Annotated in this window: 94 protein-coding genes; 42 read left to right on the forward strand and 52 right to left on the reverse strand. The window is 62.6% G+C overall.

What is annotated here, in order from left to right; all coding sequences use genetic code 11:
• The first annotated feature begins 131 nt into the window (after positions 1–131).
• From ACU688_RS25900 to ACU688_RS25920, 5 genes are all read left to right on the forward strand, one after another.
• A complete protein-coding gene (locus ACU688_RS25900) occupies positions 132–911 on the forward strand; it encodes an NAD synthetase (protein WP_448186923.1) in 780 nt (259 codons plus the stop codon).
• Entirely contained in the window at positions 908–1,414 is a 507-nt protein-coding gene (locus ACU688_RS25905; RefSeq protein ID WP_448186924.1) for a hypothetical protein, read from the forward strand. Before ACU688_RS25900 ends, ACU688_RS25905 begins: the two co-directional genes overlap by 4 nt.
• A gap of 166 nt (positions 1,415–1,580) precedes the next feature.
• Complete coding sequence (locus ACU688_RS25910; RefSeq protein ID WP_448186925.1) at positions 1,581–4,871, forward strand: transglutaminase family protein; 3,291 nt, start codon at positions 1,581–1,583, stop codon at positions 4,869–4,871.
• Between the two features lie 152 nt (positions 4,872–5,023).
• A complete protein-coding gene (locus ACU688_RS25915) occupies positions 5,024–7,510 on the forward strand; it encodes a circularly permuted type 2 ATP-grasp protein (protein WP_448186926.1) in 2,487 nt (828 codons plus the stop codon).
• Complete coding sequence (locus ACU688_RS25920) at positions 7,510–8,400, forward strand: transglutaminase family protein (RefSeq protein ID WP_305432415.1); 891 nt, start codon at positions 7,510–7,512, stop codon at positions 8,398–8,400. Before ACU688_RS25915 ends, ACU688_RS25920 begins: the two co-directional genes overlap by 1 nt.
• Positions 8,401–8,434: 34 nt before the next feature.
• On the opposite strand, the gene ACU688_RS25925 is transcribed toward ACU688_RS25920, so the two are convergent.
• Positions 8,435–8,617, reverse strand: coding sequence for a hypothetical protein (locus tag ACU688_RS25925; RefSeq protein ID WP_017734984.1), 183 nt, complete (start codon positions 8,615–8,617; stop codon positions 8,435–8,437).
• Positions 8,618–8,950: 333 nt separating this feature from the next.
• Between ACU688_RS25925 and azu the strand changes: the two genes are divergently transcribed.
• Entirely contained in the window at positions 8,951–9,397 is a 447-nt protein-coding gene (gene azu, locus ACU688_RS25930) for an azurin (RefSeq protein WP_017734985.1), read from the forward strand.
• A gap of 99 nt (positions 9,398–9,496) precedes the next feature.
• On the opposite strand, the gene nadE is transcribed toward azu, so the two are convergent.
• The 3 genes from nadE to ACU688_RS25945 all read right to left on the reverse strand — a co-directional run bounded on the left by nadE (position 9,497) and on the right by ACU688_RS25945 (position 12,643).
• Positions 9,497–10,324 (reverse strand): NAD(+) synthase, encoded by an 828-nt coding sequence (gene nadE / locus ACU688_RS25935; protein ID WP_448186927.1) that lies wholly within the window; start codon positions 10,322–10,324, stop codon positions 9,497–9,499.
• A gap of 3 nt (positions 10,325–10,327) precedes the next feature.
• Positions 10,328–11,542, reverse strand: coding sequence for a nicotinate phosphoribosyltransferase (gene pncB / locus ACU688_RS25940; protein WP_017734987.1), 1,215 nt, complete (start codon positions 11,540–11,542; stop codon positions 10,328–10,330).
• Between the two features lie 213 nt (positions 11,543–11,755).
• Positions 11,756–12,643, reverse strand: a complete 888-nt coding sequence (locus ACU688_RS25945) for a LysR family transcriptional regulator (protein ID WP_448186928.1) — start codon at positions 12,641–12,643, stop codon at positions 11,756–11,758.
• 154 nt (positions 12,644–12,797) lie between these two features.
• On the opposite strand from ACU688_RS25945, the gene amaB reads away from it, so the two are divergent.
• The 9 genes from amaB (at position 12,798) to ACU688_RS25990 (ending at position 23,911) form a co-directional block, all read left to right on the forward strand.
• A complete protein-coding gene (gene amaB, locus ACU688_RS25950; RefSeq protein WP_448186929.1) occupies positions 12,798–14,288 on the forward strand; it encodes an L-piperidine-6-carboxylate dehydrogenase in 1,491 nt (496 codons plus the stop codon).
• Positions 14,289–14,442: 154 nt separating this feature from the next.
• The gene (gene amaA / locus ACU688_RS25955) at positions 14,443–15,726 is read left to right on the forward strand and encodes an L-pipecolate oxidase (RefSeq protein WP_448186930.1); all 1,284 of its coding nucleotides are present in this window, start codon (positions 14,443–14,445) and stop codon (positions 15,724–15,726) included.
• 374 nt (positions 15,727–16,100) lie between these two features.
• Positions 16,101–17,237 carry a branched-chain amino acid ABC transporter substrate-binding protein gene (locus ACU688_RS25960; protein WP_448186931.1) on the forward strand — a complete coding sequence of 379 codons (1,137 nt, stop codon included), beginning with the start codon at positions 16,101–16,103 and terminating at the stop codon, positions 17,235–17,237.
• A 277-nt stretch (positions 17,238–17,514) separates the two neighbouring features.
• Positions 17,515–18,429, forward strand: coding sequence for an ABC transporter permease subunit (locus ACU688_RS25965; RefSeq protein WP_017737486.1), 915 nt, complete (start codon positions 17,515–17,517; stop codon positions 18,427–18,429).
• 2 nt (positions 18,430–18,431) lie between these two features.
• Complete coding sequence (gene livM, locus ACU688_RS25970; RefSeq protein ID WP_017737487.1) at positions 18,432–19,709, forward strand: high-affinity branched-chain amino acid ABC transporter permease LivM; 1,278 nt, start codon at positions 18,432–18,434, stop codon at positions 19,707–19,709.
• The gene (locus tag ACU688_RS25975) at positions 19,706–20,581 is read left to right on the forward strand and encodes an ABC transporter ATP-binding protein (RefSeq protein WP_124525577.1); all 876 of its coding nucleotides are present in this window, start codon (positions 19,706–19,708) and stop codon (positions 20,579–20,581) included. Before livM ends, ACU688_RS25975 begins: the two co-directional genes overlap by 4 nt.
• Positions 20,578–21,294: an ABC transporter ATP-binding protein gene (locus ACU688_RS25980; protein ID WP_448186932.1), complete on the forward strand. Its 717-nt coding sequence runs from the start codon at positions 20,578–20,580 to the stop codon at positions 21,292–21,294. Before ACU688_RS25975 ends, ACU688_RS25980 begins: the two co-directional genes overlap by 4 nt.
• Before the next feature lie 751 nt (positions 21,295–22,045).
• Positions 22,046–22,813 (forward strand): SDR family oxidoreductase, encoded by a 768-nt coding sequence (locus ACU688_RS25985; RefSeq protein WP_448186933.1) that lies wholly within the window; start codon positions 22,046–22,048, stop codon positions 22,811–22,813.
• Positions 22,814–23,005: 192 nt separating this feature from the next.
• A complete protein-coding gene (locus tag ACU688_RS25990) occupies positions 23,006–23,911 on the forward strand; it encodes a cation diffusion facilitator family transporter (RefSeq protein ID WP_124525581.1) in 906 nt (301 codons plus the stop codon).
• Between the two features lie 110 nt (positions 23,912–24,021).
• On the opposite strand, the gene ACU688_RS25995 is transcribed toward ACU688_RS25990, so the two are convergent.
• The 5 genes from ACU688_RS25995 to ureE all read right to left on the reverse strand — a co-directional run bounded on the left by ACU688_RS25995 (position 24,022) and on the right by ureE (position 27,696).
• Complete coding sequence (locus tag ACU688_RS25995; RefSeq protein ID WP_448186934.1) at positions 24,022–25,131, reverse strand: AGE family epimerase/isomerase; 1,110 nt, start codon at positions 25,129–25,131, stop codon at positions 24,022–24,024.
• A gap of 171 nt (positions 25,132–25,302) precedes the next feature.
• Positions 25,303–25,875, reverse strand: coding sequence for a HupE/UreJ family protein (locus tag ACU688_RS26000; RefSeq protein WP_448186935.1), 573 nt, complete (start codon positions 25,873–25,875; stop codon positions 25,303–25,305).
• A gap of 22 nt (positions 25,876–25,897) precedes the next feature.
• A complete protein-coding gene (gene ureG, locus ACU688_RS26005; protein WP_017737493.1) occupies positions 25,898–26,512 on the reverse strand; it encodes an urease accessory protein UreG in 615 nt (204 codons plus the stop codon).
• A 12-nt stretch (positions 26,513–26,524) separates the two neighbouring features.
• Positions 26,525–27,199, reverse strand: a complete 675-nt coding sequence (locus tag ACU688_RS26010; protein ID WP_448186936.1) for an urease accessory protein UreF — start codon at positions 27,197–27,199, stop codon at positions 26,525–26,527.
• Positions 27,196–27,696: an urease accessory protein UreE gene (gene ureE / locus ACU688_RS26015; protein ID WP_448186937.1), complete on the reverse strand. Its 501-nt coding sequence runs from the start codon at positions 27,694–27,696 to the stop codon at positions 27,196–27,198. The genes ACU688_RS26010 and ureE overlap by 4 nt, the downstream gene beginning before the upstream one ends.
• A 277-nt stretch (positions 27,697–27,973) precedes the next feature.
• Here ureE and ACU688_RS26020 point away from each other — a divergent pair, with 277 nt between their 5' ends.
• The gene (locus ACU688_RS26020) at positions 27,974–28,459 is read left to right on the forward strand and encodes a C40 family peptidase (protein WP_448186938.1); all 486 of its coding nucleotides are present in this window, start codon (positions 27,974–27,976) and stop codon (positions 28,457–28,459) included.
• A 5-nt stretch (positions 28,460–28,464) separates the two neighbouring features.
• Here the strand turns inward: ACU688_RS26020 and ACU688_RS26025 are convergent, their stop codons facing one another.
• Together ACU688_RS26025 and ACU688_RS26030 are read right to left on the reverse strand one after the other, a co-directional pair.
• Positions 28,465–29,097, reverse strand: coding sequence for a TetR family transcriptional regulator (locus ACU688_RS26025; RefSeq protein ID WP_017737497.1), 633 nt, complete (start codon positions 29,095–29,097; stop codon positions 28,465–28,467).
• A gap of 149 nt (positions 29,098–29,246) precedes the next feature.
• Entirely contained in the window at positions 29,247–29,657 is a 411-nt protein-coding gene (locus tag ACU688_RS26030) for a hypothetical protein (RefSeq protein ID WP_448186939.1), read from the reverse strand.
• Between the two features lie 348 nt (positions 29,658–30,005).
• On the opposite strand from ACU688_RS26030, the gene ACU688_RS26035 reads away from it, so the two are divergent.
• Positions 30,006–32,075 (forward strand): AsmA family protein, encoded by a 2,070-nt coding sequence (locus tag ACU688_RS26035; RefSeq protein ID WP_448186940.1) that lies wholly within the window; start codon positions 30,006–30,008, stop codon positions 32,073–32,075.
• Here ACU688_RS26035 and ACU688_RS26040 read toward each other — a convergent pair.
• Together ACU688_RS26040 and ACU688_RS26045 are read right to left on the reverse strand one after the other, a co-directional pair.
• Positions 32,072–32,782: a ribonuclease T2 family protein gene (locus ACU688_RS26040; protein WP_448186941.1), complete on the reverse strand. Its 711-nt coding sequence runs from the start codon at positions 32,780–32,782 to the stop codon at positions 32,072–32,074. The genes ACU688_RS26035 and ACU688_RS26040 overlap by 4 nt on opposite strands.
• A gap of 164 nt (positions 32,783–32,946) precedes the next feature.
• On the reverse strand, positions 32,947–33,477 hold the full coding sequence (locus ACU688_RS26045) for a ferritin-like domain-containing protein (protein ID WP_124525587.1): 531 nt from the start codon (positions 33,475–33,477) through the stop codon (positions 32,947–32,949).
• A 168-nt stretch (positions 33,478–33,645) separates the two neighbouring features.
• On the opposite strand from ACU688_RS26045, the gene ACU688_RS26050 reads away from it, so the two are divergent.
• Positions 33,646–34,536 (forward strand): esterase/lipase family protein, encoded by an 891-nt coding sequence (locus ACU688_RS26050; RefSeq protein WP_448186942.1) that lies wholly within the window; start codon positions 33,646–33,648, stop codon positions 34,534–34,536.
• A gap of 33 nt (positions 34,537–34,569) precedes the next feature.
• On the opposite strand, the gene ACU688_RS26055 is transcribed toward ACU688_RS26050, so the two are convergent.
• Positions 34,570–35,445 (reverse strand): DMT family transporter, encoded by an 876-nt coding sequence (locus ACU688_RS26055; protein WP_448186943.1) that lies wholly within the window; start codon positions 35,443–35,445, stop codon positions 34,570–34,572.
• A gap of 97 nt (positions 35,446–35,542) precedes the next feature.
• Between ACU688_RS26055 and ACU688_RS26060 the strand changes: the two genes are divergently transcribed.
• From ACU688_RS26060 to ACU688_RS26070, 3 genes are all read left to right on the forward strand, one after another.
• Positions 35,543–36,331: an AraC family transcriptional regulator gene (locus tag ACU688_RS26060; protein WP_448186944.1), complete on the forward strand. Its 789-nt coding sequence runs from the start codon at positions 35,543–35,545 to the stop codon at positions 36,329–36,331.
• Between the two features lie 71 nt (positions 36,332–36,402).
• On the forward strand, positions 36,403–36,702 hold the full coding sequence (locus tag ACU688_RS26065; protein ID WP_017737505.1) for a PsiF family protein: 300 nt from the start codon (positions 36,403–36,405) through the stop codon (positions 36,700–36,702).
• A 218-nt stretch (positions 36,703–36,920) separates the two neighbouring features.
• Positions 36,921–37,934, forward strand: a complete 1,014-nt coding sequence (locus ACU688_RS26070) for an AI-2E family transporter (protein WP_017737507.1) — start codon at positions 36,921–36,923, stop codon at positions 37,932–37,934.
• Between the two features lie 143 nt (positions 37,935–38,077).
• On the opposite strand, the gene ACU688_RS26075 is transcribed toward ACU688_RS26070, so the two are convergent.
• The gene (locus ACU688_RS26075; protein ID WP_448186945.1) at positions 38,078–39,346 is read right to left on the reverse strand and encodes an Hsp70 family protein; all 1,269 of its coding nucleotides are present in this window, start codon (positions 39,344–39,346) and stop codon (positions 38,078–38,080) included.
• Between the two features lie 238 nt (positions 39,347–39,584).
• On the opposite strand from ACU688_RS26075, the gene ACU688_RS26080 reads away from it, so the two are divergent.
• The 4 genes from ACU688_RS26080 to ACU688_RS26095 all read left to right on the forward strand — a co-directional run bounded on the left by ACU688_RS26080 (position 39,585) and on the right by ACU688_RS26095 (position 47,905).
• Positions 39,585–40,523, forward strand: coding sequence for a DnaJ C-terminal domain-containing protein (locus ACU688_RS26080; RefSeq protein ID WP_448186946.1), 939 nt, complete (start codon positions 39,585–39,587; stop codon positions 40,521–40,523).
• Between the two features lie 85 nt (positions 40,524–40,608).
• A complete protein-coding gene (locus ACU688_RS26085) occupies positions 40,609–47,463 on the forward strand; it encodes an NEL-type E3 ubiquitin ligase domain-containing protein (RefSeq protein ID WP_448186947.1) in 6,855 nt (2,284 codons plus the stop codon).
• Between the two features lie 69 nt (positions 47,464–47,532).
• A complete protein-coding gene (locus ACU688_RS26090) occupies positions 47,533–47,754 on the forward strand; it encodes a hypothetical protein (RefSeq protein ID WP_448186948.1) in 222 nt (73 codons plus the stop codon).
• A 10-nt stretch (positions 47,755–47,764) separates the two neighbouring features.
• Positions 47,765–47,905: a hypothetical protein gene (locus ACU688_RS26095; protein WP_448186949.1), complete on the forward strand. Its 141-nt coding sequence runs from the start codon at positions 47,765–47,767 to the stop codon at positions 47,903–47,905.
• Here the strand turns inward: ACU688_RS26095 and ureC are convergent.
• The 11 genes from ureC to urtA form a co-directional block, all read right to left on the reverse strand.
• On the reverse strand, positions 47,902–49,602 hold the full coding sequence (gene ureC, locus ACU688_RS26100) for an urease subunit alpha (RefSeq protein ID WP_448186950.1): 1,701 nt from the start codon (positions 49,600–49,602) through the stop codon (positions 47,902–47,904). The genes ACU688_RS26095 and ureC overlap by 4 nt on opposite strands.
• Before the next feature lie 128 nt (positions 49,603–49,730).
• The gene (locus ACU688_RS26105; protein WP_101266013.1) at positions 49,731–50,036 is read right to left on the reverse strand and encodes an urease subunit beta; all 306 of its coding nucleotides are present in this window, start codon (positions 50,034–50,036) and stop codon (positions 49,731–49,733) included.
• Entirely contained in the window at positions 50,033–50,566 is a 534-nt protein-coding gene (locus ACU688_RS26110; protein WP_448186951.1) for a GNAT family N-acetyltransferase, read from the reverse strand. Before ACU688_RS26110 ends, ACU688_RS26105 begins: the two co-directional genes overlap by 4 nt.
• A 5-nt stretch (positions 50,567–50,571) precedes the next feature.
• Complete coding sequence (locus ACU688_RS26115; RefSeq protein WP_448186952.1) at positions 50,572–51,084, reverse strand: GNAT family N-acetyltransferase; 513 nt, start codon at positions 51,082–51,084, stop codon at positions 50,572–50,574.
• Positions 51,085–51,093: 9 nt separating this feature from the next.
• Positions 51,094–51,396, reverse strand: coding sequence for an urease subunit gamma (locus ACU688_RS26120; RefSeq protein WP_010213535.1), 303 nt, complete (start codon positions 51,394–51,396; stop codon positions 51,094–51,096).
• Between the two features lie 148 nt (positions 51,397–51,544).
• Positions 51,545–52,378, reverse strand: a complete 834-nt coding sequence (locus ACU688_RS26125) for an urease accessory protein UreD (RefSeq protein ID WP_448186953.1) — start codon at positions 52,376–52,378, stop codon at positions 51,545–51,547.
• 31 nt (positions 52,379–52,409) lie between these two features.
• Positions 52,410–53,108: an urea ABC transporter ATP-binding subunit UrtE gene (urtE, locus tag ACU688_RS26130; protein WP_448186954.1), complete on the reverse strand. Its 699-nt coding sequence runs from the start codon at positions 53,106–53,108 to the stop codon at positions 52,410–52,412.
• Positions 53,109–53,240: 132 nt separating this feature from the next.
• Positions 53,241–54,074 carry an urea ABC transporter ATP-binding protein UrtD gene (gene urtD, locus ACU688_RS26135; RefSeq protein WP_448186955.1) on the reverse strand — a complete coding sequence of 278 codons (834 nt, stop codon included), beginning with the start codon at positions 54,072–54,074 and terminating at the stop codon, positions 53,241–53,243.
• Positions 54,071–55,138: an urea ABC transporter permease subunit UrtC gene (gene urtC, locus ACU688_RS26140; protein WP_448186956.1), complete on the reverse strand. Its 1,068-nt coding sequence runs from the start codon at positions 55,136–55,138 to the stop codon at positions 54,071–54,073. Before urtC ends, urtD begins: the two co-directional genes overlap by 4 nt.
• Positions 55,138–56,640, reverse strand: coding sequence for an urea ABC transporter permease subunit UrtB (gene urtB, locus ACU688_RS26145; protein WP_448186957.1), 1,503 nt, complete (start codon positions 56,638–56,640; stop codon positions 55,138–55,140). The genes urtC and urtB overlap by 1 nt, the downstream gene beginning before the upstream one ends.
• Before the next feature lie 140 nt (positions 56,641–56,780).
• Positions 56,781–58,046, reverse strand: a complete 1,266-nt coding sequence (gene urtA, locus ACU688_RS26150) for an urea ABC transporter substrate-binding protein (protein WP_448186958.1) — start codon at positions 58,044–58,046, stop codon at positions 56,781–56,783.
• A 379-nt stretch (positions 58,047–58,425) separates the two neighbouring features.
• On the opposite strand from urtA, the gene ACU688_RS26155 reads away from it, so the two are divergent.
• Positions 58,426–62,910, forward strand: a complete 4,485-nt coding sequence (locus tag ACU688_RS26155) for a hypothetical protein (protein WP_448186959.1) — start codon at positions 58,426–58,428, stop codon at positions 62,908–62,910.
• Here the strand turns inward: ACU688_RS26155 and ACU688_RS26160 are convergent.
• From ACU688_RS26160 to cbiE, 11 genes are all read right to left on the reverse strand, one after another.
• Positions 62,905–63,918: a FecCD family ABC transporter permease gene (locus ACU688_RS26160; protein WP_448186960.1), complete on the reverse strand. Its 1,014-nt coding sequence runs from the start codon at positions 63,916–63,918 to the stop codon at positions 62,905–62,907. The genes ACU688_RS26155 and ACU688_RS26160 overlap by 6 nt on opposite strands.
• Positions 63,915–64,862 carry an ABC transporter substrate-binding protein gene (locus ACU688_RS26165; protein ID WP_448186961.1) on the reverse strand — a complete coding sequence of 316 codons (948 nt, stop codon included), beginning with the start codon at positions 64,860–64,862 and terminating at the stop codon, positions 63,915–63,917. The genes ACU688_RS26160 and ACU688_RS26165 overlap by 4 nt, the downstream gene beginning before the upstream one ends.
• The gene (locus ACU688_RS26170; protein WP_448186962.1) at positions 64,859–65,641 is read right to left on the reverse strand and encodes an ABC transporter ATP-binding protein; all 783 of its coding nucleotides are present in this window, start codon (positions 65,639–65,641) and stop codon (positions 64,859–64,861) included. Before ACU688_RS26170 ends, ACU688_RS26165 begins: the two co-directional genes overlap by 4 nt.
• A gap of 156 nt (positions 65,642–65,797) precedes the next feature.
• Positions 65,798–67,906: a TonB-dependent receptor gene (locus ACU688_RS26175; protein WP_448186963.1), complete on the reverse strand. Its 2,109-nt coding sequence runs from the start codon at positions 67,904–67,906 to the stop codon at positions 65,798–65,800.
• Between the two features lie 150 nt (positions 67,907–68,056).
• Positions 68,057–69,439, reverse strand: a complete 1,383-nt coding sequence (locus tag ACU688_RS26180; RefSeq protein ID WP_448186964.1) for a PepSY-associated TM helix domain-containing protein — start codon at positions 69,437–69,439, stop codon at positions 68,057–68,059.
• A 184-nt stretch (positions 69,440–69,623) separates the two neighbouring features.
• Entirely contained in the window at positions 69,624–71,684 is a 2,061-nt protein-coding gene (locus ACU688_RS26185; RefSeq protein ID WP_448186965.1) for a TonB-dependent copper receptor, read from the reverse strand.
• Between the two features lie 93 nt (positions 71,685–71,777).
• The gene (locus ACU688_RS26190; RefSeq protein ID WP_448186966.1) at positions 71,778–72,179 is read right to left on the reverse strand and encodes a DUF2946 domain-containing protein; all 402 of its coding nucleotides are present in this window, start codon (positions 72,177–72,179) and stop codon (positions 71,778–71,780) included.
• 11 nt (positions 72,180–72,190) lie between these two features.
• A complete protein-coding gene (locus tag ACU688_RS26195) occupies positions 72,191–72,673 on the reverse strand; it encodes a copper chaperone PCu(A)C (RefSeq protein ID WP_448186967.1) in 483 nt (160 codons plus the stop codon).
• A 46-nt stretch (positions 72,674–72,719) separates the two neighbouring features.
• Positions 72,720–73,115, reverse strand: coding sequence for a DUF2946 domain-containing protein (locus tag ACU688_RS26200; RefSeq protein ID WP_448186968.1), 396 nt, complete (start codon positions 73,113–73,115; stop codon positions 72,720–72,722).
• Positions 73,116–73,376: 261 nt separating this feature from the next.
• Positions 73,377–74,096, reverse strand: a complete 720-nt coding sequence (locus tag ACU688_RS26205) for a cobalt-precorrin-6A reductase (protein WP_448186969.1) — start codon at positions 74,094–74,096, stop codon at positions 73,377–73,379.
• The gene (cbiE, locus tag ACU688_RS26210) at positions 74,093–75,298 is read right to left on the reverse strand and encodes a precorrin-6y C5,15-methyltransferase (decarboxylating) subunit CbiE (protein WP_448186970.1); all 1,206 of its coding nucleotides are present in this window, start codon (positions 75,296–75,298) and stop codon (positions 74,093–74,095) included. Before cbiE ends, ACU688_RS26205 begins: the two co-directional genes overlap by 4 nt.
• Before the next feature lie 38 nt (positions 75,299–75,336).
• Here cbiE and cobG point away from each other — a divergent pair, with 38 nt between their 5' ends.
• The 5 genes from cobG to ACU688_RS26235 all read left to right on the forward strand — a co-directional run bounded on the left by cobG (position 75,337) and on the right by ACU688_RS26235 (position 80,686).
• Positions 75,337–76,683, forward strand: a complete 1,347-nt coding sequence (gene cobG / locus ACU688_RS26215) for a precorrin-3B synthase (protein WP_448186971.1) — start codon at positions 75,337–75,339, stop codon at positions 76,681–76,683.
• Positions 76,676–77,302: a precorrin-8X methylmutase gene (locus ACU688_RS26220; RefSeq protein WP_257782622.1), complete on the forward strand. Its 627-nt coding sequence runs from the start codon at positions 76,676–76,678 to the stop codon at positions 77,300–77,302. Before cobG ends, ACU688_RS26220 begins: the two co-directional genes overlap by 8 nt.
• Positions 77,302–78,033: a precorrin-2 C(20)-methyltransferase gene (locus ACU688_RS26225; protein WP_448186972.1), complete on the forward strand. Its 732-nt coding sequence runs from the start codon at positions 77,302–77,304 to the stop codon at positions 78,031–78,033. The genes ACU688_RS26220 and ACU688_RS26225 overlap by 1 nt, the downstream gene beginning before the upstream one ends.
• Positions 78,033–79,670: a precorrin-3B C(17)-methyltransferase gene (cobJ, locus tag ACU688_RS26230; RefSeq protein WP_448186973.1), complete on the forward strand. Its 1,638-nt coding sequence runs from the start codon at positions 78,033–78,035 to the stop codon at positions 79,668–79,670. The genes ACU688_RS26225 and cobJ overlap by 1 nt, the downstream gene beginning before the upstream one ends.
• Before the next feature lie 236 nt (positions 79,671–79,906).
• The gene (locus ACU688_RS26235) at positions 79,907–80,686 is read left to right on the forward strand and encodes a hypothetical protein (RefSeq protein WP_448186974.1); all 780 of its coding nucleotides are present in this window, start codon (positions 79,907–79,909) and stop codon (positions 80,684–80,686) included.
• On the opposite strand, the gene ACU688_RS26240 is transcribed toward ACU688_RS26235, so the two are convergent.
• The 13 genes from ACU688_RS26240 to ACU688_RS26300 form a co-directional block, all read right to left on the reverse strand.
• On the reverse strand, positions 80,683–81,279 hold the full coding sequence (locus tag ACU688_RS26240; RefSeq protein ID WP_017738529.1) for a MarC family protein: 597 nt from the start codon (positions 81,277–81,279) through the stop codon (positions 80,683–80,685). The genes ACU688_RS26235 and ACU688_RS26240 overlap by 4 nt on opposite strands.
• A 164-nt stretch (positions 81,280–81,443) precedes the next feature.
• Positions 81,444–84,215 carry a hybrid sensor histidine kinase/response regulator gene (locus ACU688_RS26245; protein WP_448186975.1) on the reverse strand — a complete coding sequence of 924 codons (2,772 nt, stop codon included), beginning with the start codon at positions 84,213–84,215 and terminating at the stop codon, positions 81,444–81,446.
• A gap of 107 nt (positions 84,216–84,322) precedes the next feature.
• Complete coding sequence (gene purD, locus ACU688_RS26250) at positions 84,323–85,615, reverse strand: phosphoribosylamine--glycine ligase (RefSeq protein ID WP_448186976.1); 1,293 nt, start codon at positions 85,613–85,615, stop codon at positions 84,323–84,325.
• 187 nt (positions 85,616–85,802) lie between these two features.
• Positions 85,803–87,410 carry a bifunctional phosphoribosylaminoimidazolecarboxamide formyltransferase/IMP cyclohydrolase gene (purH, locus tag ACU688_RS26255; protein WP_448186977.1) on the reverse strand — a complete coding sequence of 536 codons (1,608 nt, stop codon included), beginning with the start codon at positions 87,408–87,410 and terminating at the stop codon, positions 85,803–85,805.
• 82 nt (positions 87,411–87,492) lie between these two features.
• Positions 87,493–87,813 carry a DNA-binding transcriptional regulator Fis gene (fis, locus tag ACU688_RS26260; protein WP_002555375.1) on the reverse strand — a complete coding sequence of 107 codons (321 nt, stop codon included), beginning with the start codon at positions 87,811–87,813 and terminating at the stop codon, positions 87,493–87,495.
• Positions 87,810–88,823 (reverse strand): tRNA dihydrouridine synthase DusB, encoded by a 1,014-nt coding sequence (gene dusB / locus ACU688_RS26265; protein WP_017738533.1) that lies wholly within the window; start codon positions 88,821–88,823, stop codon positions 87,810–87,812. The genes fis and dusB overlap by 4 nt, the downstream gene beginning before the upstream one ends.
• Before the next feature lie 185 nt (positions 88,824–89,008).
• On the reverse strand, positions 89,009–90,250 hold the full coding sequence (locus ACU688_RS26270) for a DUF3426 domain-containing protein (RefSeq protein WP_448186978.1): 1,242 nt from the start codon (positions 90,248–90,250) through the stop codon (positions 89,009–89,011).
• A 30-nt stretch (positions 90,251–90,280) separates the two neighbouring features.
• Entirely contained in the window at positions 90,281–91,159 is an 879-nt protein-coding gene (prmA, locus tag ACU688_RS26275; protein ID WP_448186979.1) for a 50S ribosomal protein L11 methyltransferase, read from the reverse strand.
• Between the two features lie 292 nt (positions 91,160–91,451).
• Positions 91,452–92,813: an acetyl-CoA carboxylase biotin carboxylase subunit gene (gene accC / locus ACU688_RS26280; RefSeq protein ID WP_017738536.1), complete on the reverse strand. Its 1,362-nt coding sequence runs from the start codon at positions 92,811–92,813 to the stop codon at positions 91,452–91,454.
• 17 nt (positions 92,814–92,830) lie between these two features.
• Positions 92,831–93,286 carry an acetyl-CoA carboxylase biotin carboxyl carrier protein gene (gene accB, locus ACU688_RS26285; protein ID WP_448186980.1) on the reverse strand — a complete coding sequence of 152 codons (456 nt, stop codon included), beginning with the start codon at positions 93,284–93,286 and terminating at the stop codon, positions 92,831–92,833.
• A gap of 24 nt (positions 93,287–93,310) precedes the next feature.
• Positions 93,311–93,766, reverse strand: coding sequence for a type II 3-dehydroquinate dehydratase (gene aroQ / locus ACU688_RS26290; RefSeq protein WP_017738538.1), 456 nt, complete (start codon positions 93,764–93,766; stop codon positions 93,311–93,313).
• Between the two features lie 263 nt (positions 93,767–94,029).
• Positions 94,030–95,991: a methyl-accepting chemotaxis protein gene (locus ACU688_RS26295; protein ID WP_448186981.1), complete on the reverse strand. Its 1,962-nt coding sequence runs from the start codon at positions 95,989–95,991 to the stop codon at positions 94,030–94,032.
• A gap of 53 nt (positions 95,992–96,044) precedes the next feature.
• Entirely contained in the window at positions 96,045–97,715 is a 1,671-nt protein-coding gene (locus ACU688_RS26300; protein ID WP_448186982.1) for a diguanylate cyclase, read from the reverse strand.
• A 302-nt stretch (positions 97,716–98,017) separates the two neighbouring features.
• Here ACU688_RS26300 and ACU688_RS26305 point away from each other — a divergent pair, with 302 nt between their 5' ends.
• The 5 genes from ACU688_RS26305 to ACU688_RS26325 all read left to right on the forward strand — a co-directional run bounded on the left by ACU688_RS26305 (position 98,018) and on the right by ACU688_RS26325 (position 103,313).
• Positions 98,018–99,085: a DUF2333 family protein gene (locus tag ACU688_RS26305; protein ID WP_448186983.1), complete on the forward strand. Its 1,068-nt coding sequence runs from the start codon at positions 98,018–98,020 to the stop codon at positions 99,083–99,085.
• 2 nt (positions 99,086–99,087) lie between these two features.
• Entirely contained in the window at positions 99,088–99,624 is a 537-nt protein-coding gene (locus tag ACU688_RS26310) for an NUDIX hydrolase (protein ID WP_448186984.1), read from the forward strand.
• 195 nt (positions 99,625–99,819) lie between these two features.
• Positions 99,820–100,191 (forward strand): translation initiation factor Sui1, encoded by a 372-nt coding sequence (locus tag ACU688_RS26315; RefSeq protein WP_012722004.1) that lies wholly within the window; start codon positions 99,820–99,822, stop codon positions 100,189–100,191.
• Between the two features lie 144 nt (positions 100,192–100,335).
• Positions 100,336–102,249 (forward strand): arginine decarboxylase, encoded by a 1,914-nt coding sequence (speA, locus tag ACU688_RS26320; RefSeq protein ID WP_448186985.1) that lies wholly within the window; start codon positions 100,336–100,338, stop codon positions 102,247–102,249.
• A 170-nt stretch (positions 102,250–102,419) separates the two neighbouring features.
• The gene (locus ACU688_RS26325; RefSeq protein ID WP_448186986.1) at positions 102,420–103,313 is read left to right on the forward strand and encodes an alpha/beta hydrolase; all 894 of its coding nucleotides are present in this window, start codon (positions 102,420–102,422) and stop codon (positions 103,311–103,313) included.
• Here the strand turns inward: ACU688_RS26325 and ACU688_RS26330 are convergent.
• On the reverse strand, positions 103,258–104,595 hold the full coding sequence (locus ACU688_RS26330) for an MATE family efflux transporter (protein ID WP_448186987.1): 1,338 nt from the start codon (positions 104,593–104,595) through the stop codon (positions 103,258–103,260). The genes ACU688_RS26325 and ACU688_RS26330 overlap by 56 nt on opposite strands.
• A 310-nt stretch (positions 104,596–104,905) precedes the next feature.
• On the opposite strand from ACU688_RS26330, the gene ACU688_RS26335 reads away from it, so the two are divergent.
• A complete protein-coding gene (locus ACU688_RS26335; protein ID WP_448186988.1) occupies positions 104,906–109,804 on the forward strand; it encodes an alpha-2-macroglobulin in 4,899 nt (1,632 codons plus the stop codon).
• 137 nt (positions 109,805–109,941) lie between these two features.
• Here the strand turns inward: ACU688_RS26335 and ACU688_RS26340 are convergent, their stop codons facing one another.
• Positions 109,942–110,235: a hypothetical protein gene (locus ACU688_RS26340; RefSeq protein ID WP_448186989.1), complete on the reverse strand. Its 294-nt coding sequence runs from the start codon at positions 110,233–110,235 to the stop codon at positions 109,942–109,944.
• A gap of 224 nt (positions 110,236–110,459) precedes the next feature.
• On the opposite strand from ACU688_RS26340, the gene pbpC reads away from it, so the two are divergent.
• From pbpC to ACU688_RS26365, 5 genes are all read left to right on the forward strand, one after another.
• Positions 110,460–112,772 (forward strand): peptidoglycan glycosyltransferase PbpC, encoded by a 2,313-nt coding sequence (pbpC, locus tag ACU688_RS26345; RefSeq protein ID WP_448186990.1) that lies wholly within the window; start codon positions 110,460–110,462, stop codon positions 112,770–112,772.
• A gap of 148 nt (positions 112,773–112,920) precedes the next feature.
• Positions 112,921–113,229: a MazG-like family protein gene (locus ACU688_RS26350; protein ID WP_105695251.1), complete on the forward strand. Its 309-nt coding sequence runs from the start codon at positions 112,921–112,923 to the stop codon at positions 113,227–113,229.
• Positions 113,222–113,971 carry a methyltransferase gene (locus tag ACU688_RS26355; protein WP_448186991.1) on the forward strand — a complete coding sequence of 250 codons (750 nt, stop codon included), beginning with the start codon at positions 113,222–113,224 and terminating at the stop codon, positions 113,969–113,971. The genes ACU688_RS26350 and ACU688_RS26355 overlap by 8 nt, the downstream gene beginning before the upstream one ends.
• Before the next feature lie 24 nt (positions 113,972–113,995).
• Positions 113,996–114,598 (forward strand): DUF4136 domain-containing protein, encoded by a 603-nt coding sequence (locus ACU688_RS26360; protein WP_448186992.1) that lies wholly within the window; start codon positions 113,996–113,998, stop codon positions 114,596–114,598.
• Positions 114,599–114,643: 45 nt separating this feature from the next.
• On the forward strand, positions 114,644–115,201 hold the full coding sequence (locus tag ACU688_RS26365) for a DUF4136 domain-containing protein (RefSeq protein ID WP_448186993.1): 558 nt from the start codon (positions 114,644–114,646) through the stop codon (positions 115,199–115,201).
• Positions 115,202–115,343: the final 142 nt, after the last annotated feature.

Raw genomic sequence — 115,343 nt, forward strand, 5'->3', positions numbered from 1 at the left:
AAGCACCATGCTTGCGGCATTGAGCTTGAACTCGCTGGAATAGGACTTTCGCATCATCTGCACACCTCAGGTTTGGGCGCCATCATAGCGCCCTATTGATGTGTCCAAATTCATTAGGCCAGTTCAGTGTGGTGTACCTCGATGCGCAGTTGCGGGTGATTGTGTTGCGCGAGTTTCAGCCGATTTGCAGCGTCGCGCCGAAGAAAGTGATTTTGCGGGAGGCGCCGAGTTATGTCGGGCGGGTGGAGTTTGCAAGGCGGTTGGCGAATGAGCCGCTAGAGGCGGATGTGACGTTTGAGGCGGTTAATGCGGGGTTTGCGTGTACGTCGGCTTTGATTAGTTGGTTACTGATCGCAGGTGGTTCCGTGCTGAGCCCATTTACTTTTGGGGCTACAGGCGTCGCGGCGGCGATTAGCGTGGTGGGGGCGACGGCCAGTACGCTCCAGTGCGCTATGGGCATTCGACGGACGCGAAATGAGTCTGTAGACCCTGCACTGAATGACGAACTGGACCGAGAAGAGTGGTATCAAGCCATGACGCTTGGGCTAGACGCGGCGTCATTGTTGGGTGTCGGTAACACGGCAATGTCTACGATTCGAATGGTTAATACACTAAAAAAGGTAACAGGGAGAAATACTCACCAAGTGCTCAAAGGTTTGAATCGACAAGAGCGGGTCAGGCTCACCAAGGAAATGTTAAGTATCAACCATCCAGACATGACCCGAAGAATGCTTAAGCTCAAGCAGATGGCTGGTGAGATACCCAAACGCTTCACGTCGGCCGACGTAAGGAATGGGACCATGATGCAGATGCTCGATGCCCTTGGCGCCGGAACGGGTATTGCTGGCAGTGTAAGGTCGGGGAATATGCGGATCCTAGCGATTGGGTTGTATGAGGAGATTTCAGAATGAGATTACTCAGAACCAGATATCTCATACCGAGAAAACCTTTTCTTTTACGCTACTTTCCGGTCTTTATCGGGGCAATCTTTATGAGCCTTTTGGGGGGGACGGCAGTTGTCGCACTGTTGGAGCACTACTACCCGCGTGCAGCTCCCTGGGCTTTATCGGAATCTGCTGCTGAGGATGCCTGTGTAATGTTGGCTCTCTTTATTACCCTCTGCAATGTCATGATTGCCTACGGGAGGCCGAAGTGGGTCTGGGGCATGTATGGTCTTTTCATCGCCTGCTTATTGTTCGCTTTACCAGCTTTACGGTTTTCACCGCCCTCTTTTATTTCTGCAGAAAGTGTAGTGTGGCCTCTGATCGGGTTGGCACTACTACGTAGCAAACGCCACCAGGAAATGCGTGCCAAGTGCGTAGAACTTCGCCATATGCGCCGCCAGATCGGGGTGGCCATCAAGAAACGCCGCAAACACGAACGCGCCATCATCAGAATAAAGAAACCAAGGTAATCCCCCACGCCCGCCACAAATATGTGCAACTGTTGCACCAGGGCACCTACGTTGGCGCCGTTTTGGTGCTGTACTGCATCGGGTCCTACGACAAAGCGCAATGACTGCCGCGCTGGCATAAGTCTTGCGCGCGTCAACCCCATGCCCTGGCTCGCAGGAGGCCGCCGTGTCGATTCATGTCGCGTTGCACCACGTTACGCATTACCGCTACGACCGCGCTGTTGAACTCGGCCCGCAGATCGTGCGTTTGCGCCCAGCGGCCCATAGCCGCACGCGGATCTTGTCCTACGCGCTGAAAGTGCTGCCCGAGCAGCATTTCATCAATTGGCAGCAGGATCCCCAAGGCAATTACCTGGCGCGCCTGGTGTTCCCGGAAAAGACTGACGAGCTGCGTATCGAAGTCGATCTGGTCGCCGAGATGGCGGTGTTCAATCCGTTCGACTTTTTCCTCGAACCCTACGCCGAAAGAATCCCTTTCAGCTACGCCGCCGATGAGCAACGCGAGCTGGCGCCGTACCTGGAAACCTTGCCGCTGACGCCGAAATTCGCCGCTTACCTGGCCGGTATCGACCGCACCCCATTGCCTGCCGTGGACTTCCTGGTGGGACTCAACCAGCGCCTGGCCGCCGACATCGGCTACCTGATCCGCATGGAACCGGGCGTGCAAACGCCGGAATTCACCCTGGAAAACGCCTCAGGCTCCTGCCGCGATTCGGCGTGGTTGCTGGTGCAGATCCTGCGCAACCTGGGGTTGGCGGCGCGATTTGTGTCTGGCTACCTGATCCAGCTCACCGCCGACGTCAAAGCCCTCGACGGCCCGTCCGGCACCGAAGTGGACTTCACCGACCTGCACGCCTGGTGCGAAGTGTATTTGTCCGGCGCCGGCTGGATCGGCCTGGATGCCACCTCCGGCCTGTTTGCCGGTGAAGGCCATATCCCGTTGGCCTGTAGTCCCGACCCATCGTCTGCGGCGCCGATCAGTGGGTTGGTTGAACCGTGCGAGTGCGAATTCACCCACGAGATGTCGGTTGAGCGGATTTGGGAAGCGCCGCGCGTCACCAAGCCCTACACCGAAGAGCAATGGCTGGCGATCCAGGCCCTCGGCCGGCAGATCGATGGCGACCTGCTCAAGGACGATGTGCGCCTGACCATGGGCGGCGAGCCGACCTTCGTCTCCATCGACGACCCCGACGGCGCCGAGTGGAACACCGCCGCGCTGGGCCCGGACAAGCGACGCCTGTCTGCCGAGTTGTTCCAGCGCATGCGCAAGCACTACGCGCCCAAGGGCCTGGTGCACTTTGGCCAGGGCAAGTGGTACCCCGGCGAGCAACTGCCGCGTTGGTCGCTCAACTGCTATTGGCGCCGCGATGGCGTGCCGATCTGGCACAACAGCGCGCTGATTGCCGACGAGCAAGAGGATTACGGCGCAGACGGCGCAATGGCCGGGCGCTTCCTCGCTAGCGTCGCCGAGCGCCTGAAACTGCCGGCCCGCTTTGTCTTCCCGGCCTTTGAAGATAACTTCTACTACCTGTGGCGCGAAGGCGCGCTGCCGCAAAACGTCACGGCCCAGGACCCGCGCCTGAGTGACGACCTGGAGCGCGAGCGCTTGCGCAAAGTATTCAGCCAGGGCCTTGAGAAAGTCATCGGCCAAGTGCTGCCGCTGGCGCGCACGGCCGCCAACGACCGCTGGCAGAGCGGGCGCTGGTACCTGCGCGATAACCACTGCCGCCTGGTGCCAGGGGATTCGCCCCTCGGCTATCGCCTGCCATTGGCGTCGCAGCCATGGGTGACGGCGGCGGAGTATCCGTTTGTGCACCCGACGGACCCGAACCAGGATCAACCGGCGCTGCCCAGCACCGCCCAGTTGAGCAGCCACGGCGAACCCGCGCCGAGCGATGAGCGTACGCCAGAGGTGGACAAATCCGCTGACTGGCTGACCCGCACCGCGCTGTGCGCCGAAGCGCGGGAAGGGCGCCTCTACCTGTTCATGCCGCCGCTGGAGCGCGTCGAGGATTACCTGGAGCTGGTCGCCGCCATCGAGGCCACCGCCGAAGAGTTGCATTGCCCGGTGTTGCTGGAAGGCTACGAGCCGCCCGCCGATACCCGTCTGAGCAACTTCCGCGTGACGCCAGACCCGGGTGTGATCGAGGTCAACGTGCAGCCGTCCGCCAGTTGGGACGAGCTGGTGGAGCGCACCGAATTCCTCTACGAAGAGGCGCGGCAAACCCGCCTGACCACGGAAAAGTTCATGATCGACGGGCGCCACACCGGCACCGGTGGCGGCAACCATTTTGTCCTCGGCGGCGCGACGCCCAAAGACTCACCGTTCCTGCGCCGGCCGGATCTGCTGCGCAGCCTGATCAGCTATTGGCATAACCATCCGTCCTTGTCTTACCTGTTTTCCGGGCTGTTTATCGGCCCGACGTCCCAGGCGCCGCGCGTGGATGAAGCGCGCAACGACGCCTTGTACGAGCTGGAAATTGCTTTCGCGCAAATGCCCGCGCCGGGTGAAGAATGCCCGCCATGGTTGGTGGACCGCTTGCTGCGCAACCTGTTGATCGATGTGACGGGCAACACCCACCGCGCCGAATTCTGCATCGACAAGCTTTACTCGCCGGACGGCGCCACCGGTCGCCTGGGCCTGCTGGAGCTACGGGCGTTTGAGATGCCACCCCATGCGCGCATGAGCCTGACCCAACAACTGCTGCTGCGCGCCCTGGTCGCACGCTTTTGGCGTGAGCCCTATGCGCCGCCGAAACTGGCGCGTTGGGGCACTGAGTTGCACGACCGTTTCCTGCTACCGCACTTTATCGAGCAGGACTTTGCCGACGTGATCGTCGAACTCAACGCCGCCGGCTACCCGCTGCGCGCCGAATGGTTTGCCGCCCACCTGGAGTTCCGCTTTCCCAAGGTCGGCGACTACGCCGTCAGCGGCATCGAATTGGAACTGCGACAGGCCCTCGAACCCTGGCACGTGCTGGGCGAAGAGGGCGCAGTGGGCGGGACGGTGCGTTATGTGGATTCGTCGCTGGAACGCCTGCAAGTCAAGCTGACCGGCCTGCCGCCGCAACGCTACCTGCTGACCTGCAACGGCATTCCACTGCCACTGCAAGCCACCGGCCGCGTCGGCGAATTTGTTGCCGGCGTGCGTTACCGCGCCTGGCAACCGGCCAACTGCCTGCAACCGACCATCCCGGTGCATGCGCCGTTGGTGTTCGACTTGCTGGATACCTGGATGCAACGCTCGCTGGGCGGTTGCCAGTACCACGTTGCGCATCCGGGCGGGCGCAATTACGACAGCTTGCCGGTGAATGCCAATGAGGCGGAGAGTCGGCGGATGGCGCGGTTTTTCCGGTTGGGGCATAGCCCTGGGAAGCTTCCAGTGCCGTCCCTGGTGATCAATGATGAGTTGCCAATGACCCTCGATCTACGGCGTTTCCCGCATAAAAATGACTAAACACAGTTCAAAATGTGGGAGCTGGCTTGCCTGCGATAACGGTGTACCAGTCGATATTTCTGGTGACTGACCCACTGCTATCGCAGGCAAGCCAGCTCCCACATTAGACTGTGGTGACTTTGACACCCCTCCTTACCTCTGCCGAGCGTTCCATGTCCGACTTGCTCGACCGTTACCCGCTGACCGCGGGCACTTATCACGAACTGCTGGACGACAGTGGCGCGGTGCGTGCCCATTGGCAGCGCCTGCTCGACCACCTGCAACGCAGCACCCCCGCGCAGTTGGCCCAGCGCCAGGCGTTGCTGACCCGGCAGATCCAGGAAAACGGCGTGACCTACAACGTCTACGCCGACCCCAAGGGCGCCGATCGCCCTTGGGAGTTGGACCTGTTGCCCCACGTACTGGCCGCCGAAGAGTGGCAGCACCTGTCGGCAGGGATCGCCCAACGCGCGCGCCTGCTCAATGCGGTGCTGGCCGACCTGTATGGCCCGCAGCGCTTGATCAAGGAAGGTCTGCTGCCCGCCGAACTGGTGTTCGGACACAACAATTTCCTGTGGCCATGCCAGGGCATCCAGCCGCCGGACGGGGCCTTTCTGCACCTGTACGCCGTGGACCTGGCGCGCACGCCGGACGGTCGCTGGTGGGTCACCGCCGACCGCACCCAGGCGCCGTCCGGCGCCGGTTATGCGTTGGAAAACCGCACCATCGTGTCCCGTGCCTTCCCGGACCTGTACCGCGACTTGCAGGTGCAGCACCTCACCGGCTTCTTCCGCACCTTGCAAGAAACCCTGGCCCGCCAGGCGCCGGGCGATGACCAGCCGCCGCTGATCGTGCTGCTCACGCCGGGGCGTTTCAACGAAAGCTATTTCGAACACCTCTACCTCGCGCGTCAGCTCGGCTACCCGCTGGTGGAAGGTGGCGACCTCACCGTGCGCGACAGCACGGTGTTCCTCAAGACTCTCAGCGGCCTGCGCCGGGTGCACGCGATCATGCGGCGCCTCGACGATGATTTCTGCGACCCGCTGGAGTTGCGCACCGACTCGGCCCTCGGCGTGCCCGGCCTGCTCGATGCCGTGCGCCAAGGCAATGTGCTGGTGGCCAATGCCTTGGGCAGCGGCGTGTTGGAGTCGCCGGGGCTGCTCGGCTTTTTGCCGAAGATCAACGAGTTCCTGTTTGGCGAAGAATTGATCCTGCCGTCCATCGCCACCTGGTGGTGCGGTGAAGCGCCGGTACTGGCCGAAGCCTTGGAAAAATTGCCCGAGCTGCTGATCAAGCCGGCGTTCCCGTCGCAGAGTTTTACCCCAGTGTTCGGTCGCGACCTGGATGATGAGCAACGCGAGGCCCTGGCTGCACGCATGCGCGCGCGGCCTTACGCCTATGTCGCCCAGGAACTGGCGCAGCTGTCCCAGGCGCCGGTGTGGCACACCGTGGATGACCACCTGCAACACCGCGCCATCGGCATGCGCGTCTACGCCGTGGCCAGCGATGAAGGCTACCGCGTGCTGCCCGGCGGCCTCACCCGGGTGGCCGCCGAAGCCGACGCCGAAGTGGTGTCGATGCAACGCGGTGGCGCGAGCAAGGACACCTGGGTGCTTGGCGAACGCGCGCCCGGCGGCGAGCAGTGGCGCGCGCAACGCACCATCGGCGCCCATGACCTGGTGCGCCGCGACCCGTATCTGCCGTCCCGCGTGGTGGAAAACCTGTTCTGGTTTGGCCGCTACTGCGAGCGCTGTGATGACAGCGCGCGCTGGCTGCGCATCGTGCTGGCGCGTTATGTGGACGGCGACGATCCCCAGGCCTTGCAAGCGGCAGTAGAGCTGGGCGAGAGCCTGCGCCTGCTGCCGGAGGAGGGCGAATTACCTGAGCGTCTGCTGGGCGCCATGCTCGGTGACGACTGGCCGTCGAGCCTGCGCGCCAACTTGCAGCGTTTGCAGTGGGCGGCGTCCCAGGTGCGCGGCAAGTTGTCCCGGGAGAACTGGCAGGCGCTGGTGGAGTTGCAACGCGAAGCCGTGGAGCTGGAAAGCGACGCGCCGGACTTTGGCGAGCTACTGGATTTTCTCAACCGTCTGGTGATGTCGCTCGCGGCGCTGTCCGGGTTTGCCCTGGACGACATGACCCGCGACGAAGGCTGGCGCTTCTTGATGATGGGCCGGCGCATCGAGCGTCTGCAATTTCTCAGCAGCAGCCTCGCCGCATTCCTGCGTGGCGTGGCGGTGTTCGATCAGGCCGGGCTGGAGTGGTTGCTGGAACTGGGCAACAGCAGCATCACCTATCGCTCGCGTTACCTGGCGGTGCCGCAGCTGATCCCGGTGCTCGACCTGTTGCTGCTGGACGAGCAGAACCCCCACGCGGTGCTGTTCCAGTTGAAACTGGTGAGCCGCACCCTGCGTCGCTTGAATGATGATTTTGGCGTGCCCCGGGAAACCGGCCTTGGCCCGTTGGTGGAGCGCCTGGCGCACTTCGACCTGGGCTGCCTGGAGAATTCGTTGTTTGGCGAGTCCAGTGTGCGCGCCGCCTTGGACGGCCTGGCCGACCTGCTGCAAGCGGTGGCCGATGAGAGTGGGCAAGTGTCGGATCGCCTCGCGTTGCGCCATTTTGCCCATGTGGATGATGTCAGCCAGCAAACGGTGTCGTTGTGATGAGTGCGCGCTACCAGATTTTCCACGATACCCATTACCACTACGACAGCCCGGTGTCCCTGGCCCAGCAGTTGGCGCACCTGTGGCCACGGCCGTGCGCCTGGCAGCGTTGCAGTGCGCAGCAGCTGGATATCAGCCCCGAGCCGACGTCGCGGCGCGATGAGCTGGATGTGTTTGGCAACCCGATCACGCGGTTGGCGTTTGAACGGCCCCATGATGAGCTGTTGGTGAACGCCGGGCTGACCGTGGAAGTGCTGGCGCGGCCGGTGCTGGATTTCCAGCAGTCGCCGGCCTGGGACCAGACCCGTGACAGCCTGACCTACAGCAGCCAGCCGCTGTCCGTGGAGCTGATCGAGGCGATCCGTTATCGCTTTGAATCGCCCTACGTGCACCTGAAGAAAAACTTCGTCGAGTTCTCCGAAAGCTGCTTCCCGCCGGCTCGCCCGTTGTTGCTCGGCGTGCAGGCGCTGATGCAGAAAATCTTCAGCGAATTCACCTTCGATGCCGAAGCCACCCAGGTCGCCACGCCGCTGGTAGAAGTGCTGGAGCGCCGTCGTGGCGTGTGCCAGGACTTCGCCCACCTGATGCTCGCCTGCCTGCGCTCGCGCGGTCTGGCGGCGCGTTACATCAGCGGCTACCTGCTGACCCAGCCACCGCCCGGCCAGCCACGGCTGATCGGCGCCGATGCGTCCCATGCGTGGGTCTCGGTGTATTGCCCGGTGTCGGGCTGGGTGGATTTTGATCCGACCAACAATGTGCAGCCGGCACTGGAGCACATCACCCTGGCCTGGGGCCGGGATTTCTCCGATGTGTCGCCGTTGCGGGGGGTGATTCTGGGGGGAGGGAGCCATGACCCGGAGGTGCGGGTGACGGTGATGCCTTTAGAGTAGGGAACGTTCCCACGCTCTGCGTGGGAACGATCAATTATTCAGCTGGATCTTTCGGTGTTTCAGTCTCGTCAGCTGCCACGTCGCCTTCTGCTTCGGGGTTCAGTGCACCCGCTTCTTCATCCGCAGCGGCTTTCTTGCGTTGCAGTTTTTCCTCTTTCTTCTGCTCCTTGGCCAAGTCTCTCTGACGTTTGGCGAAGGAGTAATTAGGTTTGGCCATGGGCGATCCTCTAGGGTCGAAGGTGAGGGTGGGCGGCGCGCAGCTGCCTTGGGCGGCTATGGTAGCAGCTTAGCAGCGCGCTTGGCCCTCACTTACCGCAGGCGTAAGCGGCCAGCAGGCCGTTGATCAGTTGGTTGAGGTGCATGGCGCGGACTCCAGTGGGGGGTGAGCCGATCATAGAAAGGTCGTACGACTTTGGCTGTTAGATTGTGTTGATAAGTCTGATAGCCTAAAGTTGTATACAATCTGTTGATTCAGATCATAAGAATTTTTGCCTGCTTGAGGCACCCTTGCCGCAATCCGCGTTTTCTAAACCCTGCCTTGGAGATTCACATGTTCGCCAAACTCGTTGCTGTTTCCCTGCTGACTCTGGCTAGCGGCCAGTTGCTTGCTGCAGAGTGCAAGGTCACTGTCGACTCCACTGACCAAATGTCCTTCAACACCAAAGCCATTGAAATCGACAAGAGCTGCAAGACCTTCACCGTCGAGCTGACGCACTCCGGCAACCTGCCGAAAAACGTCATGGGCCACAACTGGGTGCTGACCAGCGCCGCTGACATGCAGCCGGTTGCCACCGACGGCATGGCTGCTGGTATCGACAAGAACTACCTGAAAGAAGGCGACGCACGCATCATCGCCCACACCAAGATCATCGGTGCTGGCGAGAAAGATTCGGTGACCTTCGATGTGGCGAAACTGGCTGCCGGCACCGACTACATGTTCTTCTGCTCGTTCCCGGGCCATGTGTCGATGATGAAAGGCACTGTGACCGTCAAGTAAGACCGCGTTTTCGTTCATCGCAGGCAAGCCAGCTCCCACACTTGAATGTATTCACATATCAAACTGTGGGAGCGGGCTTGCCCGCGATAGCGATCTACCTCACGGCGCGAACGGCATGACCCGCTTATGCTCAGTCTTACGGTAGGTCTCGCAGATAATCCTGAACGCTTCCTCACGCACCGGCTCACCGTGCAGGAACGCATCGATCTCGGCATAGGTCACGCCATGTGACGCTTCATCCGGCTTGCCCGGCGACAAGTCTTCCAGGTCCGCCGTCGGCACTTTCTCCACCAATGATTCCGGCGCGCCGAAGTGCCGTGCAATCGCCCGTACCTGGTTTTTCACCAGCCCGCTCAACGGCGCCAGATCACACGCGCCATCGCCGAACTTGGTGAAAAAGCCCATCACCGCTTCCGCCGCATGGTCCGTACCGATCACCAAACCGCTGGCCGCGCCGGCGATGGTGTACTGCGCCACCATGCGCATGCGCGCCTTGGTGTTGCCCAGCACGAAATCACGGGACACCGCCGCCTTGCCTTCAAACGCCGCCACTTCATTGGCCAGGGCTTTCACCGCGGGGCCGATGTTCACGGTATGGCGCTCGTCGGGCTCGATAAAGTCCACCGAGGCCGTGGCATCTATTTCGTCGAACTGGGTTTCGTACGGCAGGCGCACCGCGATAAAACGGTAGGCCTCATCGCCGCTGTTTTCGCGCAGTTCTTTCATCGCGCGCTGGGCCAACAGGCCGGCAGTCAGGGAATCGACACCGCCGCTGATGCCCAGCACCAACGTCTTGAGCCCGGAATTGCGCAGGCAATCCTGGATAAACGCCACGCGGCGGGCAACCTCGGCCTCAAGGGCGGCCTGGTCGGTGAACGGCGCTTGGACCTTGAGTTTTTCAGCTATCTCACGCTGTACGGCTTGCATGATTCACTCCTTGCTAGAGATGGCAGGTACTTTGAACACATGACGCAAATAGGCGACGAAATTCGGATCGGTGCAGTGGGTCTTGCCCGCTTCATCGGAGATCTTCGCCACGGGCTGGCCATTGCAGGCGGTCATTTTAAGCACGATGCTCATCGGTTCCACACCTGGAATATCGCAGGTCAGGTTGGTGCCGATGCCAAAGCTCACATTGATCCGCCCGCGCAGTGCGCGGAAGATTTCCAGGGCCTTGGGCAGCGACAGGCTGTCGGAGAACACCAGGGTCTTGCTCATCGGCTCGATGCCGAGCTTGTGGTAGTGGGCGATGGCTTTTTCGGCCCACTGCACCGGGTCGCCGGAGTCGTGGCGCAGGCCGTCGAACAGCTTGGCAAAGTACAAATCGAAATCGCCGAGGAACGCATCGGTGGTGATGCAATCGGTCAGGGCGATGCCCAGCAGGCCACGGTATTCGCGGACCCAGCAATCAAGGGCGGCGATCTGGCTGTCGATCAGGCGTGGGCCGAGTTGCTGGTGGGCCATGATCCACTCGTGGGCCATGGTGCCCAGGGGTTTCATGTCCAGCTCGCGGGCCAGGTGCACGTTACTGGTGCCGACGAAGCGCCCTGGGAAGTCATGCTTGAGGACGCTGACCACTTCTTCCTGTACCCGGTACGAAAAGCGTCGGCGTGTACCGAAGTCGGCCACTTGCAGCTCGGACAGCTCTTCGCTGCTGGCGTTGGCGGTGAGCCAGTCGAACTTGCGGTACAGCTGCTCGCGGGCCTGCTCCAGAATCACGGTCTGGTAGCGGTAGCGGTTACGCACTTCGCTGACGATCGCCAGCATCGGCACTTCAAACAGGATCACATGCAGCCACGGCCCGCGCAGGCGGATGAACAACTCGCCGTTCTCGATACCGGTCTGCACATAGCGCAGGTTGAAGCGGAACAGCCCGAGGAAGCGCAAAAAGTCCGGCTTCATAAAGCTGATGCGTTCCAGGAAGCCCAATTGGTCCGGGCTGAGGCTCAGCTCGGCGAGGCGTTCGATCTGGTAGCGGATTTCCGCCAGGTACGGGCGCAGGTCTTCACTGTTACGGCAACGAAACTCCCATTCAACTTCCACGTTCGGGTAGTTGTGCAGCACCGCCTGCATCATGGTCAGCTTGTAGAAGTCGGTGTCGAGCAGGTTCTGCACGATGCGATCGGCAAACACACTCTCGCTCATAACGGGAATCTCCAGACGGGTCGGCGATGGGCGCCGGCCTTTACGCACAATTAAGGAAGGGGGCTAGTGGCGCATAGACCTGTGGGGTTTTGCCAGTGATTTTTTTGGAATGGCCACTGGCCCCATCGCAGGCAAGCCAGCTCCCACATTTGAAATGCATTCCAACCTGGGGGAGCTGGCTTGCCTGCGATGGGGCCAGTGCGGCCAAAAAATCTAGACCTGCTCCATCATCCACTTCACAAACTCCCTTACCTTCGGCACCTCCGCCGAATGCTCCGGGTACGCCAGGTAATACGCATCCTGGCTCGGCATCGCATGCTGCCAAGGAATCACCAGCTTGCCGTCCGCCAACTCCTCTTCCACCAAAAAGCGCGGCAACAACGCCACACCACAACCCACCTGCGCCGCCCGAATACACATATAGAACGTATCGAACCGCGGCCCGTGGTAGCTGTGCTCGGTCTGGTAACCCTGGCTGGCGAACCAGTCATGCCAGCCCTGCGGGCGCGAGGCATTTTGCAGCAGCACCAGTTCGCTCAGTTGCGTTGGGTCAGTGAAGGGCTGCGCAGGCAGGCTCTCCGGTGCGCACACCGGCACCAGCTCCTCGCTGAACAGCTTCAGGCTCTCGGTGCCGGGGCGCGAACCCTGGCCGAAGTAGAAGGCCATGTCGGCCTTGCCTTGCAGCAACTCATCCGGCTCCTGTTCGTTGCACAGGTCCAGGTGGATGTGCGGGTGACGCAAGCGCCAGCCCTTGAGGCGCGGCACCAGCCAGCGGGCGCCGAAGGTGTAGGGCGTGGAGACGCGCAGCACTTCGGTCTCGCCGCCGTAGGAGCGCAGGTAGTGGGTGGACATCTCCACTTGTGTGAGGATTTTTCTCACTTCTACCAAGTACAAATCCCCGGCCGGGGTCATCTGCAAGCGCCGACGTACGCGGCGAAACAACAGGTGTTGCAGCAACTCTTCCAGCTGCGCCACTTGCTTGCTCACCGCGCTCTGGGTGAGGTTCAGCTCCTCGGCGGCGCGGGTAAAGCTCAGGTGGCGGGTGGCGGCTTCGAAACACTGCAGCGCGGTGATCGAGGGCAAATGTCTTTTGTTCAGCACGGTGTGCCTCTTTTTATGCTTTGCATGAATAAACGGAATGATATCTCGCCTAATCGTCGTTTGTTGGCAAGTCTTGGGCCAGCTACAAATAAGCTCTGGATCGCCGTGCGGGCCGCGGCGCGAATTTTCTGATTGCAGATTGAAGGAGTGACCCATGGTTGCCGCATTGCTTGATCGTCTGGGGGTAAACCCGGCGCTGTACCAGTCGGGTAAAAACCCTGTGCATTCGCCGATTGATGGCAGCCGTATCGGCAGCGTGCACTGGGAAGGTGCCGCCGAGGTGGAGCAGCAGGTCAGTCGCGCCGAGCATGCATTCGAGGCCTGGCGCAAAGTGCCGGCGCCGCGTCGTGGCGAGCTGGTGCGCCAATTTGGCGATGTGCTGCGCGAATACAAGGCCGATCTCGGCGAGCTGGTGTCGTGGGAAGCGGGCAAGATCACCCAGGAAGGCCTGGGCGAAGTGCAGGAAATGATCGACATCTGCGACTTCGCCGTCGGCCTGTCCCGCCAGCTCTACGGCTTGACCATCGCCTCCGAGCGCCCCGGCCATCATATGCGTGAAACCTGGCACCCGCTGGGCGTGGTCGGCGTGATCAGCGCCTTCAACTTCCCGGTCGCCGTGTGGGCCTGGAACACCGCCCTGGCCCTGGTGTGCGGCAACGCGGTGATCTGGAAGCCGTCGGAAAAGACCCCGCTCACCGCCCTGGCCTGCCAAGCGCTGTTCGAACGCGTGCTGAAGAACTTCAACGATGCGCCGCCGTACCTCAGCCAAGTCATCATCGGCGGCCGCGACGCCGGTGCCGCGCTGGTGGACGACCCGCGTGTCGCCCTGATCAGTGCCACCGGCAGTACGCGCATGGGCCGCGAAGTGGCGCCGAAAGTCGCCGCGCGGTTTGCCCGCAGCATCCTCGAACTGGGCGGCAACAACGCGATGATCCTCGGCCCCAGCGCTGACCTGGACATGGCCGTGCGCGCCATCCTGTTCAGCGCCGTCGGCACCGCCGGCCAGCGCTGCACCACCTTGCGCCGCCTGATCGCCCACGAGTCGGTCAGGGAAGAAATTGTCACCCGCCTCAAGGCCGCCTATTCCAAGGTGCGCATCGGCCACCCGCTGGAAGGCAACCTGATCGGCCCGCTGATCGACAAACACGGCTTCGACAACATGCAGGACGCCCTGGAGCAAGCCTTGAGCGAAGGCGGCCGGGTGTTCGGCGGCAAGCGCCAGTTGGAAGACACCTTCCCGAATGCCTACTACGTCTCGCCGGCCATCGTGGAAATGCCCGAGCAGAGCGACGTGGTCTGCACCGAGACCTTTGCGCCGATCCTGTATGTGGTCGGTTACACCGACTTCGCCGAAGCCCTACGCCTGAACAACGCCGTGCCGCAAGGCTTGTCGTCGTGCATCTTCACCACTGATGTGCGTGAGGCCGAGCAGTTCATGTCGGCGGTGGGCAGTGATTGTGGCATCGCCAACGTCAATATCGGCCCGAGCGGCGCGGAAATCGGCGGCGCGTTTGGCGGTGAGAAAGAGACGGGCGGCGGGCGTGAGTCGGGTTCGGATGCGTGGCGTGGGTACATGCGTCGCCAGACCAATACCGTGAACTATTCGCTGGAGTTGCCGCTGGCCCAGGGCATCACTTTCGACTGATCCCTAAAAGTCGGAGTGCAGTCCATGTGGGAGCTGGCTTGCCTGCGATAGCGGTGTATCAGTCACCACCGCTATCGCAGGCAAGCCAGCTCCCACAGTTGATTGGGTTTGCAGTTCGGAAAAGTGGTTTGTTGGGTCTCATCGGAGTCTGGCAATGGCATTACGCGAAACATGTTTGTGGGAACACCTTACCCCCAGCCGGCCGGATCGCGCCGCGCTCAAGGGTGAGGTCAAGGTGGATGTGTGCGTGATTGGCGCCGGCATCACCGGCTTGTCAGCGGCCATTCACTTGCTGGAACAGGGCAAAAGCGTCGCCGTGCTGGAGGCTCATCGCACCGGCCACGGTGGTTCGGGGCGCAACGTTGGGTTGGTCAATGCCGGTCTGTGGATCCCGCCGGATGACATCGAAGCCGGTTTCGGCACCGAGGTCGGCAGCCAGCTTAATCGCATGCTGGGCGCGGCGCCGTCCCTGGTGTTCAGCTTGATCGACAAATACCACATCGATTGCCAATTGCGCCGCGAAGGCACCTTGCACATGGCGCACAACGCCCGTGGCGAGGCGGATTTGCGCAGCCGTGAAGAACAATGGAAGCGCCGTGGCGCGCCGGTGGAACTGCTCACCGGCCAGGCTTGCGAGCAGGCGACCGGAACCAGGAAAATCGCCGCCGCCTTGCTCGATCGCCGCGCCGGCACGTTGAACCCGATGGCCTACACCAGTGGTCTGGCGAATGCCGCCGTGGGCCTGGGCGGGCAGTTGTTCGACCATTCCCCGGTCACCCAGTTGGAGCGCCAGGGTTCTGATTGGTCGGTGCAGACCGCCCAAGGTTCGGTGCAGGCCGCCCAAGTGGTGATCGCCTCCAACGCCTACACCGAAGGCGAATGGACCGAACTGCGCCGCAACTTTTTCCCCGGCTACTACTATCAGGTCGCGTCAGCCCCGCTGACGGATGCCGCCGCCGAGCAAATCCTGCCCGGCGGCCAGGGTTCGTGGGACACGCGCCAAGTCTTGAGCAGCATCCGCCGTGATGCCGATGGTCGCCTGTTGCTCGGCAGCCTCGGTAATGGGAACCAGAAACCGGCGTGGTTCCTCAAGGCGTGGGCCGATCGGGTGCAGCAACACTACTTCCCGTACCTCAAATCGGTGCAGTGGGAGTTCACCTGGACTGGCTGCATTGCCTTCACTCCCGACCACCTGATGCGCCTGTTCGAACCCGCGCCGGGCCTGGTGGCCGTGACGGGCTATAACGGGCGCGGCGTGACCACCGGCAGCGTGGTCGGCAAGGCGTTTGCCGACTATCTGTGTCACCAGAATCCCCAGGCGTTGCCGATTCCGTTCGCACCGATGCAGCCGTTGGCCGGGGTGGGCCTGCGCAGCTGCCTGTATGAGGCAGGATTCTCGCTGTATCACGCCGGGCAATGTCTGCGGATCGTGATCTGATCAGCGAAATACCGCTCAGAAGCCGGCATTTTCTTAGCAGGCTACTAATCTGTATTGGTGCAAGTCGTAGCAGTCACGCACTGTAAATGTGCAGTTCCGTTACGCAGGCTGTTACAGCTGTAGGAACTGTCGTTTATAGGCTTGGTTGCAGGTGTGACCTGCCAGGGTTGTACTTTTTCGGCGCACAGGTTGCACCTCATGATGTTAGAGGGTTGCACGTCCTGACGAACGGCGCCGAAACGCCCGCAATAACAATGACACCGTGTCTTTTTGAAGAATAAAAACCTACTGGCACGCGCTTTGCTCAGGGCTTTCAGTGAAAAGTTTGAACGCAAGTTGTAGTGCCAAAAATCAAAAATATCGGAGCACCACTCATGTCCCAGACGTTTTACAAGAAAGGTTTCCTGGCCCTTGCCGTTGCAGCGGCGCTGGGTGTTTCTACGTTTGTTCAAGCTGATGTGAAAATTGGCGTGGCGGGCCCGATGACGGGTGCCAACGCTGCTTTCGGTGAGCAGTACATGAAGGGTGCCCAAGCGGCAGCCGATGAGATCAACAAGGCTGGGGGCATCAACGGCGAGAAAATCGTGCTGGTCAAAGGCGATGATGCCTGCGAGCCAAAGCAGGCAGTAGCCGTGGCCAACCGTCTGGTTGACCAGGACAAGGTGGCCGGTGTGGTCGGGCACTTCTGTTCCTCCAACACGATTCCTGCTTCTGAGGTCTACAGTGATGCTGGCGTGATCGCGATCACCCCAGGTTCCACCAACCCACAGGTCACCGAGCGCGGCTTGAGTGCCATGTTCCGCATGTGCGGGCGTGACGACCAGCAAGGCATCGTCGCCGGCGACTACATCGTCGATGTGCTCAAGGGCAAGAAAGTCGCGGTCATCAACGACAAGGACACCTACGGCAAAGGCCTGGCCGACGCCACCTCAGCCCAGTTGACCAAGCGCGGCGTCAAGCCGGTACTGGAAGAAGGCCTGACCCGCGGCGAGAAAGACTTCAGCGCCCTGGTCACCAAGATCCGTTCCCTGGGCGCTGACGTCGTGTACTTCGGCGGCCTGCACCCGGAAGCCGGTCCTCTGGTTCGCCAGATCCGTGAAGCCGGTCTGAAAGACGTCAAGTTCATGTCCGACGATGGTGTCGTGACCGACGAACTGGTGGCCACCGCTGGCGGCGCGCAATACGTCGACGGCGTCTACATGACCTTCGGCGCCGACCCGCGCCTGCTGCCAGACAGCAAGGCCGTGGTGGAAGAGTTCCGCAAAAACGGCACCGAGCCGGAAGGCTACACCCTGTACGCCTACGCGTCGGTCCAGGCCCTGGCGGCTGGCTTCAACGGCGCCAAGTCCAACAAGGGCGAAGATGCGGCCAAGTGGCTGAAAGCCAACCCTGTCCAGACCGTGATGGGCAAGAAGGAATGGGACGGCAAGGGCGACCTCAAAATCTCCGACTACGTGGTTTACCAGTGGGACAAAGACGGTAAATACCATCAGCTGGAAAAACAGAAGTAAGTACAAACACCGCGGACCCAATGTGGGTGCGGGCTTGTTGTGGCGAGGGAGCTTGCTCCCGCTGGAGTGCGTAGCACTCCCAAACCGTTCACCGAGGTACATCTGATGTGTCTCGATCGCCCAGTTTGGGGCTGCTTCGCAGCCCAGCGGGAGCAAGCTCCCTCGCCACACAAGCCCGCTCCCACAGGGGGACTGTGTCGTGATCGAGATCTGTCTTTTCCTCCAGAAGCGCCGCACACCCACAGGTGTGCAGGTGCTCACCGCGTGAGATTGCGTTATGGATGGTATTTTCCTGCAGCAACTGGTCAACGGCCTGACCCTCGGGTCGGTCTACGGCCTGATCGCCATCGGCTACACAATGGTCTATGGCATCATCGGCATGATCAACTTCGCCCACGGCGAGGTTTATATGATTTCCGCTTACCTCGCGGCGATCACCCTGGCCCTGCTTGCCTACTTCGGCATTGAATCCTTCCCGCTGCTCATTCTCGGCACCTTGATCTTCACCGTGGTCGTCACCGGCGTGTACGGTTGGGTCATCGAGCGTGTCGCCTACAAACCGCTGCGCAATTCCACCCGACTCGCGCCGCTGATCAGCGCCATCGGCATCTCGCTGATCCTGCAGAATTACGCACAGATCGCCCAGGGCGCCAAGCAGCAAGGCATTCCCACCCTGTTGGCCGGGGCCTGGCGTGTCGATATCGGCACCGGCTTCGTGCAACTGACGTACACCAAGGTCTTCATCCTGGTCGCCGCCTTCGCTGGCATGGCCCTGCTGACCTACGTGATCAAATACACCAAGCTCGGCCGCATGTGCCGCGCCACCCAGCAAGACCGCAAGATGGCCTCCATCCTCGGCATCAACACCGACCGCGTGATCTCCTACGTGTTTGTCATCGGTGCCGCCATGGCCGCCCTTGCCGGTGTGCTCATCACCCTCAACTACGGCACCTTCGACTTCTATGCCGGCTTCATCATCGGCATCAAGGCGTTTACCGCGGCGGTCCTCGGCGGCATTGGCTCCCTGCCTGGGGCGATGCTCGGCGGGATCATCCTCGGCATCTCCGAGTCACTGTTCGCGGGGTTGATCAACTCTGACTACAAAGACGTGTTCAGTTTCTCCCTGCTGGTGGTGATTCTGATTTTCCGTCCCCAGGGCCTGCTGGGTCGCCCACTCGTGGCTAAGGTGTAAACATGTCTGCTGCCAAACCCATCGATATCAAGAAAAGTGTGGTCGATACGATTCTCGCCGGGCTTATTTCCCTGGTCGTGTTCGGTCCGATCGTCGGCGTCGTCCTCGACGGCTACAGCTTCAACCTGGAACCGGCCCGCGTGGCCACGCTGGTCGCCATCGTCATGGTCGGCCGTTTTGCCCTCAGCCTGTTCCTGCAAACCCCCAAGGGCCTGAAGATCCTGCAAGGCTTCGAGAGCAGCGGCTCCGGCGTGCATGTGCTGGCGCCGGACTACAAGTCGCGGCTGCGCTGGATCATCCCGGCACTGATCGTGATCGCCATCGTGTTCCCGATCTTTGCCAACAAGTACCTGCTCACCGTGGTCATCCTCGGCTTGATCTACGTACTGCTGGGCCTGGGCCTGAACATCGTGGTCGGCCTGGCCGGCTTGCTTGACCTGGGCTACGTGGCGTTCTACGCCATCGGCGCCTATGGCCTGGCCCTGGGTTATCAATACCTCGGCCTCGGCTTCTGGACGGTGCTGCCCTTGGCGGCCATCGCGGCGGCGTTGGCGGGATGCATACTCGGTTTCCCGGTGTTGCGAATGCACGGTGACTACCTGGCCATCGTGACCCTGGGCTTCGGTGAAATCATCCGCCTGGTGCTGAACAACTGGTTGTCGTTTACCGGTGGGCCGAACGGCATGCCGGTGCCATCGCCGACCTTTCTCGGCCTGGAGTTCGGGCGCAAGGCGAAGGAGGGCGGGATTCCGTTCCACGAGTTCTTCGGCATCGATTACAACCCCAACATCAAGTTCATGTTCATCTACATCGTGCTGTTCCTGGTGGTGCTGGCCGTGCTGTACATCAAGCACCGCCTGACCCGCATGCCGGTCGGTCGCGCCTGGGAAGCCTTGCGCGAAGATGAAATCGCCTGCCGTTCCATGGGCCTGAACCACGTGTTGGTCAAACTCTCGGCGTTCACCATCGGTGCCTCCACCGCCGGCCTGGCCGGGGTGTTTTTTGCCAGCTACCAGGGCTTCGTCAACCCGTCGTCGTTCACCTTCTTTGAGTCAGCGCTGATCCTCGCCATTGTGGTGCTGGGCGGCATGGGCTCGACGGTGGGCGTGGTGATCGCGGCGTTCGTGCTGACCGTCGCGCCGGAACTGCTGCGCAGCTTCTCTGAATACCGCGTGCTGCTGTTTGGCGTGCTGATGGTGGTGATGATGATCTGGCGACCGCGCGGGTTGATCCGCATCAGCCGTACCGGTGTGACACCACGCAAGGGGGTAGCGCCATGAGCAAGGAAGTCGTCCTTTCCGTGGAACACCTGATGATGCACTTCGGTGGCATCAAGGCCTTGAGCGACGTGAGCCTCAAGGTCGAACGCAACTCGATCTTCGCCCTGATCGGCCCCAACGGCGCCGGCAAGACCACGGTGTTCAACTGCCTCACCGGCTTTTACAAAGCCAGCGGGGGCAAGATCAACCTCAACGTGCGCGGCAAGCAGACCGACGTGATCCAACTGCTCGGCGAGCGCTTCCAGCCCACCGACTTTGTCTCGCCGAAAAGCTTCCTCAGCCGGGTGTACTACAAGATGTTCGGCGGTACCCACTTGGTGAACCGCGCCGGTTTGGCCCGGACCTTCCAGAACATTCGCCTGTTCAAGGAAATGTCCGTGGTGGAAAACCTGCTGGTGGCCCAGCACATGTGGGTCAACCGCAACATGCTCGCGGGCATTCTCAACACCAAGGGCTACCGCAAGGCCGAAAGCGACGCTCTGGACCACGCCTTCTATTGGCTGGAAGTCGTGGACCTGGTGGACTGCGCCAACCGCCTCGCGGGTGAACTCTCCTACGGCCAGCAACGCCGCCTGGAAATCGCCCGGGCCATGTGCACGCGGCCGCAGATCATCTGCCTGGACGAACCGGCGGCGGGCCTTAACCCCCAGGAAACCGAAGCCCTCAGCGCGATGATTCGCCTGTTGCGCGACGAACACGACCTGACGGTGGTGCTGATTGAACACGACATGGGCATGGTGATGAGTATTTCCGACCACATTGTGGTGCTCGACCACGGCAACGTGATCGCCGAAGGCGGCCCGGACGCGATCCGCAATGACCCGAAAGTGATTGCCGCCTACCTCGGCGCTGACGAAGAGGAGCTGGTATGAGTGCACCTATCCTCGAAATGAAGGACCTGGACGTGTTCTACGGCCCGATCCAGGCCCTGAAAAAAGTCTCGCTGCACATCAACGAAGGCGAAACCGTGAGCCTGATCGGCTCCAACGGCGCGGGCAAATCCACGCTGCTGATGTCGATCTTCGGCCAGCCACGGGCCGAGTCGGGGCAGATTCTTTACAACGGCGTCGACATTACCCACAAGTCGTCCCACTACATCGCCTCCAACGGCATCGCGCAGTCGCCGGAAGGGCGGCGGGTGTTCCCCGACATGACCGTCGAGGAAAACCTGCTGATGGGCACCATCCCGATTGGCGACAAGTTCGCCAGCCAGGACATGCAGCGCATGTTCGAGCTGTTCCCACGGCTCAAGGAACGGCGTAACCAGCGGGCCATGACCATGTCCGGTGGCGAGCAGCAAATGCTCGCCATCGCCCGCGCACTGATGAGCCGGCCCAAGCTGTTGCTGCTGGACGAACCGAGCCTGGGCCTGGCGCCGATTGTGGTGAAGCAGATCTTTTCGACCTTGCGCGAATTGGCGGCTACCGGGATGACCATCTTCCTGGTGGAGCAGAACGCCAACCATGCGCTGCGCTTGTCGGATCGGGCGTATGTGATGGTCAACGGCGAGATTCGCCTCACCGGCACGGGTAAAGAGTTGCTGGTCAACGAGGAAGTGCGCAACGCCTACCTTGGCGGGCACTGACCTAAAGCTTGACGCAAACCCCCTGTGGGAGCTGGCTTTATGTGGGAGCCAGCTCCCACAAAGAGCAGCTCCCACATTTGTATTTGTAGTGTCCACAGCGCCGATACCAAATTGTGGAAAACAAATCCAGCCACCCTCCAAAGCGCGACATATAGCCGCCGCAAATCCCTGTTTTGTCACAGTTTTGACTTGTCCCCATCCACTGTGGAACCGGCTGTGGGTAACGTGGTAGTACTCTGCTGAAAGCCTTTAAACACGGGGCTTACAGCGCACTGATCGTTTTTTGATCAGGGGTTTTTTCGCGACCGACCAAGGGCTTTGTCAACCTGTTTAAAGACACAGGTATATGACCGATTTATGTCCACTCAGCCTGTGGATAAGTCTGTGACTAAACTCTGGAAAGACCTCCGCAGAGGCCGGAATGACTGGCCTGGAGCCATCGTTGCGATTTTCTCCCTGTCGATGGGCCTACATACGGCCCTGCCAAGGTCAAGCAAAAAACTTTCTAAAATCGCCTGCAAGCCCCGCATACAGCGGCCTGAGGTATTTTGCACTTGCCCCCAAAGACTGTGGGCGCAGTTGTGGATAACCTGCGCGCACATGGCTGCAAGCCACGTTCTGTAAGGCTTTGCGAGATGTGGTTAAAAACTGATCAGTTGCACATGGAGTTCTGCGCATAGCGGTTGCCGCAACCGCGTCGTACGGGCATTCTGCTGGCTGATTTTTTCCCGATGCCCGCAAGGAGAACACCATGTCCAACACGCTATTTATTACTGGCGCAACCTCAGGTTTCGGCGAAGCCTGCGCCCGTCGTTTTGCCGAAGCCGGCTGGAAACTGGTGCTCACCGGTCGTCGTGCCGAGCGCTTGAATGCGCTGGTCGAAGAGCTTTCCAAGCAGACCGAAGTGCACGGCCTGGTGGTGGACGTGCGTGACCGCAAGGGCATGGAAGACGCAATCGCCAACCTGCCGCCATCGTTCGCGAAGCTGCGCGGGCTGATCAACAACGCGGGCCTGGCCGTGGGCACCGACCCTGCGCCCAAGTGCAGCCTCGACGATTGGGAAACCATGGTCGATACCAACATCAAGGGCCTGTTGACCACCACCAGCCTGCTGTTGCCGCGCCTGATCGCCCACGGCCGTGGCGCCGGGATCATCAACCTGGGTTCCATTGCCGGCAACTATCCGTATCCGGGCAGTCATGTGTATGGCGGTTCCAAGGCGTTCGTGAAGCAGTTCTCGCTGAACCTGCGTTGCGACCTGCAAGGCACCGGCGTACGGGTGACCAACATCGAACCGGGCCTGTGTGAGAGCGAGTTCTCGCTGGTGCGCTTTGGCGGCGACCAGGCGCGTTATGACGCCACCTATGCCGGTGCCGAGCCGATCCAGCCGCAGGACATTGCCGACACGATCTTCTGGGTCATGAACACACCGGCGCATGTGAACATCAACCGTCTGGAACTGATGCCGGTGAGCCAGACCTGGGCTGGGTTTGCGATTGAGCGTGGCGCTAAAGCTTAAGAGAGATCGCTCCTGTGGCGAGGGAGCTTGCTCCCGCTGGGGCGCGAAGCGGCCCTAAGATTTTGGGGTCGCTGCGCAGCCCAGCGGGAGCAAGCTCCCTCGCCACAATCGGTCAAAACAGGCCATAAGGTACACTCCCCTCCTGAAAACCCCACCGCACCCAGCGGTTTCAAGGTTTTGACAGGAGGAAATGTGAGTAACCGAGGTGAGCAGGCACTGCTCAAACAATCGACTATCCTGATGTTCGCAGTCGCGATCGCCGGGATTGTCACGGGTGTGATATCCGGCGCCCAATCCATTCTGTTCGACGGCTTTTTCTCGCTGATCGCCACCGCCATCAAGGTGTTGATGCTGATCACGGCCAAGCTGATTGCCAAGAAAAGCAACGAGCGCTTCCAGTTCGGCTACTGGCACCTGGAGCCGATGGTGCTGTTGATCGAAGGCAGCTTCCTGCTGCTGATCGCCATCTATGCGTTCCTCAACGGCGTGTTCGGCATTATCAATGGCGGGCGCGAGATCGAGTTGGGGCTGGTGATTATTTATGCGGCGGTGTTTACCGTCGTCGAATTTGCCTACTTCTTCTACGTGCGTTATCGCAATCGCACGCTCAAGTCCTCGCTGATCCAGTTCGACAACATCAGCTGGCTGGTGGACGCGATGCTATCGATCGGCTTGCTGATCAGCTTCCTCGCCGCGCTGTTGCTCAAGTCCCAGGGCTATGGCGAGTGGGCGGTGTATGTCGACCCATTGATCCTGATCCTGCTGGCCCTGAGCATGCTGGCGCCGGCGTTCAAGATCCTGCGCCCGGCGTTGCGCGAGGTGCTGGGGATTGCCCCGGACCAGTTGGACGACAAGGTGCGTGAAGTGATGGACGCGGCCCAGGCCAAACACGGTTTCGACGACTACGTGTCCTACGTGCAAAAGCACGGGCGGGCGCGGTTTATCGAGATTCATGTGGTGTTGCCGGCGGATTACCCGGTGGATAACGTCGCGACCCTGGATGGACTGCGTGAAGAGATATCCACAGGGCTGGGCAAAGCGGATGCGGCGCGGTGGTTGACCATCAGTTTTACGGGGGATCGCAAGTGGATTGCGTGATCGGCGGTTAGACCGAGTTGAGGCTATCGCAGGCAAGCCAGCTCCCACAGTTTGATTTGTGAATACATTCAAATGTGGGAGCTGGCTTGCCTGCGATAGGGCCCTGAAAGTCAGCCCAAATGCTGGATCAACCCCTGATAGCAAGTCGCCAAATGATAAGGCGTAGTAGAAGGCATATCCCACCGACTCACCACACCCTGGGCATCCAGGCATTCATTCCAGCCTTTGCCATGCAAAAAGTGCTGTTGCAGCGCCAGCAACTGGCGCTGCAACACCGCCTCGCTGCCCGGCCGCAAGGTCAGCGCCCGCAGGTATTCCGCCTGCGCCCAGATACGCTGGGTGCCATCGCGCACGCTGCCATCCAGCGCCAACATGCCGCTGACCGCACCGCTCGACTTATCCACACCCATTTGCTCGGCGTAGGCAAAAGCCCGCGTCAGCGAGGCATGCAACGGCGTGCCGCGTAGGACGTCGGAAGATTCCAGCAAAAAGAACCACTCGAACTGGTGCCCCGGCTCAAACCAGTTATCCACAGCGCCCAGCGGTTTCTCCATCATTACGCCGTGCTGGCGGTCGATAAAACGCTGCTGCATGGCCGTCGCCAAGCCCAGCAGTGCCGCTTGTACACCGGCGTCTTCACGCACGGCGAGGGTGGCCAGGAAGCCTTCGGCCAGGTGCATCAACGGGTTTTGCAGCGGGCCGGACTTGAGGGACGACCAGTTGCGCTCCAGCACGGCTTCGAACAGGCCGTCGCCTGTGGTAAAGCGTTCGGCGACCACTGCCAGGGCGGCATTGAGCACCGACTCCACCAACGGCTCGCGCACCTTGGCCCAGTAGTGGGCGCAGGCGAAGATGATGAAGGCGTGGGTGTAGAGGTCTTTGCGCTTGTCCAGCGGCTGGCCGGCCGGGTCGATGCTGTAGAACCAGCCGCCGTGCTCGGCATCGTGGAAGTGCCGTTGCAGGGAGCGGAACAGCGCTGCTGCGCGTTCTTCGGCAAACGCCGCGCCAGGTTCGCCGATCAGGCTGGCGAACAGGTACAACTGCCGGGCACAGGCCATGGCGCGGTAGCGTTGCGGCGGCAATGGCTGATGGTTGGCGTCCAGCGCCTCATAGGGCAACGCCAGCTCGGCATTCCAGCCAGGGCCCTGCCAGAGCGGCACGATCAGGGTGTGGAAGTGCGTGAGCACGGCGTTCAGGGTGGAGCTTGGAGCGGTGGGCATTGGCTGGCGTCGTCACGGCAGGGGTGTAGGCGCGCATGGTAGCAGGCTTGGGTTCTGTGGTGTCTGTGGGACCGCTATCGCAGGCAAGCCAGCTCCCACATTTGATTGGGTTCGCAGATCAAAATGTGGGAGCTGGCTTGCCTGCGATGAGGCCCTGACAGACGCCGCGAATTAGCCCGCGAGCAACCAAACCCCAGTCGCCGCCGAAGCCGCCCCGGCAATCCGCACCAACGGCGCCGCTGCAGCTGGCAGGAAACGCACCACCGCATACCCGGCCGCGTGCAACACAGCAGTCGCCCCGACAAAACCAGCCGCATACGCCCACGGGCTGGACATGTCCGGCAGCTCCAAACCATGGGCCACACCATGGAACAACGCGAACAACGCCGTCGCACCGACCGCCACAAACAGCGGCGGCCGCACCGCCAGCGCCACCGCCAGGCCCAGGGCCAGCACCGACGCGGCTATCCCGCTTTCCATCGCCGGCAACTGCATCCCTTCAAAGCCCAGCACGCCGCCGATCAGCATGGTGCCGACAAACGTACACGGCAGCGCCCAGCGGGCCGTGCCTTTCTGTTGTGCGGCCCACAGGCCGACCGCCACCATCGCCAGCAAATGGTCGATGCCGCCCAACGGGTGGCTGATCCCGGCGATCAAGCCGTTATCGCCATGGCCCGGGTGGGCGAACGCGAGGGCCGGGGCCAGTAGCAGCGCGGCGGCGGTGAAGAGTTTCTTGAGGCTCATGGACAGGTTCCTTATGGGTTGATCAGGCGGCGGTCAGCAGGCCTTGGCGTTCGATAAAGGCGACGATTTCTTCCAGGCCAACCCCGGTTTTCTGGTTGCTGAACACAAAGGGCTTGCCGTTGCGCATGCGCGTGGTATCGCTGTTCATCAGCTCCAGCGAAGCGCCGACCAGCGGCGCCAGGTCGATCTTGTTGATCACCAGCAGGTCGGACTTGCAAATGCCTGGCCCGCCCTTGCGCGGCAGTTTGTCGCCGGCGGACACATCGATCACATAGATGGTCAGGTCCGACAACTCCGGGCTGAAGGTCGCCGAGAGGTTGTCGCCACCGGACTCCACCAGGATCAGGTCCAGGCCGGGGAAGCGGCGGTTGAGTTGGTCGACCGCTTCAAGGTTGATCGACGCGTCTTCGCGGATCGCCGTGTGCGGGCAGCCGCCGGTTTCCACGCCGATGATGCGCTCGGGCGCGAGGGCCTGGTTGCGCACCAGAAAGTCGGCGTCTTCGCGGGTATAGATGTCGTTGGTGACCACGGCCAGGTTGTAGCGGTCGCGCAGGGCGAGGCACAGGGCCAGGGTCAGGGCGGTCTTGCCGGAGCCCACTGGGCCACCGATGCCGACGCGCAAAGGTTGTGTATTCATGGGGTGGTTCTCCTAGGAACGGAACAGGCGGCTGTACTGGCGCTCGTGGGCCATGCACGCCAGGGACAGGCCGAACGCGGCGCTGCCGAAATGGTTGGGGTCGATGCGTGCGGCGTCCTGCTGGGCTTGTTGCAGCAGTGGCAGCAGTTCGCTGGTCAGGTGCTGGGCGGCTTGCTGGCCCAGGGGCAGGGTTTTCATCAACACGGCCAGTTGGTTTTCCAGCCAGCTCCACAGCCAGGCGGCGAGGGCGTCGGCGGGGCTGATGCTCCAGGCGCGGGCGGCCAGGGCCCAGCCCAGGGCGAGGTGGGGTTCGCCGCGTTGTTCAAGAAAACCGCGCGCGGCGTCGTCCAATTCAGGCAAGCCATTGAGCAACTGTTGCAGGGAGTAGCCCATCTGCCGGCTTTCCTGATACAGCTCGCGGGTTTCACGGCTGGCGCGGTGCTCTTCACACAACTTGGCCAGCTGCGCCCAATCCTGTTGCGCAGCGGCGTGGCAATGGGCGAGCAGCAGCGGTGCTTCAAAACGCGCGAGGTTGAGCAGCAACTGATCGCTGATCCAGCGGCGGGCGCTGGCCGCATCACTGACGCGGCCGTTCTCCACGGCCATTTCCAGGCCTTGGGAATAGCTGTAGCCGCCAATCGGCAATTGCGGACTGGCCAGACGCAACAGCGCCCAGGCTGGGTTCATAGACGCACGCCGAACTGGTGCAGCTTGGGCGGGTAGTTGAAAGCTTCGTCGCCATGGCGCGAATGGTGATGGCCACCGCCATAGGCGCCGTGTTCCGGCTGGAATGGTGCTTCAAGGGTTTCGGTGGTGGCGCCCAGTTGATCGAGCATGGCCTTGAGCACGTAGTCATCGAGCAGGCGCAGCCAGCCATCCCCGACTTGCAGTGCGACGTGGCGATTGCCCAAGTGATAGGCCGCGCGGGTCAGTTCAAAGGCGCTGGGGCAGGTGACGTGCAGCAGCTGTTCAGGGCGGGCGCAGACGCGTACGACACGTCCGTCTTCAGCCTGTAGGAATTCGCCATCGTGCAGCGGTGGCTGGCCACGCTCCAAGAACAGGCCGACGTCTTCACCGTCGGCACTGAAACAGCGCAGGCGGCTTTTGCTGCGGGCTTCGAAGTTCAGCAGCAACTCGGCAGCCCAGAGGGCTTGGGGGGCGATTCGGCGGTGGATCACCAGCATCAGAAGGCTTCCAGCAATGAGCGATGCAAGTGCTAGAGCAAGGGCCTTGCCAATCTTGGCGGCGAGTGGGAATCGCCTGTAAGTAGGCGCTGTGGCGCCACTAAATAGGGCGTAGGAAATTTCTAGCGGCGCGCCAAAACGGTGCTCGTCATGTGTCTGTGCACTTGTCTTGAGCGTTTTGGGATTTGTCCTACGTAGCCTGGGGATTATCCGTTCATGGTGCTTCGTGTTGACTCTTTAGGATTCGCGCCGTGTTTAATTCACTGCGACGCTCATCATGTTCAAGTCATTTTTTTGCTTAGTCATTGTCAGCCTGTCATTCGTCATTTCAACGGCTTCGGCCAATCTACAACCGCGCCCGACCTTCGCTCCGGTCACTATCAACAACGTGGTTGACCGTGCCCATGAACTGCTGGGCACGCCCTACAAGTGGGGCGGCACCTCGGTGCAGCAAGGCTTCGATTGCAGCAGTTTCCTGGTCTATCTGTTCAAGACCGAAGCGAATATCCAGATCCCGCGCACCACGGCGGCGATGCACCGTTCGACGGCTGCGACCATCCCGCGCAATGCACTCAAGCCGGGCGATGCGGTGTTTTTCAAAGCCAACGGGCGCGGGCAGGTCAGCCATGTGGGCCTTTATATCGGTGAGGGCAAATTCATCCACTCGCCACGCACGGGCAAGAGCATCCGTATCGACTCGCTGAGCAACAACTACTGGAATAAAAACTACACGACGGCCAAGCGTTTCCACTCGGCGGGTTGATCGTCTTATTCGGTACTGCCCAGGCCTTGCCAGTGCTTCAAGCCGATAAAGATAAAGCGCAATTGCTGGGTGATTTTCGCCTGGGGCGTGAGGTGGGCCGGCAGGGCCTGGGCGGGTGGGTCGATGATGTCGGGCAGGGTGGCGAACACACTTTTGACGATCAGGTCGGCCATCACATGCAGGCCTTCGCCGTCCAGGTGTTGCAGCTTGGGCATCAGCGTGAGGTCGGCCGCTAGGTCGCGGGTGATGTCTTCGCGCAAGGCGCCGATGGCTTGGCGTACGGCCAGGCAACCACCGTATTGTTCGCGGGCGAGGAACAGGAATTGCGAACGGTTGGCCGACACCACATCGAGAAAGATGCGCACGGACGCGTCGATAATGCCGCCCATCACGAATTCGTTGTGGCGCACCAGGCGAATGGTGGCGCGGAAGGTCTGGCCGACCTCGCTGACCAGCACGAGCCCAAGCTGGTCCATGTCGGCAAAGTGGCGATAGAAACCGGTGGGCACAATGCCGGCCGTCTTGGCCACTTCGCGCAGGCTCAGGCTGCCAAACCCACGGCCACACTCCATCAGATGGCGGGCTGCGTCCATCAGGGCGAGGCGGGTCTGTTGCTTCTGTTCGGCGCGGGGCAGCATGGGCGGGGGCTTTGTCGGCAAGTTCAGCGACGCACTCTAGCAAAACAGCTTCATCGGCGTCGAACTTGCGCGGGGTGATGCGTGACGCGGTCTACAGCAAAGCAAAAGCCCGATCGGCGGATCGGGCTTTTTTGTGGGCCACCACAGGCTTAGCTCTGGGCTTCGTGCAGTTCTTTCAGGCGATCAGCGCCGCCTTCAGCAACACCTTCAGTGTAAGCGCGCTTGTTGGCTTGCTCGGAGCCGCCTTCGACCAGGCCTTTCTGTTCCAGGCGATCACGGCCACCTTCAGCAACACCTTCGGTGTAGGCACGTTTGCTGGCTTGCTCGGCGCCACCTTCAACCAGGCCTTTCTCTTCCAGGCGGTTGCGGCCGTTTTCAGCGACAGCGCCTTTGGCGTAGTCACGGTTTTCTTCTTCTTGCGAACCGCTGCGCGCCAGGGTTTGGCTGGACTGCACGGCTTGGGCTTTGTTCTGTGGGGTCGCTTGTTCGGCGGCTGGCAAGGCAAAAGCGCTGGAAGCCAGGACGGACAACAGGACGGTAGCGAGTACTTGGCGTTTCATGATGGGTTGCTCCTTGGGAGGGCGATAAAGTGGGTACAGGGCTAATGCTACTCTCGATAAGTCGATATAAAAGTTCATAAATACAATGGTAATAATCAACAGAATTGATTGTTCCCGGCAGAGGCTCTAACTCGCACCTCTCAAGCCCGCGGTTTTGCACCGGGGTGGGTATTTTCGACACGAAGGTGGGTAACAATGGTGCGCCATTGATGATTGATTCTGTCTGCTTGATCAGGAAAATGGCTTTTTGCGACTAAATCAGTGGCCGGGTTAAACCCCCGGGCGGTTTGCCAGTCGTACCCTTATGAGCTGTAGTTCAGCTGTAGTCGTATTCAGGAGTCCTGTGCAATGACGCGCACGCGCAAAATCGTCGCTTGGAGCTGTGCCAGCTTCGTTCTATTAATCGCCGTGGTGGTGTTGCTGCTGGCGTTCTTCGACTGGAACCGCATCAAGCCGCAGATCAATGCCAAGGTCTCCGAAGAACTGCATCGCCCGTTTGCCATCAACGGCAACCTGGCGGTGGCGTGGGCGCGGGAGCCCGATGAAGGCGGCTGGCGCGCCTGGGTGCCGTGGCCCCATGTGATCGCCGAGGACCTGAGCCTGGGCAACCCCGACTGGTCGAAAAAACCGCAGATGGTCACCCTGAAGAAGGTCGAGCTGCGCATCTCGCCCCTGGCCTTGCTGGTGCAGCGCGTGGTGATCCCGCGTATCGACCTGACTGAGCCAAGCGCCGAATTGCAACGCCTCGCCGACGGTCGCGCCAACTGGACCTTCACATTCGACCCCAAGGACCCGAACGCCGAACCGTCCAACTGGGTGGTCGACATCGGTGCCATCGGCTTCGACAAAGGCCATGTGACCCTCGACGACCAAACCCTCAAGACCCAGCTCGACGTGATCATCGACCCCCTGGGCAAGCCGATCCCGTTCGGCGAAATCGTCGGCGATGCGGATGCCAAGAAAGCCCTGGAAAAAGGCGCGGCGCCGCAAGACTATGCGTTCGCCCTCAAGGTTAAAGGCCAGTACCACGGGCAGAAACTCGACGGCAGCGGCAAGATCGGTGGCCTGCTCGCCCTGCAGGACGCAGCCAAGCCGTTCCCGCTGCAAGCCCAGGTCAAGATCGCCGATACCAGCATCGCCCTCGCCGGCACCCTGACCGACCCGCTCAACCTCGGCGCCCTCGACCTGCGCCTGAAACTCGCAGGCTCAAGTCTCGGCAACCTGTACCCGCTGACCGGCGTGACCCTGCCGGACTCGCCGGCCTATTCCACCGACGGCCACCTGATCGCCAAGCTGCACGAAGCCAGCGGCGCGTCATTCACCTATGAAAACTTCAACGGCAAGATCGGCAACAGCGATATCCACGGCAACCTCGCCTATGTCGCCAGCCAGCCACGGCCCAAGCTCAGCGGCGCGCTGGTGTCCAACCAACTGCTGATGACCGACCTCGCGCCCTTGATCGGCGCCGACTCCAACGCCAAGCAAAAGGCCCGTGGCGGTGAAAGCAAACAGCCGGCGACCAAGGTGCTGCCGGTGGAAGAGTTCCGCACCGAACGCTGGCGCGACATGGACGCCGACGTGGAATTCACCGGAAAACGTATCGTGCACAGTGCCGAACTGCCCTTCACCGATCTCTATACCCATCTGGTGCTCAACGACGGCCAACTGAGCCTCGAACCCCTGCGCTTCGGCGTGGCCGGCGGCAAGCTCGACGCGCAGATCCGCCTGAACGGCCGTATCACGCCGATGGAAGGCCGCGCCAAACTCACCGCGCGCAACTTCAAGCTCAAGCAGCTGTTCCCCACCTTTGAACCGATGAAAACCAGTTTCGGCGAACTCAACGGCGATGCCGACATTGCCGGGCGCGGCAACTCCGTGGCGGCGCTGCTGGGCAGTTCCAACGGTGACCTGAAGATGCTGATCAACGACGGCGCCATCAGCCGTGGCCTGATGGAAATCGCCGGGCTCAACGTCGGCAACTACGTGGTGGGCCGCCTGTTTGGCGACAAGGAAGTGAAGATCAACTGCGCGGCTGCCGACTTCGGCATCAAGACCGGCCTGGCCACGACGCGCTTGTTTGTGTTCGATACCGAGAACGCCATCATCTACATCGATGGCACCGCGAACATGGCCACCGAGCAGTTGGACCTGACCATCACCCCGGAATCGAAAGGCTTTCGCCTGTTCTCCCTGCGTTCACCGTTGTACGTCAATGGCCCGTTCATCAAGCCTAACGCCGGCGTGAAAGCGGTACCGCTGATGCTGCGTGGCGCCGGGATGGTGGCGCTGGGTGTGATCGTTGGCCCGGCAGCGGGCTTGCTGGCGTTGATCGCGCCGAGCGGCGATGTGCCGAACCAGTGCGCGCCGTTGTTACAGCAGATGAAGGAAGGCAAAGCCCCGAAAACGGTTAAGGGCTAGGCTCCACTGGGAATGAAAATATCGCCGGGCGTGCAAGGGATGCCAATCTGGAGGGACGGATCCTTTTTATAAGGCGTTCCGTCCGGGTTGATTGAGTAGAACACTTCATGCAAGTACTGCTTGCCGTCCAGCACGAAACAACGGAAGGAGGCATGGGTGGGAAATGCGTTCTTCATCTGGGCGAGGGTTACGCTGCTGCCTATCCATTTGTCGAACATTGGCTCGATGTATAGCCCGACTTTGCGCAGCCTGACGATGTCATTGAAATAGTCACTTTCTGTTTTGCCTGAGCAGGTTCCGTGTTTTTTCCATTCATGTCTGAACATCCCTTGCGGGGCTACAGTGACTAGCTGAGCAATGGCGGGGGTGTTGGCAATCTGGTCTAGCTTTGCGTCGCTGATATCGCAGGCCGTGGTTGATTGGCAGCTGGGGGCGGTGTTGCAAAAGGCGGGGTGGCGATTGGTTTTCTGCCCCACGCTGTCGTTGTAGGGCCATATGCCGTGGGTGAGAAACTGTTGCGGCGGCTTATCGCAGCCTGCCACTTCAGGTCTCAGCTTGCAGAAACTTGGCTGCCAGGTCTTGGCGTAAACCAAGTATGTGAACCCCGCGCTGCTAGGGGTGATTTCTTCGTTTGCATCCAAGGCCTGGACGCCGTGGCTGATCAGCAGTGTTGCCAGGGCCGTTGCAACGAACCGGATACTCTTCATGAGCGGTTACCCCACATTCGTTCGGCCAGCGGTATTGTTGGCGAATGATGGGGTTACTGATTAGCCCTTTTGCGATGGGGAATCTACTGTCAACACTGACAGGTGGGAACGATCGAAAATGTGGGAGCAGGCAAGCCAGCTCCCACATTGCTGTGTGTTGCTGGTTAGAGGCCCTGCAGAATATCGGCCATGTCGTCGGCGTGTTCTTCTTCCTGGGCCAGGATGTCTTCGAAGATCCGGCGTGTGGTCGGGTCTTTATCGCCGATGTACTGAATGATCTCGCGATAACTGTCCACCGCAATCCGCTCGGCTACCAAGTCTTCGTAGACCATTTCCTTCAAGTTCTTGCCGGCCACGTACTGCGCGTGGGAGTTCTTCGACAGCAGGTCGGGGTTGAACTCCGGCTCACCGCCCAATTGCACAATCCGCTCGGCGAGTTTGTCGGCGTGCTCGGCCTCTTGGGTGGCGTGCTCCAGGAACTCATCAGCGGCGACTGCCGCCTTGAGGCCGCTGGCCATGAAGTAGTGACGCTTGTAGCGCAACACGCAAACCAGTTCAGTGGCCAGCGACTCGTTGAGCAAGCGGATGATTTCTTCGCGGTCGGCGTCATAGCCTTCGGTCACCGCGCCGTTTTCGACGTTTTTGCGGGCGCGGCTGCGCAGGGTGGCAACGTCGGTCAGTTGAACTTCAGTCATCTTGATCTCCTGGGGCTAATCCGGTTTTGCGCCACGCTCTGTCGGCGTAATCGCTCAAAGTTGTGAGTCCCGGGCGGCGCAAAAAGTTTTATTGGATTTATGTCATAACCTCGTCGTGGGGCTGGGCTAACCTCTCGTCATCCTTTCCTGATCAAGGACGTTCGCCCCATGCCGCAGTCGTTAGCCACGCGTTACCCCCTGGTGTTGGTACCCGGCATGCTCGGTTTTGTGCGTTTGGGGTTTTTCTCCTACTGGTACGGCATCGTCCCGGCGCTGCGGGCGGGTGGCGCGCAGGTGTTTGCCGTGCAGGTTGCACCGCTGGATTCCAGCGAGGTGCGCGGCGAGCAGTTGCTGGCGCAGATCGCGCAGATCCGCGAGGAAACCGGTGCCGACAAGGTCAACCTGATCGGCCACAGCCAGGGTTCGCTGACTGCGCGTTATGCGGCGGCCAAGCGCCCGGAGTGGGTGGCGTCGGTGACTTCGGTGGCCGGGCCGAATCATGGTTCGGAGTTGGCGGACCATATTCATCTCCATTACCCGATTGACGGCGTGAAGGGGCGGCTGATGAGCGCGCTGTTCCATGTGGTCGCGTGGGTGATGGGCGTACTGGAAACCGGCTATCGCGGGCCGCGCTTCAAGGCGGACTTGCAGGCGTCCCACCATTCGCTGACTAGTGCCGGGGTGGCGCTGTTCAATCGCCAGTATCCCCAAGGCTTGCCCGACACTTGGGGCGGGCAGGGGGCCGAGGAGGTCAACGGCGTGCGTTATTACTCGTGGTCCGGCACCTTGCAGCCGGGCATCACCGACCGTGGCCGCAACCTGTTCGACGGCACGAACCGCAGCTGTCGCCTGTTCGCCCGCAGCTTTGTGCGGGAGAAGGGCCAGTGTGATGGCATGGTCGGGCGTTACAGCTCACACCTGGGGATGGTGATTGGGGATGACTTTCCCCTGGATCACTTCGATATCGTCAACCAATCCATGGGGCTGGTGGGGAAGGGCGCGGAGCCGATTCGGTTGTTTACCGAGCATGCCCAAAGACTGAAGGCCGCAGGCGTGTAGCCGGCCGACTCGCTCCCACATTTTGAACTGCGTCTAGGCGGTCCTGACCGGCGTGGTCCAACGCTCCGACAAAATCACCCCACCCAACGTCAGCAATCCACCCACCAAGTGATACATCGCCAACTCCTCCTTCAACACCACCGCCGCAATCAGCGCCGTAATCAACGGCAGCAAATTGAAAAACAGCGTAGTCCGGCTCGGCCCCAAGGTCTTCACCGAATGCATCCACGCCAACGGCGCCAGCATCGAAGCCAGCAGGCACGCATACATCACCAGCGGAATATTCGCCCAGCCCAGGCCGGCTTTTTGCGAGAACAGAAACAGCGGAAACAACACCACCACCGCCACCAGCACCTGCAAATACAGCAACACCAACGGCGGCAGGCGCAGTTGCCATTTTTTCAGCAGGGTGCTGTAGACCGCATAAGCCAGGGTGGCCACAAGCATCATCGCGTCGCCCAGGTTGACCCCATGTTGCAGCAACGCGCCGAGGCTGCCGGACGACACCACCACGACCACGCCTGCGAATGACAGCACCGCACCGGTGAGGGCGCCGTAGGTCAGGCGCTGGCCGAGGCTGATGATCGCCGCCGTCAGCGCCATCAACGGCATCAGCGACAGGATGATGCCCATGTTGGTCGCCGTGGTCAGCGACGCGGCGTAGTACGCCAGGCTCTGGTACACCGCCATGCCCAGCACGCCAAGGACGACAATTTTGCCCAGGTTCGGGCGGATCAGCGCCCAGTTGGCGATCACTGGCTTGAGCATGAACGGCGTAAACAGCAGCGCCGCCAGCAGCCAGCGGTAAAAGCCGATCTCCGCCGGGAAGATCGTGCCCACGGCCAGCTTGTTGACCACCGTGTTGCCGGCCCAGATGAAAATGGCCAGCAGGGGATACGCGTATTGCATCGAAAGAAACCAGGTGTGTTGATGAGCCGGGATTATCCCTTGTCTGGATCGAAGCCTATACTGCGATCCAGACAAACAACCTCTGTATCCAGACAACATGGCCAGACATACCGTACGCCTCGCGGATTTTGGCAGCCTGCCAAGCCCGGTTTACTTCCGCTATTCCGATTTTGCCCCCGACACCGAGTGCACCCCGCACCAGCATGGCTGGGGTTCGCTGGATTACTCCGCCAGCGGCGTGATGCGCATGGAAGTGGCCGGCAACCGCTTTATGTCGCCGCCGCAGTACGCGGTGTGGGTGCCGCCGCACACCGAGCACAGCTCCTACAACGCCGAGGCCATCGTCTACCACTCGGTGGGCCTGGCCCCGCAGCTGTGCACGCAACTGCCGCAGCAGCCGTGCACCCTGGCAATCAGCGACATCCTCAAGGCGATCCTCAGCGACTTCGCCCAGCGTGACGTGAACATCCCCGAAAGCGAAGCCGATATCCGCCTGGCCCAGGTACTGGTGGACCAGCTCCAGCAGGCACCGATCCACGAGTGCTTCCTGCCTTACGCCCGCCACCCCGGCCTGCTCGGCGTGCTGGAAGGCATGCAGGCCGATCCCGGCGACAATCGGCCACTGGCCCATTGGGCGGCGCAAATCCACGTGAGCGAACGCACCCTGGCGCGCCAGTTTGTGCGCGAGCTCGGCATGAGCTTTGGTGAATGGCGCCAGCGCCTGCGTTACCTGGCGGCCATCGAAGCGCTCGACAGCGAACACAGCGTGCAACATGTGGCGTTCGACCTGGGCTACAGCACCGCTTCGGCCTTCATCGCGATGTTCCAACGCCACGCTGGATGCACCCCGGAGCAGTACCGGCGGACGAATATCCGAAGTCGGTGAAGATGTAACAGGCTTTGACTACACTGCTGGGTAGGCTGTGCCCCTCGGCACAGTAACAGGGAGAAAACTCCATGAAGATGCTGCGAATTCCGTTGTTGATGATGGGCCTGCTGCTGTGTTCCCAAGGCTTTGCCGCCACCGCCCAGCAAAACAAGATGACCACCTGCAACGCCGAAGCCACCACCAAGACCCTCAAGGGCGACGACCGCAAGGCGTTCATGAAAACCTGCCTGTCGGCCCCGGCGGCCAATGACGCCAAGACCCTGACGCCGCAGCAGCAGAAGATGAAAGACTGCAACGCGACGGCGAAGACCAAGGCGCTGGCCGGCGATGCGCGCAAGACCTTTATGAGCACTTGCCTCAAAGGCTGATCGCGATCTCATAGCCAATGAAGATCAAATGTGGGAGCTGGCTTGCCTGCGATAGCATCACCTCGGTCTCACTGATAGACCGAGGTGCCTGCATCGCAGGCAAGCCAGCTCCCACACAAGCCACACACACTTGATCGCATTCACAACCTACCCACTCGCTTGATTCCCTCAAGGCTGGCAGACTGCCCATCCTTTAACGCCGTTTGTTTTGAGGCTGTATGCCAACGTTTTCTCAGCGTCATGTGTTGTTGCTGGCCAGCTACATCATCATTTTCGGCGGACTGCTGCTGGTACTGCCGCTCAAATTGCTGCCCAGCCTATTGGCCGGCCTGTTGGTGTTTGAACTGGTCAACATGCTCACCCCGCAACTGCAACGGCTGATCGAAGGCCGGCGCGCACGCTGGCTGGCGGTGGCTTTATTGGGCACGTTGATTGTCAGTGTGCTGACCCTGATCTTTGCCGGCGCCATCAGCTTCCTGCTCCACGAAGCGGAAAACCCCGGGGCTTCCCTCGACAAATTCATGGGCGTGGTCGATCGCGCACGCGGCCAGTTGCCGCCGTTTATCGACGCCTACCTGCCCGCCAGCGCCGCCGAGTTCCGCGTGGCCATCGGCGACTGGATGAGCAAGCACCTGAGCGAACTGCAGCTGGTGGGCAAAGACGCCGCCCACATGTTCGTCACCTTGCTGATCGGCATGGTGCTCGGCGCAATCATCGCCCTGCAACGCGTGCCCGACCTGACCAAGCGCAAACCCCTGGCCGCCGCGTTGTTCGACCGCCTGCACCTGCTGGTCCAGGCCTTTCGCAACATCGTCTTCGCCCAGATCAAGATCGCCGCGCTCAACACCGCCTTCACCGCCGTGTTCCTCGCCGTGGTGCTGCCGTTGTGCGGGATTCACCTGCCGCTGACCAAGACCCTGATCGTCCTGACCTTCCTGCTGGGCCTGCTGCCGGTGATCGGCAACCTGATGTCCAACACACTGATCACCATCGTCGCGTTGTCGCTGTCGATCTGGGTGGCGGTGGCGGCGTTGGGCTATTTGATCGTGATCCACAAGATCGAGTACTTCCTCAATGCGCGGATCGTCGGCGGGCAGATCAGTGCCAAGTCGTGGGAGTTGTTGCTGGCGATGCTGGTGTTTGAGGCGGCGTTCGGCCTGCCCGGTGTGGTGGCGGGGCCGATTTATTATGCGTATCTCAAGAGTGAGTTGAAGCTTGGGGGGATGGTTTAAGGCTTGTGTTGCCTGGGCTGACGCCATCGCGGGCAAGCCCGCTCCCACATTGACTGTGTTTACATATTTTGATTTGTGAACACGGTCAAATGTGGGAGCCGGGCTTGCCCGCGATAGGGGCGCCGCAGTCTTTCAGGTGAAACTCAGTAGCCGTACCGCTTACTGGCCTCAATCGCCAGACCACTGCCGATACTGCCAAAGATATTCACTTCCACATGCCGCGCATTCGGCAACATCGCCGAGATGCTGTGGCGCAGTGCCGGAATGCCGCTGGAACCGCCAGTAAAGAACACCGTGTCCACCTGCGCCACGCTCACCGAAGCGTCGTTGAGCAACTGCGTCACGCTGCCACGCACACGCTCCAGCAAGGCGTCGATGGACGACTCGAACAACGCCCGGCTCAGGTCCACGCTCAGGCCTGCTTCGATGCGGTCCAGCGCCACATGGCGGTTGTCTTCGTGGGTCAGCTGGATCTTGGTTTCTTCCACTTCCATCGCCAACCAGTGCCCGGCACGCTGTTCGATCAACTTGAACAGGCGGTCGATGCCGCCGGTGTCTTCGATGTCGTAGCGCATGCTGCCCAATGCCAGCTGGGACTTTTGCGAGTACACCGAGTTGATCGTGTGCCAGGTCGCCAGGTTCATGTGGTGGCTGGTGGGCATGTAGGCGCCGCTTTTCATGCGGCTGCCGTAGCCGAACAGCGGCATCATGCCGTTCAGCGAGAGCTGCTTGTCGAAGTCGGTACCGCCGATGTGCACGCCGCCGGTGGCGAGGATGTCGCTCTGGCGGTTGTCGTTGTGACGGCGGTCCGGCGACAGGCGCACCAGGGAGAAGTCGGACGTACCACCGCCGATATCGACGATCAGTACCAGCTCTTCCTTCTGGATGGTGGACTCGTAGTCGAACGCAGCCGCAATCGGCTCGTACTGGAATGAGATGTCCTTGAAGCCGATCTTGCGCGCCACGTCCACCAGGGTGTTCTCGGCTTCCTGGTCGGCCATCGGGTCGTCATCGACGAAAAACACCGGGCGGCCCAGCACCACTTCTTCGAACTCACGGCCGGCGTTGGCTTCGGCGCGGCTCTTGAGCTGGCCGATAAACAGCGCCAGCAGGTCGGTGAACGGCATCGCCGTACCGAGTACGCTGGTGTCGTGCTTGATCAGCTTGGAACCCAGCAGGCTCTTGAGCGAGCGCATCAGGCGGCCTTCGTAGTTTTCCAGGTACTCGTGCAGCGCCAGGCGGCCGTACACGGGGCGACGCTCTTCGAAGTTGAAGAACACCACCGACGGCAGCGTGATCTTGTCGTCCTCCAGCGCAATAAGCGTCTCCTCGCCGGGGCGGATCCAGCCGACGGTGGAGTTGGACGTGCCAAAGTCGATGCCGCAGGCACGGGCTGGGGATGAGTTTTCCATGACAATCAGGTTCCGGTTGAAAAACGGCCGCGCAGTGTATGTCAGTCGAAGCCGGATGCGTAGGCCGACCATCTGTTAAATCTTGCTTGAAACCTGGCGATTCGCCCCCACATCTGCTGCATACGGCAAGCGCCGATAACACTTTGACGCACCCCCAGGCCACAAGACTCAACAGGTGCAAACCACCGCACGTTGTGCCCCGGGCTGTGCGATCTCGATTAAGGATGGTGAACCGCCGATGGATTTCAAAGACTACTACAAGATTCTGGGTGTCGAGCCGAGCGCGGACGACAAGGAAATCAAGGCCGCGTACCGCAAGCTCGCGCGTAAATATCACCCGGACGTGAGCAAGGAAAAAGACGCCGAAGCCAAGTTCAAGGACGCGTCCGAAGCCTACGAGGCGCTCAAAAGCGCCGACAAACGCGCCGAATACGACGAGCTGCGCAAATACGGCCAGCATGGCCAACCGTTCCAGGGGCCACCGGGCTGGCAGAGCCGTGGCGGCTTTGGCGGCGGCCAGGACCAGGGCGACTTCTCGGACTTCTTCAGCTCGATCTTCGGCTCCCGTGGCGATGCCTTCGGTGGCGGCCAGCGCCGTCCGACCGGACGCAAGGGCCAGGACGTGGAGATGCAGTTGACCGTGTCCCTTGAAGAGACGCTGTCCACCGAGTCCAAGCAGATCAGCTTCCAGGTGCCGCAGTACGACGCCTCGGGTCGTCACGTCAGCAATACGACCAAGAGCCTGAACGTGAAGATCCCCGCCGGCGTGGCCGACGGCGAGCGCATCCGCCTCAAAGGCCAGGGCGCACCGGGGATTGGCGGCGGGGCCAATGGCGACCTGTACCTGATCATCAAATTTGCGCCCCACTCGAAGTTCGAAGTCGAAGGCGAGAACCTGGTGATCACCCTGCCGCTGGCGCCGTGGGAATTGGCGCTGGGCGCCGAAGTGGCCGTGCCGACGCTGACCGGCAAGATCAACCTCAAGGTGCCGGCCGGCAGCCAGAACGGCCAACGCATGCGCGCCAAGGGCCATGGTTTGTTGAACAAGGTCGGCGAACGCGGTTTCCTGTACATCCAGCTCAAGGCCGTGATGCCCAAGCAGGCCGACGACGAAACCATCGCCCTGTGGCAGGAACTGGCGAAGAAGGCCGCGTTCAACCCACGGGAACACTTCTGAAAATAACGGCCCGGCGCTAACTATCTAGCGCGGCTGTCTGGGTCGGCCATGGTGTGCTGATGCTCCCTTTTACAGGAGCGACACCATGGCCGATCTTCCTGCCGCACCCCCTGCGGCAACCCTCAGCATTCACCGCCACTACCTTGAACAAGCCAGCCCCGCCTGGCTGACCGATGCCACGCCGTCACGGCGCGCCCAGCTCAAGCAGGCGGCGGCGCCGGTGCCGGACTGGTACCGCAACGCTACCCCCGCCCAGCGCCAGACCTTGCACGACAAGACTCTCGCCAGCTTCACCGCGCAAACGGCTCTCGACAGCGCCATGGCCGCGGTGCAAGACATCGATGCCTTTGCCGAGCCCTTGCTGGTCAAGGCCTTGAGCGAGCAGTTCAAGGTCGCCCTGGATGTGCATAAAACCCTGCTGGTCCTGAGAAAACCCCTGGAAGTCGGACTCTTCGACATCCGCGCGGGTAGCTTCGAAGTGCTGCGCATCCCATTGTTGCAGGCTGCGTTGCACAATTTCGAAGAGGGCGAATGCGCGGCCGACTTCTTTGATCGAACGTCCGGCTTCTTCACCCTCACGGCGGCTGGCGACAACATCGAGCCGGTCACTACCCCGTTGACGGTGGTGCAGTTCACCCGCCTGTGCCGTTCACTGGATATCGGCGCGCAGTATCAGCGTTACCTCAAGGGCTACCTCAAGCCCGCGGACCCGGTGGCAGAGCAGGCGCTGCGGCATCAATTCATCAGCGCGCGCAAAGCCGACCTGGCAGCTGCGGCCGAGGTGGCCTTGCTCAGCCAGGACATTGAACCGGCGGACCACGCGATGATCCTGGCGGTGGTCAACGGTGAGCGTCACCCCTGGATGGGCGATAGGCAGGTGTGGTTCCGCGATCTGGGCCTGATGAAAAAGCGCATGACCGGCTGCGTGGCCTTCGTGATCGTGAAGAAATATCGTTATGGCGACGAGGTGATTCTCTACATCCCCAACGATCCGTTTCATCCCCTGAAGCGCTATAACTGGGCGCAGTTCGCTGCGATGTTCAAACAACGTTTCAGCGCCCGCGACCAGCCCGACCCTGGCGACGACACGCCCACCGCCTACCAGCAGTTTTTCAGCCAGTTCGTGGCCTATGCCGACCGTCCCGACTATTTCGCCGGGCTCACCGAAGAAGCCCCAGCCGCCAATTTCGGCGCAACCTTGGCGCCTTATGCGCCGTTGCTCAATACGCTGAACAAAGGCATCAATCCATTCGCCGCGCTCACCGGCATCAAAGAGCTGCCCCCGGTAGCGCCCCGGGCCAGGCTGCCCAACCCGGATCCCTTCCTCCATCCCGGTGCCATCCTGATCAAAGGTCGTGGGCTGTGGGAAGAAAACCCCGACCTCTGGGACCACCTCTACACCCGTCACCGCGACAAAGCGCTCGCCGATGCCGCCGCCCACGCGGTGCCCACGGCAGATGTCGACGCCCGTGTGCGTTCGGCCAAGATCGCCGCCTTGCTCAATGTCGGCCTGATGGTGCTCAACACCGTGTCAATGTTCGTGCCCGTACTGGGCGAAGTGATGATGACGGTGATGGCTGGCCAGTTGTTGTACGAAACCTTCGAAGGCAGCCTGGAGTGGGCCGAAGGCGACCGCCGCGCCGCCAAGGCGCATTTGGTGGACGTTGCCCAGAACCTGGCGACCCTGGCAGTGATGGCGGGGGTCGGCAAAGCCGTTTCCAGCTTTGCGGCGGCCAGGCCAGAGCCGCTGATCGAGGCCCTCGACCCAGTGACCTTGCCCAATGGGCAGGTGCGCTTGGGCAAGCCAGACCTCAAGGGTTATGCCAGCCCCGACATCCTGCCGGCCGACATCGCCGCCAATGCCCGGGGCCAATACCTGCATGCCGGCAAAACCTATATCCGCCAGGGCGACGGGTTTTATGAAAAGACCTACGACGCAGCTCTCGGCCGCTGGCGGATTAGCCACCCCACGGACCCGAATGCCTACCAGCCGGTCTTGAAGGACAACGGCGTCGGGGCCTGGCGCCACAGCCTGGAGCGGCCCCAGACCTGGGACCGGCTGACCCTGATGCGCCGCCTCGGCCCGCTCACGGACGGGTTCGACGATGAGCAATTGTTGAAAATCGCCGATATCAGCGCCACGTCCGACGGTGCCTTGCGCCAGATGTACCTGGATGATGCGTCGCTTCCAGCGGCATTGGCCGACACATTGCGCCTGTTCACGGCCGACCGGGACGTTGCGCAGGTCATCGAGCAAGTCAGCACCGGCAAGGCCGTGGACGGTCGTTACCTGTACGTCCTGCCGTTGCTCACCGACATGCCGCGCTGGCCCGTGGGCCGGGTGCTGGACGTCTTCGACGGGCCGGACTTCACCCGTCTCGCCCAGCGCTACGGCACCGAGCGCCTGTATCACGGGGTCGAACGCAAAGCGCCGATTCGCATCAGCCGCGCCGACGTGCTCGGCAGCCAGTTGCCCGCGCGCATCCTGGCGGCGCTCGATGAGTCGGAAATCGTCGGCATGCTCGGTGGCGAGCCTGCGCGGGTGCCTGAGAATCGGCCTCTGGAGCTACGCAAACAATTGGCCGATTTCGCCCGCAGCCGCCAGCCGGAGCTGTTCGACAGTCTCTATAAAGGCACCGAGTTGCCCGCCCCCCTTGTCGCCAAACTGCAACGTCTATACCCCGGCCTGAGCGAGCACGCCGCGCAGCGTGTGCTGGCCGACGCCGATGCCGAGCAAATCGCTCGGCTGCGCGCCACCGGCCGCGTGCCCCTGGCCATGCAGGAACATGCCCGCTGGCAGGTCAGTCAGGGCCGACTAGGGCGCGCCTACACCGGCCTGCACATGCAAAACCTCATCTCGGCTGACAGCAAGCGTCTGGCCCTGCACACCTTGAGCAAGCTGCCGGGCTGGTCGGATCAACTGCGCCTGGAGGTGCGCGAGGGCAGTATCCGTGGCGCGCTGCTCGACGGCATCGGCAGCGAGACGGCCACCCAGCGCAAGTACCTGGTCAAACGCGGGCCGCAATACCAGGCGTTCGACGAGCGTGGCGAGGCCCTTAACAGCCTGGGGCGCGATGGCGATAATTTCTACGCCTCGTTGATGCATGCCATGCCTGACGAGGCGCGTCAGGCCCTTGGCCTGCCCCATGTAGGCCAGGGCCTCGACCTGCGCCGCGCCATCATCGACTACGCCACCGCGCACCGGTTGGAATCGGCGCGCCTGATCGAGCAACAGCCGGCGCTGCGCCAGGCCTTCAAGCCGCCCCAGCGCATCGGCTCCCAGGGGCTGGGCTATCCGGCCAGCGGCCGAGGCCAGGGCACGTCGCCGTCATTGGTCAGTCGTGTGCAGGATGTGTACCCGCAGATGACCGACGACCAGGCCAACGGTTTTATCCTCAGGCACATGCTCGCCAACAAGAGCGATGCGCAGATCTTCACTCTGCTCAACAATCGCCTGAGCGAATGGCGGCAGTTGGAGTCGACCCTCAACACCTGGATGCTCACCGAGTCCACTGACTTGTTTATCCGCCGCTACCCGCAAATGGACGTGCGCCCAGGCATTGTGCGAGCGCTCAAGACCTGCTGGCGCAACGCCCCTCTGGCCGAGCTTCCCGGGCACGCCGAGTTGCAACTGGTCGGCGATTTGCCCTTACCTACCTTGAGTGCAGACTTTTCCCATGTGCGTACCTTGAGTGTCAGTGGGCGGGGCATGATCGATGGGCATATCGATCAGCTGCTGGGCTACTTTCCCAATGTGCAGGAGCTGACATTGGTGGGCGCCGATACGCCACCGTTCAGCGTGCCCCAGGCCCTGGAGGGCATGGGGGAGTTGCGGCGGCTCAAGATCTTCTCCAGTACCGAGCTGTTGACCGAGGAACTGAACCGGCTGCAAGGCCTGACCGACCTGGAACAGTTGGACCTGCACTCAACCCTCAGTTCACACCAGCCGCTGGATGTCAGCCGGTTGAGGCGCCTGCGCAGCCTGAGTCTGTCGGGAGGTGGGCAAAAACAGTTCCCGTTGGGCGCACTCGAACTGCCGCAATTGCAGCGCCTGGACCTGAAGTCATCGTCCATCGATCAACTGCCGGATCAGCTGTATGCACCTGGCCAGGAGAGCCAGTGGGCCAAGCTGTCGATGAACTGGGCACGCTTCAATCGCGAGCGGTTCAAGGCCGCCTATGAATTTGTGCGCAGTCGTCCGGAGCACTTGATGGACCAGGACGAGATGGTGCGCGAGTACTGTCGCGGGCTGCTGGATGAGGGCCTTGGCCGCCGAATCGGCTTCAACACACCGTTGAGCGGGCCACTCAAGACCTTGTTCTTCGAGCGCTGGACCAGCGCGCAGGCACAGTTCGACGCCATAGAGACCCTGAGCCGCGAATATGCCGAGTTGTCCCGCAGCCTCGACAGCTGGTTTACGCAGGATGCCCGCGACCTGGAACTGTTTGCCCGCTCGGGGCTCGCCAATAGCCTGCGGGAGGCCTGGAACGACGGTTTGTTGCAACGCTTCGGGCGACCCGAACCCGTCACGTTGAAGGTGCTGGGCCTGGTCGTCAGCGACATGCCCCACTTGCCCGCCGGCCTATTTGACGCGGTAACCACGCTGCAAATGCCGGACGCCAAAGTACCGTCGGCGCAACTGAGCCGCTTTCTACGCGGCTTCGGCGGGTTGCGCAGCCTGGATGTCTCTGGCGCCAGCCTGACCGAACTGGCGGTGGCGCCGGGCGAGTGGCCGGCGCTGGAGCACCTGAACCTGGGCAACAACCCGTTGCAGACGCTGGATGTGAGCGGGCTGAATCAATTGAAAGCCCTCAACCTGCGCGCCAGCCACTTGAGTCAATGGCCCACCGGCGCCGAGAACCTGCCGCAGCTCACCTGGCTGGACCTGCGCGATACCCGGATCACCCAACTGCCGGCCACGGCGCTGGCCGTAGACCGTCTGCTGCTCGACAGCCAATTGTCCGGCCTGCCCCTGACCCCCAAGGCCCGGGCCGAACTGGCTGCGGCGCGACAGCGCATCGAGCACAGACTGGGGCTGGAAGACGCCACCTTGAGCCGCTTCGAACAACAGCCGATGCGCGAGGTTTTCCCGCCCCGCGAGAGTGGCAGCGCCATTGCCCGGCAATTGTTGCCAATGCCTGCCACCGATGCGGTCGAGGCCGGGTTGACCCGGTGTCTGAACAGTTGGCTGTTCACCCGTGAGTTCTCGCCAAGTCGCACTCTGAAGGTGACTGCCGGCACCCGGCGAGTGGCCGCACAACGCATCCTCGACTGCTGGCGCGCGAGTCAGTCCAGGCCGGTGGGGGATGCGGCCGCCGAGCTCAATTTTCATGGCCTGACACTTGGCGAGCTGCCGGCGTTGCCCGTCACCTTGCAGCATGTCGAGCGCCTGAACCTCAACGGTGTGCAGCTCACCGGGCCCGGGTCCGATGCTTTCCTGCGGGCCTTCCCCGAGGTCGAAACCCTCACCCTCAGCGGTAATTCTCTGGTGTCACTGCCGCCGGCCCTGAAAGACATGGCCTTTCTGGAGTGGCTGGACCTGTCGGGGGTTGCCATCAGCGATCCCGAACAGCTCTATCCCATGCTGGAGCAAATCGAAAACCTGCGCTGGCTGGATGTCAGTTACTGCGGGCTGGAAACCTTCAGCCTCGACACCCTGGCTGGCCTGGAGTCCCTGAACCTGAGCAACAATGAGCTGACCCATTGGCCCGACGGCGTGCTGCGGGCCACGCAGTTGCGTACTCTTGACCTGAGCAGCAACCAGCTCGAAGCGATTCCGCCCCGCGCGCTTGAGGGCGAGCACGACGCGTTGATGGCTGGCACCGACCTGTCCGATAACTTCAATTTTGACCTCGAAGACCTGCGCCGCTTGCAGGCCTACGCCCGGCGCGTAGGCAGCGACACTGCCCTGGGCATGAGCAGTGCCGATGTGCAGCAGCAAATCAGCGCGCTGGAGCATCCCACCTCCAGTGATACCGAAAGCGAGCTGGATGAGACCGACGAGTTTCCGGTGTTGCCGGATGAAATCCTGGGGCCGGCGCCTGTCACTGCCGCCGACCGTGAAATCTGGCTGCATAACCTGCCCGCCGATGAGCAGGTACGGCTGGGCACGCTGTGGGACCAACTGGCGCGCGAGCCGGACAATGCCGCGTTCTTCAACCTGCTGTCGCTGCTGCCCCAGACCAAGGACTTCGACCTGGCCCGCGCGTCACTCACCGCACGGGTCTGGCGTGTGATGGAAGCGGCGAACGGCAATGCCCAATTGCGTGAAACCCTGTTTGCCATGTCCAACACCCATGGCACCTGCAATGACGGGCGGATCCTGACGTTCAGTGCCCTGGAGATCAAGGTATTGGAATTCGACACCTTGAATGGCCTTGACCCTACCGACCTTACCCGCAAGGGGCTGGCGCTGCTGGGGTTGTCGCGCAACCTGTTTCGCCTGGAGCAGGTCGAGCAACTGGCGGCCAGGCATATCCGCCCCAACTCCGACGCCGCCGAAGTGCGCCTGAAATACCTGATCGGTCTGCGCCAACGCCTGGAACTGCAAGGTGTGCCGGAAAAAACGCGCTACGCCACGCCCATCAGCGGCGCGCCCATGGAAGCCCACGCGCGAGACATCAAGGCCCTGGAACACACCGACACGTTCCACGAAAACCTGATCAGCCGCGACTATTGGGTGGCCTACCTCAAGGAGCGCTACCCCGAGGACATCGCCGCGCTGGAGCAGCGTAACGCGCAAAAGCGCGACGCGCTGGAGGACGCGTTTGCCAGCGTCAATGACGTGGGCTACGTCACGGGCCTGGAGACACTCAACGTGCAACTGCTGGCCGATGAAACACAGACGCTGATGGCACTCTCGCGGCGGGCGGACGCCGCGTTGAACCCGGCCGCCCATGACCCGAACCAGCCGGGCCCTTCCACGGGCCGGGCGGGCTAACTACCTACCGCAGCGGAGGCTGTCGGGCATGGTCTGCTGGAGACTCTTTCGAATCAAAGAGTCGTCACCATGCCCGTCGATATACCCGGCCTAGAACCGCAAACCGCGGCCTACGAGGTGATCAAGCAAAAAGTGCCCGCCTGGCTGTCCCAGGCGTCGGCCACTACCTGCGACGCCATCAAGGGCGCGCCTACCCATGAGGTCGACTGGCTCGCCAGCCTAAGCGGCAGCGAGCGCCGCCATCCGCAGCAATGGCCTGGTGTTGGGCAAATCGGTGGAGGACCTGCGTGAAGGCCAGGTGATGACGGACGCCCAATACGACCTGGAAATGGCGGACTTGAGCCAGGCACGCAATGGGGTGCTGATGATGCTCACGGGGCACATGTTGAGCCGGTTTCCGACCAATCCCCTGGCGCCGTGGACACCAGGGGTGCTGGCTTAAAACAGAAAATAGCGCTGGGCCATGGGCAGCACCTCGGCTGGTTCACACCACAGCAGTACACCGTCGGCCTTGACCTGGTAGGTCTGTGGGTCCACTTCGATATCCGGCAGGTAATCGTTGTGGATCAGGTCGGTTTTCTGCACCTCGCGGCAACCCTTGACCACCGCGATTTGCTTCTTCAACCCCAGGGCTTCGGGCAAGCCGGCGTCTTGGGCGGCCTGGCTGATAAAGGTCAGGCTGGTGGCGTGCAGCGAGCTGCCGAAACTGGCGAACATCGGGCGGTAGTGCACCGGTTGCGGCGTAGGGATCGAGGCGTTGGCGTCGCCCATCAGGCTTGAGGCAATCGCGCCGCCCTTGAGGATCAGGGTCGGCTTGATGCCGAAAAACGCCGGGCGCCACAGCACCAGGTCGGCCCACTTGCCCACCTCAATGGAACCGACGATATGGCTGACGCCGTGGGTGATCGCCGGGTTGATGGTGTACTTGGCGATGTAGCGCTTGGCGCGGAAGTTGTCGTTGCCCGGGCCATCGCCGGGCAGTGGGCCGCGTTGTTTTTTCATCTTGTCGGCGGTCTGCCAGGTGCGTGTGATTACCTCGCCGACACGGCCCATGGCCTGGCTGTCGGAGCTGATCATCGAGAATGCACCGAGGTCGTGCAGGATGTCTTCGGCGGCGATGGTCTCGCGGCGGATGCGGCTTTCGGCGAAGGCCACGTCTTCGGCAATGCTCGGGTCGAGGTGATGGCAGACCATCAACATGTCGAGGTGTTCGTCGATGGTGTTGCGCGTGAACGGCCGCGTCGGGTTGGTGGAGCTGGGCAGCACGTTGGCGAAGCCGCAGGCCTTGATGATGTCCGGCGCGTGGCCGCCACCGGCACCTTCGGTGTGGTAGGTGTGGATGGTGCGGCCCTTGAGCGCGGCCAGGGTGGTCTCGACAAAACCCGACTCGTTGAGGGTGTCGCTGTGGATCGCAACCTGCACGTCGTATTCATCGGCCACGCTCAGGCAGTTGTCGATGCTCGCCGGCGTCGTGCCCCAGTCTTCATGCAGCTTCAAGCCGATGGCGCCGGCCTTGACCTGCTCGATCAACGGCTCCGGCAAACTGGCGTTGCCCTTGCCGGTAAAACCGATGTTCATCGGGAACGAATCGCTGGCCTGGAGCATGCGCGCCAAGTGCCACGGCCCGGAGGTGCAAGTGGTCGCATTGGTGCCGGTGGCAGGTCCCGTGCCGCCGCCGATCATGGTGGTGACGCCACTGGTCAGCGCTTCTTCGATCTGCTGCGGGCAGATGAAATGCACGTGGCTGTCGATGCCGCCAGCGGTGAGGATCATGCCTTCGCCGGCAATCACTTCGGTGCTGGCGCCGATGGCCATGGTCACGCCGGGCTGGATGTCCGGGTTGCCGGCTTTGCCGATCGCATGGATGCGCCCGTTCTTCAAGCCGACGTCGGCCTTGACGATGCCCCAGTGGTCGATGATCAATGCGTTGGTGATCAGGGTGTCGACCACTTCGTGGGCAAGCAACTGGCTTTGGCCCTGGCCGTCGCGGATGACTTTGCCGCCGCCGAATTTCACTTCTTCACCGTAGACGGTGAAGTCTTTTTCCACTTCGACAAACAGCTCGGTGTCGGCCAGGCGGACCTTGTCACCGACGGTGGGGCCGTACATGTCGGCGTAGGCTTGGCGGCTGATTTTCATGTTCGTGCCCTGAAATAGTTGTGTTGAATGTGAAATAGCTATCGCAGGCAAGCCAGCTCCCACAGTTGACCGAGTTGTCACTTTGGAATGCGTTCACCTGTGGGAGCTGGCTTGCCTGCGATGAGGCCCTAAAGGTCACCCATGATCCGCCCGGCAAACCCAAACACCCGCCTGCCCCCACTCAAATCCACCAACTCCACCTCCCGACTCTGCCCCGGTTCAAACCGCACCGCCGTCCCCGCCGGAATATTCAAGCGCATGCCGCGGCTCGCTGCGCGGTCGAAGGTCAGCGCGTCATTGGTCTCGAAAAAATGATAATGCGAACCCACCTGGATCGGCCGGTCGCCACTGTTGGCCACGCTCAGGCTGATCGTGCGGCGACCCACATTGAGTTCGATCTCGCCAGGCTGGATCTGATATTCACCAGGAATCATGCAGGTTGCCCCAGGGTCTTGAAGTAGATGGCGGTCGGGCTGTAGCGCCCGTCCGGGCTTTGGCAGTAGTCGGGCAACTCACCGATCTTGGTGTAGCGCAGCGACTGGTAGAAGGCTTCGGCCGGTGAGCCGGCTTCGGTGTCCAGGTACAGCAGGCCGCGCTTGTGTTGGCGTGCGGCGAGCTCCAGGGTGTTCATCAATTGCTGGCCGAGGCCGTGGCGGCGGGCGCTGCTGTGTACCAGCAGCTTTTGCACCTCGGCGCGGTTGAGGCCATTGGCTTTCTGGCACAGCGACAATTGCACGCTGGCAATCACTTGCTCATCGCGCACCACCACCCACAGCAGCAAGCTGGTGTCTTCGATGGCAGCCTGCACGCTGCTTAAATACGTGCGGGCCTGGGCCTCGTCGAAGTCGGCCATGAAGCCGACGGACGCGCCGTGCCTGACCGCGTCCAGCAACAGTTCGATCAAGCCCAGGCGGTAGTGGGCGAAACTTTCAGTATTGACTCGACGCAGTTGCGCGGCGTTCATCGGCGTCACTCCTTGGGCGGCTCGGCGCCCGGGTTCAAGGCCAGTTGCATGAAGGTCAGGTCCAGCCAACGGCCGAATTTGATGCCCACCTGCGGCATCTGCCCGGTGGTGATGAAACCCAGGCGTTCATGCAGGCGGATCGAGGCGTGGTTGCCGCTCTCGATGGCGGCGACCATCACGTGTTTGCCGGCGCTGCGCGCGCGTTCGATCAGCGCTTGCATCAGCAACGGGCCAAGGCCCTTGCCGCGCTGGTCGTTGCGCACGTACACCGAGTGCTCGACGCTGTAGCGGAAGCCTTCGAAGGGCCGCCAGTCGCCGAACGAGGCGTAGCCGGTGACTTCACCGTCTTCAACCGACACCAGGATCGGATACCGCTGCGCCTGGCGCGCGTTGAACCAGGCCAGGCGGTTGGCCAGGTCCACCGGTTGTTCGTTCCAGATCGCCGTCGTATTCAGCACCGCATCGTTGTAGATGTCGCGGATCGCCGGCAGGTCGCTTTCAAGTGCATCACGAATCATGGCGGCTTCTCAGGCAATCGGCTGGTGGACGGTGACGAGCTTGGTGCCGTCGGGGAAGGTGGCTTCCACCTGGATGTCCGGGATCATTTCCGGGATGCCTTCCATCACTTGTTCACGGCTGAGCAGGGTGGTGCCGAAGTGCATCAGGTCGGCCACGGTGCGGCCATCGCGGGCGCCTTCCATCAGCGCGGCGGAGATGTAGGCGATGGTTTCCGGGTAGTTGAGCTTCACCCCGCGCGCGAGGCGGCGCTCGGCGACGAGGCCGGCGGTGAAAATCAGCAGTTTGTCTTTTTCCCGTGGGGTCAGGTCCATGGTTCAAGGTCTCTCATTTACAGCATTCTTATAAACAACAGAGATCAAATGTGGGAGCTGGCTTGCCTGCGATAGCGGTACTTCAGGCAGTGCATTTGTTGCTGACCCACCGCTATCGCAGGCAAGCCAGCTCCCACAGTTTTGATCTTCATGTGCTCCAGATTCTCGGTGAGACGGCTTCCCGGCCCAGTACGGCAGGGCGCAGCAATTTCCATAAATCAATCAGCCATGCCCGCGCCAACAGCGCTTCACTGGCCAGGCAGCGGGCAACCAACAGGCCCGGCAATTGGCTCAAGTCGCCACGCACCGCATGGGGCAGGGCACGGCATTGTTCGAGTAACTCGGGGTCAATCTCGCCCGTCAGCAACAACGTCGCAAACACCGGCTGCCCATCCAGCCCGATGGGCGAGTCGAGCAAGCCATCGGCGCCAACAATGCGCTGGCGCTCATGCCAGAGCAACTGGCCGTCGCGGCGGATATCCAGGTGGGATTGAAAGTGGCCCAGGTCAAACCGCTCGCCACTGGCGGGGCGGCCGAGGGCGACCACGTCCCAGTAGAACAAGCGCGCATCGCCTTGCAGCTCGATGCGCGTAGTGAGTTCGGCCTGGGCCGCGCTGAACACGATGGTTTCCTGGGGCAGCCATTCCAGCGTGGCACCGGCCTCAACCGTAAGGTCGAGCTGCTGGAACGCCGGGCCGCTGGCGCGGTACCACTTGGCCGCGCCGGGGCTGGTCAACTGCGCCCAGGCACCCGCGCCGACGTGGGCGCTGATGTCCAGGCGATCACCGCCGGCAATCCCGCCGGGCGGGTGCACGATGATGTGCTGGCACACCTCGGGGCCTTCGGCGTACAGGTGCTTTTGCACCCGCAGCGGGCCGAGGTGGCGGCGCATCACCGGGCGCGTGGTGTCGCCGAAACGCGCGTAGCCGAGGTTCAGCTCGGCGTGCCAGCTGGGGGTGAACAGGGCAGAGGGCAGGTTCATGTCGTTGTGCTTATCGTTAGGACGCTACAGATTAGATCGTAACGAGGCCACGCACACCCTCGCTTTCCATGTTTTCACCACGGCCCTGGGCGACGATTTCACCCCGGGACATCACCAGGTACTGGTCGGCCAGTTCGGCGGCGAAGTCGTAGAACTGCTCCACCAGCAGGATCGCCATGTCGCCACGGGCGGCGAGTTTTTTGATCACCGCGCCGATCTCCTTGATCACCGAGGGTTGGATGCCTTCGGTGGGCTCATCGAGGATCAGCAGGCGTGGTCGGCTCGCCAGTGCGCGGCCAATCGCCAACTGTTGCTGCTGGCCGCCGGACAAGTCACCGCCACGCCGGTGTTTCATTTGCAGCAGCACCGGGAACAGCTCGTAGATAAACGCCGGGACTTCCTTGGCCTCGGAGCCGGGGAAGCGCGCCAGGCCCATCAGCAGGTTTTCTTCCACCGTCAGCCGGCCAAAAATCTCGCGGCCCTGGGGCACGTAGGCGATGCCGGCGTACACCCGCTGGTGGGGCTTGAAGCCGGTGATGGCTTTGCCTTCCCAGTTCACCGCGCCTTCTTTGGCGGGCAGCAGGCCCATCAGGCACTTGAGCAAGGTGGTCTTGCCCACACCGTTACGGCCGAGCAGGCAGGTGACTTCGCCGACCTTCACGTCAAAGGACAGCCCGCGCAGGATGTGGCTACCGCCGTAGTACTGGTGCAGCTTGTCGACTTGCAACATCTTCAAAACCTCCTCGATCCCCCTGTGGGAACCGGTTCAAATGTGGGAGCTGGCTTGCCTGCGATGGCGGTGTACCTGATGCACCGCTATCGCAGGCAAGCCAGCTCCCACATAAAGCAGTCCGTGTCTGGGTTAGCGGCCGAGGTAAACCTCGATCACCCGCTCGTTTTCCTGCACCTGCTCCAACGACCCTTCGGCCAGCACGCTGCCCTGATGCAACACGGTGACGTGGTCGGCAATCGCGCCGACAAAGCCCATGTCGTGCTCCACCACCATCAACGAGTGCTTGCCCGCCAGGCGCTTGAACAGCTCGGCGGTGAATTCGGTTTCGGCGTCGGTCATGCCCGCCACCGGTTCGTCCAGCAGCAACAGTTGCGGGTCCTGCATCAGCAACATGCCGATTTCGAGGAACTGCTTTTGCCCGTGGGACAACAGCCCTGCGGGGCGCTGCACCGAGGCGGTCAGGCGGATGGTGTCGAGGACTTCGTCGATACGGTCCTTCTGCTCACCGCTCAGGCGCGCGCGCAGGCTGGCCCACACGGATTTGTCGGTCTTCTGCGCCAGTTCGAGGTTTTCGAACACGCTGAGGGCTTCGAACACCGTGGGTTTCTGGAACTTGCGGCCGATGCCGGCCTGGGCGATCTGTACTTCGCTCATGCCGGTGAGGTCGAGGTTTTCGCCAAACCAGGCGGTGCCGTGGCTGGGCCGGGTCTTGCCGGTGATCACGTCCATCAGCGTGGTCTTGCCCGCGCCGTTGGGGCCGATGATGCAGCGCAACTCGCCCACGCCGATGTACAGGTTCAGGTCGTTGAGCGCCTTGAAACCATCAAAGCTGACGCTGATGTCTTCCAGGGTCAGGATGGTGCCGTGGCGCGTATTCAGGCCCTTGCCTGCCGCTTGGCCAAGGCCGATGGCATCACGGCCGCTGCCGGCGTCGAAAATAGGTTCAAGCATGACGTTCCTCATTTCTTCAGCAGCCCGATCACGCCCTTGGGCAGGTACAGGGTGACGATGATGAACAGCGCCCCAAGGAAGAACAGCCAGTATTCCGGGAAGGCCACGGTGAACCAGCTCTTCATGCCATTGACCACGCCGGCGCCGAGCAGCGGGCCGATCAACGTGCCGCGCCCGCCCAGGGCCACCCACACGGCGGCTTCGATGGAGTTGGTCGGCGACATCTCGCTGGGGTTGATGATGCCCACCTGCGGCACATACAACGCCCCGGCCAAACCGCACAGCACCGCACTCAATACCCACACGAACAGCTTGAAACCGCGCGGGTCGTAGCCGCAGAACATCAGGCGGTTCTCGGCATCGCGCAGCGCCGTCAGTACCCGGCCGAACTTGCTTTGCGCCAGGCGCCAGCCGATGTACAGGCTCGCCACCAGCAACAGCACCGTCGCGACAAAAAGCACCGCCCGCGTGCCCGGTTCGGTAATGCCAAAACCGAGGATGCTGCGGAAATTGGTGAAGCCGTTATTGCCGCCAAAACCGGTCTCGTTCCTGAAGAACAACAGCATCCCGGCAAAGGTCAGGGCCTGGGTCATGATCGAGAAATACACGCCCTTGATCCGCGAGCGGAAGGCGAAGAAACCGAACACCAGCGCCAGCAACCCCGGCGCCAATACCACCAGGCACATGGCCCAGAGGAAGTGTTCGGTGCCGACCCAATACCACGGCAGTTCGGTCCACGACAAAAAGGTCATGAACGCCGGCAGCTCATCGCCGGACGCCTGGCGCATCAGGTACATACCCATCGCATAGCCGCCGAGGGCGAAGAACAAACCGTGGCCGAGGGACAACATCCCCGCATAGCCCCACACCAGATCCAGGGCGAGGGCGACGATGGCGTAGCAGAGGATCTTGCCCACCAGCGTCAGGGTGTAGGCCGAGACATGAAAGGCGCTGTCGGCGGGCAGCAGCGACAGCAACGGCAGCGCCAGCAGCAGGATCAGGATCACCCCACCCACGGCGATTGTCACTTTGGGGCCGGCCTTTTGCGTGGCCGTGAGCATCAATGGCTGGTTCATCAGTCGATCACCCGTCCTTTCAGTGCGAAGAGTCCTTGCGGGCGTTTCTGGATAAACAGAATGATCAGCGCGAGGATCAGGATCTTGCCGAGCACGGCGCCGATCTGCGGTTCGAGAATCTTGTTGGCGATACCCAGGCCGAAGGCGGCCATGACGCTACCGGCCAGTTGGCCAACACCGCCGAGCACCACGACGAGGAAGGAATCGATGATGTAGCTCTGGCCCAGGTCCGGGCCGACGTTGCCGATCTGGCTCAGCGCGACGCCGCCCAAACCGGCGATACCGGAACCGAGGCCAAACGCGAGCATGTCCACCCGCCCGGTCGGCACGCCGCAGCAGGCCGCCATGTTGCGGTTCTGGGTCACGGCGCGCACGTTGAGGCCCAGGCGCGTCTTGTTCAGCAGCAGCCAGGTCAGCACCACCACGCACAGCGCAAACGCGATGATCACGATGCGGTTGTACGGCAGCACCAGGTTGGGCAGCACTTGAATGCCGCCGGACAGCCACGCGGGGTTGGACACTTCGACGTTCTGCGCACCAAACACCAGGCGCACCAGCTGGATCAGCATCAGGCTGATGCCCCACGTGGCGAGCAGGGTTTCCAGTGGCCGGCCATACAGGTGACGAATCACCGTGCGCTCCAGCGCCATACCGATGGCGGCCGTGACAAAAAACGCCACTGGCAGCGCGATCAGCGGGTAGAACTCGATGGCCTGGGGCACGTAGCGCTGCATCAACATCTGCACCACATAGGTGGAGTAGGCACCGAGCATCAGCATCTCGCCGTGGGCCATATTGATCACGCCGAGCAGGCCGAAGGTGATCGCCAAACCCAGGGCCGCGAGCAGCAGGATCGAACCCAGGGACATGCCGCTGAACGCTTGGCCGAGGATCTCGCCGAACATCAACTTGCGCTTGACCTGGGCCAGGCTGGTTTCGGCGGCGGTGTGCACGGCGGCATCGGTTTCCACGCCGGGGGCGAGCAAGGCTTCCAGGCGCGTGCGGGCCAGCGGGTCGCCGGTGTTGCCGAGCAAACGCACGGCCGCGAGGCGCACGACCGGGTCGGTGTCCACCAGTTGCAGGTTGGCCAGGGCCAGGCTGAGGGCGGTGTGTACGTCCTCGTTGGTTTCGCTGGCGACTTGCTGGTCGAGGAATTTCAGCTGCGCGGGTTGCGCGGTTTTTTGCAGGGTCTGTGCCGCAGCCAAGCGCACCTTTGGGTCGGCGGCGAGCAATTGCTGGCTGGCGCGGACGTTGTCGATCAGGCCGCGTAGGCGGTTGTTCAGGCGTACGGTCTTGGTTTCACCGTTGAGCGTGAGCTGGCCTTGTTGCAGGGCGTCCACCAACTCGATGCGTGCCGGGTCGGGCTGGGCGGCCCAGTCCTGGAGGAGCTTGGCTTGTTGGGCCGGGTTGGCGGCGAGGAAGTCTTCGGCGTCGCTGGCGTGTGCGGCCAGCGGCAGCAACAGCAGGGCGGCGAGGATGAAGCGGTACAGGGCAGTGGGCATAGTCTTGGGCCTTGCTCAAACTAATGTGGGAGCTGGCTTGCCTGCGATGGCGGCGACTCGGTGTGCCTGATGCACCGCTATCGCAGGCAAGCCAGCTCCCACAGGGATTGTGTCGGCCTCACGTGCCGACACCCCTCGGATCAGTTGCTCTTGACGGCGTAATCCGGCTTCTTGTCATTCCCCGGGATATACGGGCTCCACGGCTGCGCACGGATCGGCTCATTGGTCTGCCACACCACCGAGAACTGCCCATCGGCCTGGATCTCGCCGATCATCACCGGCTTGTGCAGGTGGTGGTTGGTCTTGTCCATGGTCAGGGTGAAGCCCGATGGCGCGGCAAACGTCTGCCCGCCCAGCGCTTCACGCACTTTGTCGACGTCGGTGGACTTGGCTTTCTCCGCCGCCTGCGCCCACATGTGGATGCCCACGTAGGTGGCTTCCATCGGGTCGTTGGTCACGGCTTTGTCGGCGCCCGGCAGGTTGTGTTTCTTCGCGTAGGCTTTCCAGTCGGCGACGAATTTCTTGTTCACCGGGTTCTCCACCGACTGGAAGTAGTTCCACGCGGCGAGGTTGCCCACCAGCGGCTTGGTGTCGATGCCGCGCAGTTCTTCTTCGCCCACGGAGAAGGCCACCACCGGTACGTCGGTGGCTTTCAGGCCCTGGTTGGCCAGCTCTTTGTAGAACGGCACGTTGGAGTCGCCGTTGACGGTGGAGATCACCGCAGTCTTGCCGCCGGCGGAGAATTTTTTGATGTTGGCGACGATGGTCTGGTAATCGGCGTGGCCAAACGGGGTGTAGACCTCTTCGATGTCTTTATCCGCCACGCCTTTGGAGTGCAGGAACGAGCGCAGGATCTTGTTGGTGGTGCGCGGGTACACGTAGTCGGTGCCCAGCAGGAAGAAGCGCTTGGCGCTGCCGCCTTCTTCGCTCATCAGGTATTCCACGGCCGGGATGGCTTGCTGGTTCGGCGCCGCGCCGGTGTAGAACACGTTCGGCGACATTTCTTCGCCTTCGTATTGCACCGGGTAGAACAGCAGGCCGTTGAGTTCTTCGAACACCGGCAACACCGATTTGCGCGACACCGAGGTCCAGCAGCCGAACACCACGGCGACCTTGTCCTGGGTCAGCAGCTGCCGGCCTTTTTCGGCGAACAGCGGCCAGTTCGACGCCGGGTCCACCACCACCGGTTCGAGCATCTTGCCGTTTACCCCACCCTTGGCGTTGATCTCGTCGATGGTCATCAGCGCCATGTCTTTAAGCGATGTCTCGGAGATGGCCATGGTCCCTGACAGCGAATGCAGGATGCCGACCTTGATGGTCTCGGCGGCCTGGATTGTCCAGGTCATGCCCATGGCGGCAATGGATGCCGAAAGAGTGAAAGCCTTGATCAAGCTGCGACGCTTCATGGTGCGATCTCCGTGACCGATTTTTTTTGGATGGCTGATACCAGCAGGAGATAGCAAGGGCTGTGCCTAAGTGGGAAAAGCCTTGCAAGCATGGGCCGGTCAAGGCGGGCGCGGGCGCCGGCGCGCACCAATGTGGCGCCCGCAGGTGGTGCGCGTGCACGCCCGTGTGCCGTTGTGGTGCCGGTTTTACCTATGTAGCGCTCCAAGAGGAAACCGCGCTTTCAAGATGAGCACAGGTTCAGCGCTGCCCACATGGATGAACAACCCGCCCGCCCGGGCACGCAAAGCCCTGCCTTTGCAAGCGCCGATCTGAAACTGCCCGATACATCCACCCAACTTCCCATCAGGGATGAACTGTAATCACGTGAAGGACATCGCCATGCCAACCCATACTGCCCATGAACTGCTGCAACACCTGAGCCTGCCGTTTCTGCTGCCGGACGACGCCGCCCGTCACGCCTTGGCGCAAATCGACCGGCGCAAAAATCGTTTTACCGGTGGCTATATCCTCATCGACCCCGAGGGCCACTACCGCGCGACGCGGCCACTGGAAGGCCAATTGGAGGACTTTCTCTTCGAAGGCGAGCTGACCATGGAGAGCGCCGGGGATCGTCTGATGCCCGAGGGCTATCGATACCTGACCTATTACTTTTGCGACTCCGACGACCCCGCGTTGCTGCAACGCTTGCGCCCCAGCTGGACGCCCCAGCGTATCGCGCTGATCCAGAGCCTTCCTGTGGGCAGGGTGGTGGCGGCCTGTTCCGGCCTGGTGCCGGGGGTATTTACCATCGGCCCGCAGGGCTCGTTGCTGCGTTTTGTGGTGCACGACGACCAACCCAGGGCGCGACTGTCGCTGCCGCCCGAGACTGAGCCGGTGGAGCGTTATGTGCACGCCTTGCTTGAGCGCGGCACCCTGGCGGTGGTGATCACGTCGCCTGTGTGGGCGGGTTTGCGCGGTGAAGTGTCATCCGCCTGGAAAGCCTTTGTGCCGGTGCCCGAGCCTGCCAACACCGACCCCTCCTTCAGCCCGGTCTGCGCGGATGCAGCCAGTGCCATGGCCGTTGCCCAGCAATGGCTGCTGCGCACGCCAACGGCCCGGCAACTGGGTTTTGTGCTCAAACATGCCCATCACCCACGGTATGTGGCGACTGAGCCGGTGACGGTGACGGAGCCGGTGTTCGACCCGCATCTGGTGTTTCGCTCCGCCGGTGACGGCACTTTTTACCTGCCGCCGGACTACCGGTTTGCCGGTTTCTACTGGCTGGCGATCGACGCTGTGGCACCGCAGGCCGTGAGCGAGCCCTGGCTGTATGAGCGCTTTATTCTGCCCAAGGTGTTGGCCCACGCGATCAACCTGCAACGGGTACTGGATCTGCCGGGGCTGGCGCTGTACGTGAGTACCGTCGACGGCGCGTTGTTGCGCTATCAATTTTCCAACTCGGGCGCGGAGTCGCGCTTCTACAACCCCCCGAGATCGTCCAGGGGAGGCATCGACAACGGCCAGCAGGCGGCATTGGACGAGGGGCGGATGGCGGTGCGCACCTACATTCAGCAGTTGGCCGCCGCCGGTGATCTGTCGGTGGTCAGGACCAGCCCGTTGTGGGACGTGGTCGGGCGTATCGATGGGCACTGGCAACCGTATTCGCGTCATCCAATGGCGGTGTTGAGCCAGGCGTTTGTGCTGGCCGATGATGCGGCGCGCTATGCCCACGAGCGTATTGGCAGTCGGCGCGAGCGTGAGTACATCGGCTTGATCCTCAAGGGCCCGCAGCAGCATTTTTTTGCCACTGAACCCCAGGAAAACCCCGGCCCCCGTTTTGATATGAGCCGCGTCGGCCCGGTGGACCGCGGCGGTGTGCCGCTGGTGATACCGGCCGGTTACAGCCTGCACGGGATTTACAGCTCGCGCGCCCACAGCCCGGTAATGCCGGGGGATGCGGAGGCCGAGGTGGCTGCGCAGATGTTTTTGGACAGTGATATCCACCAGGTCCTCACACTGGCACCCAAGGTGCCGGCGGCGTATTTGTCGGGTTCGGCCGACAGCCTGGTCGCCTTCGAACCCTACGCCCCGGCGTTGAGCCGCGAGCTGTTCGACCTGAGCGCCCCGGAACGCGGCGGCAGCCAGTTGCAGCGCCAATTGCAGGATCACAGCCTGGTGCCCAGCGACGTGGTGCGCGCCATGGTGTTGGCCGGTGTGGTGCGGGTTGTGGTGGGCAACCGGCTGTGGGGCAGCCCCGCCAGGGTGCAGAGCGACTGGTCGCCACCCTACGTGATCACCGCCGACCATGTGCCGCCACAGCCCGAGCTGGGGCCGATCTTCGCCAGCGCCCGGCAAGCGGTGGTCGATGCCTGCGCGCGTTGGCGCCATGCCTATGCACAGGCGCCCCAAGGTTTGGGGGTGGTGCTCAAACACAAAGCCAGCGAAGTCTATGTCGCCACCCAAGTGGTGCCGGGCGCGGTGCTGGACCGCCTGATATTCGCCGCCGAATTCGGCGCCCCGGTGCTGACCGAAGGCTTTACGACCCATGCCGTCTACTACAGCGCCAGTGGCTTGCCCAAAGACCTGCGTGGGCAAGCGGCCTGGGTGGCGCGGCATTTTATCGGTGCGCACGATCTGTATGCGGCCCTCTACGATCAACAGGGGCGGCGACGTGCGCGCGCGCCCCACACGCTGGCGCTGTATCTGTCGACCCTCGACGGTGGGCTATTGATGTTCGATCCCGGCTACGACCCGCTTGGGGTGCTTCAGGATGAGTCAGGGAAAATGGACCCGGACGCCTTGCAGGCCAGGCTCGGCCAGACCCTGACGGCCCGTGGCTACGTGCGCCAGGTGGCGCTGGGCGGGCCGCTGACGGTGATCAACACCAGCACTTGCTGGGACGTGGCCGGTCGCGTCGGGCCGCAATGGTTCGCCTTCGCCCAGGCCAATCGGCATGCGTTGGGCCCGTGTTTCGCTACCGCCGATGATGCTGCTCGCCATGCTCAGGTTCGTCTGGGCAATCGCCGTGACCGGGTCTACGGTGGGTTGATTTTGCGGCGCACCGACGGTCTGTTCACGGCCACGGATCCGGTGGCGGTCTACGTCGAGAACTTCGCGCCAGGCTGGATCCGTCGCGATGACCTGGTGGTGCATTCCCAATTCCTCGGCGGCAGCACGGCGGTGGCGCGCTACCACTCGCGGCGCCTGGGGCAGTTGCCCTTCGCCCTGAGCGAGGGCGAACGAGCGGTGTACCAGAACATGTTTGCCACGGACTTTCTCGGCGCCATGCTCGATGACTCGCCCAGCGCGCTGCGTTTTTCCACCGGCCTTGAGTACCTGTTTTGTGACGATGGCGCGCTGCTCAGCGTGGCCAGCAACGGCGGCGCGCTGGAGCGCTCGCTGGCGGCGAAGTTGCGGGTGCGTGGTACGGCGAACCCCAAGCTCAACGAGTTGGAACAGTCCCTGCGCGACGGTGTGCTGGCGCCCAGTGAATACGTCAGCCGTGTGGCGCGGGCGTTGGTGTTGCGCGTGGTCAAGGGCAGCACCCTGTGGGGGCAGGCGGCCCGAGTCGAACAATGGCAGGCCGCTGCCGTGCTCGATGACGTCCCCGCGCTGTCGGTGGACGCGCCCCTCGGCCCGGTGTTCGTGCAACTGGCCGACGCCTTGCGCGACCTGCACCGCCAGAGCGGCCAGCGTCGCCTGTTGAGCTACGGCGTGGTGCTCAAGTCGCGCAATGCCGAGCAGTATGTGGCCACTGCGCCCCAGCCGGCTGGCGCCCTTGCCCTGAACCTGGATCGGCTGCTGGTAGGGGGCGTTGCACCGCCAGGCCTGGAGGTGCAAGGGCTGTACCTGTGCCCGCCGGCGCAGGCCGAAATTTTGCGGAGCGACCCGCTGTATCGCTGTTTCGTTTCGCCTGCGGACCTCACCCGTGCCTGGGGACTCAGAGGCGCCAAACCTTCCGACTACCTGCCGGTGTTTGTCGGCTGCGTGGACGGGGCCTGGCTTCAGGTACGGTTGCAGTCACCCTTGGCCTCCCTTGATAACGCATTGCCGCGTCTAAAAAATGGCAGCCTGAAGCCACTGGGCTATATCCGTGAAATGGCCCAGGCCCATGAATTGACGGTGCTGGCTACCAGTGAAATGTGGAGCATCAAGGGCCGCATCGAATCGGGCTGGGAGCCCCGGCGCAGTGCGGCGCAACCCGACAAGGCCCTGGCATTCGGGCCGCTGTTTTCCCACCCGGATGACGCTGCCCGCCATGCCCAGCGACGTCTCGCACGTGAGGCGCATTACCTCGGGTTGGTGCTGGTCAATACCGCGTCTACCTCCTTCGTTGCGCTTGAGCCGTTGCGGGATACAGGGATCGACTCACCGTTGGCGCGACGGCTGTTCAAGGTTAAAGGCGGTCTGTTCGAGCCGTCTTCACCGGCACCGGCGTATCCGTCCGGTTTCAAGCTGGTGGCGGCGCACCTGTTATTCCAGCGCATGCCCGGCAACCCGGACGACACTACGCAGGACCAGAGGCTGGCGGAACACTTCGTGGCGCGCGACACCCTCGGGTTCTATCGCAACCTGCTGTTCAAAAACGGCGTGCGCGGTGCGTTCTGTTATCTGTCGACACGCCAGGGCGGCTTGCTCAAATACCTGCCTCGCTACACTGAGCGTGAAGAAGATTTGTTCACCGGCGGGCTCTTGGGCCCCACGGACTATCGGCCGACGCAATGGCTATCGCGCCTGGCCAGCGATGGCGTGGTGCAGGTGTTGGACCCGGACGATTACTGGACCCGCAGCGGCGTATTGAAGGTGGAATGGACCCTGGAGGCGGGGGAGGAACATTCCACCTGGGAGGTGGCGCCGGCCTACCCGGCCAGGGACGAGCTATGAGCGCTTGCGCATCAAGCCGATAAAGAACAGCCCACCGATGGCTGCCGTGGCCACGCCAATCGGCAAGTCTTCGGGGGCGATCAGGGTGCGTGCAGCCACGTCCACCCATACCAGGAACAAGCTGCCCAGCAGCCCGCACACCGGCAGTAAGCGCCGGTGCTCGGCGCCCACCAGGCGCCGCGCGATGTGCGGGATCATCAGGCCGACAAAGCCGATGGAGCCGCTGATCGACACCAGCACACCGGTCATCAGCGAGGCCACCAGAAACACCTTCAAGCGCACCGTGCGTGCGTTTAGGCCGAGGGTCACGGCAGTCTGCTCACCGGCCATCAAGGCGTTGAGCGGGCGCGCCATGCCCAGCAATACCCCTAGCCCCAGTAGCACCGTAACGGCGGGAATCGCCAGAAGCTCCCAGCGCGCCAGGCCCAGGCCGCCGAGCATCCAGAACATTACCGCCGAGGCAGCGCGATGGTCGCCCATGAACAGCAACAGGTTGGCCACCGCCATCATCACAAACGACACCGCCACACCGCACAGCAGCAAGCGATCGCTCTCCAGGCGGCCATTGCGGCTGGCCACCGCCAGCACCACCAGCATGCTCGCCAATGCGCCGATAAACGCGGCGATGGGCAAGGTCAGCAAGCCGATTATTTCACCCACATGCAGCACCACGATCACCGCGCCCAGAGTGGCGCCGGATGTGACGCCCAGCAGGTGTGGATCAGCCAGCGGGTTGCGCGTGACCGCCTGCAACACCGCGCCGATCAAGGCCAACCCCGCGCCGACCAATGCGCCCAGCAACATGCGCGGCACGCGGATCAGCCAGACGATATGTTCCTGCCCCGCCGGCCAACTCACCTCGCCGATGCCAAAGGCCTTGTACAGCATGATCCGCCACACCACGTCCACCGGCACCCGCGCCGGGCCAAAGCCCAGCGAGATCACACAAGAGGCCAGCAACAGCGCAGCCAGGGCGACGAGCAACAAGGCATAGCGACGGTTGATCATTCGCCGTGGAACCCCTTGGCCAGTGTCTCGACAGCCAGCACGTTATCGATGCCCGGCGTGGCTTGCACATAAGGAATCACGATAAAGCGCTGGTTCTTGATCGCGTCCACCGCTTGCAGCGCCGGGTTGTTCAGCAGGAACGCCTGTTTCTGCTCGGCGGTGATCTCACTGTAGTCAACGATTACGATCACCTGCGGGTTGCGCTCCACCACTGTCTCCCAGTTGACGCGGGTCCAGCTGGCCTCGATGTCGTCGAGGATATTGCGCCCGCCGGCCGCCGCGATCAGCGCCTGGGGCATGCCCAGGCGGCCGGAGGTCATGGCGCGGTCTTCGCCGCTGTCGTAGAGGAACACGCGGGGCTGGTCGGCGGGCAGGTCTTTCTGCACCTCGGCGACCTGCGCCTGCATCTGCGCGATCAGCGTGTTGGCGCGGTCTTGTACGTCGAAGATCTTGCCCAGGTTGCGCAGGTCGTTATAGGTGTCGTCCAGGGTGGCGGCCGGGCGCTTCATGACGAACGCGCAGGACTCGGTCAGCTCGTACACGTTGATGCCCAAGGGTTGCAGGGTGGCGGGCGTGAGGTCACCGCCCACGCGCATGCCGTAGTCCCAGCCGGCGAAGAAGAAATCCACGTTGGCATTGAGCAGGGTTTCTACCGACGGGTACTTGCTGGCCAGTTCCGGCAAGCCGTCGAGAGTGCTGGCCATTTCTGGCGTGACGGACTTCCAGCCGGTCACACCGCTGTAGCCGGCCATGCGCGGCTTGAGGCCGAGGGCGAGCATCATCTGGGTCATGTTGATGTCGTGGCTGACGGCGTGCTGGGGCGCTTCCTGGAAGGTCACGTCGCGGTTGCAGCTTTTGACGGTGACCGGGTAATGGGTGGCCTCGGCGAATGCTTCAGAGGCACCGGACAACAGGGCTACAGCCAGCAGGGAGCGCAGGATCATGGTTGGGTTATCCAGGTGATTCGGGGGTAGTCAGACAAGGGATGGCGGTCGATCAAGGCCTCGACGCCAAACACCTCGCGCAGCAGTTCGGCGGTCAGTACTTCGTGAGGCGTGCCGCTGGCGACGATGCACCCGTGGTGGATCACGTACAGGCGATCACAGAAAGCGGCGGCCAGGTTCAGGTCGTGGATGCTCGCCAGAGTGCCGATATTCAGGCGCTTGACCAACCGCAGCAGCTCCAGCTGATAGCGCGGGTCGAGGTGGTTGGTGGGCTCGTCGAGGATCAGCAATTGCGGTTGCTGGGCCAGGGCTCGGGCGAGGATCACCCGTTGTTTTTCCCCGCCGGAAAGGGTGGCAAAGGCGTGGTCTTCGAAGCCCTGCATGCCCACCGATTCGAGGGCGGTTTGCACCAGTTGCTGGTCGTGCAGCGTGTCGCCATCGAACAAGCCTTTGTGGGGCGTGCGGCCCATGGCGACCACTTCATCCACCCGCAGGCCGAAAGCGTCGGGGAATTCCTGGAGCACCACGGCGATGCGTTGCGCGCACCATTTGGCGCTTTGTTTCCACACGTTCTGGTGGTCGAGCGAAACGTCGCCGCGCGCCGGCTGGGTGAAGCGATAGGCGCAGCGCAACAGGCTGGTCTTGCCGCTGCCGTTGGGGCCGATCAGGCCGACGAACTCCCCCGCACCGACCTGCAGGCTGGCGTCACGCAGGTGGAACTGGTGATGGCAGTGGCTGGTTGGGGACCAGTTGAGGTCGGTTAGGGTTAGCGATGTCATCAAGTCTCTCAAGTCCAACGCAGATCAAAACTGTGGGAGCTGGCTTGCCTGCGATAGCATCACAGAGGTGCAGCTGTTACACCGAGGTGTCTGCATCGCAGGCAAGCCAGCTCCCACACAAGCCAGCTCCCACATGGGGCTCTGTGGTGTGTTCGGTTAGAAGGTGTAGTCCGCCGTGACGAAGAAGGAGCGCGGTTCACCGAGGATCCACTGCTGCCCGTCATTGTATTGGCTGACCGCATAAGTGCGATCAAACAGGTTATTCAATTGCAGCCCCAGCGTGGTATTGCGCATGGCTTTCCACGACACCGACGCATCGACCACGGTGTAGCTCGGCAGCTCGTTCTGGTTGGCCATATCGGCATACCGCGCATCCACATAACGCACGCCGGCACCGGCACGGATGTCGTCGGTCACGGCCTTGCTCAGCCACAGGTTGGCGGTGCGGCGCGGCACGTCCACCGGGCGGTTGCCGTCGCGGGAGACTTGCACGCCGTTGACGTCCTGCTTGAAGTCGTCGTATTGCGCATGCACCAGCGCTGCGTTGGCTTGCAAGGCCCAGGCGTGGGGCAGTTGCAGGTCGAGGCTGGCTTCCAGGCCACGGGAGGATTGCTGGCCGACTTGCTGCTTGAGGTCCGGGTCGCCCGGTACGTCGGTGAGCAATTTCTTTTTGACGATGTGGTAAGCGGCCAGGGTCCACTCGCCACGCTGGTCCCAGAAGGCTTGCTTGATGCCGATCTCGGTTTGCTTGGCCGTGGACAGGTCGAACTGTTGCTGGCTCGGGCTCAGGGAAATCAGGCCACCGACGCCGTCGGTGCTGGTGGCGTACTGGCCGTAGATCGAGGTGTCCGGGCTGATCGCGTAGACCAGGCCGGCTTTCCAGTTATTGCCGGTGAGGGTCTTGTCGGACTGTTCGCCGGTGCGCAGGTTATCGCGGTCGACGTGGGCGTAATCGCGGCGGATACCGGTGACCAGCGCCAGTTGATCGGTGAGTTGCAGACGGTTTTCGGCGAAGCCGGCGACGGTTTTGGTGGTGGTGGCGAACAGCGGCTGGAACGCGCTGCTGCTTGCAAACTCGCCGGGTGCCGGGTGGTTGATGTCGATGGGTTGGCCATCGGCAAAGCTGTCGGTGAACGGCGAGTTGCTGGCCAGGCGGAAGCGGATGCGGTTGTATTCCACGCCGGTCACGGTCTGGCTGTCGAGGCCGAACAGGGTGTGCTTGAAGGTGAAGGTCTGGCGGTCGCCGACCTGTTCCTGGTTGTGCTTGATGCCGTAGTTGCCGCTGCGGGTGAGTTGGCCGTCGGTGAAGTTGTAGTTCTCGGCGTTCTGCCAGCGGCGCTGGTTTTTCAGGTAGAACAGCTCGTTGCTGGCGCTGAGGTTGTCACTGATCTGCCACTCGCTGGTCAGGCGCGTCCACTGGTCGTTGTAGTGTTGGATGTCGTCGCGGACGTTGTAGTTTTTCTCGCGCAGGCCTTTGTGCAGCTGGCCGTTGATCAGCGGCGTGCCGAAGTAGTTTTGCGGGCGCTGGTCGCCGTAGTCGCTGGCGAGGGTGAAGCTGAGGTTGTCCGCCGCCTGCCAGCGCAGGGCGCCGCTGATGAAGTCGCTGCTGGAGTCGCCATGGTCGATGAAACCGTTGCTGCGCAGGCGGTTGAGGTTGAGGCGATAGCTCAGGGTATCGGTCAGCGAACCGCCGCTGTCGAGGGCCTGTTGCTGGCGGTCATAGGAGCCGTAGCCGAGGCGGATGTGGTTTTCGATCTCGCCTTCGAAGGGCTTTTTCGGCACGGTGTTGATCACCGCGCCGGTGGCGCCTTCGCCGTACAGCACCGAGGCCGGGCCGCGCAGCACGTCCACGCGCTCCACCGACCAAGTGTCCACGGGGAAGGTCGAGGTGCCCATGCCCATGTACATGCGGTTTCCGTCATAGAGCTGCATCACCGAACCCTGGCCGGTAAAACCACGGGCCGACAACGAGGTGCCGCCGTCCCCCGGTGTGCCGGTGCGGCTGATGCCGGTGGCGCGGGAAATCGCGTCCTGCACGCTGGCATCGCCCCGTTCGCGGATCTGCGCGCCGGTCTGGCTTTCAACGCTGCCGGGGGTTTGCAGGGCCGTGAGGTTCAGGCGCGAACCGGCGGTGGTCGGGGTCTTCAGGTCGATGTGTGCATCGTCCACAGCCGGTGCGGTGACGGGGCTGGCGGGCAGGGTCAGGGCCTGGGCGTTGGTGTGCAGGGCGAGCAGGCACAGGCCGGACGCGAGGTACTTGTTCATCGGTTGATCAGTCTTCTTGGCAGGGTGCTCGCCGCAGGGCGCGGCGAGCAACGATAACGCAGTAAGTGTTATAAGTTAACACTTATTCGCTGCGCGGCAAAACGTCGCGCAAGGCTACAGAAGTGCTCTATGGCGGGCATCTCACGGGTTTCATGTCGAACCTGAGGCAGATTCATGTCGGTTGAAAAACCGTGACAGCACCAGGCGATCCAACGCCCACACGGCGATCAACGACGCGCCCACCAACGGGAAAACGATCGCCAGCCCGAGCATGATCACCATCGCGGTTTTCCACTTCGGCAGGTCGTGGCGCAGCGGCGGCACCCCGAGCTTGCCCTGGGGTTTGCGCTTCCACCAGATCACCACGCCGCTGACGGCGCTGAGCAGGATCATCAGGCAGATCAGCAACACGATCAGTTGGTTGACCCAGCCGAACATCTTGCCTTCGTGCAGCATCACCCCGGTTTCGGTGGCGCGGGCGACGGTGTTGTAGTGCTGCCAGCGCACATCGGCGAGGACCTTGCCGGTGTACTGGTCCACGTGCAGGGTGGCGTCGTTGCGCGGGTCGTCGGCGAACACCGCGACGGTGAACACGCCTTCGGCGGTGGTGGGGAAGGTGATGCTGTAGCCGGGCTCGACTTTGCGTGCGTTGGCCAGGTCCACCACCTGTTGCAGACGCAACGTTGGTGCGGCGGGCGCTGAATGCATGGCGCCGTGGTTCATGTGTTCGGCGTGGTCGCCAGACATCGGCATCGGCGTGTTTTCCATGGCCCAGGGCACGGTCTGCTGGCTCGCGGTGTTGAGCACGCGGGCTTGCTGGTCGGACTGCGGCACGTCGTTCCACATCGCTGCCGGGAATTTATTCCACAGGTCGGCGTATTGCTTGCCCCAGAAGCCGGTCCAGGTCATGCCGCTGAGCAGCATCACCAGCAACAGCGCCGCACCCCAGAAGCCGGTGACGGCGTGCAGGTCGCGCCAGAGCACGCGGCCGCGACTGCTGAAGCGCGGCCACAACACACCGGCCGACGACTTGCCGCGCGGCCACCACAGGTACACGCCGGACACCACCAGCATCACGCCCCAACCGGCAGCGAGTTCCACCAGGCGATCGCCGACGGTGCCGATCATCAGCTCACCGTGCAGGGCGCGGGCGATGGCTTGCAGGTTGTATTTCGCGTCTTGTTCGCCGAGGACGCTGCCGCGATAGGGGTCGATGAATACCGTGAGTTCGCGGCCCTTGTCGTGCAGCACGAACTGCGCGCTGCTGGTGGTGGTCGCGGGCGGCAGGTATTTGCTGATGGCGGCCTCGGGGTAGGCGGCCTTGGCGCGTTGCAGCTGCTCGTCGGCGGTCAGCGCGTGTTCGGCGGCCGGGACGGTGAGCAGGTGGCCGTACATCAGTGGGTCGAGTTGGGGTTTGAACAGGTAGATGATGCCGGTCAGGGCCAGCAGCACCATGAAGGGGGCGACGAAGAGGCCGGCGTAGAAGTGCCAGCGCCAGGCCAGGTTGTAGAAGGAGATTTTTTGAGTGTTCATCAGGCTTTTTCCGCAAGGCTTGTGATTTTTTTGGGTTGTGAACGCCAAACCTGTAGGAGCCGGCTGTTGTGGCGAGGGAGCTTGCTCCCGCTGGGCTGCGCAGCAGCCCCAAAAAGCTTGGGAGCGCTTCGCACTCCAGCGGGAGCAAGCTCCCTCGCCACAACAAGCTCGCTCCTACAATGCGTTAAAAGCTCATGTCGATTTTAGTCCACAGGGTGCGGCCAGGCTCCTTGATGGCCTGCGGGTCATTGGCCGGGTAGCCGAACCCGGCGTTGCCGGCCAGGTTCAAATGCTCGGCATAGGCCTTGCCGAACAGGTTGTCCACACCGGTGCTGACCTTGAAGTTTTTGTTGATGCGGTACGCCGCGTTCAGCGAGAACACGCCAAAGCCGCCGCTCTTGTCGTAGTCCTTACCGACCACGTTGCCCTTGTTCTGATCGATGCGGTTTTGTGCCGCGACCACCCGCCACAAGGCGCCAGCGCTCCAGTCGTCTTCGCTGTAGGTGAGGCCCAGGCGCGCGTCCAGCGGCGGCATTTGTGGCAGGGCCTTGCCGTCGCTGCTGTTCTTGCCCCAGGCGTAGGCGAGGGTGGCGTCGGTTTTCCAGTGGCGCGTGAGCTTGTACGCCGCGCCCAGTTCGCCGCCCATGATGCGCGCGTCGACGTTGCGCGCCTGGGAGGTGGTACCCATCATCCCGGGCTTGTAGTCGAACAGGATGAAGTCCTGCACGCGGCCGATGTAGCCCGAGGCCCAGGCTTCGAGGTCGGCGCTTTTATATTGCGCGCCGAAGTCGAGTTGGGTGGTCTTTTCCGGTTTCACGCCGTCGAAGGCATTCACCGAGCCGGCGGCGCCGGTGTTCGGCGAAAACAGTTCCCAGTAGTCCGGGAAGCGTTCCGAATGGCCTAGGCCCGCGTAGAGCGTGGTGGGGCTGTCGGCGAGGTCGTGTTCATAACGCACGAAGCCCGAAGGCAGAGTGTCGGCACGGGTGTTGTCGGCCGTCGGGTTGGGACGCTTCATCATTCCGGAGCCGGTGGTTTGCCGGAAGTCTTTGGCGGACGCACGATCCAGGCGCGCGCCGGTGATCAGGCGCTCGCGGTCGGCGGCGTACCAGGTGAGTTCGCCGAACACCCCGTAGTTGTGGAAGTTGGCGTCCTTGACCCGGGGCAGGTCCTTGTAGGTGTCGATGCCCATGCTGCTGCGCTGGCGGTGTTCGTTGGTCTGCGCATCCAGGCCGCTGATCAACTGCACATCGGCCCAGCGCCAGGTGGCCTTGATGCGTGCGCCGAGGGTGCGGCGGTCGACGTTGGACGCCATCGGCCCGGCCATCATGCCGGTGCCCGAGGGCGTGCGCAGTGTGTAGTTGTCCATCACATGGTCGGCGTAGTTGTAGTAGACCTGGGCCTCGACCTTGTTCAGCACCTCGCCGATGTTGGATTTTTCGAAGCGCAGCCCGAGGCTTTCGCGCAGGAACTGCGAGCCGTCCATGCCGCGTCCGGCGTAGCGCGCTTCGCCATCGCCACGGCCGGCGGTGAGTTCCAGCAGGGTGTCGGCGTCGGGGGTGAAGCCGACGGCCACGTCACCGTTCCACTTGTCATAGCGCGAGGCGACGGTGTCGTTGTTGCCGTCCTTGTAGTCATCGGCGTGGGCCTGGTTGCCGATCACCCGCACATAGCCCAGCGGACCACCGGTAGCGGCGTCGATGACCTTGTCGAAGCGCCCGTTGGAACCGGCCAGCACGCTGGCGTTGAGGCGTGTGCCGAGTTCGCCGAACTGCTCCGGCTCACGTTCGAACAGGATCGTGCCGGCGGAGGCGCCCGGGCCCCAGAGCACGGTTTGCGGGCCTTTGATCACGGTGAGCTTGTCGTAGGTTTCCGGGGAAATGTACGAGGTGGGCGCGTCCATTCGGCCGGGGCAGGCGCCGAGCATCATGCTGCCATTGGTGAGGATGTTCAGGCGCGAGCCGAACATGCCGCGCAGCACCGGGTCGCCGTTGGTGCCGCCATTGCGTACCAGGGCAAAGCCGGGAATGGTCTTGAGGTAGTCGCCGCCATCGCTGGCGGGCACCGGTTGGCGCGGGTCCTTGGGGTTGGTGATCACGGTCAGCGGTGAGCTGGGGGCAATCGCGGTGATGACGGTGGGGCTCAGTTCGTTTTCATCGGCGTGAGCCAGTGGCACCAAGAGTGCGCCGCACAGAACGGCGAACACGGGGGTACATCCCAAACGGGAGTCAGCAGTAAACCTGGACATGACAAATTCCATCAATCAATCGTAAACAACACGGCCAGCAGCCTGCGGCTGTCTGTCTAAAGTCGGCCGGGGTGAAGTAACGCTGTGAAGTGCTTACGAGACGATGGGCGGCGCACGGCTGCGGGCGCCGGGGAAGATGCTCTGCCGGGCATGGCCCAGGCGCGTGGCGGGGGTGAGGGCGGTGGCCGGCGGTGGGGCGCCGAGGGTGAGCGTGGAAACGCCGCCGGGCAGGGCGGGGCAACTGTAGAGCAGGTCGCAATAGCCGCACTTGGCCCAGAGGGCGTGGTGTTCGTCAGGGGCTTTTTTGTGATGGGCATCGCCGTGGTCCATCGGCATGTCCATGGACATGCTCATCGACATACCGGCGTGATGATCCATCGGCATCGCTTGGGAAATCAGCGGACCGATAAAGATCATCAGCATGGCGAACAGGCTGATCCAACTGCCGCGCGTTACGCGAGCGTGTGGCGACAACCTGGCGCGAGGGGCGCCCATCGAGTATTGGCCTAGTGGGCGTGTTTATGCTCGTGGGCGGCCATCGGCGGCACTTTTTGCACCGACACTTCCACTTCGACCTTGCCGGCTTTTTCGAAGGTGAGGGTCAGTGGGAATTGCTTGCCGTCGGCCAACAGGCTGCGGTCTTTGAGGCCCAGCAGCATGACGTGGTAGGCCATCGGCGCGAAGGTCAGCTCGCCTTTTGCGGGCACGGCGACGCTGGGCACCTGTTGCATCTTCATCAGGTCGCCCTGCATGACGTGTTCATGCAGCTCGGCCTTGTCGGCCACGGGCGTCTCGACGCTAAGCAGGCGGTCCGGGCTGGCGCCGGTGTTGTGGATCACAAAATACGCCGCGACCGTTGGCGCATTCGGCGGCAACTCCTGGGACCAGGGGTCGCTGACCAGCAAGTCGCCGGCCTTGTAGTCATCGGCATTGGCAGCACTGAACACCGGCAGCAACAACGCGGCCAGAAGCAGGGAAGATTTGAGCATGGCAGTTCTCCAGAACGGTTCTAAACGCAGTTCACTTGCGAAGACATCAGGCCGTTGGAGAGGCGCGCGGATTAAGGCTCGGCCATTGCTGGCGCGGTGTCGGGCTTTGCAGCCGGGGCGGCGGCAAGCTTTGAGCGGTGTTGAATTGCGTGAGGTACAACTGCGGCACATGCCCCGGCAACGCCACCAATGGCGCCGAGCCCGAGCAACACCAGCAATGCTGCATGGTGGAATGATCGTCCTGCTGCGGTGCCGGAATCTCCAGCTGGCCCAGTGCGATGGTCTTGAGCGTCGCACCATTGGACGAGCAGAAACTGCCCCACAACAATTGCTGCACCGGGTCCTGGGATTGCTGCATCGCGCTGGCCAGCGGCATGGCAAAGGCGTTGAACAGCACTGCAAAGCAGGCGATCCACACAATTGCAAAGCGTTGACGGGCCATGGCGGACAATCCGTAGGGTTAAACGATCAGGTGGGTATTTAGCCTGATCGTAGGGGATAAGTAAAAAGGGGTGGTGTGGTTTGGTGTCGCAGTGCCAGTGGTTGAGGATAGACGGGAACTGATAGGTTGCTGATATCAAGGGCAATGCGGTGCTAATGTGGGAGCGGGCTTGCTCGCGAAAGCGGAGTGTCAGCCAATACATGGGGTGACTGATACACAGCCTTCGCGAGCAAGCCCGCTCCCACAGGGGATTTTTGGTGTTTAGAGAGTGGTGATTGCCTGTAGTAGCGCAGGCACGGTGGTGAATTCTCGATCCACCGCCGCTAACACCGGCCGCTTCAACACCAGCACCGGCACCCCAAACTCCCTTGCCACTTCCAGCTTCGGCTCCGTTGCCGTGCTTCCGCTGTTCTTGCTGATCAGCACATCAATCCCACGCCGCTCAAACAACACCCGCTCATCCTCGATCAGAAACGGCCCGCGCGCGCCGATCACTTCGCAGCGTTCATTCCCCGGATAAACATCCAGTGCACGCAACGTCCAGAACTGCTCCGGCGGGATCTCATCAAGGTGCTGCAACGGCTCCCGTCCCAGGGTGAACAGCGGTCGTTTGAAGGGTTTCAACGCTTCAATCAACGAAGCCCAATCACTGACCTCCCGCCAATCATCCCCCGCCTGCGGCTGCCACGCCGGGCGGCGCAAGGCCCAGCAGGGCACGCCGCTCAACTGCGCGGCCTCGGCCGCATTGCGACTGATCTGCGCCGCATACGGATGGGTCGCGTCGAGAATCAGGCTGATGCCCTCATCCCGGACAAACTGCGCCAAGCCCTCAGCGCCGCCATAACCGCCGACCCGCACTTGGCAGGTCAGATCGGTCGGCACGCGCCCAACGCCGGCCAGGCTGTAGATATGTTCCGGGCCCAATGTGCGAGCAATCGCCAGCGCTTCCGTCACGCCGCCCAGCAGCAGAATGCGCTTCATAGCGGCTTGACCACTTCCAGCAAGGTAATCGGCAACGCCTGCCGCCATGTATCAAAGTCCCCCAGCGGCTGCGCCTGGGCCACGTGGATGCGCGTCAGTTCGCCGCCATGCCGCGCACGCCAGTCCATCAAGGTCATTTCACTTTGCAGGGTCACGGCGTTGGCGACCAAGCGCCCGCCTGGCCGCAGGTGTTGCCAGCAGGTGTCGAGCACGCCGTCGCGGGTCACGCCACCGCCGATGAAGATGGCGTCCGGGGCTTCCAGGCCACTCAACGCCTCGGGCGCCTTGCCGCGAATCAGTTGCAGACCTGGTACGCCGAGGGCATCACGGTTGTGCTCGATCAGGCCTTGGCGGCCGGTATCAGCTTCAATCGCCAGCGCGCGGCAACTCGGGTGCGCACGCATCCACTCAATCCCGATGGAACCGCTGCCCGCGCCCACATCCCAGAGCAATTCCCCGGGCATCGGCGCGAGGCGGGCCAGGGTCATGGCGCGTACATCGCGTTTGGTCAGTTGGCCGTCGTGTTTGAAGGCTGAATCCGGCAAGCCGGCCAGACGTGACAGGCGCTGAGCCTGCGGATCAGCCACGCAGTCGATGGCGACCAAGTTCAAATCGGCGATTGAAGCGTGTTGCCAATCCACAGCCCGCCCGTCGAGACGCCGCTCATCCACGCCGCCCAAGTGCTCAAACACAGAAATGCGGCTCGGCCCAAACCCGGACGCGGCCAACAACGCGGCAATCAACGCCGGACTGCCCCCGTCATTGCTCAACACCAACAACCGCACGCCACTGGCCAGATGGGCATTCAACGCCGCCAACGGCCGCGCCACCACGGACAGCGTCACCACGTCCTGCAACGGCCAGCCCAACCGCGCCGCCGCCAACGACACCGACGACGGCGCCGGCAAGATCAGCAGCTCATCCGCCGTCACCTGCCGCGCCAGGCTCGCGCCCACGCCGTAGAACATCGGATCGCCGCTGGCCAGCACGCACACAGGCTCACCGCGCCGCGCCAGCACCGGTTCCAGGGAAAACGGGCTCGGCCACAACTCGCGCGCGCCACGAATACACACCGGCAACAGGTCCAACTGGCGCTGAGCACCTATAATCCGCGTGGCGCGCAACAGGGCGTGCCGGGCATTGCGGCCCAGGCCCTTGAAGCCGTCTTCACCGATGCCTACAACCGTCAGCCAGGGCGACATAAAGATTCCTTGAGCGACATCCGACGGGCAGGCTTTTCATGCCGCCGGACAAAGCAGGCATAATACCGCGCCTTTACCCATCGACCGGTAGCCCCGTGAAACCAACGCCCGCTGTGAATACCTTGCGCCCCTCGGCTTGTCCGGGGTTGCTGCGTATCGTCCAGGCGTTGGACGGCGGCATTTGCCGGATCAAACTGGCCGGCGGTTCCATCACCGCAGCGCAAGCCCATGCGGTGGCAGACGCCGCCCAGGCCTACGCGGGCGGGGTGATCGAGGCGACCAACCGCGCCAACTTGCAGATTCGCGGGATCGGCAGCGAAGAGGGCGCGTTGATCGCCCTGCTGCTGGCGGCCGATCTGGGCCCCAACAACGCCGCAGGCGACGATGTGCGCAACCTGATGCTCAGCCCCAGCGCCGGCATCGACCCGCAGATGCTCTTCGACACGCGCCCGCTGGCCGCACAGATCCTCAATACCCTGCAAAGCCACCCGCGTTTCCATGAGCTATCGGCCAAGTTCGCCGTGCAACTGGATGGCGGTGAGGACCTGGCGATGCTCGAACATCACCATGACCTGTGGTTGTCGGCGTTCGTGCGCAATGGCCAGACGCTGCTCGCGTTCGGCCTGGCCGGTTGCCCGGGGCTGGATGCGCCGCTGGCCGCCGTGCCGCTGGAGCAAGGCCATGCTTTGGTGGTGGCCGTGCTGGAGGCGTTTCTCGACCTCGCCACCCCAGCGCAAACCCGTATGCGTCATCTGGCTGTGGATAACGTGCTGAGCCGCATCAGCTTGCCGCTGCTCCCGGCCGACGGCTTCAAACGCCTGCCCAGTGGTGCTTTGCTGCACCTCGGCACTTATCCACAGGTGCAAAAAAATCAGTTTTACGTCGCCGCCGTCGCACCTCTGGGTCGCCTGGACGCGACGATGCTCAAGGGCGCCGCGCAACTGGCCAGCGACTACGGCGACGGCACGTTGCGCTTCACCCCTTGGCAAGGCGTGCTGCTGCCCTACGTGGAAAAGCCCCACGCCGTGACCGAACGCCTGATGCAGCTCGGCTTTCTGTGTTCCATCGACCAGCCCCTGGCGCGCATGACCGCCTGCACCGGCTCCAGCGGCTGCGCCAAGGCCCTGGCCGACACCAAGGCTGATGCGGTGCAACTGGCCGCCCTGCAAGTGGCGCATGACGTGCACCTGTCCGGCTGCCCGCGCTCTTGTGCCGCCGCGCACACTGCGCCGGTGACCTTGCTGGCCGTGAGCCCCGGCCACTACGACCTCTATTTTCGCGATGCAGCCCAGCCTGGTTTTGGCCGGCTGCACGCGCACGCCCTTTCTATTGAAGCGACGGGCGCCTTGCTGCGCGCCCGCCCACGGAGCAACACCGATGATTGATTACATCCGCGACGGTCAGGAGATCTATCGCAACTCCTTCGCCATTATTCGCGCGGAAGCCAAGTTGGAGCGCATCCCGGCCGACCTGGAAAAACTCGCGGTGCGGGTGATTCACGCCTGCGGCATGGTCGATGCCATCGACGGCCTGCAATTCTCCGAAGGCGCGGGCAAGGCCGGGCGCGATGCGCTGGCCGCTGGCGCGCCGATTCTGTGCGATGCGCGGATGGTCTCCGAAGGCGTGACCCGCGCGCGCCTGCCGGCCAACAACGAGGTGATCTGCACCCTGCGTGACGACAGCGTGCCGGAGCTGGCGCGGGAGCTGGGCAACACCCGTTCCGCCGCCGCCCTGGAGCTGTGGCGCCCGCACCTGGAAGGCAGCGTAGTGGTGATCGGCAACGCGCCGACCGCGTTGTTCTATCTGCTGGAAATGCTTGATGCCGGTGCGCCGAAACCGGCATTGATCCTCGGTTTCCCGGTGGGCTTTGTCGGCGCCGCCGAATCCAAGGCGATGCTCGCCGCTGACAGCCGTGGCGTGCCGTTCGTGATCATGCAGGGCCGCCTGGGCGGCAGTGCGATGGCCGCCGCAGCGGTGAATGCCCTGGCCACGGAGGTCGAATAATGCAGGCGCGCGGACGTTTGATTGGGCTGGGCGTCGGCCCCGGCGACCCGGAACTGATCACCCTCAAGGCCTTGCGCCTGTTGCGTGAGTCGCCGGTGGTGGCGTACTTCGTGGCCAAGGGCAAGAAGGGCAACGCCTTCGGCATCATCGAGGACCATCTGGTGCCACAGCAAACGCTGATGCCGCTGGTGTACCCGGTGACCACCGAAGCCTTGCCGGCACCGATGTCGTACGAGCAAGTGATCAGCGACTTCTACGACGCGGCCAGTGTGGACGTGGCCGCGCACCTGGACGCCGGCCGCGATGTGGCAGTGATCTGCGAAGGTGACCCGTTCTTCTACGGCTCCTACATGTACCTGCACGACCGCCTCGCCGAGCGTTATGAAGCACAAGTCATCCCCGGCGTGTGCTCGATGCTCGGCGGCGCCTCGGTGCTCGGCGCGCCGTTGGTGTATCGCAACCAGAGCCTGTCGGTGCTCTCGGGCGTGTTGCCCCACGACGATCTCAAGCGCCGTTTGGCGGACGCCGATGCGGCGGTGATCATGAAACTGGGCCGCAACTTCCCGAAAGTGCGCCAGGTGCTGGAAGAGCTCGGCCTGGCCGGGCGCGCGTTGTATGTGGAGCGCGCCACCATGGCCAATCAGAAGATCGTGCCGCTGGATCAGGTGGACCCGTCGTCGTCGCCGTACTTCTCGCTGATCATCGTGCCCGGTGAACGGTGGCAAGGTTGATGAGCCCGGCGATTGTCATTTTGGGCCAGGGCAGCCTGGCCACTGCGCGCAAGATCCAGCAGGTTTACCCGGGCGCGTTGATCCACGGCTTGGCCGCACGGGTTGAAGGCGCGGACCAGACCTACAGCGAATTTGGCGCGACCCTGCGTCAGCTGTATCAGCAGGGCACGCCGCTGATTGCGCTGTGCGCTGCTGGTATCGTGATCCGCACCCTCGCGCCGCTGCTGCTGGAAAAAGGCGAAGAGCCTGCCGTGCTCGCGGTGGCCGAAGATGGCAGCGCCGTGGTGCCGCTGCTCGGTGGCCTGGGCGGTGTGAACGTGATGGCGCGGGAGATTGCCGCTGCCTTGAACGTGGCGGCTGCGATCACCACCAGCGGCGAGCTGCGTTTTGGCACCTGCCTGCTCAACCCGCCAAGCGGTTATGAACTGGCCGACCTGGAGCTGGGCAAGCGCTTCGTCTCGGACCTGCTGGCCGGCGCCAGCGTGCGCATCGAAGGCGCGGCGCCGTGGCTGGACCAGGCCGACTTGCCCCAGGATCAGCAGGCGCATCTGGCAATTCATGTGGGCAGTGCCGCGCGTGTGCCGGCCGCCAATGAATTGCTGATCTATCCGAAGAACGTCAGCGTGACCTGCAAGCCGGGCGCGCAGTTGGCCGAACGTACGCGCGCGGCGTTGCATGACGCGGGCATCGCTGTGCAATCCCTGGCGTGCCTGTTGGCCAGCGATACGCAGATGGCCGAAGCCTCGTTGCATGAAGCGGCGCTGGAGCTGGGTGTGCCGTTGCGCTTCACCAGCGTGAGCCAGGACGCCGATGTTGTGGTCAATGTTGCCGAGCAGCCGCTGGATTTGTCCCAGGTAGGGCGTGTGCGTGGCCGTCTCGCCGTAATCGGCCTGGGCCCCGGTGCTGCCGAGCTGATGGTGCCAGCGGTGAAGGCCGAACTGGCACGCTGCACCGACGTGCTCGGCTACGAAACCTACGTGCGCATGGCCGGGCCGTTCCGTGACGACCAGGTGCAGCACTGCACCGACAACCGCGAAGAAATGCAGCGCGCGCGCCACGCATTCGAGCTGGCCGCTCAAGGCCGTTCGGTGGTGGTGGTGTCGTCCGGCGATCCGGGTGTGTTCGCCATGGCGTCGGCGGTGATCGAGGCGTTGCATGAGTCCAGTGATCCGGCGTGGCATCAGGTCGACCTGCAAATCCTGCCGGGCGTCTCCGCTTCCCTCGCCACCGCTGCCCAGGCAGGCGCGCCGTTGGGGCATGACTTCTGTGTGATGTCGCTGTCGGACAACCTCAAGCCCTGGGCGATCATCGAAAAGCGCCTCGACCTCGCGTCCCAGGCCGACCTGGCGCTGGCGTTCTACAACCCGATTTCGCGCTCGCGCCCGTGGCAGTTGGGGCGCGCCCTGGAAATCGTCGCGCTGCATCGCACGCCTGAAACGCCGGTGGTGCTGGGCCGGGATATCGGGCGCCCGGGCCAGACCTTGCGCGTCACCACCCTTGGGCAACTGACGCCCGAGCAAGTGGACATGCGCACCATGGTGTTGATCGGCTCATCCACTACCTGTGTGTTCCCGCGCGCCGGTGGTGGTGAATGGGTGTACACGCCGCGTTGGTACGGCGAGAAACCGGCCTCCTGAAAACAGCCCTGCGGCTGCCGGAAAGCTCCGAATGACCCAGGGATTTACCTGCGGTTGTCCGGGGCTTTTTCTTTTTTGCGCGATGAAATCCGGAAGGCCCACAGGTACCCCGCGCGATTGCTGGGGGCTGGGTTTTGGTGGGTGACGCCAAGGTATGTTTGTGGCGTGGAAAGCCTGGCGGCCACTGGACTAGTGTGAGGGCAAGCCCCATGTGGGGTGCTTGTGGAGAACTGAAAATGGAGCGACATCACAAAAGGATCATCAGTGCAAAACGGCGCAAGTTGATTGCCGCCTACAAGCTGCCAGGCTCGCCGGGAGTGAATAGCGCAATACCGGTGGACACGGCGGACGACAGTAATGCGGCGGTGGTCAACAACGGCGTGATCTCGTTTGTCGAAGGCATGTCGGCGTTGAATCGGGAATACATTCGCAAGAGCTACTTGCTGGCGAGCAGTTACGTCAGCGATGTGTTGAAGGTCCACCGAGGGACCGAGGCGTGGTACGACGAATTTATAAAGGTGATGATCAGCCTGGGCTGGCTGCCGCTGCGCAGCAGCTTTGAGCGGGTGGCCCGTTCCGGCAGGGGCCTGACGGTGCAATTGGCGGCGCTGAACATGATTGCCGCGATGCTGGCTTCGACGTCATTGGCCTCGCCGCTATTGGCGGCGTTGCCGAAGCTGGCGGCGGATGCGCTGGAGGCCATGAAGCAGACACCGGCGTCCTTTGAGCTGTTCAAGCGCAACAGCACGGTGCAGGAGGGGGGCGACTTCGGCCTCGCATCGTGCGCGCAGACCGATGGCGAAGTGACGATGGTGCTGGTGACCTACAGCACCCGTGGTGTGAGCAAGCAGGTCGGCGTGCCGTTTCTTGAGTGGGACAGTTCGTCCTCCGAGGCCTTCAGCGGGCAGACCTGCCTGGTGTTGAATACCTCGGTGGTCAACGAAAAAACCATCCAGCTGATGCGCGAGAGCGCGGGTGACAAGGTGCAGTTGGCGATCGCCAAATACCGGATCTAAGGCACCAGGTAACCGCGCACCCCGGTAAAGATGATTTGCGCGGCGAGGGCGCACACGAACAAGCCCATCAATCGACTGACAATTTGCAAGCCCTGGTCACCGAGGATTCGCTCGATACGGTTGGACAGGTACAACACCACGCCCACCGTGAGGCTGGCCAGGGCGATGCTGAGGATGGCGGTGAGCTTGTCGTCCCAGTGCGGCTGGCTAACGCCCATCACCAGCAGCGCACCGATGGTACCGGGGCCGACGGTGAGGGGGATGGTCAGCGGTACGATGGTCACGTCCTGCTGCACGTTGTCGCTCTGCACCGCCGACTTGCCCTGGGCCATGCCCAGGGCGGAGATGAACAACACACTGCCAGCGCCGATACGGAACGCATCCACGGTGATGCCGAACACACTGAAAATCACCCGGCCGAACAGGTAGAGCAACACGCTCGATACCAGGGTCGCCAAGGCGACTTTCCAGGCCAGGCGCCGCCGTTCTTTGTTGGAGTAGCCACGGGTGAGGCTGATAAAGCAGGACAGCACGAAGAACGGGCTGTAGAGCACCAGCATTTTCAGGTAGACGCTGAATAACACGTGGAGCATGGGGGGCGGCTCGCGGCGGGAGAAGTGTGGGCAGTCTATCAGGCGAAACGGGTCAAATGTGGGAGCTGGCTTGCCTGCGATAGCGGTGGGTCAGGCAACCGGTCTGTGTCTGATGTACCGCTATCGCAGGCAAGCCAGCTCCCACAGGGGATTTGCATTTCAGTTCAGGAAGGGGCGTGTTCCGGGCGCTGTTGGCGCTGCGCCACCCAGTACTCCACCAGCTCACGCAACTGCGACAACTCCACCGGCTTGGCCATATGCCCGTCCATGCCGGCCTGGCGCGCGCGTTCCTTGTGTTCCGAGAGGATATGCGCAGTGAGCGCCACCACCGGCGTGCGAATGCGCTGGTGGCTGACTTCCCACGCGCGCAGTTGCTGGGTCGCCGAGAACCCGTCGAGGATCGGCATTTCGCAGTCCATCAACACCAGGTCATAGCGCTGGGCTTTCATCGCTTCCAACGCTTCTTCGCCATTGCTGGCGGTGTCCGGGTTGAGGTTGAGCTTGCCGAGCATGCCACGGATCACCTTGGTGGAGATGCTGTTGTCTTCGGCCACCAGGATGCGGAAGTCGGCGGGGACGGTGACCGCGGCCGGCGCGCTGGGCACCGTGCGTGGTTGAGTGTTGCCCTTGCTGCGTTGGGTCAGCTCGTCGGCCAGGGTGGTCTTGAGGGTGTAGCCCGCCACTGGCTTGGCGAGGATGCGCTTGATCCCGCTGTTGCGCGCGATGATCTTGCTCGGCGCATTGCTGATGCCGGTGAGCATGATCAGCAGGATGTCGTGGTTCAGGCTTGGGTCTTCCTTGATCTTCGCCGCCAACTGCATGCCGGTCATGCCGGGCATGTTCTGGTCCAGCAGCACCACGTCGAAGTAATCACGCAAGTGCGCCTTGGTGCGCAGCAGTGCCAGGGCTTCTTTGCCGGAAGGCACGGCGCTGACGTTCAGGCCCCAGGCGGTGCATTGCTGCACCAGCACTTTGCGGCAGGTGTCGTTGTCGTCCACCACCAGCACGCGTGCGTCCTTGAGCGGGCCGTCGAGGTCGGAGGTCGGGTGTTCCAGGCGTTCCGGGTCCAGCGGCAAGGTCAGCCACAGCGTGCTGCCCTGGTGGCTGCCGCTCTTGATGCCGAACTCGCCGTTCATCAACAGGATCAGTTGGCGGGCGATGACCAAACCGAGGTGGCCGCTCAAGCGGGTGGCCGAGAGGAAGTTCTTGCTGTGCAGTTCGCTGTGCAGCAGGGCGTCACGCTCGGCGGCTTCCATTGGCAGGCCGCTGTCTTGTACGGCAATGCGCAGGCGCGGCTTGGTGCTGCGCTCGTCCAGGGCGACGACGATCAGCACTTCGCCTTCATCGGTCTTTTGCAGGGCGTTTTCCAGCAGGCTCAACAGCGCCTGGCGCAGGCGGGTCGGGTCGCCGCTGATGACGCGCGGCACCTGGGGCTGGATAAAGCTGATCAGCTCGACGTTCTGCTGCTCGGCCTTGGCGCGGAAGATGCTCAGGCAGTCTTCGATCAAGGCGTTGAGGTCGAACTGCACGTCGTCCAGTTCGATCTGCCCGGATTCGAGCTTGGAGATATCAAGGATCTCGTTGATCAGCGTGAGCAGTTCGTTGCCGGCGCTGTGGATGGTTTGCACGTAGTCGCGCTGTTTCACCGACAGCGGCGTGCCCAGCAGCAACTCGGTCATGCCCAGCACGCCGTTCATGGGGGTGCGGATTTCGTGGCTGATCTTCGCCAGGAACTCGGCCTTGGCGGCGATTTCGGCGTTGCTGGCGGCGAGGTCGCGGCTGAGGCTGAAGCGGGTCTCGACGATGGCGCGCTGGCGTTCACCAAGGGCCAGGCTCATCAGCAGGCCGCTGAGGCAGATAAAGGCGAGCAGGGTGACGATCAAGCCTTGCGGCGCCAGCAGCGTGAGGCCGAGCAGGGCGGGGAGGATAATCAGCGTACCGGTGTTGAATACCACCATCGCTGCGACGAACAGGCGCGCCGGGCGGTAGCCTTTCTGCCAGTGGTACGCCGAGACAAACAGCATGCTCAGCCCGGCCAGGGCCACCAGGGCATAGGTGATGATGTTCAGCGGCAGGGTGTTGACGAACAACAGCAACAGGCCGCACAGCACGATAAACAGGATGTCGGCCATCAGCAGCTTGTTCAGCGGGTGCGGGCCCAGCGGCATGAAGAAGCGATAGGCAAACATCAGCCCGCACGGTGCCGTCAGCAACAGGGCGAGGTAGGCGCCCGGGGTCTGGATCGCATGCCAGTTCGGCAGCCACGGCCCGACCACGTTGAGCAGCAGCGCCAGGCTCAGCATCAACAGCACTTCGCACGCCGCCAGCCACAAGCTGCTGCGTGAGCGGTGGTAAGCGAAGCGCGTGAGGTTATGCAGGATCAGCATCAGCAGGCAGCCGAACAACAGGCCGTAGATCAGCGTCTGGGTCTGGTTGGCGGCGGCGAGGACGGCAGGTTCCAGGGTGATGTAGGGGCGCAGTTCGTGCTCGGAGACCAGGCGCAGGTAGACCTCAAGGGGTTTCTGGCTCTGGGGCATCGGCAGCATGAAATCGCTACTGGGCAGCGGGCGCTCGGCCTGGGGCTGGCGCGTGCCGGTGCTCTGTTGTTCCACCAGGGTGTCGCCGTCCAGGACGTAGAGGCTCAGGTGGGACAGGTCCGGGGCAAACACCCGCAGCACTTGTTCGTGCTTGCCGGGTTGCAGCTTGAAGCGTACCCACAACGCACCGTCCGGCTGCGCAGCGGTGATCCGGTCGAGTTCGATGGGGCTGAATTGATTGGTGTAGCGGGGGGAGCGGATGTCGCTCAGTTGCAGATCGGCCTGTTCATCAAGCAATACCGCCCAACCACTGCCTTGCGCCGCAGCCTGGGCCGGGAACAAGCAGAGCAGTGTCAGCAGACTGACTGTGAAACCTATGGCGATCCTGAGCCAGCGCACGGCGAAATCCCTTCGTAGGTTGATGCACGGGTTAACTATGCGCGGGGCGACATGTGTACGGCAAGGGCCAGGGGCCCTTGCCTAACCGAACGGATAGCTACGACTGATTAGTTGTTCTCGCCACGTTCACGGGCAATCGCGCGATAGCCGATGTCGGTGCGGTAGAAACAGCCTTTCCAGTCGATCTTCGCGGCCAGCTTGTACGCCTGCTGTTGCGCGGCGTCCACACTGGCACCCATCGCGGTGGCGCACAGTACGCGGCCACCTGCGGTCACAACCTTGCCATCCTTGAGCGCGGTGCCCGCATGGAACACCTTGCCTTCCAGCGTAGCAGCTGCGTCCAGGCCTTCAATCACATCGCCCTTGGCGTAGTCGGCCGGGTAACCGCCGGCGGCCAGCACAATGCCGACGCTCGGACGTGGATCCCACTGTGCTTCAACCTTGTCCAGGGCCTGGGCCAGGGCGGCTTCCACCAGCAACACCAGGCTCGACTGCAGGCGCAGCATCACTGGTTGGGTTTCCGGGTCGCCGAAGCGGCAGTTGAACTCGATGACCTTCGGGTTACCGGCTTTGTCGATCATCAGGCCCGCGTAGAGGAAACCGGTGTACACGTTGCCTTCGTCGGCCATGCCACGCACGGTTGGCCAGATCACCAGGTCCATGACGCGCTTGTGCACCTCAGCGGTGACCACTGGAGCCGGGGAGTACGCACCCATGCCGCCGGTGTTCGGGCCGCTGTCGCCGTCGCCGACGCGTTTGTGGTCTTGGCTGGTGGCCATCGGCAAGACGTTCTTGCCGTCGACCATCACGATAAAGCTGGCTTCTTCGCCGTCGAGGAATTCCTCGATCACCACGCGCGAACCGGCTTCACCAAAGGCATTGCCGGCGAGCATGTCGCGCACGGCGTCTTCGGCTTCTTGCAGGGTCATGGCGACGATCACGCCCTTACCGGCGGCCAGGCCATCGGCCTTGATCACGATCGGCGCACCTTTTTCACGCAGGTAAGCCAGGGCTGGCTCGATCTCGGTGAAGTTCTGGTAGTCGGCGGTCGGGATCTTGTGACGCGCGAGGAAATCCTTGGTGAACGCCTTGGAGCCTTCCAGCTGGGCAGCGCCAGCGGTAGGGCCGAAGCAGTCCAGGCCGCGGCTGCGGAACAGGTCCACGACGCCGGCAACCAGTGGCACTTCCGGGCCGACGATGGTCAGGGACACATTCTTTTCAGCAAAGTCCGCCAGTTGCTCAAGGGCCAGCACGTCGATAGCGACGTTTTCGCACTTGGCTTCAATGGCGGTGCCGGCGTTGCCGGGTGCGACGAAAACCTTCTGGACGCGTGGGTCCTGGGCTACTTTCCAGGCCAGGGCGTGTTCACGGCCACCGCTGCCAATGATCAAAACATTCATTTCAAAAACCTCGGATGACGCTGAATTCTTGGGGGCACTGTGGGCTACTGACTGTAGTCACCTTGCTTTCTGTGGGAGCTGGCTTGCCTGCGATGCTGGCGCCTCGGTGCATCAGGTACACCGAGGTGATGCTATCGCAGGCAAGCCAGCTCCCACATAAGCGAGTGCCCGCTTGGGATCTAACTAATCAGTGGCGGAAGTGGCGCATGCCGGTGAAGACCATGGCGATGCCGGCTTCATCAGCAGCAGCAATCACCTCGGCATCACGCATCGAACCACCTGGTTGGATCACGGCGGTAACACCGGCTTTCGCGGCATTGTCCAAACCATCGCGGAACGGGAAGAACGCATCGGAAGCCATCACCGAACCGACTACCTGCAAACCAGCGTGTTCAGCCTTGATCGCAGCGATACGCGCCGAGTTCACGCGGCTCATCTGGCCCGCGCCGACACCGATGGTCTGGCGGTTCTTGGCGTAGACGATGGCGTTGGATTTAACGTACTTGGCCACTTTCCAGGCGAAGATCAGGTCGTTGATCTCTTGCTCGGTCGGTGCGCGCTTGGTCACGACTTTCAGGTCTTCGCTGCCGATCATGCCAATGTCGCGGCTTTGCACCAGCAGGCCACCGTTGACGCGCTTGTAGTCCCAGGCCGCAGCGCGGTCAGCCGACCACTCGCCGCAGGCCAGCAGGCGCACGTTGGCTTTGGCGGCAACGATGGCGCGGGCTTCTTCACTGACGCTTGGAGCGATGATCACTTCCACGAACTGACGCTCGACGATCGCCTTGGCGGTCTCGGCATCCAGCTCACGGTTGAAGGCGATGATGCCGCCGAACGCGGATTCGGTGTCGGTGGCGTAGGCCAGTTCGTACGCCTGGCGGATACCGCCTTCTGCGTCCGGGCTCACGGCCACGCCGCACGGGTTGGCGTGCTTGACGATCACACAGGCCGGCTTGACGAAGCTCTTCACACATTCCAGCGCGGCGTCGGTGTCGGCCACGTTGTTGTAGGACAGTTCCTTGCCTTGCAGTTGGGTCGCGGTGGCGATGCCCACTTCGGCCGGCTTGGCTTCAACGTAGAACGCCGCGCTCTGGTGCGGGTTCTCGCCGTAGCGCATTTCCTGGGCCTTGATGAACTGGCTGTTGAAGGTGCGCGGGAATTGGCTGCGGCCTTCGGTCGACAGGGTTTCAGTGGCCTGGTTAACGGTGCCCATGTAGTTGGCGATCATGCCGTCGTAGGCGGCAGTGTGTTCGAACGCCTTGAGCATCAGGTCGAAACGCTGGGCGTAGGTCAGGCCGCCGGCTTTCAGGCTTTCCAGCACATTGGCGTAGTCGCTGGCGTTGACCACGATGGCCACGTCTTTGTGGTTCTTGGCTGCCGAGCGCACCATGGTCGGGCCGCCGATATCGATGTTTTCGATAGCGGTCGGCAGGTCGCAGCCTGGCTTGTTGATGGTGGCTTCGAACGGGTAGAGGTTAACGGCCACCAGGTCGATCGGCTTGATGCCGTGCTCGGCCATGATCGCGTCGTCGGTGCCGCGACGGCCGAGGATGCCGCCGTGGATTTTCGGGTGCAGGGTCTTGACCCGACCGTCCATCATTTCTGCGAAACCGGTGTAGTCCGCCACTTCTACTGCGGCCACGCCGTTGTCCTGCAGCAGTTTGAATGTCCCGCCCGTGGAGAGGATTTCCACGCCCAGGGCTTCCAGCTCCCGGGCAAATTCGAGGATGCCGGTCTTGTCGGAAACGCTGATCAAGGCGCGGCGGATCGGCAGGCGGGTAGTCTGGTCGGTCATTTCAATTTCCATCAAAAGCAAAGGAGTCAGCAAAAAAGGCGACCGTTTTTTACGCGGGCGCCTTTCTGGTTTGATTGAATGCTTACAACAAATCGTACTGTTTGAGCTTTTTGCGCAAGGTGCCACGGTTGAGGCCCAGCAGCTCACTGGCTTTGGTCTGGTTGCCCTTGACGTAGTTCATCACGCTTTCGAGCAAGGGCGCCTCGACTTCGGAGAGCACCAGGTTGTACACGTCCGTGACGGAAGCGCCCTCAAGGTGGGCGAAATAATTGTGCAGCGCCTTCTCGACACTCCCGCGAAGGGTCTGGCCTTCTTCGCTTGGCGTGTTCAGGTGCTGTTTCAAATTGACGTTGTCGCTCACGGGTGTTGTTCCACTCACTAAAGTCTCGGTCATCATCGTCATGCGGCCACCCCCTCTCCGTCCCCTGTCCCCAGGCTCTTGTAACGCTCGCTGAAGAACTCACGAACGTTGGCGCACTGTGCTTCCGTATCATCCAAACGATTGAAGTGGGCGCGAAACTCCCTGGCGCCCGGCAGGGTTGCGAGATACCAGCCGACATGCTTGCGAGCAATGCGTACTCCCATCACGTCTCCGTAGAAGGCGTGCAGGGCGGCCAGATGCTCTAGCAGAATACGTTCCACCTCGATCAACTCCGGTGCCGGCAAGACTTCGCCGGTACGCAGAAAATGCTCGATCTCACGGAAAATCCACGGCCGCCCCTGGGCAGCCCGGCCAATCAACAAGCCATCGGCACCGGTGGCGTGCAGCACGCGCCGGGCCTTCTCGGCTGAGTCGATGTCGCCATTGGCAAACACCGGCATCGACACCGCCTGCTTGATCGCAGCGATGGTGTCGTACTCGGCTTCACCGGTGTAAAGGTCGGCGCGGGTGCGGCCATGCACCGCCAGCGCTGTAATTCCTGCCTGTTCGGCGATCTTCGCCACCGTCAGGCCGTTCTTGTTGTCCCGGTCCCAGCCGGTACGGATCTTCAGGGTCACCGGCACATCCACTGCGGCGACAACGGCCTGCAGGATCTCGGCAACCAACTGCTCATCTTTCAATAGCGCGGAACCGGCGGCCTTGTTGCAGACCTTCTTGGCCGGGCAGCCCATGTTGATGTCGATGATCTGCGCACCCAACTCCACGTTGGCCCGGGCCGCATCCGCCAGCATCTGTGCATCACCACCGGCGATCTGTACCGAGCGCGGCTCGGGATCACCTTCGTGGATCATGCGCATCCGCGATTTGCGGGTGTTCCACAAGCTCATGTCGCTGGTGACCATTTCCGAGACTACAAGACCTGCGCCCAAACGCTTGCACAGCTGACGAAAGGGCTGGTCGGTGACGCCCGCCATCGGGGCGAGAATCAAGCCGTTGTGCAATGTGTATGGGCCGATGCGTACCGCCGACATAGGACTTCCCTGTTGTGGGGTCGGATCATTAGAGTTCGAAAAAGGGTTGGCATGATACCCGCTCTCGATGACTGGATAAAGGCTGAATTGGATAAAATCTGAACAGTTATTTCTTTATCGCCGCCGGTTTGGTCGCACGGCGAAAAGTCAACAAACCGCCGCCAAGGCTTTGTGTGCCGGCCGATTCACTCGGGCGAGTGAAAGCTCAGGCTGTAATTCACGGCTTTGTTGCCTGGATCAAGAATGTCCAGGGAGATGTGGATCGGTGTTTGCGAGGGCATTTCGCTGACCCCGGCCAACTCGCCGCTCAGATATTCGGCAGGCTTGAAGCGACGACTGGCAATCAGGCTGCCGTTGAGGTCGGCAAAGCGCAGCTCCAGCAGCGGGAAGGGCTGGGAGAAGGTGGCGCGGTTATAGATGATGGCATCGACCACCAGCGCGCCGGCGAACTCCGGGTGGCTGCGCACCACCAGGTTGCTGCTCTTGATATGAGCGATGTCGACCCGTGATGGCACGGTGCAGCCGAGGGTCGGGCACAGTTGCTGGAACCACGGGCGATAGGCGTCCTGGCGGGCCAAGTCGTCGAATTGATAGGCGATGTACTGGCCGGCGAGGCCTGCGGCGGCGATCAACACCAGCAGGATCCAGATCAGGCGGCGGCCCCAGCCCTGCGGGCGTTTTTGCGCGTAGAGGTGCAGCGGGTCGTCTTCCAGGTCCTGGAGTACTTCGTCGTGCACGCTGGTGGAAGCGCGCGGGCGCTTGCGGCGCGGGGCCGGGCGCTCTTCGGGTTCCGATTCTTCTGCGGCATGGGTCAGCGGCGTGAACGGCGGGTCGATGTCGTCTTCATCCGGCGTCGAGCGCAGTGGCGGCTCGTCATCCAGGTCGTCGGTGTGGAACGACATGGACGGTTCGGTGCGCTGCTTGGTCGCAGGTGCGTTCGTCGGTTCGGTGTCATCTTCGGCGGCCGGCAGGCGTTCTGCCGGCGGTTCGCTGAACAGGCTGGCGGCCCACTTTTCTTCCTCGGCCTTGACGGTGTCGCGGCTGGCGCTGAGGGGTTCGTCTTTTTGGCGACGGTCTGTGCCCGGTTGGCGACGTTCTGCGCCCAACGGTTGCGTGTGCTGAATCTCGCGGCGTTCGAGCTTGGCCAGTTCCTGGTCGAGGTCCAGGTTGTCGAGGTCCAGCTCTTCGGCGGTCCACTGCTTCTGGCTGATGGCGCGGGGCGCCTCGGGGGCCGGTTCAGCGCTGCTCGGCAGCTCGGGTTCCGCCGCCGTGGCGCTGGCGCGCTGCTCCAGCAGCTGGCGCACCGCGTTGAACACTTGCAGGCACGAGCCGCAGCGCACCACGCCGCGGGCCACGCTCAGTTGAGCGTGGTTGACGCGAAAGCGCGCTTGGCAATGTGGGCACTGGGTGACGAAACTGTCGGTCATGCGGCCATCCGGTTCAGGCAAGCGCTCATTCTAGCGCCGACGCCCGCTGATGCGTACCCAGCCATCACGGTTGGCGATCGGGTCCAGGTCGAAATCCTTGGCGTAGGCGGCGGCCACGTCTTCACCTTGCTCGGCGAGGATGCCCGACAGGGCCAGGCGGCCACCTGGCTTGACTAGGCTCGACAGCTGCGGCGCCAGGGAAACCAGCGGCCCGGCGAGGATGTTCGCCACCAGCACGTCGGCCTGCACCTGCGGCAGGTCTTGCGGCAGATAGAGCGGAAATTTGCCTTCAGGAATGTTGTTGCGACCGGCGTTGTCGCGGGAGGCTTCCAGGGCCTGCACGTCGATATCGGTACCGACGGCTTCCTTGGCGCCCAGCAACAGGGCGGCAATCGCGAGGATCCCCGAGCCGCAACCGAAGTCCAGCACGTTGCTGTCGGTCAGGTCCTGGCCGTCAAGCCATTCCAGGCACAGCGCGGTGGTGGGGTGGGTGCCGGTACCGAACGCCAGGCCCGGGTCCAGCAGCAGGTTCACGGCGGTAGGTTCTGGGGCAGCGTGCCAGCTCGGCACGATCCAGAGGCGCTGGCCGAAACGCATCGGCTGGAAGTTGTCCATCCAGCTGCGTTCCCAGTCCTGATCTTCGATGACTTCACTGTGATGCTCCGGCAGCGGGCTGCCGGTGAGCAGTTCCATATGGGCCAGGACGGCGGCGGCATCGGTGCCGTCTTCGAACAGGGCCAGCAAGTGGGTGTGGGACCACAGCGGGGTGGTGTTGAGTTCGGGTTCGAAGATCGGCTGGTCTTCGGCGTCCATGAAGGTCACCGACACCGCGCCCACTTCGAGGAACGCGTCTTCGTAGGTTTCGGCTTGTTCTGGGCTGATGGCGAGACGGACTTGCAGCCAAGGCATGGCGGGCACCTTTGAAAAATTGAATGTGCGACGGGTGGGTCGCGAAAGCGCGCAAGTTTACGCGAGCGGCGGGAGGGGTGTACACATAACAAATGTGGGAGCGGCGTTGTGTGGGAGCCGGCGGTTCGACGCCTCGACTTGCCCGCGATGCAGGCACCTCGGTTTATCAGTCAAACCGAGTCGATGCTATCGCAGGCAAGCCAGCTCCCACAGGGGAATGCATCCATTCAGCAAAATCCGGGGCCCACAAACAACAAAACCGCCCGGAGGCGGCTTTGTCGTTTCAGGACACTTACTGGTTAGCCAGCTTGTGTTCCAGGTAGTGAATGTTCACACCACCTTCGCAGAAGCCTTCATCGCGGACCAGGTCCCGGTGCAGCGGGATGTTGGTCTTGATGCCGTCTACCACGATTTCGTCCAGGGCGTTGCGCATACGGGCCATGGCCTCGTCGCGGGTCGCGCCCCAGGTGATCAGCTTGCCGATCAGCGAGTCGTAGTTGGACGGAACCTTGTAGCCGCTGTACAGGTGCGAATCCACACGTACGCCGTTGCCGCCGGGCGCGTGGAAATGCTTGACCAGGCCAGGGCTTGGGATAAAGGTTTTCGGGTCTTCGGCGTTGATGCGGCACTCCAGGGAGTGGCCGTGCATCTTCACGTCGTCCTGGGTGAAGGACAACGGGTTGCCAGCGGCGATGCTCAGCATCTCCTTGACGATATCGATACCGGTGACCATCTCCGAAACCGGGTGCTCTACCTGCACACGAGTGTTCATCTCGATGAAGTAGAAACGACCGTTCTCGTAGAGGAACTCAAAGGTACCGGCGCCACGGTAATTGATGTCGATGCACGCCTTGACGCAGCGAGCCAGGACTTCTTCGCGCGCTTTTTCGTCCAGGCCCGGTGCCGGCGCTTCTTCCAGTACCTTCTGGTGACGACGTTGCAGCGAGCAATCGCGGTCGCCCAGGTGGATGGCGTGGCCCTGGCCGTCGGACAGTACTTGCACTTCCACGTGACGTGGGTTGGTCAGGTACTTTTCCAGGTAGACCATCGGGTTGCCGAACCAGGCGCCCGCTTCGGAGCGAGTCTGCTTGGCCGCTTCGATCAGGTCTTCTTCCTTGTGCACAACGCGCATGCCGCGACCACCACCGCCACCGGCGGCCTTGATGATCACCGGGTAACCGACTTCACGACCAATGCGCAGAGCGGTTTCCTCGTCTTCCGGCAGCGGGCCGTCGGAACCTGGAACGGTTGGCACGCCGGCCGCGATCATCGCGTCCTTGGCCGACACCTTGTCACCCATCAGGCGAATGGTCTCGGCTTTCGGGCCGATGAAGGCGAAGCCGGATTTTTCCACCTGTTCGGCGAAGTCGGCGTTTTCCGCGAGGAAGCCGTAGCCTGGGTGGATGCCATCAGCGCCGGTCACTTCAGCGGCCGCGATGATGTTGGACACTTTCAGGTACGAGTTCGTGGCCAGTGGCGGGCCGATGCAGATGCTTTCGTCCGCCAGTTTCACGTGCATCAATTCGGTATCGGCCGTCGAGTAAACAGCGACGGTCTTGATGCCCTCTTCCTTACAGGCGCGCAGGATCCGCAGCGCGATCTCGCCGCGGTTGGCGATCAGGACTTTTTGCAGTTTCTTCGCAGGTTTCAACATCGAAGGCGCTCCGCGGTTCAAACGATGGTGAACAGCGGCTGGTCGTACTCAACCGGCTGACCGTTTTCTACCAGGATGGATTCGATCACGCCGGCTTTTTCAGCGGTGATGTGGTTCATCATCTTCATCGCTTCGACGATGCAGATGGTGTCGCCCACTTTCACGCTCTGGCCAACTTCAACGAAGGCTGGCGAGGTCGGTGCCGGGGTGCGGTAGAACGTACCGACCATTGGCGACTTGACCACGAAACCGTTCAACACAGGTGCAGCTGGCGCAGCAGGAGCGGCGGCGGCTGGCGCAGCAGGTGCAGCGGCTGGAGCCGGTGCTTGCATTTGCGGTGCGTAGAACTGTTGGGCCGGGGTCTTGCTGTGGCGGCTGATCCGTACGGATTCTTCGCCTTCCTTGATTTCCAGTTCGTCGATACCGGACTCTTCCAGCAGCTCGATCAGTTTCTTAACTTTACGGATATCCATGAATCATCAACTCCCAAGGGTCGGTCAGGGGCGCTTGGCCGGTTGTTCAATGTGTTCCAGGGCGGCCTCCAGGGCCAGTCGGTAACCGCTGGCGCCAAGGCCGCAGATCACACCTACTGCTACATCGGAGAAGTAGGAGTGATGGCGGAAAGCTTCGCGTTTGTGCACGTTGGACAAATGCACTTCGATGAATGGGATGCTCACCGCCAGCAGCGCGTCACGTAATGCAACGCTTGTATGCGTAAAAGCGGCGGGATTGATCAGGATAAAGTCCACGCCTTCGCCGCGCGCGGCATGGATGCGATCAATCAATTCGTACTCGGCGTTGCTTTGCAGGTAGAGCAGATGGTGGCCGGCTTCACGGGCCCGGCGTTCCAGATCGAGGTTGATCTGTTCCAGGGTCACTGCCCCGTAGACGCCCGGTTCACGGGTGCCGAGCAGGTTCAGGTTGGGTCCGTGCAGAACCAGAAAGGTCGCCATCGGCTGTTCCTTGTTATTGATAGGGGTACGGCAGAACCCGGCGACTATGCCGCAAAGCCTTTGTGACTGTCCAGTTCTATGCAGTAGGCAGCACGATTAGCGAGGATAGCGCAAAATTTGTGACTGCCGGGCTGGATCCGGTCAGTGTGGGAGCTGGCTTGCCTGCGATGAGGGCGGCACATTCAACAGAGTTGTTGACTGAACCACCGCTATCGCAGGCAAGCCAGCTCCCACATTTGATCTCCATCCAGGCTGAGACCGAGTTACACGCGGAACGCCTGCACCGCCGTGTTGAGCTGCCCGCCCAGCACCAACAGATGCTCACCCTGGCTGCGGCCCTGGCCGATGCGCAGCAAGTTGTCTTCACCCAGCTGATGAATCCGCTCACTGTTGTCACGAATCTCACTCACCGCACCACTCTGCTGCGCGGTCACATCGGCGATGCGCACCGCCGTCTCGGAAATGGTCTGGATTGCCCCGACGATTTCATCCAGCGCACCGTCGGCTGCTTGCGCTTGCTGGGCGGTGGCTTCGGCGTGTTCGACCTGGGCGCGCATGCCTTGCACCGATTGGTGCGCGGCGGTTTGCAGGCCGGCGATCAGGGTCTGGATCTCGGCGGTGGCGCCGGCGGTGCGTTGGGCCAGAGAGCGCACTTCGTCGGCGACGACGGCAAAGCCACGCCCGGCTTCACCGGCGCGGGCGGCTTCGATGGCGGCGTTGAGCGCCAGCAGGTTGGTCTGGTCGGCAATCGAGCGGATCACCGTGAGGACGCCGCCGATGGTGGCGGACTCTTCGGCGAGTTTCTCGATCATCTGCGCATTTTGCTGCACTTCACCCACCAGCGCGTGCAGCCCGGTGAGGCTCAGGCCGATCACCCGTTGGCCTTGCTCCACGGCTTCACCGGCGCTGCGACTGGCGCCTGCGGCCTGGCTGGCATCGCCGGCCACTTGTTGAATGGTTGCTTCCAATTCGCCCAGGGAGTCGCGGATCTGCGCGGTGTCGCCGGCCTGGCGCTCGGCGCCGTCATGCAGGCCGCTGCTCAGCTCGGCGAGGGCGCGGCTGCTGCCGGCGACTTCCTCGGCGTTGCCGCGAATGGTGCCCACCAACGCCACCAGATAGGCACGCAAGCGGTTCAGGGACGCTTCGATGTCGTGCAGTTCGCGGTTGGTCTTGCCCAGGGCGATCGGCTGGCTGAAGTCGCCTTCGGCCCAGGTGGAAAGAGCCGGCGCCAGGTTGGTCAGCACTCGTGCCAAGCGGCGTTGCAGGGTGTCGATCAGCAGCGCGATCAGCAGGATCAGGCCGATCATCACGCCTTGCATCACTCGCACTTCGCCCTGGATCTTGCCGTGTTGCGCGCGCACCACCGGCTCCAGGCCGGCGATGGCTTGCTGTACGGCGTTGATTTTCAAGTGGGTGCTGGCGGCGAGGTCGGCGCGTTGCTGGATTTGTTCGCGGGTGCGCTTGAGTTCGGCGGGGTAGCGGGTCAGCAGGCTGTTGAGTTCGCGCTTGAGGTCGACGGCGGTGTCCTGGACTTCGGCTTTTTCGCTGTTTTCCAGGCCCATCAAGGCGGAAAAGTCGTCGGCGCTGGACTCGGCGCTGGCCTTCACGCCCAGCAGCGGCAGTTGCCCCAACACGTCGGCCTGGCTGCGGATATTGCCGACTTCGCGTTCCACATCGTCCGCCAGCTCGGCGCGGCCGCTGCTCACCAGCTTGTCGCGGGCCAGGGACAACTTGCCCAGGTGTTGCGAAGCGGCCAGCAGCGGTGGCAGGTAACGCGCGGCGTCCGGGGAATTCACGCCGAGGGCGTATTGGCTCAGTTGCTCCAGGTTCGCGCCCAGCTCGCGCTCGGCTTGCAGCAGCAGGGCTTGCGGGTCGCCGGCCAGCTTGCCGGCGGCGAGCAGGTCGGTCTTGCCGAAGGTGTCCAGGTCGGCAAGGCTCGGGCGCAGGTTTTGCGCGAGGTCGGCGGGCAGTTCATCCAGATGCAGCAGCAGGCTTTCCAGGCTTTGGCTGGCGCTGCTCAAGCGCAGGGCGTCGCCGCTGGCGAGGTAGTCGTCGATATTGCGCGCGGCCTGGTTCTGGAAGGTCTGGGACAGGCCCAGGTAGCGTTCCATCAACAAATACGGGCGCTCCAGTGCCCGTTGCGACCACCAGAGTGTCGCCCCGAGCGCCAGGCACACGGCCACCAGCAGAAGGGTATTGAGATTGGTCAGCAGCTTCAGGCGCATGCGTGGTTTCAACCGACAGCAAAAGGTAAGTGCCTGAAGTTATTGCGTTTTCATTACAGGGTTATGACGGTATCAGTGGAATCTGGTGAAAAGGTGGCACTTTGCTTTGATGTGCGCGCGGCCTGCACCCGGTTGCGTCCGGCGTGCTTGGCGCGGTACAGCGCCTCGTCGGCCTGGGCGGCCATCATCAGGCTGTCGGAATCGTCGCACAGCTCCACCAGACCGGCGCTGAAGGTGCACCACAGGTCTTGCGGCTGGGCCGGGTAGTGAATTTCGGCAAAGCGCCCACGGATTTCATCCAGCACCTTGCAGGCCGATTCCAGGTCGGTATCCGGCATGACGATGGCAAACTCTTCGCCGCCGTAGCGCCCGATGTAATCGGTCTTGCGCAGCCGCTGCTTGAGAAACAGCGCCAGGCTCTTGATCACACGGTCGCCCATGGGGTGGCCGTGGCTGTCGTTGACCCGCTTGAAGTGGTCGATGTCGAGCATGGCAAAGCTCAACGGCTTGTTCTCGCGGCGCGCGCGGAAGCTGCAGTCTTCGAGCAATTGCAGGATGTGCGTGTGGTTGTACAGGCCGGTCAGGCTGTCGCGCACCATCCGCGCCTTGAGGTGGCGCGCACGCGCCGCGCGGTTGCGCACGGTGGTGATCAGGTGGCGCGGCTTGATCGGCTTGGTGAGGAAGTCGTCGCCGCCTTCGCTCATGGCGTCCAGTTGCTTGTCCAGGTCGTCTTCGGCCGACAGGTAGATGATCGGCACGCTGACATAACGGTCGTTGTGGCGGATCACCTTGGCCAGTTCGGTACCGGTACAGGCTGGCATATACATGTCGAGGATGATCAGGTCGGGCTGGAAGTCGGCCAGCTCGGCCATCGCCTGGATCGGCTCGATCAGCGTGCGGGTGACGATGCCGGCGCTGTTGAGCAGTCGCTCGGTGTGCAGCGCCTGGGCCCGCGAGTCGTCGATGATCAGCACTTTGTAGGGTTCGTACTGGGCGACGCAGGTGAGCACTTCGATCTTTTCCAGCAGGCTGGAGGCTTCCAGGGTGCCGGTGAGGAATTCCTGGCCGCCGGCACGCACGGCGGCGAGGCGGGTCGGGGTGTCGGTTTCGTGCAGGCTGAAAAACAGCAGCGGCAGCTTTTGCTCCAGGCCTTCCTGGGCTTCGGCGGCGAGTTGCAGGCCCAGGCCGGGGCCGCAGAAGTCCACGTCCATGACGATGGCCGACGGCAAGCGCTCGGTCATCGACGCACGAAACGCCGCTACGCTGTCCAGGGACTGGGCGCTCATGCCAAAGAATTCCAGCTGCTTGGCCAGGCGTTCGGCGCGGTCGTGATCGGCAAGCATCACGTAGATCGGCTTGCGCATTGGCGGCAGGAAGGTTTGTTCCAGCTGATCGCCCTGGCGCAGGCCGGTGCGGGACAGGCGCTGCATCAAGCGATTGAGTTCGGTGATCAACTGGCTGCTCAGGCGGCCACGGTTTTCGTCCACCTGCTTGAGCGACTCGCCGATGTGCCGGGCCAACTGGCCGTGCTCGGGTTGTTCGAAACGCTCGGCAAAACGCAGCAGGCGCAGGTTGGCTTCGCTGAGTTCGGAGAGGTCGGCGTTGGACCATTCGCTGCGTTGCAGGCGCTGCCAGATCTCAAGAATTTGACGTGCCTGATGAATTACCCGCTGGGCAAAATGGTGCTTGAGACGCTCACGGCTGGGGTCTTCTGGCTCGGTCATATCCTGACTACTAGTTAGGCTGCATGCTGAGGTCGAACTGATGGCTCTATGCTAGCACCTCTTTTCTGTTACATGAGTGTCATGCGTCAATTAACTGCGAGACTTATGCATTCAATTTTTGACTCAATGGTCGCGCAGCGAAGAAAGCGTGCATCCTTTATAGTCCTACGCCCGCGTGCGCGACTTTCTTGCGCTAAAAGCCCCGCGCCGACGGGCACGATGGGGTAGGGTTGTGGTCGGAGTGTTTTAACGCACCCGGACAATAGACGTGCATGAACTCAAGTGATTGAAAGGATATCGCCATGCTGGACTGGAAAAACCGTGCAGACAGTGCCAAAGGCCCCGCCCCTGAGCCCAAGTCGGCCAACCGCAGCTATTTTCGCACTCTGCTGATGAGCCGCGCCGTGCTCAGCCTGCTGGGCTTGTACCTGTTGGTCACCGGCGGCCTGGGGTGGTACTGGAGCGAAGAACCGGCGCTGTTCCCGGTCCAGCAAAACGCGCAGATTGCCGCCGAGAAGGAAGGCAAGCAGATGGTGGTGGGCTACACCACCGTCGAAACCCTCAAGACCGTGGTCGGCACCTTGCTGAACAAGCCTGGTGGTTATATTTCCAACGACCGTTTCCCGCCTGGCCTGTGGATGGACAACATGCCGAGCTGGGAATACGGCGTGCTGGTGCAGGTGCGCGACCTGACCCGCGCCCTGCGTAAAGACTTCGCCCGCTCCCAGTCGCAGTCGGCCGAAGACGCCGACTTGGCCAAGGCCGAGCCGCGCTTCAACTTCGACAACAAGAGCTGGGTGCTGCCGTCCAGCGAGTCGGAATACCAGGAAGGCATCAATTCCCTGAGCCGCTACGAGGCGCGCCTGTCTGACCCGAACCAGCGCGGCGCGCTGTTCTATGCCCGCGCCGACAACCTCAACAACTGGCTGGGTGATGTCGCTACCCGCTTGGGTTCGCTGTCGCAGCGCCTGTCGGCCAGCGTTGGCCGGGTCAAATTGAACACCGCACTGAAAACCGAAGCCCTGGCGCCGGGTGAAGTGCCGCAGGTCGACGAAGAAGTGGTGGAAACCCCATGGATGCAGATCGACAACGTGTTCTACGAGGCCCGTGGCCAGGCGTGGGCGTTGTCCCACCTGTTGCGCGCCATCGAAGTCGACTTTGCCGACGTCCTGGCGAAGAAAAACGCCACGGTCAGCGTGCGTCAGATCATTCGTGAGCTGGAAGCCTCGCAGGAGCCGGTGTGGAGCCCCATGATCCTTAACGGCAGTGGCTTCGGCGTACTGGCGAACCATTCGCTGGTAATGGCCAACTATATTTCCCGGGCCAACGCGGCCGTGATCGACTTGCGTCAGCTGCTCAACCAGGGTTGATGATGGACGCTAGCCAAAAAGAGGCCGCGCACCGTGCGGCCTCTGATGCCGAACTGATCTGCTGGGTGGACGAGGAGGATAGGCTCCTCGGCCACCTGGTGCGGTCCGACCTGCGCCAGCGCGGGCTTATCGGCCGTTGCACCTTTATCTTCCTGTTCAACGCCGCGGGCGAGCTGTGTGTGCACCGACGCACCCTGAGCAAAGCCATGTACCCCGGTTTCTGGGACACGGCGGCGGGTGGGATGGTCGCGGCGGGGGAGAGTTATGCCGATTCGGCGGCCCGCGAGCTGGAGGAAGAACTGGGTGTGGCCGGTGTAGAACTGGTCGAGCATGACCACTTTTACTTTGCCGACGGCGACAGCCGGCTCTGGTGCAAATCCTACTCGGCCGTGTGGGACGGGCCCCTGCGTTTGCAGCCCGAAGAAGTCATGGAAGCGCGCTTTTTGCCCATCGAAACGGTCCTGCAGGAAGCTGAACAAAAGCCCTACTGCCCGGACGCCCAGGAAGGCTTGCGGCGCTATCTGGCCCTGCGTCGCTAAAGTTGCATAAATTGGCGCGTTTTGGCCCTTAGCAAGTCGGCTTTTTGCCGTTACACTGCGCGACTTTTCACCCGAGCCACCCTGCTATTAGGAGTAAGGCGGTTCGGTAGCGCTGCCCCTGCCTGAGTGGGGCTTCGCGGTCGGTAGTCCCGTTGCGGGTACCGATCTGTCTTTGTCCTCCCAAGAGGATTGCCGGTGGCCAAAAAAGCCGCATCCTTCGCCGCCCTTGGTGGCCTGGTATTTTCCACCGACGCAGGTCGCCACTGCCCGGACTGTCGTCAGCCCGTGGATTCGTGTACCTGCAAACAGACCCTGATCCCCGAAGGCGACGGTATTGCCCGCGTACGACGCGAAAGCAAGGGCCGTGGCGGCAAGACGGTGACCACCATCACCGGTGTGCCGCTGGCCGAAGAGGCCCTGAAGGAGCTCGCCACGACGCTGAAAAAGCGCTGTGGCACCGGTGGCGCGTTGAAAGACGGCGTCATCGAGATCCAGGGCGATCACGTCGAGCTGCTGTTGGCCGAGCTGATCAAGCTCGGTTACAAAGCCAAGAAGTCCGGCGGCTGAAAGCCTCTTTCCGACCTGTGTCTAAACTCTGTCCTGCGCGTGGGGTCTTACCTCGCACGCAGGCAAATCGTCATTTTCATTCTTTAGACTGCGCCAGCCTCTGACTAGGGGCGGCGCCTTCGACTTCATTTATAGGGGACTTCGATGTCCGTACGACGCACACGCAAAGACGATGGCAGCCAATGGACAGTTGCGGACAGCCGCAGTGTTTATGGGATTCGCCATTGGGGGGCCGGGTATTTCGCGATCAATGATGCCGGTCGCGTTGAAGTCCGTCCGAACGGCCCGAACAGCACGCCGGTTGACCTGTACGAGCAAGTCGACGAGCTGCGCAAAAGCGGCCTGTCCTTGCCGCTGCTGGTGCGTTTTCCCGACATCCTGCAAGACCGTGTACGGCAGCTGACCGGCGCCTTCGATGCAAACATCGAACGCCTGGAATACCAGAGCAAGTACACCGCGCTGTACCCGATCAAGGTGAACCAGCAGGAAGCGGTGATCGAAAACATCATCGCCACCCAGGACGTTTCCATTGGCCTCGAAGCCGGTTCCAAGCCGGAGCTGCTGGCCGTGCTGGCGTTGGCGCCGAAGGGCGGCACCATCGTCTGCAACGGTTACAAGGACCGTGAGTTCATCCGCCTCGCGCTGATGGGCCAGAAGCTCGGCCACAACGTCTTCATCGTGATCGAGAAAGAATCCGAAGTTGAGCTGGTGATCGAAGAAGCCGCCAACCTCAAGGTCAAACCGCAGGTTGGCCTGCGCGTGCGTTTGTCGTCCCTGGCGTCGAGCAAATGGGCAGACACCGGTGGCGAGAAATCCAAGTTCGGCTTGTCGGCGGCGCAACTGTTGTCCGTGGTCGAGCGCTTCCGCGCGGCCGGCCTGGACCAGGGCATCCGCCTGCTGCACTTCCACATGGGTTCGCAGATCGCCAACCTGGCCGACTACCAGCACGGGTTCAAGGAAGCCATTCGTTACTACGGCGAACTGCGCAACCTCGGCCTGCCGGTGGATCACATCGACGTCGGCGGCGGCCTCGGCGTGGACTACGACGGTACCCACTCGCGTAACGCCAGCTCGATCAACTACGACATGGACGACTACGCCGGCGTGGTCGTGGGCATGCTCAAGGAATTCTGCGACGCGCAGAGCCTGCCGCACCCGAACATCTTCTCCGAAAGCGGCCGTTCCCTGACCGCCCACCACGCCATGCTGGTGGTGCAAGTCACCGACGTCGAGAAACACAACGACGACGTGCCAGTGATCGAGAACAAGGAAAGCCTGCCGGAAACCGTGCAATGGCTGGTGGACCTGCTGGGTCCGACCGACATCGAGATGGTCACCGAAACCTACTGGCGCGCCACCCACTACATGAGCGACGTGGCCACCCAGTACGCCGACGGCAAACTGACCCTGGCGGAAAAAGCCCTGGCCGAACAGTGCTACTTCGCCGTGTGCCGGCGCCTGCACAACTCGCTGAAAGCCCGCCAGCGCTCGCACCGCCAGGTGCTGGACGAACTCAACGACAAGCTGGCCGACAAGTACATCTGCAACTTCTCGGTGTTCCAGAGCCTGCCGGACACCTGGGCCATCGGCCAGGTATTGCCGATCCTGCCGCTGCACCGCCTCGACGAAGAGCCGCTGCGCCGCGCCGTGCTGCAAGACCTGACCTGCGACTCCGACGGCAAGATCAAGCAGTACGTCGACGAGCAGTCCATCGAGACCAGCCTGCCGGTGCACGCCTTGAACGAAGGTGAAGACTACTTGCTGGGCATCTTCCTGGTGGGTGCTTACCAAGAGATCCTCGGCGACATGCACAACCTGTTCGGTGACACCGACTCGGTGAACATCTACCAGCGTGAAGACGGTTCGGTATACAGCGCCGGGATCGAGACCCACGACACCATCGAAGACATGCTGCGCTATGTGCACTTGTCGCCGGAGGAGTTGATGACCCACTACCGTGACAAGTGCGCGAGCGCGAAGATCAGTGCAGCGGAGCGGACCCAGTTCCTCGACGCGTTGCGTCTGGGGCTGACGCGTTCTTCGTACCTGTCCTCATAATCTGAGCTGACCGCAATCTAGAATGTGGGAGCTGGCTTGTGTGGGAGCTGGCTTGCCTGCGATGCAGACACCTCGGTCTAACTGACAAACCGAGGCGATGCTATCGCAGGCAAGCCAGCTCCCACATTTGACCCTGTTTTTGGCAGTAGCTTCTGTGTGAGGGCTGGACGATGTCGAGCAAACTCCTGCAAGCCTTCACCCTGGCACTCACCGCCTTCCTCGCGGCCTGCTCCCCGATCAAAGTGCTCAACGCACTCACCCCCTCCAGCACCTTTACCAAAACTTCCGCCATCGCCTACGGCACCGATCCCCGGCAACAGCTCGATATCTACCGACCTGCGCCGGCGCTTTCCAACGCCCCCGTGGTGGTGTTTTTCTACGGTGGTAGCTGGAACAACGGCTCCAAGGACGACTACGGTTTCGTCGGCGAAGCCCTGGCTTCGCGCGGTATCGTCGTGGTCATTGCCGATTACCGCCTCTACCCGCAAGTACGTTATCCCGCCTTTCTCCAGGACGGCGCCCAAGCGGTGGCCTGGACGTATCAACACATCGCCGACTACGGCGCCGACCCTCAGCAGCTCTATGTGATGGGCCACAGCTCCGGCGCCTACAACGCGTCGATGCTGGCTCTGGATGCGCGCTGGCTGAAGGAGGTGGGTTTGTCGCCGGGCATCTTCAAAGGCTGGATCGGCCTGGCCGGGCCCTATGACTTCCTGCCGATTGAAAATCGCGACGTGCGGCCGGTGTTTTTCTTCCCTGATTCGCCGCCAGAGTCCCAGCCGATCAACCACGTGAGTACCGGCGCGCCACCGAGCCTGTTGATCGCCTCGACGGATGACGACCTGGTCAACCCCACGCGTAATACCGGTGGGCTGGCGCAGAAACTACGCGCGGCCGGTGTGCCGGTGGAAGAGTTTTACTTCGGTAAAACCAGCCACGCCACACTGGTGGCCTCCATTTCCCGCCCGCTGCGTTGGCTGGCGCCGGTGCTGGACCGCGTCACCGCGTTTATCCAAGCCACTGGTCCCGCCGGTTCAAGCGCCAGGCAATCGCCCACAAAGTGAGGCTGCGCAACGCCATAAACAGCAGGAAGGTTATCCACAGGCCGTGGTTGCCCAAGCCTTGCAGCGCCCAGGCGAATGGCAGCGTGAGCAGCACCGTCAGCAGCATGCCGTTGCGCATTTCCCGGGCGCGGGTGGCACCGATGAACAGGCCGTCCAACAGATAACTCCACACCGCAATCAATGGCAGTACCGCCAGATACGGCAAGTAGAGGTCAGCCGTTGCGCGCACGCTGGGGATATCGGTCTGCATGGCGATAAACAGGTGGCCGGCGACGGTGAACAGCAGGGCAAAGCCGACGCTGGCGATCAACGACCAACCGCCCGCCACCACCAATGAACGGCGCAGCGCTTGGCGGTCATGGGCGCCGATGGCGTGGCCGCACAGGGCTTCGACCGCATGGGCCAGGCCGTCCAGCGCATGCGCCGTCAACAACAGGCCGTTGAGCAGCAGCGCGTTGGCCGCCACGGTGGCATCGCCCAGACGTGCGCCTTGCACGGTGATCATGAAAAACACCGACTGCAATGCCAGGCTGCGGATAAAAATGTCGCGGTTCACCGCCAGCAGCGGGCGCCAGCTCTCCCACAGCTTCAACGCGGCCCAGGCGATATGCCCGGGGTAGGCGCGCAGGGCCTTTTGCGTGAGGGCCAGGCCGAGCAGGGCGCCGGTCCATTCGGCGATCACCGAGGCTCGCGCCGAACCGACCACGCCCCAATCCAGGCCGAGGACGAACCACAGGTTCAGCGCGATATTCACCAGGTTGGTGGTCAGCAGAATCGCCAGCGGCGCGCGGGCGTTTTGGGTGCCGAGGAACCAGCCGACCAGCGCATAGCTTGCAAGGGCGGCGGGCAGGCCGAATAAACGCGTGTGGAAAAAATCCTGGGTCAGTTGATTGAGCTCGGGGGAGGGCTGCATCCACTCCAGGGCCAGATGGCTAAAAGGAATGCCCACCGTCCCCAGCAACATCGCCAGCCCCACCGCCAGCAACAACCCTTGCAGGAGGATTTGCCGCAACGCCGCGCCATCATTGCGCCCGGCGGCCTGGGCGGCGAAACCGGTGGAACCCATGCGCAGGAAACCCATGGCCCAGGCCAGGAAGGTATACAGGCTGGCGCCGACGGCCACGGCGCCCAACTGATGGGCGTGGGGCAAGTGGCCGATGACCATGCTGTCTACCAGGGCTACCAATGGCACCGAGATATTCGACAGGATCATCGGCGCGGCCAGGGCCCAGACCTTGCGGTGGGTGGGGCGGTGGCGCCAGTCGGTGAGTAGGGTGGGCATGCGGGCTCCTCGGGGAGCGGCATTGTAACCATCCCTTAATGCCACCGCAGGACCAATGTGGGAGCTGGCTTGCCTGCGATGCAGGCACCTCGGTACATCAGTTGCACCGCGGTGATGCTATCGCAGGCAAGCCAGCTCCCACACAAACCAGCTTCCACAGGGGCTCACCTGTGTTTGTGGGATTTGGCTTGGCATCACATCCCATTGAGAACCAAACCACCCTCCGTCGGTCAATGTGACCAGCACCTCATCGGCCCCATACAGGCTGATATATAGTTCATCCCTCGGCCCCTCCCACTACGAGTGCCCCATGCTTAACAAAGGATTGTTCCTGGCCTGCGCGCTGGCCCTGCTGAGCGCCTGCGATTCTTCCGATAAACCGGCGGCCCCGCCGGCCCCCGCAGCAGCGGCGGTTGCGCCCAAGCCTGCCAAAGTCGCCGTGGACGTGGCAGCGCTGAAGCAGCGTTATGCCGGGCGCGAGTTGAGCGTGGTGGATGTGTCCGAGGTGCAGCTCGACGGGGCCAGCACACTCTCCGTGAGTTTTTCCATTCCCCTGGACCCCGATCAGAAGTTCGCCGACAAACTCCACCTGGTGGACAGCAAGTCCGGCAAGGTCGATGGCGCCTGGGAAATCTCCGACAACCTGATGGAATTGCGCCTGCGCCATCTGGAGCCGCAGCGCAAACTGGTGCTCACCGTCGATGCCGGTGTGAAGGCAGTCAACGGCAACACCCTCGCCGCCGAATACATCGCCCGCCTGGAAACCCGTGACCTGCAAGCCACCGTCGGCTTCGCCAGCCGTGGCACCTTGCTGCCGACACGCCTGGCCGAAGGCCTGCCGGTGATCGCGCTGAACGTCGACAAGATCGACGTCGAATTCTTCCGCATCAAGCCCGAGTCCCTGCCCACCTTCCTCGCGCAGTGGGGGCGCAACACCAGCCTGCAAAGTTATGAATCCCGCGAACTGCTGCCCCTGGCCGATCTGGTTTACGGCGGTCGATTCGACCTGAACCCGGCGCGCAATACCCGCGAAACCCTGTTGCTGCCCATCGCCGGCCTCAAGCAATTGCAACAGCCGGGCGTGTACCTGGCGGTGATGCGCGCGTCGGGCACCTACAACTATTCCCAGCCGGCCACGCTGTTCACCCTGAGTGATATCGGCCTGTCGGTGCACCGCTACGCCAATCGCCTGGACGTGTTTACCCAGGCGCTGGAAGGCGGCAAGGCGCTGGATGGTGTTGACCTCGAAGTGCTCGACGCCGACGGCCGCGTGTTGGGCCAGGGCAAGACCGAGAAGGGCGGCCACGCCGAGTTGCCGCTGCCGAAAAAGGCTCAGGTGTTGTTGGCCAAGCAAGGCGAGCAGACCAGCATGCTGCGCCTCGACAGCGCCGCGCTGGACCTGGCGGAGTTCGACATCGGCGGCCAGCCGTCCCACCCGTTGCAGTTCTTTGTATTTGGCCCGCGCGACCTGTATCGCCCCGGCGAAACCGTGCTGCTCAACGCACTGCTGCGGGACAAGGATGGCAACGCGGTCAAGCCGCAGCCGGTGAGCGTCGAAGTGCGCCGCCCGGACGAGCAGGTCAGCCGCAAATTTGTCTGGGACGCCGACGCCTCTGGCCTCTATCAGTATCAACTGCAACTGGCCGGCGAAGCGCCGACCGGGCGCTGGCAGTTGGTGTTCGACCTGGGCGACGGCAAGCCGCAGCTGTATGAATTCCTCGTCGAAGACTTCCTGCCCGAGCGCCTGGCGCTGGAGCTCAAGGGCAGCGACACACCGTTGAGTCCTGCGGAAAACCCGGTGATCCAAGTCACTGGGCGTTACCTCTACGGCGCGCCGGCGTCCGGCAACCGGGTCAGCGGCCAAGTCTATGTGCGGCCATTGCGCGAGGCGGTCAAATCGCTGCCGGGCTACCAGTTCGGCTCCGTCACCGAAGAAGAGCTGAGCCAGGACTTCGAGCTGGACGAAAGCGTGCTCGACGCCAAGGGCCAGGAACAACTGACCCTGGAAAGCAAATGGGCCGACGCCAAGTCGCCGCTGCAATTGATCGTGCAGGCCAGCCTGCAAGAGTCCGGCGGGCGGCCGATCACTCGGCGCCTGGTGCAGCCGATCTGGCCGGCCGAGCAACTGCCGGGCCTGCGCGGGTTGTTTGACGGCAAGGAAACCAATGGCGACGGCCCGGCGGAATTCGAAGTGCTGCTGGCCAACCAGGACGGGCAGAAACTCGCCGCGCAAAACCTCAAGGTGCGCCTGGTGCGCGAGCGCCGCGACTATTACTGGAACTACTCCGAGAACGATGGCTGGAGCTATCACTTCAACGAGAAGTTCCTCAACCTCGATGAGCAGACCCTGAACATCAAGGCCGGCGACACCGCCAAGGTCAGCTTCCAGGTCGAGTGGGGCCCGTACCGCGTCGAGGTCGAAGACCCGCAGACCGGGTTGGTCAGCAGCCTGCGCTTCTGGGCCGGCTACCAGGCGCAGGACAATACCGAAGGCGGCGCCGTGCGTCCCGATCAGGTCAAGCTGGCGCTGGACAAACCCGCGTATGGCGACGGCGATACCGCCAACGTCACGGTGACGCCGCCCGCTGCCGGTAAAGGCTACCTGTTGGTGGAATCCGCCGAAGGCCCGTTGTGGTGGCAGGAAATCGAGGTGCCGGCCGAAGGCAAAAGCTTCGCCGTGAAGCTGGACCCGAAGTGGTCGCGCCATGATTTGTACGTGAGCGCTCTGGTGATCCGTCCCGGCGAGCGCAAAGCCAATATCACGCCAAAACGTGCGGTGGGCTTGCTGCACCTGCCGCTGGATCGCACCCAGCGCAAACTGGGCGTGACCCTCACCGCGCCGGAAAAAATGCGCCCCAAACAACCGCTGACGGTGAAAGTCGCGGCGAAAAATGCCGATGGCAGCGTGCCGAAACAGGTGCATGTGCTGGTGGCCGCGGTGGACGTCGGCATCCTCAATATCACCGAATACCCGACGCCCGATCCGTACTCCAGCCTGTTCGGCCGCAAGGCCTACGGTGTGGACCAGTTCGACATCTATGGCCAGTTGATCGAAGCCGGCCAAGGTCGCCTGGCCAGCCTGGCGTTTGGTGGCGATGCGGCGCTGGCCAAGGGCGGCAAGCGCCCCGACACCAGCGTGACCATCGTCGCCCTGCAAAGCGCGCCGGTGACCTTGAATGAGCAAGGCGAGGGCGAAGTCAGCGTCAACATTCCCGACTTCAACGGCGAGCTGCGCCTGATGGCCCAGGCCTGGAGCGATGATCGCTACGGCATGGCCGAAGCCAAGACGGTGATTGCCGCACCGTTGATTGCCGAACTGTCGGCGCCGCGCTTCCTCGCCGGTGGCGACCAGACGACCTTGGCGTTGGACCTGTCCAACCTGTCGGGCAAGGCGCAGAAACTCGATGTGCGCGTGAGTGTTGAAGGACAGCTCGAGCCGGTCAACGAAGGTGGGCAAACCGTCGAGCTGAAACAGGGCCAGCGCACCACGCTGCGCATCCCGGTGAAAGCCTGGGGTGGTTTGGGGCAGGGCAAGGTCAAGGTCACGGTGAACGGCCTCGATTTGCCGGGTGAAAACCTGCCGCCGTTCAGCCGTGAGTGGACCTTGGGCGTGCGCCCGGCGTATCCGGCACTGCTCAAGCATTACCGCGCGGTGCTCAAGGATCAGCCGTGGAGCCTGCCAGCGGGCGCGCTGGATCAGTTCGATGCCTCAGGGCGTGAAGCGCTGTTGAGCCTGTCGAGCCGGCCGCCGTTGAACCTTGGCGCGCAGATCAACGCGCTCAAGGCCTACCCGTATGGCTGCCTGGAACAGACCGCCAGCGGCCTGTACCCGTCGCTGTATGCCGACGATGCCTTGCTCAAGCGCCTGGCGATCAAGGGCGAGCCGGATGCCGAGCGCAAACGCAAGATCGAGCTGGGTATCGAGCGCCTGCTGGGCATGCAGCGCTACAACGGCAGCTTTGGTTTGTGGGGCGCCGATGGTGAAGAAGAATATTGGCTGACGGCTTACGTCACCGACTTCCTGCTGCGCGCCCGCGATCAAGGCTTTGCCGTACCGCCTGAAGCCTTGAAAAAGGCCAGCGAACGCCTGCTGCGTTATGTGCAGGAGCGCAACCTGATCGAGGTCGACTACAGCGACAACGCCGACCACACTCGCTTTGCCGTGCAGGCCTACGCCGGCATGGTGTTGGCGCGCAGCCAACAGGCGCCGTTGGGCGCGTTGCGCAGCCTGTTCGAGCGCCGCAGCGATGCACGCTCCGGCTTGCCGCTGGTGCAGTTGGCCATCGCCCTGCAAAAGATGGGCGACCAGCCGCGTGCGGACCAAGCGTTGCTGGCCGGTCTGGCGGCGCAGCGCAATGCCAATGAATGGCTGGCCGACTACGGCAGCCCGCTGCGCGATCAGGCGATGATCCTGGCACTGCTGGAAGAGAATGACCTGGCCAAGGGCAAGCGTGAGGAACGCTTGTTTACGCTGGCGGATCAACTGGCGGCCAGTCCGTACTTGTCTACCCAGGAGCGTAATTCGCTGTTCCTTGCCGGGCGCCTTGGGTTTGCCAAGCCTGAGTCGGACTGGAAAGTGCTGCTCGATGGCAGTGGTGGCATTCATGAACTGAACAATCAGCAGTCAACCCTGGACCTGGAAGGCAAGCTGCTGTCTGGCAACCTGAGCCTGACCAATCAGGGTGAAGTGCCGGTGTATCAACAACTGACGATCTCGGGTTATCCACAGGTGCCACCGGCGCCGGGTGGTGACAACCTGAGCATCCGCCGTGAATACCTGGGCATGAACGGCCAACCGCTGAACCTGCACAACCTCAACAGCGGCGACCTGGTACTGGTGCATCTGGCTGTCAGCGCCAAGCAGCGCGTGCCGGATGCCCTGGTGGTGGACCTGCTGCCGGCCGGCCTGGAACTGGAAAACCAGAACCTGGCGCAAAGTGCCGCCAGCCTGGAGAACGCCAGCAGCCAGGTGAAGGAATGGCGTGAGTCGATGCAGAACGCGTCGCTCAAGCACCAGGAATTCCGGGATGACCGTTATGTGGCGGCGTTGAACCTGGATGGCTCCGGCACCACGCATTTGCTGTATCTGGCACGAGCGGTGACGCCGGGCACGTACCGCGTGCCGCCGCCGCAGGTGGAGTCGATGTACCGGCCGAACTGGCAGGCGGTGGGAGAAACCCCGGCAGACCTGGTAATCAAGGGCCGCTGAAACCTCAATTTGAAATGAGGCCAGAATGTGGGAGCTGGCTTGCCTGCGATAGCTATCTGTCAGTTGATGCATCTTTGACTGATACACCGCTATCGCGGGCAAGCCCGCTCCCACAGGGGCTCAGGTGTTTGGCGGGGTTAGTGCACGACCCAACTCAGCAACCACAGCCCCAGCATCAACCAGATAATCCCGAAGATGATCGACGCACGCATAAACGCCCGCACCGCCGAATACAGGAACAGCAGGCCAATGATCAGCGTAAGGATGCTGATGATCGACGTGTCCATGCCCAACGTGCGTGACAGGCCTTCGACAAAGTTGCCGCCCGCGTTGGTCAAGGCACCGAACAAGCCGCTGAGCCCATCGACGATAAAGCGGATGACAGCACCGAGCGCCTGGCCCAACCATTCGAAAAAGCTTTCTACCTGCATGTGTGTGTCCTGATAAGAAGGTGGGCGTGTGTTTGCCTTTGGTTGTGATTGCGTCAGGCTAGTTCCCTATAAGCATAGAGGTTTGCAGGTTAAATAATGGGTTTCCCTAATTACTGGTGTACTCGGTCCAATGTGGGAGCGGGCTTGCTCGCGAATGCGGTGGGTCAGTGACCTCTTTATTACCTGACCCACCGCTATCGCAGGCAAGCCAGCTCCCACATTTTTTGCGCTGCGCATTGGGAATCGTTGTGTTGGTAGTCGCGCTGCTGTGGCTGGCCGACCGCATCTGGCCGCTGCCACTCCCTCAGGATGATCTGGCCCGCGTCGTCCTCGCCGAAGACGGCACGCCCTTGTGGCGCTTCGCCGATGCCAACGGCGTCTGGCGCTACCCAGTGCAAACCAGCGAAGTCTCGCCGTATTACCTCGACGCGTTGCTCACCTACGAAGACCGCTGGTTCTACTCGCACCCCGGGGTAAACCCGCTGGCACTGGCGCGCGCAACCTGGCAGAACCTCACCGGCGCACGGGTGGTGTCGGGTGGCAGCACCTTGTCGATGCAGGTCGCACGCTTGCTGGACCCGCATTCGCGCACCTTCCACGGCAAGCTGCGCCAGTTGTGGCGCACGGCGCAGTTGGAATGGCACCTGTCCAAGGACGAAATCCTCAACCTCTACCTGAACCGCGCGCCGTTTGGTGGAACCCTGCAAGGCGTGGCGGCGGCCAGTTGGGCGTACCTGGGCAAGTCCCCGGCCCAACTGACCCACGCCGAAGCCGCGTTGCTCGCCGTATTGCCCCAGGCTCCCAGCCGCCTGCGCCCCGACCGCCACCCGCAGCGCGCCCAGCAAGCCCGCGACAAAGTGCTGCGCCGCCTCGCTGAATTCAAGGTGTGGCCGCAAGCCGCCGTCGACGAAGCCCTGGAAGAACCGCTGCTGCTCGCTCCCCGCCTGGAACCGAGCCTCGCGCCCTTGCTCGCGCGCCGCCTGAACCGCCCCGACAGCCCGCCGCTGATCCGCACCACCCTCGACGCCACCTTGCAACGGCGTCTCGAAGACCTGCTGCTGGGCTGGCGCGCACGTTTGCCGGAACACACCTCGGCGGCCATCCTGGTGGTGGAAGAGGAAAGCATGGCCGTGCGCGCCTACCTCGGTTCAGTGGATATCAACGACGCCAAGCGTTTTGGCCATGTGGACATGATCAGCGCATTGCGTTCGCCGGGCTCGACGCTGAAACCCTTTCTCTACGGCATGGCGCTGGACGACGGCCTGATCCACTCCGAATCCCTGCTGCAAGACGTGCCTCGGCGCTACGGCGATTATCGGCCGGGCAACTTCTCCATGGGTTTTACCGGCGCGGTGCCGGCGAGTACGGCGCTGTCCAGTTCGCTGAACTTGCCGGCTGTGCAGTTGCTGGAAGCCTATGGGCCCAAGCGCTTCGCGGCGCAGATGCGCATCGGTGGCGTGCCCCTGGCGCTGCCCGCATTGGCTGAGCCGAACCTGGCCTTGATCCTCGGCGGCGCGGGCAGTCGCTTGGAAGACCTGGTCAGCGGCTACAGCGCCTTTGCCCGGGACGGCAAGAGCGCGACGATCCGTTTGCAGCCGGATGACATGCTCAGGGAGCGCCCGATGTTATCCCCAGGCGCCGCGTGGATTGTGCGGCGCATCCTCAGTGGCCAGGCGCGACCCGACCGCGACCCGCGTGCCGAGTTGGTCCAGCGCCCGGTGCTGGCCTGGAAAACCGGGACCAGCTACGGCTTTCGTGATGCCTGGGCGATTGGCGTGGGCCCGCGTTATTTGATCGGCGTGTGGATCGGCCGCCCGGATGGCACGCCGGTACCCGGCCAGTTCGGCCTGGCCTCGGCTGCGCCGTTGATGTTGCAGGTGCATGACGTGCTGACCAACCGTGACAGCCAGCGCGGCATCAGCGCGCCCGTCAGGCCGGTGCCGGCGAATGTCGGCGTGGCGGCGATCTGTTGGCCGCTGGGCCAGCCGATGAATCGCAGCGATCCGAATTGCCGTCGCCAGCGCTTCGCCTGGACGCTGGACAACACCACGCCGCCGACCTTGCAGGCGCTGGATCAACCGTTGAGCGTGGGCTTGATGGAGAGCGTATGGGTGAATGCCAAGGGCTTGCGGGTAGACGCCCGTTGCGCGGGCGCAGAACTGAAAAACATCGCCCTGTGGCCTGCGCCATTGGAGCCGTGGTTGCCGCGCGTCGAGCGCCGCGAAGCACGCATCCCGGCCGCCGATCCCGATTGCCCGCCACCGGCGTTGGCGGCGTCTTCGCCGCTGTCGATTGTCGGGGTGCGTGAAGGGGATCAACTGCGCCTGCCGGCCGCCAGCCAACAGGCGCTGCGCCTGAAAATTTCGGCGTTGGGCGGCAGTGGGCGGCGTTGGTGGTTTCTTAATGGCGAGCCGTTGGGGGACAGTGCGAATCAGGACTTTATCAATGCCAGTTTCGAGCGGCTGGGGCGTTATCAATTGAGTGTGTTGGATGAGGCGGGGCAGACGGCTCGGCTTGAGTTCAGTGTCGTCGATTAGAGCGCTATCGCAGGCAAGCCAGCTCCCACAGTGGATTGGGCTCACACGGTGAAAATGTGGGAGCGGGCTTGCCCGCGATGGCGGCCCAAAGGTTCACTTGCCTTCAAGGCCAAACCCCCCGAAGCTACACACCTTCAGGAGCCCCCGCATGAACCTCGAACACCTCACCGAACGCCTGCACCGCATCCGCGATAACAACGACTGGAAGCAGTTCCACAGCCCGAAAAACCTGGCCATGGCCGCCAGCGTCGAAATGGCCGAGCTGGTGGAGATCTTCCAATGGCTCACCGAAGACCAATCCCGCCAGCTGCCCGCTGAAAAGCTCGCCCACGCCGGGCAGGAAGTCGGCGATATCGTCTTGTACCTGTTGTTGCTGTGCAGCGAGTTGGGCCTGGACATGAACGAGGTGGTGCGCGCCAAACTGGCCGACAGCGAACGGCGGTTTGCCCATGAGTGATCGCCATTTCGACCAACTGGCCACGCGCTTCGCCGAGAAGATCTACGGCGGGGCCAAAGGTGCGATCCGCCTGGCCGTGCTCCAGGCCGACCTGAGTGAAGCGCTGCCCCAGCGCCCATTGCGCGTGCTGGATATCGGCGCGGGCCTGGGCCATATGTCGCTGTGGCTGGCCGAGCAAGGCCATCAGGTGACCCTGGCCGAGCCCGCCGAACCGATGCTCGACGGCGCGCGCCAACGCTTTGCCGACGCCGGGCAGACCGCGACGTTTATCCATGCACCCTGGCAAGAGTTGCTCGGCCAACTCACCGAGCCGTACGACCTGGTGCTGTGCCACGCCGTGCTGGAGTGGCTGGCCGAACCCCATGCGATCCTGCCGGTGCTGCACCAACTCACGGTGCCCGGCGGCTGGTTGTCGTTGGCGTTCTACAACCGCGATGCGCTGATTTATCGCAACCTGCTCAAAGGCCACTTCCGCAAGATGCGCAAGAACGACATGGCCGGCGAGAAGCAGAGCCTTACCCCGCAACAGCCGCTCGACCCGCGTGAGCTGGCGGCGCAACTCGATGGCCTTTGGCAGGTCGAAAGCCAAAGCGGCGTGCGGGTATTCCACGACTACATGCCGGTGGAGTTCCAGGCCCGCGCGAATCTACAGGACTTGTTGGAGATGGAACTCGCTCACCGTCGTCACCCAAGCTTTGCCGGACTTGGGCGTTATTTGCACTGGATCTGCCGTCCGGTTTAAGCGGCCCAGTCTGCGGAGGTCGAAATGCGTCGTCTCTGTTTGATCCTGTTGTCCCTCGGTCTGGGCGCGTGTTCCAGCCCCAACCCTTACGTCGCCGCGTCGGCGCCGATGCCGCCTGCGCCCGCGCAGGCGGCCAACACCTTTGATGCCAGCGCCTACCCCGCGCCGGTGCGTGACTACGGCGCGTATCGCAGTTGGGCCTGGCGCAATGGCCAACTCCCGCCCGGCACCGCCTGGGCCGATTCGGCGCAGATCGCCGAAGCCGTCAACGGCGCCCTTGACCAGCGCGGCTTGCGCCCGCAGCGCGCCAACCAGCCCGCCGACCTGCTGGTCAGCGCCGACGTGCGCCTGGAGAAGCGCCTCAAGCAAGTCCAGGATGACTACGGCTACGGATACGGCGGCTATAACCGCTATGGCAATGGCTACGGCATGTACAACTCGGCACCCATCGTGCGCACGTATGAAGTGACGGTGGCGGTGGTGCGGGTCAACCTGTTCGATGCGCGCAGCGGCCAGCCGGTGTGGAGCACCAGCGCAGAAACCGCCAGCCAGGGCAGCCTCAGCGAACGCGCCGACGCGTTGCGCAAGGCCGTGCAAAAAGCGCTGAGCGCCTATCCGCCGAGTTAAGCGCTATTCTCATCCCAGGCTCAGGTCGTACTTTGGAGAACAACCATGTTTCGTCGTATCGCAACGCTCGCTTTTTTAGTGCTGCTGGGCGGTTGCCAGAGCAATCAGGTCAACCACGATTTTGACGCCAGCCGCGACTTCGGCGCCTACCGCAACTGGGCCTGGAAAGACCCGGCGCTGCAATACCGCCCGGATGATCCACGGATCAAGAGCGACCTCACCGAGCAACGCATCCGCCAGGCCGTCGGCGAGCAACTCGACCAACGCGGCCTGCGCCCGGCGGCGGCAGGCACCAAGGCGGACCTGAACGTGCAGGCCTACCTGATCGTCGAAGACCGCCAGCAGCAAGTCACCACCAACTACGGCGGCGCCTGGGGCGGGCCGTGGAATGGCTACTGGGGTGCGCCGATGTACAACGAAACACGCAACATCACCTACAAGGTGGCGACCATCCAGATCGACCTGCTCGACGGCAAGGACGGCAAACTGGTGTGGCGCGGCAGTGACGAACAGATGATGGCCAGCACGCCGAATCCGCAGGATCGCAGCAGTGCCATTCGCACTACGGTGACTAAAATTCTCTCCAACTACCCGCCGCACTGAGTTCCCCCTGTGGGAGCGGGCTTGCCCGCGATAGCGGTCTGTCAGTCAAAGATGCATCAACTGACAGCTAGCTATCGCAGCGATGCGGCGCCCCGACAAGCCAGCTCCCACATTTGTTTTGTAGCCGGCCCAACATCTCCGT

The sequence above is a fragment of the Pseudomonas acericola (SeqCode) genome, from assembly GCF_053456465.1.

Bases quoted from the DNA above. Each gene is read 5' to 3' on its own strand.
- ACU688_RS26165 (WP_448186961.1), bottom strand. From the start codon at position 64,862: ATGATCCTGCGCTCCCTGCTGGCTGTAGCCCTGTTGTCCGGTGCCTCT.
- ACU688_RS26330 (WP_448186987.1), bottom strand. From the start codon at position 104,595: ATGCCCACCCTACTCACCGACTGGCGCCACCGCCCCACCCACCGCAAG.
- ACU688_RS26190 (WP_448186966.1), bottom strand. From the start codon at position 72,179: ATGGGCGCCCCTCGCGCCAGGTTGTCGCCACACGCTCGCGTAACGCGC.
- ACU688_RS26010 (WP_448186936.1), bottom strand. From the start codon at position 27,199: ATGAACCCAGCCTGGGCGCTGTTGCGTCTGGCCAGTCCGCAATTGCCG.
- ACU688_RS25980 (WP_448186932.1), top strand. From the start codon at position 20,578: ATGAGTGCACCTATCCTCGAAATGAAGGACCTGGACGTGTTCTACGGC.
- ACU688_RS26050 (WP_448186942.1), top strand. From the start codon at position 33,646: ATGCCGCAGTCGTTAGCCACGCGTTACCCCCTGGTGTTGGTACCCGGC.
- ACU688_RS26225 (WP_448186972.1), top strand. From the start codon at position 77,302: ATGCAGGCGCGCGGACGTTTGATTGGGCTGGGCGTCGGCCCCGGCGAC.
- urtB (WP_448186957.1), bottom strand. From the start codon at position 56,640: ATGCCCACTGCCCTGTACCGCTTCATCCTCGCCGCCCTGCTGTTGCTG.
- ACU688_RS25995 (WP_448186934.1), bottom strand. From the start codon at position 25,131: ATGCCCACCGCTCCAAGCTCCACCCTGAACGCCGTGCTCACGCACTTC.
- ACU688_RS26220 (WP_257782622.1), top strand. From the start codon at position 76,676: ATGATTGATTACATCCGCGACGGTCAGGAGATCTATCGCAACTCCTTC.
- urtD (WP_448186955.1), bottom strand. From the start codon at position 54,074: ATGAGGAACGTCATGCTTGAACCTATTTTCGACGCCGGCAGCGGCCGT.
- ACU688_RS26080 (WP_448186946.1), top strand. From the start codon at position 39,585: ATGGATTTCAAAGACTACTACAAGATTCTGGGTGTCGAGCCGAGCGCG.
- ACU688_RS26120 (WP_010213535.1), bottom strand. From the start codon at position 51,396: ATGGACCTGACCCCACGGGAAAAAGACAAACTGCTGATTTTCACCGCC.
- ACU688_RS25925 (WP_017734984.1), bottom strand. From the start codon at position 8,617: ATGGCCAAACCTAATTACTCCTTCGCCAAACGTCAGAGAGACTTGGCC.
- amaA (WP_448186930.1), top strand. From the start codon at position 14,443: ATGGCATTACGCGAAACATGTTTGTGGGAACACCTTACCCCCAGCCGG.
- prmA (WP_448186979.1), bottom strand. From the start codon at position 91,159: ATGCCTTGGCTGCAAGTCCGTCTCGCCATCAGCCCAGAACAAGCCGAA.
- nadE (WP_448186927.1), bottom strand. From the start codon at position 10,324: ATGCAAGCCGTACAGCGTGAGATAGCTGAAAAACTCAAGGTCCAAGCG.
- ACU688_RS26170 (WP_448186962.1), bottom strand. From the start codon at position 65,641: ATGACATCGCTAACCCTAACCGACCTCAACTGGTCCCCAACCAGCCAC.
- ACU688_RS26335 (WP_448186988.1), top strand. From the start codon at position 104,906: ATGCTTAACAAAGGATTGTTCCTGGCCTGCGCGCTGGCCCTGCTGAGC.
- ACU688_RS26240 (WP_017738529.1), bottom strand. From the start codon at position 81,279: ATGCTCCACGTGTTATTCAGCGTCTACCTGAAAATGCTGGTGCTCTAC.
- dusB (WP_017738533.1), bottom strand. From the start codon at position 88,823: ATGTCGGCGGTACGCATCGGCCCATACACATTGCACAACGGCTTGATT.
- purH (WP_448186977.1), bottom strand. From the start codon at position 87,410: ATGACCGACCAGACTACCCGCCTGCCGATCCGCCGCGCCTTGATCAGC.
- ACU688_RS26195 (WP_448186967.1), bottom strand. From the start codon at position 72,673: ATGCTCAAATCTTCCCTGCTTCTGGCCGCGTTGTTGCTGCCGGTGTTC.
- ACU688_RS25975 (WP_124525577.1), top strand. From the start codon at position 19,706: ATGAGCAAGGAAGTCGTCCTTTCCGTGGAACACCTGATGATGCACTTC.
- ACU688_RS26200 (WP_448186968.1), bottom strand. From the start codon at position 73,115: ATGGCCCGTCAACGCTTTGCAATTGTGTGGATCGCCTGCTTTGCAGTG.
- ACU688_RS25920 (WP_305432415.1), top strand. From the start codon at position 7,510: ATGAGTGCGCGCTACCAGATTTTCCACGATACCCATTACCACTACGAC.
- ureG (WP_017737493.1), bottom strand. From the start codon at position 26,512: ATGAATACACAACCTTTGCGCGTCGGCATCGGTGGCCCAGTGGGCTCC.
- ACU688_RS26035 (WP_448186940.1), top strand. From the start codon at position 30,006: ATGACGCGCACGCGCAAAATCGTCGCTTGGAGCTGTGCCAGCTTCGTT.
- fis (WP_002555375.1), bottom strand. From the start codon at position 87,813: ATGACGATGATGACCGAGACTTTAGTGAGTGGAACAACACCCGTGAGC.
- ACU688_RS26110 (WP_448186951.1), bottom strand. From the start codon at position 50,566: ATGAACGCCGCGCAACTGCGTCGAGTCAATACTGAAAGTTTCGCCCAC.
- ACU688_RS26350 (WP_105695251.1), top strand. From the start codon at position 112,921: ATGAACCTCGAACACCTCACCGAACGCCTGCACCGCATCCGCGATAAC.
- ACU688_RS26340 (WP_448186989.1), bottom strand. From the start codon at position 110,235: ATGCAGGTAGAAAGCTTTTTCGAATGGTTGGGCCAGGCGCTCGGTGCT.
- aroQ (WP_017738538.1), bottom strand. From the start codon at position 93,766: ATGGCGACCTTTCTGGTTCTGCACGGACCCAACCTGAACCTGCTCGGC.
- ACU688_RS26075 (WP_448186945.1), bottom strand. From the start codon at position 39,346: ATGGAAAACTCATCCCCAGCCCGTGCCTGCGGCATCGACTTTGGCACG.
- ACU688_RS26180 (WP_448186964.1), bottom strand. From the start codon at position 69,439: ATGAACACTCAAAAAATCTCCTTCTACAACCTGGCCTGGCGCTGGCAC.
- accB (WP_448186980.1), bottom strand. From the start codon at position 93,286: ATGGATATCCGTAAAGTTAAGAAACTGATCGAGCTGCTGGAAGAGTCC.
- accC (WP_017738536.1), bottom strand. From the start codon at position 92,813: ATGTTGAAACCTGCGAAGAAACTGCAAAAAGTCCTGATCGCCAACCGC.
- ACU688_RS25965 (WP_017737486.1), top strand. From the start codon at position 17,515: ATGGATGGTATTTTCCTGCAGCAACTGGTCAACGGCCTGACCCTCGGG.
- ACU688_RS26105 (WP_101266013.1), bottom strand. From the start codon at position 50,036: ATGATTCCTGGTGAATATCAGATCCAGCCTGGCGAGATCGAACTCAAT.
- urtA (WP_448186958.1), bottom strand. From the start codon at position 58,046: ATGAAGCGTCGCAGCTTGATCAAGGCTTTCACTCTTTCGGCATCCATT.
- ACU688_RS26185 (WP_448186965.1), bottom strand. From the start codon at position 71,684: ATGTCCAGGTTTACTGCTGACTCCCGTTTGGGATGTACCCCCGTGTTC.
- speA (WP_448186985.1), top strand. From the start codon at position 100,336: ATGTCCGTACGACGCACACGCAAAGACGATGGCAGCCAATGGACAGTT.
- pncB (WP_017734987.1), bottom strand. From the start codon at position 11,542: ATGAGCGAGAGTGTGTTTGCCGATCGCATCGTGCAGAACCTGCTCGAC.
- ACU688_RS26045 (WP_124525587.1), bottom strand. From the start codon at position 33,477: ATGACTGAAGTTCAACTGACCGACGTTGCCACCCTGCGCAGCCGCGCC.
- ACU688_RS26000 (WP_448186935.1), bottom strand. From the start codon at position 25,875: ATGAGCCTCAAGAAACTCTTCACCGCCGCCGCGCTGCTACTGGCCCCG.
- cobJ (WP_448186973.1), top strand. From the start codon at position 78,033: ATGAGCCCGGCGATTGTCATTTTGGGCCAGGGCAGCCTGGCCACTGCG.
- ACU688_RS26310 (WP_448186984.1), top strand. From the start codon at position 99,088: ATGGACGCTAGCCAAAAAGAGGCCGCGCACCGTGCGGCCTCTGATGCC.
- ACU688_RS26020 (WP_448186938.1), top strand. From the start codon at position 27,974: ATGTTCAAGTCATTTTTTTGCTTAGTCATTGTCAGCCTGTCATTCGTC.
- ACU688_RS26115 (WP_448186952.1), bottom strand. From the start codon at position 51,084: ATGATTCGTGATGCACTTGAAAGCGACCTGCCGGCGATCCGCGACATC.
- ACU688_RS26155 (WP_448186959.1), top strand. From the start codon at position 58,426: ATGCCAACCCATACTGCCCATGAACTGCTGCAACACCTGAGCCTGCCG.
- purD (WP_448186976.1), bottom strand. From the start codon at position 85,615: ATGAATGTTTTGATCATTGGCAGCGGTGGCCGTGAACACGCCCTGGCC.
- ACU688_RS26095 (WP_448186949.1), top strand. From the start codon at position 47,765: ATGACGGACGCCCAATACGACCTGGAAATGGCGGACTTGAGCCAGGCA.
- ACU688_RS25915 (WP_448186926.1), top strand. From the start codon at position 5,024: ATGTCCGACTTGCTCGACCGTTACCCGCTGACCGCGGGCACTTATCAC.
- livM (WP_017737487.1), top strand. From the start codon at position 18,432: ATGTCTGCTGCCAAACCCATCGATATCAAGAAAAGTGTGGTCGATACG.
- ACU688_RS26355 (WP_448186991.1), top strand. From the start codon at position 113,222: ATGAGTGATCGCCATTTCGACCAACTGGCCACGCGCTTCGCCGAGAAG.
- ACU688_RS26070 (WP_017737507.1), top strand. From the start codon at position 36,921: ATGCCAACGTTTTCTCAGCGTCATGTGTTGTTGCTGGCCAGCTACATC.
- ACU688_RS26125 (WP_448186953.1), bottom strand. From the start codon at position 52,378: ATGAACCTGCCCTCTGCCCTGTTCACCCCCAGCTGGCACGCCGAGCTG.
- ACU688_RS25905 (WP_448186924.1), top strand. From the start codon at position 908: ATGAGATTACTCAGAACCAGATATCTCATACCGAGAAAACCTTTTCTT.
- ACU688_RS26305 (WP_448186983.1), top strand. From the start codon at position 98,018: ATGCTGGACTGGAAAAACCGTGCAGACAGTGCCAAAGGCCCCGCCCCT.
- ACU688_RS26175 (WP_448186963.1), bottom strand. From the start codon at position 67,906: ATGAACAAGTACCTCGCGTCCGGCCTGTGCCTGCTCGCCCTGCACACC.
- ureC (WP_448186950.1), bottom strand. From the start codon at position 49,602: ATGAAAATCAGCCGCCAAGCCTACGCCGACATGTACGGCCCCACCGTC.
- ACU688_RS26295 (WP_448186981.1), bottom strand. From the start codon at position 95,991: ATGCGCCTGAAGCTGCTGACCAATCTCAATACCCTTCTGCTGGTGGCC.
- ACU688_RS26205 (WP_448186969.1), bottom strand. From the start codon at position 74,096: ATGAAGCGCATTCTGCTGCTGGGCGGCGTGACGGAAGCGCTGGCGATT.
- ACU688_RS26065 (WP_017737505.1), top strand. From the start codon at position 36,403: ATGAAGATGCTGCGAATTCCGTTGTTGATGATGGGCCTGCTGCTGTGT.
- ACU688_RS26090 (WP_448186948.1), top strand. From the start codon at position 47,533: ATGCCCGTCGATATACCCGGCCTAGAACCGCAAACCGCGGCCTACGAG.
- ACU688_RS26040 (WP_448186941.1), bottom strand. From the start codon at position 32,782: ATGAAGAGTATCCGGTTCGTTGCAACGGCCCTGGCAACACTGCTGATC.
- cobG (WP_448186971.1), top strand. From the start codon at position 75,337: ATGCCGCCGGACAAAGCAGGCATAATACCGCGCCTTTACCCATCGACC.
- ACU688_RS26030 (WP_448186939.1), bottom strand. From the start codon at position 29,657: ATGAAACGCCAAGTACTCGCTACCGTCCTGTTGTCCGTCCTGGCTTCC.
- ACU688_RS26235 (WP_448186974.1), top strand. From the start codon at position 79,907: ATGGAGCGACATCACAAAAGGATCATCAGTGCAAAACGGCGCAAGTTG.
- ACU688_RS26160 (WP_448186960.1), bottom strand. From the start codon at position 63,918: ATGATCAACCGTCGCTATGCCTTGTTGCTCGTCGCCCTGGCTGCGCTG.
- ACU688_RS25985 (WP_448186933.1), top strand. From the start codon at position 22,046: ATGTCCAACACGCTATTTATTACTGGCGCAACCTCAGGTTTCGGCGAA.
- cbiE (WP_448186970.1), bottom strand. From the start codon at position 75,298: ATGTCGCCCTGGCTGACGGTTGTAGGCATCGGTGAAGACGGCTTCAAG.
- ACU688_RS26270 (WP_448186978.1), bottom strand. From the start codon at position 90,250: ATGACCGACAGTTTCGTCACCCAGTGCCCACATTGCCAAGCGCGCTTT.
- ACU688_RS26365 (WP_448186993.1), top strand. From the start codon at position 114,644: ATGTTTCGTCGTATCGCAACGCTCGCTTTTTTAGTGCTGCTGGGCGGT.
- amaB (WP_448186929.1), top strand. From the start codon at position 12,798: ATGGTTGCCGCATTGCTTGATCGTCTGGGGGTAAACCCGGCGCTGTAC.
- urtC (WP_448186956.1), bottom strand. From the start codon at position 55,138: ATGAACCAGCCATTGATGCTCACGGCCACGCAAAAGGCCGGCCCCAAA.
- azu (WP_017734985.1), top strand. From the start codon at position 8,951: ATGTTCGCCAAACTCGTTGCTGTTTCCCTGCTGACTCTGGCTAGCGGC.
- ACU688_RS26360 (WP_448186992.1), top strand. From the start codon at position 113,996: ATGCGTCGTCTCTGTTTGATCCTGTTGTCCCTCGGTCTGGGCGCGTGT.
- ACU688_RS26325 (WP_448186986.1), top strand. From the start codon at position 102,420: ATGTCGAGCAAACTCCTGCAAGCCTTCACCCTGGCACTCACCGCCTTC.
- ACU688_RS25960 (WP_448186931.1), top strand. From the start codon at position 16,101: ATGTCCCAGACGTTTTACAAGAAAGGTTTCCTGGCCCTTGCCGTTGCA.
- ACU688_RS26055 (WP_448186943.1), bottom strand. From the start codon at position 35,445: ATGCAATACGCGTATCCCCTGCTGGCCATTTTCATCTGGGCCGGCAAC.
- urtE (WP_448186954.1), bottom strand. From the start codon at position 53,108: ATGTTGCAAGTCGACAAGCTGCACCAGTACTACGGCGGTAGCCACATC.
- ACU688_RS26025 (WP_017737497.1), bottom strand. From the start codon at position 29,097: ATGCTGCCCCGCGCCGAACAGAAGCAACAGACCCGCCTCGCCCTGATG.
- ureE (WP_448186937.1), bottom strand. From the start codon at position 27,696: ATGCTGGTGATCCACCGCCGAATCGCCCCCCAAGCCCTCTGGGCTGCC.
- ACU688_RS26085 (WP_448186947.1), top strand. From the start codon at position 40,609: ATGGCCGATCTTCCTGCCGCACCCCCTGCGGCAACCCTCAGCATTCAC.
- ACU688_RS26060 (WP_448186944.1), top strand. From the start codon at position 35,543: ATGGCCAGACATACCGTACGCCTCGCGGATTTTGGCAGCCTGCCAAGC.
- ACU688_RS26300 (WP_448186982.1), bottom strand. From the start codon at position 97,715: ATGACCGAGCCAGAAGACCCCAGCCGTGAGCGTCTCAAGCACCATTTT.